General features: G+C 63.0%; 106 protein-coding genes, 2 tRNA genes and 4 pseudogenes (2 of these 112 only partly in view). 65 read left to right on the top strand and 47 right to left on the bottom strand.

Going from position 1 to position 111,714, the window contains the following annotated elements; all coding sequences use genetic code 11:
* Positions 1 to 360: the 3' portion of a L,D-transpeptidase gene (locus NKL04_RS12225; protein WP_023682859.1), read on the top strand. It extends 72 nt beyond the left edge of the window; the window shows 360 of its 432 coding nt (coding positions 73–432); its start codon lies beyond the left edge, outside the window; its stop codon occupies positions 358 to 360.
* A gap of 30 nt (positions 361 to 390) precedes the next feature.
* Positions 391 to 535 (top strand): annotated as a pseudogene (locus NKL04_RS32090) (chromate transporter); the annotation flags it as partial.
* 335 nt (positions 536 to 870) lie between these two features.
* On the opposite strand, the gene NKL04_RS12220 reads toward NKL04_RS32090, so the two are convergent.
* Together NKL04_RS12220 and NKL04_RS12215 are read right to left on the bottom strand one after the other, a co-directional pair.
* On the bottom strand, positions 871 to 1,239 hold the full coding sequence (locus NKL04_RS12220; RefSeq protein WP_023673611.1) for a hypothetical protein: 369 nt from the start codon (positions 1,237 to 1,239) through the stop codon (positions 871 to 873).
* Between the two features lie 26 nt (positions 1,240 to 1,265).
* Positions 1,266 to 10,382 (bottom strand): beta strand repeat-containing protein, encoded by a 9,117-nt coding sequence (locus tag NKL04_RS12215; protein WP_352723747.1) that lies wholly within the window; start codon positions 10,380 to 10,382, stop codon positions 1,266 to 1,268.
* 323 nt (positions 10,383 to 10,705) lie between these two features.
* Between NKL04_RS12215 and NKL04_RS12210 the strand changes: the two are divergent.
* The 3 genes and pseudogenes from NKL04_RS12210 to NKL04_RS12200 all read left to right on the top strand — a co-directional run bounded on the left by NKL04_RS12210 (position 10,706) and on the right by NKL04_RS12200 (position 13,477).
* Positions 10,706 to 11,906: pseudogene (locus tag NKL04_RS12210) on the top strand (IS256 family transposase).
* 80 nt (positions 11,907 to 11,986) lie between these two features.
* Positions 11,987 to 12,340, top strand: a complete 354-nt coding sequence (locus NKL04_RS12205) for a helix-turn-helix domain-containing protein (protein ID WP_352723745.1) — start codon at positions 11,987 to 11,989, stop codon at positions 12,338 to 12,340.
* A gap of 64 nt (positions 12,341 to 12,404) precedes the next feature.
* Positions 12,405 to 13,477, top strand: a pseudogene (locus NKL04_RS12200) (IS110 family RNA-guided transposase).
* A gap of 1,683 nt (positions 13,478 to 15,160) precedes the next feature.
* On the opposite strand, the gene NKL04_RS12195 reads toward NKL04_RS12200, so the two are convergent.
* Positions 15,161 to 15,595, bottom strand: coding sequence for a nitroreductase family protein (locus NKL04_RS12195; RefSeq protein WP_156951436.1), 435 nt, complete (start codon positions 15,593 to 15,595; stop codon positions 15,161 to 15,163).
* A gap of 204 nt (positions 15,596 to 15,799) precedes the next feature.
* Here NKL04_RS12195 and dgt point away from each other — a divergent pair, with 204 nt between their 5' ends.
* Positions 15,800 to 17,272, top strand: coding sequence for a dGTP triphosphohydrolase (gene dgt / locus NKL04_RS12190; RefSeq protein WP_084568509.1), 1,473 nt, complete (start codon positions 15,800 to 15,802; stop codon positions 17,270 to 17,272).
* 395 nt (positions 17,273 to 17,667) lie between these two features.
* Here the strand turns inward: dgt and NKL04_RS12185 are convergent, their stop codons facing one another.
* A complete protein-coding gene (locus tag NKL04_RS12185) occupies positions 17,668 to 17,883 on the bottom strand; it encodes a helix-turn-helix domain-containing protein (protein ID WP_081727481.1) in 216 nt (71 codons plus the stop codon).
* A 158-nt stretch (positions 17,884 to 18,041) separates the two neighbouring features.
* Between NKL04_RS12185 and NKL04_RS12180 the strand changes: the two genes are divergently transcribed.
* The 4 genes from NKL04_RS12180 to NKL04_RS12165 all read left to right on the top strand — a co-directional run bounded on the left by NKL04_RS12180 (position 18,042) and on the right by NKL04_RS12165 (position 21,493).
* Positions 18,042 to 18,686, top strand: coding sequence for a hypothetical protein (locus tag NKL04_RS12180; RefSeq protein WP_023700579.1), 645 nt, complete (start codon positions 18,042 to 18,044; stop codon positions 18,684 to 18,686).
* Between the two features lie 95 nt (positions 18,687 to 18,781).
* Positions 18,782 to 19,309: a helix-turn-helix domain-containing protein gene (locus NKL04_RS12175; RefSeq protein ID WP_023682436.1), complete on the top strand. Its 528-nt coding sequence runs from the start codon at positions 18,782 to 18,784 to the stop codon at positions 19,307 to 19,309.
* Between the two features lie 215 nt (positions 19,310 to 19,524).
* Positions 19,525 to 19,734, top strand: coding sequence for a hypothetical protein (locus NKL04_RS12170; RefSeq protein ID WP_023682435.1), 210 nt, complete (start codon positions 19,525 to 19,527; stop codon positions 19,732 to 19,734).
* A gap of 160 nt (positions 19,735 to 19,894) precedes the next feature.
* Positions 19,895 to 21,493, top strand: a complete 1,599-nt coding sequence (locus NKL04_RS12165) for a recombinase family protein (RefSeq protein ID WP_084568508.1) — start codon at positions 19,895 to 19,897, stop codon at positions 21,491 to 21,493.
* Here NKL04_RS12165 and NKL04_RS12160 read toward each other — a convergent pair.
* Positions 21,461 to 21,534 (bottom strand) — tRNA-Gln (locus NKL04_RS12160). The two genes, NKL04_RS12165 and NKL04_RS12160, sit on opposite strands and share 33 nt — an antisense overlap.
* 146 nt (positions 21,535 to 21,680) lie before the next feature.
* On the bottom strand, positions 21,681 to 22,628 hold the full coding sequence (locus NKL04_RS12155; protein WP_023700578.1) for a lysylphosphatidylglycerol synthase domain-containing protein: 948 nt from the start codon (positions 22,626 to 22,628) through the stop codon (positions 21,681 to 21,683).
* Between the two features lie 350 nt (positions 22,629 to 22,978).
* Between NKL04_RS12155 and NKL04_RS12150 the strand changes: the two genes are divergently transcribed.
* Both NKL04_RS12150 and NKL04_RS12145 read left to right on the top strand, forming a co-directional pair.
* Complete coding sequence (locus NKL04_RS12150; RefSeq protein WP_023700577.1) at positions 22,979 to 24,313, top strand: Ppx/GppA phosphatase family protein; 1,335 nt, start codon at positions 22,979 to 22,981, stop codon at positions 24,311 to 24,313.
* Positions 24,314 to 24,559: 246 nt separating this feature from the next.
* Positions 24,560 to 25,270, top strand: coding sequence for an RlmE family RNA methyltransferase (locus NKL04_RS12145; protein WP_023700576.1), 711 nt, complete (start codon positions 24,560 to 24,562; stop codon positions 25,268 to 25,270).
* Positions 25,271 to 25,493: 223 nt separating this feature from the next.
* Here NKL04_RS12145 and NKL04_RS12140 read toward each other — a convergent pair whose 3' ends face one another.
* Positions 25,494 to 26,915 carry an MFS transporter gene (locus NKL04_RS12140; RefSeq protein WP_023689532.1) on the bottom strand — a complete coding sequence of 474 codons (1,422 nt, stop codon included), beginning with the start codon at positions 26,913 to 26,915 and terminating at the stop codon, positions 25,494 to 25,496.
* 243 nt (positions 26,916 to 27,158) lie between these two features.
* On the opposite strand from NKL04_RS12140, the gene NKL04_RS12135 reads away from it, so the two are divergent.
* The 5 genes from NKL04_RS12135 (at position 27,159) to NKL04_RS12115 (ending at position 30,532) form a co-directional block, all read left to right on the top strand.
* Entirely contained in the window at positions 27,159 to 27,404 is a 246-nt protein-coding gene (locus NKL04_RS12135; RefSeq protein WP_023673036.1) for a type II toxin-antitoxin system Phd/YefM family antitoxin, read from the top strand.
* Positions 27,401 to 27,856, top strand: coding sequence for a PIN domain-containing protein (locus tag NKL04_RS12130; protein WP_023673035.1), 456 nt, complete (start codon positions 27,401 to 27,403; stop codon positions 27,854 to 27,856). Before NKL04_RS12135 ends, NKL04_RS12130 begins: the two co-directional genes overlap by 4 nt.
* 142 nt (positions 27,857 to 27,998) lie before the next feature.
* Entirely contained in the window at positions 27,999 to 29,501 is a 1,503-nt protein-coding gene (gene guaB, locus NKL04_RS12125; protein ID WP_023742866.1) for an IMP dehydrogenase, read from the top strand.
* A 19-nt stretch (positions 29,502 to 29,520) separates the two neighbouring features.
* A complete protein-coding gene (locus tag NKL04_RS12120; RefSeq protein WP_023749016.1) occupies positions 29,521 to 30,090 on the top strand; it encodes a hypothetical protein in 570 nt (189 codons plus the stop codon).
* 22 nt (positions 30,091 to 30,112) lie between these two features.
* On the top strand, positions 30,113 to 30,532 hold the full coding sequence (locus tag NKL04_RS12115) for an MAPEG family protein (RefSeq protein ID WP_023673032.1): 420 nt from the start codon (positions 30,113 to 30,115) through the stop codon (positions 30,530 to 30,532).
* A 63-nt stretch (positions 30,533 to 30,595) separates the two neighbouring features.
* Here NKL04_RS12115 and rnd read toward each other — a convergent pair whose 3' ends face one another.
* The 3 genes from rnd to NKL04_RS12100 all read right to left on the bottom strand — a co-directional run bounded on the left by rnd (position 30,596) and on the right by NKL04_RS12100 (position 34,377).
* Complete coding sequence (gene rnd / locus NKL04_RS12110) at positions 30,596 to 31,747, bottom strand: ribonuclease D (protein WP_023700574.1); 1,152 nt, start codon at positions 31,745 to 31,747, stop codon at positions 30,596 to 30,598.
* A 75-nt stretch (positions 31,748 to 31,822) separates the two neighbouring features.
* The gene (locus NKL04_RS12105) at positions 31,823 to 33,067 is read right to left on the bottom strand and encodes an MFS transporter (RefSeq protein ID WP_023700573.1); all 1,245 of its coding nucleotides are present in this window, start codon (positions 33,065 to 33,067) and stop codon (positions 31,823 to 31,825) included.
* A gap of 104 nt (positions 33,068 to 33,171) precedes the next feature.
* On the bottom strand, positions 33,172 to 34,377 hold the full coding sequence (locus tag NKL04_RS12100) for an MFS transporter (protein ID WP_023700572.1): 1,206 nt from the start codon (positions 34,375 to 34,377) through the stop codon (positions 33,172 to 33,174).
* Between the two features lie 109 nt (positions 34,378 to 34,486).
* Between NKL04_RS12100 and NKL04_RS12095 the strand changes: the two genes are divergently transcribed.
* Positions 34,487 to 35,245, top strand: a complete 759-nt coding sequence (locus NKL04_RS12095; RefSeq protein ID WP_023700571.1) for a DeoR/GlpR family DNA-binding transcription regulator — start codon at positions 34,487 to 34,489, stop codon at positions 35,243 to 35,245.
* A 41-nt stretch (positions 35,246 to 35,286) separates the two neighbouring features.
* Here the strand turns inward: NKL04_RS12095 and NKL04_RS12090 are convergent, their stop codons facing one another.
* Positions 35,287 to 36,168: a DMT family transporter gene (locus NKL04_RS12090; protein WP_023700570.1), complete on the bottom strand. Its 882-nt coding sequence runs from the start codon at positions 36,166 to 36,168 to the stop codon at positions 35,287 to 35,289.
* Positions 36,169 to 36,262: 94 nt separating this feature from the next.
* Between NKL04_RS12090 and NKL04_RS12085 the strand changes: the two genes are divergently transcribed.
* Positions 36,263 to 37,123: a LysR family transcriptional regulator gene (locus NKL04_RS12085; protein ID WP_081727421.1), complete on the top strand. Its 861-nt coding sequence runs from the start codon at positions 36,263 to 36,265 to the stop codon at positions 37,121 to 37,123.
* Between the two features lie 27 nt (positions 37,124 to 37,150).
* On the opposite strand, the gene NKL04_RS12080 is transcribed toward NKL04_RS12085, so the two are convergent.
* Complete coding sequence (locus tag NKL04_RS12080; protein WP_023700568.1) at positions 37,151 to 37,570, bottom strand: hypothetical protein; 420 nt, start codon at positions 37,568 to 37,570, stop codon at positions 37,151 to 37,153.
* A 214-nt stretch (positions 37,571 to 37,784) separates the two neighbouring features.
* On the opposite strand from NKL04_RS12080, the gene aspS reads away from it, so the two are divergent.
* Positions 37,785 to 39,578, top strand: a complete 1,794-nt coding sequence (gene aspS / locus NKL04_RS12075) for an aspartate--tRNA ligase (protein ID WP_084568507.1) — start codon at positions 37,785 to 37,787, stop codon at positions 39,576 to 39,578.
* A 230-nt stretch (positions 39,579 to 39,808) separates the two neighbouring features.
* On the opposite strand, the gene NKL04_RS12070 is transcribed toward aspS, so the two are convergent.
* Positions 39,809 to 40,999 carry an aq_1923 C-terminal domain gene (locus NKL04_RS12070; RefSeq protein ID WP_023700566.1) on the bottom strand — a complete coding sequence of 397 codons (1,191 nt, stop codon included), beginning with the start codon at positions 40,997 to 40,999 and terminating at the stop codon, positions 39,809 to 39,811.
* Positions 41,000 to 41,403: 404 nt separating this feature from the next.
* On the opposite strand from NKL04_RS12070, the gene parC reads away from it, so the two are divergent.
* Together parC and NKL04_RS12060 are read left to right on the top strand one after the other, a co-directional pair.
* Complete coding sequence (gene parC, locus NKL04_RS12065; RefSeq protein WP_023694915.1) at positions 41,404 to 43,656, top strand: DNA topoisomerase IV subunit A; 2,253 nt, start codon at positions 41,404 to 41,406, stop codon at positions 43,654 to 43,656.
* Between the two features lie 279 nt (positions 43,657 to 43,935).
* Positions 43,936 to 45,150, top strand: coding sequence for an AI-2E family transporter (locus NKL04_RS12060; protein WP_023682419.1), 1,215 nt, complete (start codon positions 43,936 to 43,938; stop codon positions 45,148 to 45,150).
* Here the strand turns inward: NKL04_RS12060 and NKL04_RS12055 are convergent.
* The 3 genes from NKL04_RS12055 to NKL04_RS12045 form a co-directional block, all read right to left on the bottom strand.
* Entirely contained in the window at positions 45,138 to 46,034 is an 897-nt protein-coding gene (locus NKL04_RS12055; protein WP_023689526.1) for a DMT family transporter, read from the bottom strand. The two genes, NKL04_RS12060 and NKL04_RS12055, sit on opposite strands and share 13 nt — an antisense overlap.
* A 121-nt stretch (positions 46,035 to 46,155) precedes the next feature.
* The gene (locus NKL04_RS12050) at positions 46,156 to 46,920 is read right to left on the bottom strand and encodes an arginyltransferase (RefSeq protein WP_023700565.1); all 765 of its coding nucleotides are present in this window, start codon (positions 46,918 to 46,920) and stop codon (positions 46,156 to 46,158) included.
* Positions 46,921 to 47,059: 139 nt separating this feature from the next.
* A complete protein-coding gene (locus NKL04_RS12045) occupies positions 47,060 to 47,530 on the bottom strand; it encodes an RDD family protein (RefSeq protein WP_023700564.1) in 471 nt (156 codons plus the stop codon).
* A gap of 190 nt (positions 47,531 to 47,720) precedes the next feature.
* Here NKL04_RS12045 and sthA point away from each other — a divergent pair.
* A pseudogene (gene sthA / locus NKL04_RS12040) lies at positions 47,721 to 49,108 on the top strand (Si-specific NAD(P)(+) transhydrogenase).
* A gap of 57 nt (positions 49,109 to 49,165) precedes the next feature.
* Here sthA and NKL04_RS12035 read toward each other — a convergent pair.
* The gene (locus tag NKL04_RS12035) at positions 49,166 to 49,837 is read right to left on the bottom strand and encodes an alpha/beta hydrolase (RefSeq protein ID WP_245259901.1); all 672 of its coding nucleotides are present in this window, start codon (positions 49,835 to 49,837) and stop codon (positions 49,166 to 49,168) included.
* 217 nt (positions 49,838 to 50,054) lie between these two features.
* Here NKL04_RS12035 and NKL04_RS12030 point away from each other — a divergent pair, with 217 nt between their 5' ends.
* A complete protein-coding gene (locus NKL04_RS12030; RefSeq protein WP_023700562.1) occupies positions 50,055 to 51,290 on the top strand; it encodes an OpgC family protein in 1,236 nt (411 codons plus the stop codon).
* Positions 51,291 to 51,305: 15 nt separating this feature from the next.
* Here NKL04_RS12030 and NKL04_RS12025 read toward each other — a convergent pair whose 3' ends face one another.
* A complete protein-coding gene (locus NKL04_RS12025; RefSeq protein WP_023682412.1) occupies positions 51,306 to 52,388 on the bottom strand; it encodes a LacI family DNA-binding transcriptional regulator in 1,083 nt (360 codons plus the stop codon).
* Positions 52,389 to 52,534: 146 nt separating this feature from the next.
* Between NKL04_RS12025 and NKL04_RS12020 the strand changes: the two genes are divergently transcribed.
* The gene (locus NKL04_RS12020) at positions 52,535 to 52,678 is read left to right on the top strand and encodes a hypothetical protein (protein WP_023700561.1); all 144 of its coding nucleotides are present in this window, start codon (positions 52,535 to 52,537) and stop codon (positions 52,676 to 52,678) included.
* A 64-nt stretch (positions 52,679 to 52,742) separates the two neighbouring features.
* Positions 52,743 to 52,886, top strand: coding sequence for a hypothetical protein (locus tag NKL04_RS12015; protein WP_023673014.1), 144 nt, complete (start codon positions 52,743 to 52,745; stop codon positions 52,884 to 52,886).
* Between the two features lie 39 nt (positions 52,887 to 52,925).
* Here NKL04_RS12015 and NKL04_RS12010 read toward each other — a convergent pair whose 3' ends face one another.
* Together NKL04_RS12010 and NKL04_RS12005 are read right to left on the bottom strand one after the other, a co-directional pair.
* Positions 52,926 to 53,300, bottom strand: a complete 375-nt coding sequence (locus NKL04_RS12010; RefSeq protein WP_023673013.1) for a DUF423 domain-containing protein — start codon at positions 53,298 to 53,300, stop codon at positions 52,926 to 52,928.
* A gap of 43 nt (positions 53,301 to 53,343) precedes the next feature.
* A complete protein-coding gene (locus NKL04_RS12005) occupies positions 53,344 to 54,609 on the bottom strand; it encodes a multidrug efflux MFS transporter (protein WP_023682410.1) in 1,266 nt (421 codons plus the stop codon).
* 149 nt (positions 54,610 to 54,758) lie between these two features.
* On the opposite strand from NKL04_RS12005, the gene NKL04_RS12000 reads away from it, so the two are divergent.
* Entirely contained in the window at positions 54,759 to 55,424 is a 666-nt protein-coding gene (locus NKL04_RS12000) for a GntR family transcriptional regulator (RefSeq protein WP_352723742.1), read from the top strand.
* A 109-nt stretch (positions 55,425 to 55,533) separates the two neighbouring features.
* On the top strand, positions 55,534 to 55,767 hold the full coding sequence (locus NKL04_RS11995; protein WP_245259900.1) for a DUF982 domain-containing protein: 234 nt from the start codon (positions 55,534 to 55,536) through the stop codon (positions 55,765 to 55,767).
* Positions 55,768 to 55,839: 72 nt separating this feature from the next.
* On the opposite strand, the gene NKL04_RS11990 is transcribed toward NKL04_RS11995, so the two are convergent.
* Complete coding sequence (locus tag NKL04_RS11990; RefSeq protein WP_023673009.1) at positions 55,840 to 55,998, bottom strand: hypothetical protein; 159 nt, start codon at positions 55,996 to 55,998, stop codon at positions 55,840 to 55,842.
* Between the two features lie 178 nt (positions 55,999 to 56,176).
* Between NKL04_RS11990 and NKL04_RS11985 the strand changes: the two genes are divergently transcribed.
* A complete protein-coding gene (locus NKL04_RS11985; RefSeq protein WP_023700560.1) occupies positions 56,177 to 57,148 on the top strand; it encodes a glycosyl transferase family 90 in 972 nt (323 codons plus the stop codon).
* Between the two features lie 20 nt (positions 57,149 to 57,168).
* On the opposite strand, the gene NKL04_RS11980 is transcribed toward NKL04_RS11985, so the two are convergent.
* The gene (locus tag NKL04_RS11980; RefSeq protein ID WP_023700559.1) at positions 57,169 to 58,212 is read right to left on the bottom strand and encodes an aldo/keto reductase; all 1,044 of its coding nucleotides are present in this window, start codon (positions 58,210 to 58,212) and stop codon (positions 57,169 to 57,171) included.
* Positions 58,213 to 58,455: 243 nt separating this feature from the next.
* Here NKL04_RS11980 and ppk2 point away from each other — a divergent pair, with 243 nt between their 5' ends.
* Entirely contained in the window at positions 58,456 to 59,376 is a 921-nt protein-coding gene (gene ppk2 / locus NKL04_RS11975; protein ID WP_023700558.1) for a polyphosphate kinase 2, read from the top strand.
* Positions 59,377 to 59,565: 189 nt separating this feature from the next.
* Here ppk2 and NKL04_RS11970 read toward each other — a convergent pair whose 3' ends face one another.
* Positions 59,566 to 60,210: a dihydrofolate reductase family protein gene (locus NKL04_RS11970; RefSeq protein WP_023700557.1), complete on the bottom strand. Its 645-nt coding sequence runs from the start codon at positions 60,208 to 60,210 to the stop codon at positions 59,566 to 59,568.
* A gap of 110 nt (positions 60,211 to 60,320) precedes the next feature.
* Positions 60,321 to 61,016, bottom strand: coding sequence for a winged helix-turn-helix transcriptional regulator (locus NKL04_RS11965; protein ID WP_023682403.1), 696 nt, complete (start codon positions 61,014 to 61,016; stop codon positions 60,321 to 60,323).
* 176 nt (positions 61,017 to 61,192) lie between these two features.
* On the opposite strand from NKL04_RS11965, the gene NKL04_RS11960 reads away from it, so the two are divergent.
* On the top strand, positions 61,193 to 61,519 hold the full coding sequence (locus NKL04_RS11960; protein ID WP_023693250.1) for a DUF1330 domain-containing protein: 327 nt from the start codon (positions 61,193 to 61,195) through the stop codon (positions 61,517 to 61,519).
* A gap of 34 nt (positions 61,520 to 61,553) precedes the next feature.
* Here the strand turns inward: NKL04_RS11960 and hemB are convergent, their stop codons facing one another.
* From hemB to NKL04_RS11945, 3 genes are all read right to left on the bottom strand, one after another.
* On the bottom strand, positions 61,554 to 62,609 hold the full coding sequence (hemB, locus tag NKL04_RS11955; RefSeq protein ID WP_023700556.1) for a porphobilinogen synthase: 1,056 nt from the start codon (positions 62,607 to 62,609) through the stop codon (positions 61,554 to 61,556).
* Positions 62,610 to 62,697: 88 nt separating this feature from the next.
* Positions 62,698 to 62,991: a hypothetical protein gene (locus NKL04_RS11950; protein WP_245260449.1), complete on the bottom strand. Its 294-nt coding sequence runs from the start codon at positions 62,989 to 62,991 to the stop codon at positions 62,698 to 62,700.
* Positions 62,951 to 63,193 (bottom strand): pyridoxamine 5'-phosphate oxidase family protein, encoded by a 243-nt coding sequence (locus NKL04_RS11945; RefSeq protein ID WP_245271373.1) that lies wholly within the window; start codon positions 63,191 to 63,193, stop codon positions 62,951 to 62,953. Before NKL04_RS11945 ends, NKL04_RS11950 begins: the two co-directional genes overlap by 41 nt.
* A gap of 187 nt (positions 63,194 to 63,380) precedes the next feature.
* Between NKL04_RS11945 and NKL04_RS11940 the strand changes: the two genes are divergently transcribed.
* The 3 genes from NKL04_RS11940 (at position 63,381) to ldtR (ending at position 65,556) form a co-directional block, all read left to right on the top strand.
* Complete coding sequence (locus tag NKL04_RS11940; RefSeq protein ID WP_023700555.1) at positions 63,381 to 64,418, top strand: enoyl-CoA hydratase/isomerase family protein; 1,038 nt, start codon at positions 63,381 to 63,383, stop codon at positions 64,416 to 64,418.
* Positions 64,415 to 64,837, top strand: a complete 423-nt coding sequence (locus NKL04_RS11935; RefSeq protein ID WP_023682398.1) for a DUF6163 family protein — start codon at positions 64,415 to 64,417, stop codon at positions 64,835 to 64,837. The genes NKL04_RS11940 and NKL04_RS11935 overlap by 4 nt, the downstream gene beginning before the upstream one ends.
* 203 nt (positions 64,838 to 65,040) lie before the next feature.
* Entirely contained in the window at positions 65,041 to 65,556 is a 516-nt protein-coding gene (ldtR, locus tag NKL04_RS11930; protein ID WP_023672997.1) for a transcriptional regulator LdtR, read from the top strand.
* On the opposite strand, the gene NKL04_RS11925 is transcribed toward ldtR, so the two are convergent.
* Complete coding sequence (locus NKL04_RS11925; RefSeq protein WP_023693254.1) at positions 65,557 to 65,808, bottom strand: hypothetical protein; 252 nt, start codon at positions 65,806 to 65,808, stop codon at positions 65,557 to 65,559.
* Between the two features lie 127 nt (positions 65,809 to 65,935).
* On the opposite strand from NKL04_RS11925, the gene NKL04_RS11920 reads away from it, so the two are divergent.
* The 15 genes from NKL04_RS11920 (at position 65,936) to NKL04_RS11850 (ending at position 82,523) form a co-directional block, all read left to right on the top strand.
* Positions 65,936 to 67,189, top strand: coding sequence for a L,D-transpeptidase family protein (locus tag NKL04_RS11920; RefSeq protein WP_023682396.1), 1,254 nt, complete (start codon positions 65,936 to 65,938; stop codon positions 67,187 to 67,189).
* 183 nt (positions 67,190 to 67,372) lie between these two features.
* Entirely contained in the window at positions 67,373 to 69,019 is a 1,647-nt protein-coding gene (locus tag NKL04_RS11915; protein WP_023700554.1) for a Na+/H+ antiporter, read from the top strand.
* Positions 69,020 to 69,190: 171 nt separating this feature from the next.
* Complete coding sequence (gene glyA, locus NKL04_RS11910) at positions 69,191 to 70,504, top strand: serine hydroxymethyltransferase (RefSeq protein WP_023669349.1); 1,314 nt, start codon at positions 69,191 to 69,193, stop codon at positions 70,502 to 70,504.
* A gap of 80 nt (positions 70,505 to 70,584) precedes the next feature.
* Entirely contained in the window at positions 70,585 to 71,169 is a 585-nt protein-coding gene (locus NKL04_RS11905; protein ID WP_023700553.1) for an invasion associated locus B family protein, read from the top strand.
* Between the two features lie 138 nt (positions 71,170 to 71,307).
* Positions 71,308 to 71,802, top strand: a complete 495-nt coding sequence (gene nrdR / locus NKL04_RS11900) for a transcriptional regulator NrdR (protein WP_023669351.1) — start codon at positions 71,308 to 71,310, stop codon at positions 71,800 to 71,802.
* A 2-nt stretch (positions 71,803 to 71,804) separates the two neighbouring features.
* Complete coding sequence (gene ribD / locus NKL04_RS11895) at positions 71,805 to 72,935, top strand: bifunctional diaminohydroxyphosphoribosylaminopyrimidine deaminase/5-amino-6-(5-phosphoribosylamino)uracil reductase RibD (RefSeq protein WP_023669352.1); 1,131 nt, start codon at positions 71,805 to 71,807, stop codon at positions 72,933 to 72,935.
* A 1-nt stretch (position 72,936) separates the two neighbouring features.
* On the top strand, positions 72,937 to 73,554 hold the full coding sequence (locus tag NKL04_RS11890) for a riboflavin synthase (RefSeq protein WP_023669353.1): 618 nt from the start codon (positions 72,937 to 72,939) through the stop codon (positions 73,552 to 73,554).
* 94 nt (positions 73,555 to 73,648) lie between these two features.
* Entirely contained in the window at positions 73,649 to 74,143 is a 495-nt protein-coding gene (gene ribH / locus NKL04_RS11885; protein ID WP_023669354.1) for a 6,7-dimethyl-8-ribityllumazine synthase, read from the top strand.
* Positions 74,140 to 74,640 carry a transcription antitermination factor NusB gene (gene nusB, locus NKL04_RS11880; RefSeq protein WP_023669355.1) on the top strand — a complete coding sequence of 167 codons (501 nt, stop codon included), beginning with the start codon at positions 74,140 to 74,142 and terminating at the stop codon, positions 74,638 to 74,640. The genes ribH and nusB overlap by 4 nt, the downstream gene beginning before the upstream one ends.
* Entirely contained in the window at positions 74,637 to 75,854 is a 1,218-nt protein-coding gene (locus NKL04_RS11875) for an MFS transporter (RefSeq protein WP_023700550.1), read from the top strand. Before nusB ends, NKL04_RS11875 begins: the two co-directional genes overlap by 4 nt.
* A 177-nt stretch (positions 75,855 to 76,031) precedes the next feature.
* Positions 76,032 to 76,943, top strand: a complete 912-nt coding sequence (gene osmF / locus NKL04_RS11870) for a glycine betaine ABC transporter substrate-binding protein OsmF (protein ID WP_023689505.1) — start codon at positions 76,032 to 76,034, stop codon at positions 76,941 to 76,943.
* Positions 76,944 to 77,259: 316 nt separating this feature from the next.
* On the top strand, positions 77,260 to 78,423 hold the full coding sequence (locus NKL04_RS11865) for an ABC transporter permease (RefSeq protein WP_023689504.1): 1,164 nt from the start codon (positions 77,260 to 77,262) through the stop codon (positions 78,421 to 78,423).
* Positions 78,420 to 79,358 carry an ABC transporter ATP-binding protein gene (locus NKL04_RS11860; RefSeq protein ID WP_023689503.1) on the top strand — a complete coding sequence of 313 codons (939 nt, stop codon included), beginning with the start codon at positions 78,420 to 78,422 and terminating at the stop codon, positions 79,356 to 79,358. The genes NKL04_RS11865 and NKL04_RS11860 overlap by 4 nt, the downstream gene beginning before the upstream one ends.
* Positions 79,355 to 80,122, top strand: a complete 768-nt coding sequence (locus NKL04_RS11855; RefSeq protein ID WP_023700549.1) for an ABC transporter permease — start codon at positions 79,355 to 79,357, stop codon at positions 80,120 to 80,122. The genes NKL04_RS11860 and NKL04_RS11855 overlap by 4 nt, the downstream gene beginning before the upstream one ends.
* 259 nt (positions 80,123 to 80,381) lie before the next feature.
* Positions 80,382 to 82,523, top strand: a complete 2,142-nt coding sequence (locus tag NKL04_RS11850) for a sodium-translocating pyrophosphatase (protein ID WP_023689501.1) — start codon at positions 80,382 to 80,384, stop codon at positions 82,521 to 82,523.
* 79 nt (positions 82,524 to 82,602) lie between these two features.
* Here the strand turns inward: NKL04_RS11850 and NKL04_RS11845 are convergent, their stop codons facing one another.
* On the bottom strand, positions 82,603 to 83,601 hold the full coding sequence (locus NKL04_RS11845) for a glycosyltransferase family 2 protein (RefSeq protein ID WP_023700548.1): 999 nt from the start codon (positions 83,599 to 83,601) through the stop codon (positions 82,603 to 82,605).
* Between the two features lies 1 nt (position 83,602).
* The gene (locus NKL04_RS11840) at positions 83,603 to 84,148 is read right to left on the bottom strand and encodes a dTDP-4-dehydrorhamnose 3,5-epimerase family protein (RefSeq protein WP_245264036.1); all 546 of its coding nucleotides are present in this window, start codon (positions 84,146 to 84,148) and stop codon (positions 83,603 to 83,605) included.
* Between the two features lie 296 nt (positions 84,149 to 84,444).
* Here NKL04_RS11840 and NKL04_RS11835 point away from each other — a divergent pair, with 296 nt between their 5' ends.
* A complete protein-coding gene (locus tag NKL04_RS11835; RefSeq protein ID WP_023700546.1) occupies positions 84,445 to 84,906 on the top strand; it encodes an anthrone oxygenase family protein in 462 nt (153 codons plus the stop codon).
* A 75-nt stretch (positions 84,907 to 84,981) separates the two neighbouring features.
* Positions 84,982 to 85,509 (top strand): hypothetical protein, encoded by a 528-nt coding sequence (locus NKL04_RS11830; protein WP_023700545.1) that lies wholly within the window; start codon positions 84,982 to 84,984, stop codon positions 85,507 to 85,509.
* Positions 85,510 to 85,580: 71 nt separating this feature from the next.
* Here NKL04_RS11830 and NKL04_RS11825 read toward each other — a convergent pair whose 3' ends face one another.
* Positions 85,581 to 86,495 carry a LysR substrate-binding domain-containing protein gene (locus NKL04_RS11825; RefSeq protein WP_023700544.1) on the bottom strand — a complete coding sequence of 305 codons (915 nt, stop codon included), beginning with the start codon at positions 86,493 to 86,495 and terminating at the stop codon, positions 85,581 to 85,583.
* A 208-nt stretch (positions 86,496 to 86,703) separates the two neighbouring features.
* Here NKL04_RS11825 and NKL04_RS11820 point away from each other — a divergent pair, with 208 nt between their 5' ends.
* Positions 86,704 to 87,744, top strand: coding sequence for a helix-turn-helix domain-containing protein (locus NKL04_RS11820; RefSeq protein ID WP_198032064.1), 1,041 nt, complete (start codon positions 86,704 to 86,706; stop codon positions 87,742 to 87,744).
* A 100-nt stretch (positions 87,745 to 87,844) separates the two neighbouring features.
* Here the strand turns inward: NKL04_RS11820 and NKL04_RS11815 are convergent, their stop codons facing one another.
* On the bottom strand, positions 87,845 to 88,357 hold the full coding sequence (locus NKL04_RS11815) for an outer membrane protein assembly factor BamE (protein WP_023669368.1): 513 nt from the start codon (positions 88,355 to 88,357) through the stop codon (positions 87,845 to 87,847).
* A 115-nt stretch (positions 88,358 to 88,472) separates the two neighbouring features.
* Between NKL04_RS11815 and NKL04_RS11810 the strand changes: the two genes are divergently transcribed.
* The 7 genes from NKL04_RS11810 (at position 88,473) to NKL04_RS11780 (ending at position 93,270) form a co-directional block, all read left to right on the top strand.
* Positions 88,473 to 89,015 carry a ubiquinol-cytochrome C chaperone family protein gene (locus tag NKL04_RS11810; protein WP_023700541.1) on the top strand — a complete coding sequence of 181 codons (543 nt, stop codon included), beginning with the start codon at positions 88,473 to 88,475 and terminating at the stop codon, positions 89,013 to 89,015.
* Between the two features lie 15 nt (positions 89,016 to 89,030).
* On the top strand, positions 89,031 to 89,579 hold the full coding sequence (locus NKL04_RS11805; RefSeq protein ID WP_023700540.1) for a YceD family protein: 549 nt from the start codon (positions 89,031 to 89,033) through the stop codon (positions 89,577 to 89,579).
* A gap of 147 nt (positions 89,580 to 89,726) precedes the next feature.
* A complete protein-coding gene (gene plsX / locus NKL04_RS11800) occupies positions 89,727 to 90,797 on the top strand; it encodes a phosphate acyltransferase PlsX (protein ID WP_023700539.1) in 1,071 nt (356 codons plus the stop codon).
* Positions 90,798 to 90,806: 9 nt separating this feature from the next.
* Positions 90,807 to 91,778: a beta-ketoacyl-ACP synthase III gene (locus tag NKL04_RS11795; RefSeq protein WP_023689495.1), complete on the top strand. Its 972-nt coding sequence runs from the start codon at positions 90,807 to 90,809 to the stop codon at positions 91,776 to 91,778.
* Positions 91,779 to 91,882: 104 nt separating this feature from the next.
* On the top strand, positions 91,883 to 92,206 hold the full coding sequence (locus NKL04_RS11790; protein ID WP_006201891.1) for an integration host factor subunit alpha: 324 nt from the start codon (positions 91,883 to 91,885) through the stop codon (positions 92,204 to 92,206).
* Positions 92,207 to 92,340: 134 nt separating this feature from the next.
* Positions 92,341 to 92,883, top strand: a complete 543-nt coding sequence (locus NKL04_RS11785; RefSeq protein ID WP_023669374.1) for a MerR family transcriptional regulator — start codon at positions 92,341 to 92,343, stop codon at positions 92,881 to 92,883.
* An 84-nt stretch (positions 92,884 to 92,967) separates the two neighbouring features.
* The gene (locus tag NKL04_RS11780) at positions 92,968 to 93,270 is read left to right on the top strand and encodes a hypothetical protein (protein ID WP_023669375.1); all 303 of its coding nucleotides are present in this window, start codon (positions 92,968 to 92,970) and stop codon (positions 93,268 to 93,270) included.
* 73 nt (positions 93,271 to 93,343) lie between these two features.
* Here the strand turns inward: NKL04_RS11780 and NKL04_RS11775 are convergent, their stop codons facing one another.
* Positions 93,344 to 93,613, bottom strand: a complete 270-nt coding sequence (locus NKL04_RS11775; RefSeq protein ID WP_023700538.1) for a hypothetical protein — start codon at positions 93,611 to 93,613, stop codon at positions 93,344 to 93,346.
* A gap of 412 nt (positions 93,614 to 94,025) precedes the next feature.
* Here NKL04_RS11775 and NKL04_RS11770 point away from each other — a divergent pair, with 412 nt between their 5' ends.
* Entirely contained in the window at positions 94,026 to 94,229 is a 204-nt protein-coding gene (locus NKL04_RS11770; protein WP_023697438.1) for a hypothetical protein, read from the top strand.
* Positions 94,230 to 94,462: 233 nt separating this feature from the next.
* Here the strand turns inward: NKL04_RS11770 and NKL04_RS11765 are convergent, their stop codons facing one another.
* A complete protein-coding gene (locus NKL04_RS11765) occupies positions 94,463 to 94,657 on the bottom strand; it encodes a hypothetical protein (RefSeq protein WP_032996888.1) in 195 nt (64 codons plus the stop codon).
* A gap of 161 nt (positions 94,658 to 94,818) precedes the next feature.
* The gene (locus NKL04_RS11760; RefSeq protein WP_023700536.1) at positions 94,819 to 95,433 is read right to left on the bottom strand and encodes a hypothetical protein; all 615 of its coding nucleotides are present in this window, start codon (positions 95,431 to 95,433) and stop codon (positions 94,819 to 94,821) included.
* 296 nt (positions 95,434 to 95,729) lie between these two features.
* Between NKL04_RS11760 and NKL04_RS11755 the strand changes: the two genes are divergently transcribed.
* On the top strand, positions 95,730 to 96,023 hold the full coding sequence (locus tag NKL04_RS11755) for a helix-turn-helix domain-containing protein (RefSeq protein ID WP_023682373.1): 294 nt from the start codon (positions 95,730 to 95,732) through the stop codon (positions 96,021 to 96,023).
* 77 nt (positions 96,024 to 96,100) lie between these two features.
* On the opposite strand, the gene NKL04_RS11750 is transcribed toward NKL04_RS11755, so the two are convergent.
* Positions 96,101 to 96,553, bottom strand: coding sequence for a cupin domain-containing protein (locus NKL04_RS11750; protein WP_023700535.1), 453 nt, complete (start codon positions 96,551 to 96,553; stop codon positions 96,101 to 96,103).
* A 247-nt stretch (positions 96,554 to 96,800) separates the two neighbouring features.
* On the opposite strand from NKL04_RS11750, the gene NKL04_RS11745 reads away from it, so the two are divergent.
* A complete protein-coding gene (locus NKL04_RS11745; protein WP_023700534.1) occupies positions 96,801 to 97,262 on the top strand; it encodes a YbaK/EbsC family protein in 462 nt (153 codons plus the stop codon).
* Positions 97,263 to 97,313: 51 nt separating this feature from the next.
* On the opposite strand, the gene NKL04_RS11740 is transcribed toward NKL04_RS11745, so the two are convergent.
* Positions 97,314 to 97,390: transfer RNA gene (locus NKL04_RS11740), tRNA-Pro, on the bottom strand.
* Positions 97,391 to 97,534: 144 nt separating this feature from the next.
* On the opposite strand from NKL04_RS11740, the gene NKL04_RS11735 reads away from it, so the two are divergent.
* The gene (locus NKL04_RS11735; RefSeq protein WP_023700533.1) at positions 97,535 to 98,503 is read left to right on the top strand and encodes a glycosyltransferase family 8 protein; all 969 of its coding nucleotides are present in this window, start codon (positions 97,535 to 97,537) and stop codon (positions 98,501 to 98,503) included.
* Positions 98,504 to 98,554: 51 nt separating this feature from the next.
* The gene (locus tag NKL04_RS11730) at positions 98,555 to 99,538 is read left to right on the top strand and encodes a glycosyltransferase family 8 protein (protein WP_023700532.1); all 984 of its coding nucleotides are present in this window, start codon (positions 98,555 to 98,557) and stop codon (positions 99,536 to 99,538) included.
* Between the two features lie 63 nt (positions 99,539 to 99,601).
* On the opposite strand, the gene NKL04_RS11725 is transcribed toward NKL04_RS11730, so the two are convergent.
* The 4 genes from NKL04_RS11725 to NKL04_RS11710 all read right to left on the bottom strand — a co-directional run bounded on the left by NKL04_RS11725 (position 99,602) and on the right by NKL04_RS11710 (position 104,163).
* On the bottom strand, positions 99,602 to 100,843 hold the full coding sequence (locus tag NKL04_RS11725; RefSeq protein ID WP_023700531.1) for an O-antigen ligase family protein: 1,242 nt from the start codon (positions 100,841 to 100,843) through the stop codon (positions 99,602 to 99,604).
* Positions 100,840 to 102,375, bottom strand: coding sequence for an undecaprenyl-phosphate glucose phosphotransferase (locus tag NKL04_RS11720; protein WP_023700530.1), 1,536 nt, complete (start codon positions 102,373 to 102,375; stop codon positions 100,840 to 100,842). Before NKL04_RS11720 ends, NKL04_RS11725 begins: the two co-directional genes overlap by 4 nt.
* A gap of 86 nt (positions 102,376 to 102,461) precedes the next feature.
* A complete protein-coding gene (locus NKL04_RS11715) occupies positions 102,462 to 103,592 on the bottom strand; it encodes a glycosyltransferase (RefSeq protein WP_023700529.1) in 1,131 nt (376 codons plus the stop codon).
* Between the two features lie 7 nt (positions 103,593 to 103,599).
* The gene (locus NKL04_RS11710; RefSeq protein ID WP_023682330.1) at positions 103,600 to 104,163 is read right to left on the bottom strand and encodes a polysaccharide biosynthesis/export family protein; all 564 of its coding nucleotides are present in this window, start codon (positions 104,161 to 104,163) and stop codon (positions 103,600 to 103,602) included.
* Between the two features lie 264 nt (positions 104,164 to 104,427).
* On the opposite strand from NKL04_RS11710, the gene NKL04_RS11705 reads away from it, so the two are divergent.
* Entirely contained in the window at positions 104,428 to 106,653 is a 2,226-nt protein-coding gene (locus NKL04_RS11705) for a GumC family protein (RefSeq protein WP_023700528.1), read from the top strand.
* Between the two features lie 98 nt (positions 106,654 to 106,751).
* Here the strand turns inward: NKL04_RS11705 and NKL04_RS11700 are convergent, their stop codons facing one another.
* From NKL04_RS11700 to NKL04_RS11675, 6 genes are all read right to left on the bottom strand, one after another.
* On the bottom strand, positions 106,752 to 107,588 hold the full coding sequence (locus NKL04_RS11700; protein WP_023700527.1) for a GNAT family N-acetyltransferase: 837 nt from the start codon (positions 107,586 to 107,588) through the stop codon (positions 106,752 to 106,754).
* A 5-nt stretch (positions 107,589 to 107,593) separates the two neighbouring features.
* Positions 107,594 to 108,340, bottom strand: a complete 747-nt coding sequence (locus tag NKL04_RS11695; protein ID WP_023700526.1) for an aspartate/glutamate racemase family protein — start codon at positions 108,338 to 108,340, stop codon at positions 107,594 to 107,596.
* 2 nt (positions 108,341 to 108,342) lie between these two features.
* Positions 108,343 to 109,161, bottom strand: a complete 819-nt coding sequence (locus NKL04_RS11690; protein ID WP_023669394.1) for an ABC transporter permease — start codon at positions 109,159 to 109,161, stop codon at positions 108,343 to 108,345.
* A 1-nt stretch (position 109,162) separates the two neighbouring features.
* Entirely contained in the window at positions 109,163 to 110,074 is a 912-nt protein-coding gene (locus tag NKL04_RS11685) for an ABC transporter permease (protein ID WP_023700525.1), read from the bottom strand.
* A gap of 237 nt (positions 110,075 to 110,311) precedes the next feature.
* Positions 110,312 to 111,601, bottom strand: a complete 1,290-nt coding sequence (locus tag NKL04_RS11680; RefSeq protein ID WP_023700524.1) for an ABC transporter substrate-binding protein — start codon at positions 111,599 to 111,601, stop codon at positions 110,312 to 110,314.
* A 34-nt stretch (positions 111,602 to 111,635) separates the two neighbouring features.
* Positions 111,636 to 111,714, bottom strand: the 3' end of a protein-coding gene (locus tag NKL04_RS11675) for an ABC transporter ATP-binding protein (RefSeq protein ID WP_023689478.1). Its footprint extends 1,022 nt past the window's final position; only the last 79 of its 1,101 coding nucleotides appear in the window; the start codon falls outside the window, past its right edge — the gene reads right to left on this strand; the stop codon is at positions 111,636 to 111,638.

Raw genomic sequence — 111,714 nt, 5'->3', positions numbered from 1 at the left:
GCGGGCCTGGTCGCCACCATTGATGTATCTTCGCAGACCATGACTGTCAGCCGCTATGGTCAAGTGCTTTACCGATGGAGCGTATCCACCGCCCGCAAGGGTTACATCACCCCGCGCGGCGCCTATCGGCCGCAACGGACAGCGCGGATGTGGTATTCGCGCAAATACGACATGTCGCCTATGCCTTATTCGGTATTCTTCCGTGGCGGCTATGCCATTCATGGCACCGGCGCGGTGAGATACCTTGGACGCCCGGCGTCGCATGGCTGTGTCCGCTTGCACACCGCCAATGCCGCGACCTTCTATTCAATGGTGCGGGAAGTTGGCTTCGGCAACACGCGGATCGTCGTCACCGACTGAGGCTCGGCGCCGACGAAAAGACACCCACGGCAAGCGGCCGTGCCCGCCTTTGGCTGGCTCTCGCCCGGCGAGATGGTCAACGACTTCACGGAGATCACGCCGGGGCCGTTGATGATGCGTGCTGCAGTTCGTCGGCCATATTGCGGCTTTCCGCGCACCAGGCGCGCTCAATCCGCACGACGGCTTACCCGCAGTCGGGGCACGAATGGGTTGGGTCAGGCGTCCGGACTAAGCCGACGGCGTTGGAATCCACCGGTTGTGGTGGGCCAAGATCAGCTAGTAGTCATCCGTTTTCGAACAATTGCCCGTGCGAAAAGTTCCCGAACTGCATGACAGCGAACCGGCCGCGTTGACCCGGATAAAGCGTGTGGCTCAAGGGCAGGTCGTTCCAGCCAATTGACACGGGCTTCAGGGGCAGAAATGGCCAGTACGATCGCTCCAGCAATCGCTCTCGACAATCTCCCGTGGGCTGTCATCGTCAGCCTGTCGGCGCGACTTGATCCCTTCCGGTCAGTTCATGTACTCGACCATGCGGTCGTGGAAGCACTCGCACTTGTTGAGGGTGTCTTCGTCCTTGTAGTTCGTCTTGAGATAACCATAGGCCATGCCGCAGGCGACCTTGGCTTCCGACGCCCAGATGAAGGCGGGGCGGGACGAATTGATCCATTCCGAGCTGTTGGCGACGGCCACCGACTCGTCCATGAGCTTCACCACCTCGGTCTTGAGATCGACGATGTTGTCGTTCAACACCAAATTCGACGTGCCGACGGTCCGGCAATAGTCGGCCACCGGCCCTTCGATAATGTCGGCGGCCTGAAGTCCTGTCGCGCATATCGACAGCAGCCCGGCTCCGAAAGCCACTCGCAAAACTCTGTTCATGCTCCTCACCCCGTCCCTTTCGCCCCTTAGACCACGTCCGTCTTGGTGCCGTGGCTGTCATCGTAGAGTATTTTGACCGCATCGGCGGCGCTGTGGAATGTGTAGTTCTCCAGCACGGCGACCGTATGATAGTTGTCGCCGCCGCCGTCGGTGTCGACCTTGACCTCGGCATTGGCCGAGGACTGCGCGATCTCCACGAAGCCGCCGCCTACGAGATCGGTGACGCCAGCCAAGCCTTTGAGCAACGAGGAAAGATCAAGCTGGTCGCCATCGTGGAAGTCTGCGATCAGGTCGGCTACCTCGAGCGAGCCGATGGTGAAGGTCCTTGTGCCATCGGAGGCAACGGACGTTTCCACGGGCGCAACAAGTGAGGTGTTGAGTTCGACCTCGATATAGTTGCCGGTCGTGCCGTCGGCCATCTGGAAGGTGCCGTTGCTTGCCACGGCCTGCCCATCGATTTCGCCGACAGCGGAGGTCGTTGTCGTGCTGATCGAAATAATACCGTTATCAGCAAGGTGTGACAATTCCCCAGAGTCACTGATGCCGTTGGCGTTGGCGTCCTTCCAGATCAGCAGGCTGCTGAAGGCATCGTCGTATTGATCGATGACGCCGTCATGATTGCTGTCGAGCGATGCAAGTGCCGCCGCGCCGCTGGCGAAATGGCCGCCGCCGAAACTCGGCGTAAACAGCTCGGTGCCATCATCGATCTTGCCGTTATGGTTGAGGTCGATCGCCAGCATGCCGTCGTTCGAGGTGTTCCAGGCAATTTGGTCTTTGGTTCCGTCACCATTGATGTCAAACTGGACGCCATGGCTGACGTCGGAGAAGGCGAAGCCATCATGGTTCAGATCCAGGATAATCGGATCGACCGATCCGCCGATCAGGGTGTTCAGGTTCGCTACCGTGACGTTCTGGAGATCGACCAGTGCTCCTACGCCGGCATTGGTGGTTGTCTGGGTATAGACGAACGTATGATTTACGCCCGAGATGGTTGCCGTGAATGCGAGCGTCGCCCCGGCGTTTCCGATGTCTGTGCCCATGAGATATTGGACAGCCGCCGCGAGAGCTGCGGTTGAGGTGATAGCCAACGGCGAGCCGCCGGCATCTGTTCCGAAGAAACTGGCGATGCCGTTGGTGACCGAATGAGATTCCACTGTATCTCCGCCGATCGTCAATACGGAGTCTCCTGCTCCGTCGACAAGGCCGGCGGTGGCGGCCACCAGAGTCCCTGGCAGGGCCAACTTGTCGGTCCCGGCGACGAAGTCAGTGATGATGTCATAGCCGGTGATCGTCCCGGCATTGCCGGTTCCGCCTATAACGGGTGTCGAATCCCCAGTCCCGATCAGGAAGGTGTCGGCGCCGGCGCCGCCCGTCAGGAAATCGTTGCCGCCCCGTCCGATAATGATGTCGTTTCCACCGCCACCGGACAGATGATCGACACCGGACGTACCATAGATCTGGTCGGCCAATGTGGCGTCGCCATTCACCGTGATGCCGGGATCGCCCGGATCATGCGAGAAGAAGGAGAAGCTGACCGAGCGCGCCTGGTAATTGCCACCACTATTGTCGAAGTAAGACAGCGTCCATGAGTCGCCGGCTGTAGGTGGGTGTGCGATCAAATAGCTGGCAAGCGTCGTGGAGGTGGCGTTGCCGCTGCCGTCCAGAAGGAAGATATGGTCGTAGTCGACAGTTGCCTTCATCAGGCCGGTGGCCGGATCGTAGAACCAGCTCTGTTCGAATGTTCCGGCGGTCAGATCGTCTTCGACAACTGCGAAATGGTTGGTGCCTATGACTATCTCGACCTGGACTTCCTGTTCGCGATGCGATCCCGCACTGCTGTCTCCGAACACGCCGGGATTTCGCTCCGCTACAGGTATCGGCGTTACGAAGGGCGACTCTTGAAAGTCGGTATAGACTACTAGAGTCGCGCTATGAGGATCGGCGATTATAGCATTTACCGTGGCTTGTGACAGGGCCAGGGTCGTGACCTGATCATTTCCCGAGGTAAGAGGGCTGCTGCCATTGCCCACCTGAGCAGTGTCGCTGGGCAGACTGGTCGGGGGCACTTCGTGGATGCCGACAGTCTGGACAGTCGTGGCGGTGCCATCGAAGACATTCAGCGTAAGGTTGGTGTTGACAGTATCGGTTACCGTGGCGGTTGGTGTGTAGACCAGGTTACCCAGCAGGTTGATGCCACCGGACGGATTGTAGAGCACGGTGCCGGTTGTCAGGGCGACATAGGTCACGCCGTTGTAGTAGAACACCCCAGTCGGGATCGTCCCTGTTGCGGTGACGATCAGGTTGTCGCCATCCGCATCCGTCGGGATCGAGACCAGCAGCGGATATCCATTGGGATAAGTCGGCGTGCCAAGGGTCTGCTGCCCCGGGTCGCTCGACATCCAGTTCTGGGTGCTGGCAACAACCGGTGCATCGTTGATGTCCGTCAGGTTGATGGTCAATGTCGTCGTCGAGAAGTCGCCGTCGCCGTCCTTGATTGTGTAGACGAACACGTCCGTGGTGTTCGCGTTAATGCTGTGAGCCGTCGACTGGTAGGTGTAGGAGCCGTCGAGGTTGAGGTGAAGCGTGCCGTGCAGGCCCACAATGTCGGTGTTGACGCCACCCGATACTGCTGTCGTGGTGTTGCCGCCCGCCGCCCGTACGCCATCGATCGTGGCCCCGTCGGCGCCGGCGACGTCATTGACGAGCACGCCTGCCGCCGCCAATACGGTGAGCAAAGCGCCCTCGTTGACATTGCCGGTATCGGCATGCGCCGTCGGCACGTCGTCGATGATGTTGATGACCAGGTTGCCGGCCGGTGCGCTGTCGCCGTCAGTGTCGGTGACGACGACTGCGAAGCTGGCGGTGGTGTTGTCGCCGGTGGTGTTGTCGACGAGCGTGTAGGAATAGCTGATCGTGCCGGCGCCGGTGGCCGGATTGTAGACATAGCTTGCCGTCAGCGAGCCGGTGGCGTCGGTGAAGGTCTGCGCGGCGCCGGTCAGCACATGGCCGCCGAGCGAGACTACCGACACGCCGTCCGGCGAAGTGAAGCCGATGGTGCCCGAGGTGGTCTCCGAGTTGGCGGCAGCGTTCGAGCCCGCGGACTCGCCGCCGCGTGCCGGAAGGCCGGCCTCATAGACGGTGGTCGAGGCAAGGCCCGGCGCCGGAATGCTGTCGGTCGGCGTCGAGTCGCCGATCGAGATGGTCAGCGTGGTGTGCGAGGTGTCGCCGTCGCCATCCTTGATGGTGTAGGTGAAGACGTCGTCGTGGCCGCCCTGCGAGCCGGCATCGCGTACATAGGAGTAGGAGCCGTCGGCGTTAAGCGTCAGCTTGCCGTAGGTGCCCTGGATCTGCACGCCGAGCGAGCCGGTGAAGTCGGCATTGGTGTCGCCGGCCTGGACGCCAACCACCGCTGCGCCGTCTGCACCCAGGACATCGATGCCGGTCACCGGCGAGGTGGTGCCCACCGCCGTCAGCACGTTGCCGGCCTCGGCCGTGAACTGGTTGGAGGCTACACTGTCGGTATCGGCATGCGCCGTCGGCACGTCGTCGATGATGTTGATGACCAGGTTGCCGGCCGGTGCGCTGTCGCCGTCAGTGTCGGTGACGACGACTGCGAAGCTGGCGGTGGTGTTGTCGCCGGTGGTGTTGTCGACGAGCGTGTAGGAATAGCTGATCGTGCCGGCGCCGGTGGCCGGATTGTAGACATAGCTTGCCGTCAGCGAGCCGGTGGCGTCGGTGAAGGTCTGCGCGGCGCCGGTCAGCACATGGCCGCCGAGCGAGACTACCGACACGCCGTCCGGCGAAGTGAAGCCGATGGTGCCCGAGGTGGTCTCCGAGTTGGCGGCAGCGTTCGAGCCCGCGGACTCGCCGCCGCGTGCCGGAAGGCCGGCCTCATAGACGGTGGTCGAGGCAAGGCCCGGCGCCGGAATGCTGTCGGTCGGCGTCGAGTCGCCGATCGAGATGGTCAGCGTGGTGTGCGAGGTGTCGCCGTCGCCATCCTTGATGGTGTAGGTGAAGACGTCGTCGTGGCCGCCCTGCGAGCCGGCATCGCGTACATAGGAGTAGGAGCCGTCGGCGTTAAGCGTCAGCTTGCCGTAGGTGCCCTGGATCTGCACGCCGAGCGAGCCGGTGAAGTCGGCATTGGTGTCGCCGGCCTGGACGCCAACCACCGCTGCGCCGTCTGCACCCAGGACATCGATGCCGGTCACCGGCGAGGTGGTGCCCACCGCCGTCAGCACGTTGCCGGCCTCGGCCGTGAACTGGTTGGAGGCTACACTGTCGGTATCGGCATGCGCCGTCGGCACGTCGTCGATGATGTTGATGACCAGGTTGCCGGCCGGTGCGCTGTCGCCGTCAGTGTCGGTGACGACGACTGCGAAGCTGGCGGTGGTGTTGTCGCCGGTGGTGTTGTCGACGAGCGTGTAGGAATAGCTGATCGTGCCGGCGCCGGTGGCCGGATTGTAGACATAGCTTGCCGTCAGCGAGCCGGTGGCGTCGGTGAAGGTCTGCGCGGCGCCGGTCAGCACATGGCCGCCGAGCGAGACTACCGACACGCCGTCCGGCGAAGTGAAGCCGATGGTGCCCGAGGTGGTCTCCGAGTTGGCGGCAGCGTTCGAGCCCGCGGACTCGCCGCCGCGTGCCGGAAGGCCGGCCTCATAGACGGTGGTCGAGGCAAGGCCCGGCGCCGGAATGCTGTCGGTCGGCGTCGAGTCGCCGATCGAGATGGTCAGCGTGGTGTGCGAGGTGTCGCCGTCGCCATCCTTGATGGTGTAGGTGAAGACGTCGTCGTGGCCGCCCTGCGAGCCGGCATCGCGTACATAGGAGTAGGAGCCGTCGGCGTTAAGCGTCAGCTTGCCGTAGGTGCCCTGGATCTGCACGCCGAGCGAGCCGGTGAAGTCGGCATTGGTGTCGCCGGCCTGGACGCCAACCACCGCTGCGCCGTCTGCACCCAGGACATCGATGCCGGTCACCGGCGAGGTGGTGCCCACCGCCGTCAGCACGTTGCCGGCCTCGGCCGTGAACTGGTTGGAGGCTACACTGTCGGTATCGGCATGCGCCGTCGGCACGTCGTCGATGATGTTGATGACCAGGTTGCCGGCCGGTGCGCTGTCGCCGTCAGTGTCGGTGACGACGACTGCGAAGCTGGCGGTGGTGTTGTCGCCGGTGGTGTTGTCGACGAGCGTGTAGGAATAGCTGATCGTGCCGGCGCCGGTGGCCGGATTGTAGACATAGCTTGCCGTCAGCGAGCCGGTGGCGTCGGTGAAGGTCTGCGCGGCGCCGGTCAGCACATGGCCGCCGAGCGAGACTACCGACACGCCGTCCGGCGAAGTGAAGCCGATGGTGCCCGAGGTGGTCTCCGAGTTGGCGGCAGCGTTCGAGCCCGCGGACTCGCCGCCGCGTGCCGGAAGGCCGGCCTCATAGACGGTGGTCGAGGCAAGGCCCGGCGCCGGAATGCTGTCGGTCGGCGTCGAGTCGCCGATCGAGATGATCAGCGTGGTGTGCGAGGTGTCGCCGTCGCCATCCTTGATGGTGTAGGTGAAGACGTCGTCGTGGCCGCCCTGCGAGCCGGCATCGCGTACATAGGAGTAGGAGCCGTCGGCGTTAAGCGTCAGCTTGCCGTAGGTGCCCTGGATCTGCACGCCGAGCGAGCCGGTGAAGTCGGCATTGGTGTCGCCGGCCTGGACGCCAACCACCGCTGCGCCGTCTGCACCCAGGACATCGATGCCGGTCACCGGCGAGGTGGTGCCCACCGCCGTCAGCACGTTGCCGGCCTCGGCCGTGAACTGGTTGGAGGCTACACTGTCGGTATCGGCATGCGCCGTCGGCACGTCGTCGATGATGTTGATGACCAGGTTGCCGGCCGGTGCGCTGTCGCCGTCAGTGTCGGTGACGACGACTGCGAAGCTGGCGGTGGTGTTGTCGCCGGTGGTGTTGTCGACGAGCGTGTAGGAATAGCTGATCGTGCCGGCGCCGGTGGCCGGATTGTAGACATAGCTTGCCGTCAGCGAGCCGGTGGCGTCGGTGAAGGTCTGCGCGGCGCCGGTCAGCACATGGCCGCCGAGCGAGACTACCGACACGCCGTCCGGCGAAGTGAAGCCGATGGTGCCCGAGGTGGTCTCCGAGTTGGCGGCAGCGTTCGAGCCCGCGGACTCGCCGCCGCGTGCCGGAAGGCCGGCCTCATAGACGGTGGTCGAGGCAAGGCCCGGCGCCGGAATGCTGTCGGTCGGCGTCGAGTCGCCGATCGAGATGGTCAGCGTGGTGTGCGAGGTGTCGCCGTCGCCATCCTTGATGGTGTAGGTGAAGACGTCGTCGTGGCCGCCCTGCGAGCCGGCATCGCGTACATAGGAGTAGGAGCCGTCGGCGTTAAGCGTCAGCTTGCCGTAGGTGCCCTGGATCTGCACGCCGAGCGAGCCGGTGAAGTCGGCATTGGTGTCGCCGGCCTGGACGCCAACCACCGCTGCGCCGTCTGCACCCAGGACATCGATGCCGGTCACCGGCGAGGTGGTGCCCACCGCCGTCAGCACGTTGCCGGCCTCGGCCGTGAACTGGTTGGAGGCTACACTGTCGGTATCGGCATGCGCCGTCGGCACGTCGTCGATGATGTTGATGACCAGGTTGCCGGCCGGTGCGCTGTCGCCGTCAGTGTCGGTGACGACGACTGCGAAGCTGGCGGTGGTGTTGTCGCCGGTGGTGTTGTCGACGAGCGTGTAGGAATAGCTGATCGTGCCGGCGCCGGTGGCCGGATTGTAGACATAGCTTGCCGTCAGCGAGCCGGTGGCGTCGGTGAAGGTCTGCGCGGCGCCGGTCAGCACATGGCCGCCGAGCGAGACTACCGACACGCCGTCCGGCGAAGTGAAGCCGATGGTGCCCGAGGTGGTCTCCGAGTTGGCGGCAGCGTTCGAGCCCGCGGACTCGCCGCCGCGTGCCGGAAGGCCGGCCTCATAGACGGTGGTCGAGGCAAGGCCCGGCGCCGGAATGCTGTCGGTCGGCGTCGAGTCGCCGATCGAGATGGTCAGCGTGGTGTGCGAGGTGTCGCCGTCGCCATCCTTGATGGTGTAGGTGAAGACGTCGTCGTGGCCGCCCTGCGAGCCGGCATCGCGTACATAGGAGTAGGAGCCGTCGGCGTTAAGCGTCAGCTTGCCGTAGGTGCCCTGGATCTGCACGCCGAGCGAGCCGGTGAAGTCGGCATTGGTGTCGCCGGCCTGGACGCCAACCACCGCTGCGCCGTCTGCACCCAGGACATCGATGCCGGTCACCGGCGAGGTGGTGCCCACCGCCGTCAGCACGTTGCCGGCCTCGGCCGTGAACTGGTTGGAGGCTACACTGTCGGTATCGGCATGCGCCGTCGGCACGTCGTCGATGATGTTGATGACCAGGTTGCCGGCCGGTGCGCTGTCGCCGTCAGTGTCGGTGACGACGACTGCGAAGCTGGCGGTGGTGTTGTCGCCGGTGGTGTTGTCGACGAGCGTGTAGGAATAGCTGATCGTGCCGGCGCCGGTGGCCGGATTGTAGACATAGCTTGCCGTCAGCGAGCCGGTGGCGTCGGTGAAGGTCTGCGCGGCGCCGGTCAGCACATGGCCGCCGAGCGAGACTACCGACACGCCGTCCGGCGAAGTGAAGCCGATGGTGCCCGAGGTGGTCTCCGAGTTGGCGGCAGCGTTCGAGCCCGCGGACTCGCCGCCGCGTGCCGGAAGGCCGGCCTCATAGACGGTGGTCGAGGCAAGGCCCGGCGCCGGAATGCTGTCGGTCGGCGTCGAGTCGCCGATCGAGATGGTCAGCGTGGTGTGCGAGGTGTCGCCGTCGCCATCCTTGATGGTGTAGGTGAAGACGTCGTCGTGGCCGCCCTGCGAGCCGGCATCGCGTACATAGGAGTAGGAGCCGTCGGCGTTAAGCGTCAGCTTGCCGTAGGTGCCCTGGATCTGCACGCCGAGCGAGCCGGTGAAGTCGGCATTGGTGTCGCCGGCCTGGACGCCAACCACCGCTGCGCCGTCTGCACCCAGGACATCGATGCCGGTCACCGGCGAGGTGGTGCCCACCGCCGTCAGCACGTTGCCGGCCTCGGCCGTGAACTGGTTGGAGGCTACACTGTCGGTATCGGCATGCGCCGTCGGCACGTCGTCGATGATGTTGATGACCAGGTTGCCGGCCGGTGCGCTGTCGCCGTCAGTGTCGGTGACGACGACTGCGAAGCTGGCGGTGGTGTTGTCGCCGGTGGTGTTGTCGACGAGCGTGTAGGAATAGCTGATCGTGCCGGCGCCGGTGGCCGGATTGTAGACATAGCTTGCCGTCAGCGAGCCGGTGGCGTCGGTGAAGGTCTGCGCGGCGCCGGTCAGCACATGGCCGCCGAGCGAGACTACCGACACGCCGTCCGGCGAAGTGAAGCCGATGGTGCCCGAGGTGGTCTCCGAGTTGGCGGCAGCGTTCGAGCCCGCGGACTCGCCGCCGCGTGCCGGAAGGCCGGCCTCATAGACGGTGGTCTCTCCTATGAGCCCAATCGATGGCGTGGAGTCCTTTCCCAAGACGCCGATGGTCAACTCGCGTGGCTCCAACTGCCCAAACTGCAGGTCCGTCGGGGGGAGCAAGGCCGAAAGGTCGAATCCGTCACCGATACCGCCTGGGGGAACCGTAAAGTCCCCACCAGCACTGCCCGGGGCACCTCCCGGACCAGCCGACATGGAACCGTCGGCGCCGAAGGCGACATCGACGTGGCTTGCTTCAAGGGCGGCCAGCAAGGCAACGCGCGGCACCTCGACGTCGCCGATGATGAAGGTCGGCACGTTCAGGGCGCCATCCTTGATCGCGATCACCGAGCCGTCGGCCTGTTCGAGCAAAAGGTTGTGGCCGTCGACCTTGATGTTGTCGATGGAAACGCTGGACGGAAGCCTGACCATGTTGCTAGCGTCGGCCACATATTCATGGGGCGCCGCCGCTGCGTTCGCCGCCGCGGGAGCCGCCGGTTGAACGGGCGCGCCGCTTCCGACGTCGACCGGCACCGGTTCGGAGGCTGGCGGCGCGGGCGGCTGCGTCGAAGTTGCTTGCGCAACCTGGATCTCTACCGGCGTTGCCTGGCTGCTGTGTTCATTCGGCCCGGAATGCTCGTCGGCCAAACCCGAAAAACTGTCCAAATCGATATTGGTGGTCATTGCTGAAATCCCTCCGGCATTTCCCGGCAAGAGACAGGCACCTCCAAAGAATTGCAACCACTTGTAAGGCTGATTGATATAATCAGGTATGACGCTGCAGTTGAATGTTTAGGCTTAGTTAACTTCCGAGATATACTATGTTATGCGCGACCTGCCGTGAACGGGCGGTCGTGTCCCATCAGGTGGTGTAGCTCGGCAGTAGCGAAGCCGCTCACGAGCGCGCCGTTAGTAGCGCTGTAGCGAGCGAGCGGCGTGTGGGTGGTCATCGGCGCTTTCCGGTAGGGTTTGGTTGTTGACGCCAACCCATTTCGGAAGGACCACCGATGACCGACGACATGATGAACCTGCGCACGCTCGTGGAGAAGACCCCGGATGCCGATCTGCTGCGGGAGATGATCGGCTTTGCCGCCGAGCGACTGATGGAAATGGAGGTGGGCGCGGCCACCGGCGCCAGCTATGGCGAGAAGAACCCGCTGCGGCTCGCCCAGCGCAATGGCTACCGCGACCGGGACTGGGAGACGCGGGCCGGCACGGTCGAGCTGCGCATCCCGAAGCTCAGGAAGGGAAGCTACTTCCCAGGTTTCCTCGAACCGCGCCGCATGGCCGAGAAGGCGCTAACCGCCGTCATCCAGTGAAGCTTATGTGCAAGGCATCTCGACCCGGTCGGTTGACGACCTGGTCAAGGCCATGGGTATGAGCGGCATATCCAAGAGCCAGGTCTCGCGGCTGTGCAAGGAGATCGACGGGAAGGTGAAGGCCTTCCTCGATCGGCCGATCGAGGGCGATTGGCCATACCTGTGGATCGACGCCACTTACCTGAAGGTCCGCCGCGGTGGGCGGATCGTCTCGGTCGCCGTTATCATCGCCGTCGGCGTTAACGCGGACGGCCGGCGCGAGGTACTGGGCATGGAGATTGGCACCTCGGAGGCCGAGCCGATCTGGACAGAGTTCCTGCGCAAGCTGACACGTCGCGGCCTGCGCGGCGTCAAGCTCGTCGTCTCCGATGCTCACGAAGGCCTCAAGGCGGCCGTCACCAAGGTGCTGTGCGCGACATGGCAGAGGTGCCGCGTCCACTTCATGAGGAACGTGCTGGCCCATGCCGGCAAGAGCGGCCGCAGGGTCGTCTCAGCCTTCATCGCCACCGCTTTCGCCCAGGAAACGCCCGAGGCCGCGTCCGTACAATGGCGCGCCGTCGCCGACCAGATCCAGCCGAAGGTGCCGAAGCTGGCGACAATCATGGACGACGCCGAGCCCGACGTGCTGGCCTACATGACCTTCCCCAAGGAACATCGCGCCAAGCTCCACTCGACGAATCCGATCGAACGTCTCAACGGCGAGATCAAGCGGCGCACCGAGGTCGTCGGAATCTTCCCGAACGACGATGCGGTCGTGCGCCTCGTCGGCGCAATCCTGCTCGAACAGAACGCTGAATGGGCAGTGCAGCGGGCCAGATATATGACTCTGGAAACGATCAGCCAGATGAGCGATGATCCCCTGATCAGCCTGCCAGCCGTGGCGCGCTGATCAGCCCGGCCCATGCCGGAGAGCACGGCGACTAATGCCGCCAGCTACACCACGCCGCGGGACACGATCTGACGGGCAAAATGGCCGGATTATGCCTTCTCAAAAACAGAAAGGGAAACCATGGCGCGAATAGCAGTTATATGATCTCTGCCAGGGACTTTCGTTCACCGGGGCAACGAGAAATGACGATCCGAGGCGTCCAATGCAGAATGGCTCGGGCGGCGCTGGGACTGAAAATAAGCGAGCTGGCCAGCCTTGCGGGGGTCGCCCCGACAACGATCACGCGATTGGAAGCTGGCACTCCAATAGGTCCACGAACACTCAGCTCGATTGAAAAAACTCTTGAGGAGGGAGGTATCAGGTTTGTCTTCGCTGAGAATGGAGACTGCGGCATAATGCTGAGTCCGTTTCAAATTACCTTTGTTGTGGAGTAGTATATATAAGTACAGCAGGGCAACTGCTAAGAAATCACCTGTCAAGCCACGCAGGAGGCGGCTGATGGAATATTTTTGCGGACTGGATGTTGCGTGGACGAAACTGCGGTGTCCGTCGTCGACGAACATGGTGAGGTGCATTTGACGGTCAAGGTGGAGACCGATCCGGATGCGTTGTTCGTGGTGTTGAAGCCGTTCGTGGCGCGGCTGCGGCGCGTCGGCCACGAGGCCGGATCGCTGTCGCCCTGGCTCAATCCCGAGCTTCTGAAACGCGGCCTTCCGGCGATCTGCCTGGAGACACAGCATGTGGGCGCCGCGATGTCGGCGCAGCGCAACAACACGGATGCCGCCGATGCGCTCGGCATCGCCCACATCATGCGCACCGGCTGGTTTCGTCAGGCCCATATCAAGACGCAGGATTGCTATCGGATGCGGCTTTTACTGACCCACCGGCGCAACCTGAAGCGCAAGTTCGTCAATTTTGAGAACGCCTCCGGCACTCGCTGAAGGCGTTCGGCATCAAGCTTGGCGGCACGTCGCGTGGCGCTTTCGACCAGGCGGTGCTCGCGGCCGATCCGCTGTCAGCCGAGTTGATGGACGCCATGTTGTCGGGGCGCGCCGTTCAGTGGCGGGAATATTGCCGGCTGCACGATCTGGTGGTGAGATCGTCGCGCGTAGCGAGCTGTGCCGACGCTTCATGGCCATCCCCGGCGTCGGCCCGGTGACGGCGCTCTCCTTCATGACGGCGATCGACGATCGCGCTTCCGCCGCTCGCGTGACGTCGCCGCCTACTTCGGGCTGACCTCGCAGCGATGGCAGTCGAGCACATCGATCGACGTCCAGGGACGCATCTCGAAGGCTGGCGACGCGGCCGTGCGGCGCGCGCTCTACGAGGCGGCGTCGGCGCTGATGACGCGCCTCCGCGGCATGGACAAGGGCAAAAGCTTGGGCCGGGAAATCGCCAAACGCTCCTGCCATCGCAAGGCGTGCGTGGCGGTGGCGCGCAAGCTGGCGGTGATCATGCACGCCATGTGGAGCGACGGAACGTTCTACGTCGGCGATCCGGCGGCAAGCCCAACCGACGCTGCCCAGCGCGCTCATCTCAAGGACCGCAAGCTGCTCGGAGCCCATCGATGAGCAGGGGATCGTCAGTTGAAACGCAGGGCGTCAGCAACGTGAACGACGCCAGCTGAACACGAAGATCCGCCTTGGCGGATGAGGACCGATGCAGACCAGGAACGACGGAACGCACGTTATCTTGCCTGCGGCCGCGCCGATCCACAGACGGCCGGACCGCGGTCGATTGCCTGTGACGATGCTCCGCCAGTCCGATGGAAAAGTGCGCCACGACGGTTCGAGCGCTGCCACAGTGCAGCCGAAACACCCGTCGCAGAGCGCGTAAGACTGCTCGGCGCATCGGAACTCGACGCCAAAACGTGGAAACGTAGCGTGGAGAATAAATTCGTATATTATCGTAGATGGAAGGAGAAACGACGATGCGTACAAATTCTCGCCTAGCACGACCGATTAAGACGGCTAGATAAAAGGCCGCGAGGTGCGGCGTCGATCGGTCGTTGTTTTTTAATGGAATTTCCGGCGATTTCGCGAGGTGCGGGTTTTCCCTGCACCTCTCAAATCGTCGATTTTCGTTCTTCGTCCGTAGCTTGGTGCGATGTGCGGCCGCCTGGCTGACCTTGAGTTGGGGCCGGGAAAGGAGGGCGGCGTGGTCAGAGACTGTTCTTGAGGTAGCCGCTAGTCGGTAGACAAGGAGCTATTGGATAGACCACGTTAGAAACCTCGCCGACCTAGCCTGAGGTGGCCCGCGATCGGCGAACGGCTCGCTGCAGCAGAGGGGCTTCACCTCGGCTCCTTCACCTCGGCCCGAAGAGTCGACGTCGCCAGCGCCGGCCGCAGGATGGCGGCCGAGCGCAGGCTTGTCGGTTGGCCACTCCCCAGCCGCACTGCGGCTGCAAGGCTTCACGGCCTCAATGGAAGCGCCTCGTCGCGACAAGCCCGCCCCAAAACGAGAATCCGTCGTAGGGCGGTCGGGCGCGGCATATGTCCGAGATGCAGGCGCCGCGCGTTGCCAACTGAACTGGCTGTCGGCTGCCAGGGGTCTCGCAATCTTGAAGCGGATCGCAACCGTCGTATTGCCGACTGATGGTTTTACGTCACTGACTGATCGCCATCACAGCATATGGGAGAGTTTGCCACGTCCAGGATGAACCGCCGCGCCTTGCTTTTCCACACTCCGGCAGCGCTGTCGTCGCCTCGACGGTTGGGGCAAAAGGCGCTCGGTACAGAGCCGCCGGGTTCGCCCTTTACGAAATAGGCGGTAGCAGCGACGACGCCGACAGAGTCAGCCGGGAGGAGGAGAGGTACTGCTCACCAGCAGCGAATATAATCGGTCAGGGAAGGGGATCGTCTGTCCAAGTCGATATCTTTTAGGGAGGGAGGCGCGTGAGACTTTTTCGCGAGTGGCCTAGGAAGCGGTCAGCAACTTTCAGATGTGCCCGTCGGAAACGACGTTGATTGATTGTTGGGAGTGTGGACCGGACTGGCCACTTAGGATCAGCGACGGGCCGCAACTGCCAAAACCGCGTCCATACATTGTCGCTTTCAGGGGGCAGGCCTTCAAGATTGGAGAGTTAGCGGCAGCCGTTTTCTGTCGGTGCGAGCCGGCGAAGCGATGCAGTCGATTCCACATTTTCAGCAGCCAGTCGAAACAACCGTCGAGGGCCAGAAATCACGTGTGCCCCATCTGCGCGGATATCTTGTTTGGCGATTCATGTATCTCCAGGTTGTCGTTTGGTGCGACCACTAACCGGAACTGGAGATTTGCACGGCCCCGACTGCCATGAAGCGGTTCGTTGGAAACCCAATCAAGGGTAGATAGGCGTTGCCTGAAAAGCCCAGCACGTTGGAGCGCAGGCCAAGCCACTCCGCTACGAAACTTAGGGTAGCGCAAACAACACCGGCATCACGCCAGGCCAAGCTTTCTCCATTCACATAGCCTGCATCAATTTTTGACAGGTCTGCTACCAACCGAAGGGTGCACCCTAGGGCGGTTCCCAGTACCCCATTCACCTGCTCTCTGTTGAGTTCGGCTGCCTGGGATGAGGCGCCGAGTAAAGCTGCAGCGTGTCTCGTGGGCAGATACGCGCGTGCCGCATGATCGCTGTTCGACATTTGATAAATGATCTGGACGGCGTGCAATCCACCTGCTGAGGGTGAAATCCGGTGTTCCAAAGGCACGCCGGCACGTCCGATCCCACAAGATTCGCGGGTCCTGCACGCGTACCAAAGCAACGCTTCAATGTCTCGCCAGCTTACGGGTCCTCCAGTGGCGGATCGGCGCGACTGCATTACGTCTATAAATGACCGATCGCGCTGCTCTTCCGGCTTTGGAAGTTCACGTATCACCGCGCCTGCCGGTAACCAGGCAGACCAGTCAAGAGGCTGCTCCCTCGGAGCAGGTTCTTCAGTGAGGCGTCCAGCCAAGAGCCGACCAAGTGTTGTAGTGCTTCACGCAACCCCTGCATTTGCCGCAGGCGTAGTTCCCAACGTGGCACGAGTGCGCCCAGCCGCGAGTCCGATTTTTTCAGGAGCCGGCTGACACATTCGCTTGAAGTGGCCCAGATCGCCCAGGGAATAGCCGAGTTCATCAACCACACATACAAGACTACTTTGCCTGAACCTATTGACGTTAGGTTGTGTTTCGCCGCTGGTCTGGTTCACGACATTGGCCATCCGCCATTCGGTCACAACGGTGAACGGGCGCTCGACAATGCGATGCTCGAATATGGCGGGTTTGAGGGCAATGCCCAAACCTTGCGAATCCTGACCAGGCTAGAGAAGAAGGTCAAATACGCCAAAGCTCTCGAGGGCGATGGCGATATAAGGGCCGGTCTAAACCTCTGCCATCGGACGCTGGCTTCTGTCCTGAAGTACGACAACATGATCAAAGCCGTGCGCCCTGAAGGCTCAAAGGTGGAGAAGGGCTACTACGCTACGGAAAAAACGATCGTCGAGAATATCAAAAGCTCAGTAATAGGCGACTTCAAACTGAAGCGCGGAAAAGAGTTCAAGTCGCTCGAATGCTCGATAATGGATCTGGCAGACGACATTGCATATTCCGTCTACGATCTTGAAGACTGCCTGAAGGTCGGGTTCCTCAGTCCTGCGAAGATCCTGGCGACCAAGGATGCGCTGTTGGAAAAGGTGGCAGCGACCGTATCGAAGCAGATCAAGGAGGACGTCAGCAAGGAAGATGTGCTCGACGTATTCTTCGATATTTTTGCCGGACTGTTCCAGGGCGAGCCCGTTAACGATGAAAGTGGCGCGGGGGTAGATGCGACTGGGAGTTCGGATGGCGCCGGAATGCGCAACCACAAGGATCGGGACAGTCTGCAGCCAGCCGAGGCGGCCAGAAGACAGAAGCTGGAGGCCGAGCGGGAAGGATTCAAGCGATTTACCGCTGTCTATAAGACGTCCAGGCTGATCAGTGATGACGGATACAACCGCACAGAGTTGTCGTCGCAACTGGTGCACGAATTCATCTCGTCAGTGGAGTTGGACTACAATGAGCAATGTCCGCCTCTGAGCCAGGTGAAGCTGACCAAAGGGCGATTGCGCAGGAAGGAAGTCTTGAAACAGTACACCTATGAGGCCGCTATCTATGCCCCGCGCGTGAAGCTCGGCGAATATCGAGGTTACGATGTCGTGACCGATCTTTTCGAAGCGCTGATGGCTGACAAGGGCGATATTCTGATGCCAGAGGACGTCAGAGAGCGTTTCAACAAAGCAGACAACATCACTGGCCGGGCCCGCGAAGTGTGCGATTTCGTGGCGGGGATGACGGATCGGTATTCCATCGAGTTCTGGGCGCGTTTGAAATCCGACTCAGCGGAAAGCATGTTCAAGCCGATCTGACAGAGACCGGCGAATTTCAGGATGAGCGGCTTTGAGTTGCACCGCCGAATAGGATTGACCGGCGTGCTTGGCGCTGGCCAACTTCATGGCGAACGTTCCGCTATCGAACTGGACCATCTCTCATAGGAACGACCTTTATACCGGACGGCCCCTGCCTCATTCCAGTTTGGCGTGAAGGTTCTTGCGCCGTCTAAAGCGCGTCGCGTTTGAACGGACTCCAACGGACTCAGGCGACCCGCTTTAGGTCTTTGTTTTTATGCATGTCGCTGTCTCAAAATCGGGGCCACTTTTGAGCGACATGCATTAGAGGTTCAATGGCTGGCGTTGCGTTGGTGGTTGGCTATCTTGTTAATGAGAAGCGCGGATGCATCTCCGCGCTCAGCGTTCTGCTTGTGTCATTTCCCGTCCCGGCGACGCGAAAGCCGGACGCCAAGCCCCCCTCCGTTTTCGGGAATGAATTCGATTCCTGCCGCTTCGAAGGTGGCACGAATCGCCTGAAGAGTGCTGGGCTTGAGTTGATCGCCTTGCTCTAGGCGAGTGATTGTCTGCGTTGCGACTTGGGCAATTTCGGCCAGTTCTCGCACCCCCCAGCCAAGAGCTGCTCGCGCCATCCTGGACTGGATAGGGCTAATTTCATCACCCTGTAATGATTTTTGTTGCCCGCTCACGCCTCGACCTGTAGTCTTTCACCGCACATAAGACGGTCGAACGACGTGCTCGCACACGCCGTTCGACCTGACCACAACCCAAGCTGTTTGGAGCTCGGATCATGGCTGATTCCGACAATACCATGAGTTTGCTTTTCGTCACCCGCAGGAAGGTGCTTGCGGGAACAGCAATCGCAATGGCGGCGACGCAGGCTACATCGTTTGCTCGCATCGACTTGGAGGGTGATGACGCCATTGATCCTGCGGTGGCGGTGTGGAAACGATGGCAGGCGGCTTGGGAGGAGGCTGAACGGCTTTGCACTCAGCAGCAGCGGCTGGAGAGTGTACTTATCGAGACCGTTGGCTTCCCTTGCACGACAGTTACCTTGTCCGACGGCGAGAGCGTGACAGTTCACTCCGTTGAAGCCCTCCAGGAATTGCTCGGTGTTCGTCCGGTTAACACAGTGGCCCGCACCCAAGCTGAAGCTGAAATCGTAGCCAATCAGGCGCGCTGGGATGCCGCCGCGAGGGAGATTGGTTATTCGACAGCCTTACTTGCTGAGCGCGAAGCTGGCGAGCGGGCGAAGAAATTGCTCGAAGCCTTATCCCAAGTTCCTGCAACGTCGCTCGCCGGTATAGCCGCCAAGCTAAATGCAGCGCTTAGGGAAGGGGAGTATTCGCTACATGACAGTGAGCCCCCGTGGCCACAGATCCGCTCGGCCTTAGACGATATAGCTCGGATTAGAGAGCAGAAAGTCTCAAGCTGAACTTCGGCAATAAGGTTCCGAAATCGCGATCATTCGGCGGTTTGGTAATTTTCGCGGGGCTTACCGAATCAAACTCTCTATCCATGGAGTGACTGATGCAGTCCCGAAAGGTATTTGCGGAGCCAGGACGCCCCCGCGTCATCCAGGCATGGCCAAAGACTGAAACCGAGTGTAGCCCGCATCCCGCAGATCAGCACGTCGGCAGGCAGATCGCCATCGTTCGTCTCCAGTCGGACGTATCGCAAGCCCAGCTTGCCCGATCCATAGGCATCAGTTTCCAGCAGCTTCAGAAATACGAGAACGCGAAAAACCGCGTTAGTGCCTCCATGCTCTACGATATCGCTAGTTCACTGGCCGTCCCAGTCAGCCGTTTCTTCGGAGGCCTGCCGGGCAATGAGACTGACCGTGACGTTGCCACGCTAGCGGTCGATGAGCGCATCGATTTTATTGCCAGCGCGGAAGGCCGACGCCTGATTGAAGGGCTGGTGCAACTTCATCCACGGGTGCGCGGCCGTGTGTCGGCCTTGATCGCTGCATTAGGGGAGGAACTGGCGGCCGTCGACCCAAAGCAGGAGAGCGGAACGTCCGCCGAACCCATGCCGGTCGAGGGAGGGTTGGCGTAGATGATTCCTTGTAGAAAGCTCGCGAGTGCTCCTTTCATCACGCTCCTCATTGATTGACAGGCGCCGGGAGTTCCAGAGCCCCGGAATGACTTCCGGAAGCAAAGCGGAAGTAGAAAAGGAAACGGGAGCGTACATAACGGTCATGCGCGATTACGCAGATTTCGACGATCCTTGCTCTGACCGCGCAATCGCGCGTTCGAAATCGGGCAAGTGCAATGAAGGCAACACGCAGAGATGCCAGTCGGCAGGTCGAGGGCGTCCCATATTCTCGGCGGCGCGCTGTCGACGACGCCTTGCTGGAACGAACGGTTCAACTCTTCGAGGCACGCACCGGTCGTTTGTTGTCGAAGGAAGAAGCGCGCCAGATCGTGGAAAACGTCAGCGGGTTCTTTCGCATCCTTGCCGAATGGCACAAGATGGATTGAGTAGCACCGACCGGCACGTGAAATCGCGCTATGGCTCTTCGCCGCCTCAGATGACATGAGGAAAAACGGTTCCGCCGACTGCAGGTTCGCATGTTGTGGCCAGGCCTGACCGCCAACATGCCAATCACATGCGCCGTTTCGTGACTGCGAAGGAGCGGAGATGAAGCCGATCGACAAGCGAGCAGCACCGAAGGCGAAGCCCGGCAGCTTGGTGAAAGCGCTGCTTTATGCGCGCGTGTCCTCGAAAGAGCAGGAGAAAGAAGGCTTTTCGATCCCGGCGCAATGTAAGCTGCTGAGAGAATATGCTCTTCAGCGGCAGTTTGGCATTGTTGAGGAATATGTTGATGTCGAGACCGCCAAGAACACCGGGCGGACCAACTTCGGCGAGATGGTCAAATATCTGCGCAAGCATCCTGGCGTACGCGTCATCCTGGTCGAGAAGACCGATCGGCTCTACCGCAACCTCAAGGATTGGGTGACGCTTGACGAACTCGATGTCGAGATCCACCTCGCCAAGGAAGGCGTGGTGCTGTCGCGAGACTCGCGATCCTCGGAAAAGTTCATGCATGGCATCAAGGTGCTGATGGCCAAAAACTACATCGACAATCTTTCTGAGGAAGCCCGGAAAGGGCAGATGGAAAAGGCGGAACAGGGGATCTGGCCGTCCAAGGCGCCGCTCGGCTATCTCAATGTCACGGCCAAGGACGGTAAGAAGGTCATCGAGCCGGACCCGGTGGTAGCGTCGGTTATCACCAAGCTATTCGAGCGCTACGCGACCGGCCAGTATTCACTCAAGGCGCTCACGAAGGCGGCGCATTGCGACGGCCTCATCCATCCAAAGAGCGGCAACCCAGTACCGGTCAGCACCGTGCACACGATTTTGCGCAATCGGCTCTATACGGGCCTGTTTCAATGGAATGGCAGGCTGCACCACGGCAAGCACGAGCCGTTGGTATCGATCGACCTCTGGGAACGAGTCCAGGGCGTCCTGGCAGGCCGGCACGCGACCCCTATCCATTCCTATGGTTATGAGTTCGCCTTCTCGGGCCTCATGACCTGCGCTGAGTGCGGCTGTGCGGTCGTGGCGGAGGTCAAGAAGGGCAAATACATCTACTACCACTGCACGGGACATGCCGACAAAGGCCGGGGCGGCTATGCCGACTGTCGTCGCAAATATGTTCGCGAGGAGGTGCTGGATAAGACTTTTGCCGGGCTCCTAGACCAACTTCATTTCGATGAGGAGGTTCTGGAATGGGTACGCGACGCGCTGAAGGCGAGCCATGCAGATGAGCGGCGGGAGCAGGAACAGGCGATTGAGCGGTGTCAGACTCAGTACAAGCGTCTCGAAGACCGCCTCAACGCCATGTACCTGGACAAGCTCGACGGCCGCATCGACAATGCCTTCTACGACCGCATGTCGGCGCAATGGCGCGTCGAACAAGCGCGTCTGCTGCGTGAGATAGAGCGCCATGGCGAGGCGCAGGAATCATACATGGACGATGGGATCCAACTGCTTGAGCTAGCCCGCAACGCCAGCCAAATGTTCACTCACCAGGCCCCAAATGAGAAAAAACGGCTTTTGAATCTGGTGCTGTCGAACTGCGAATGGAATCGCGGCGAGGTCCGCACGGTCCTCAGGCAACCGTTTGGTTTACTTGCGGAAACGGCAGCGTCTGCGGTAGCTGCACAAGCTCGCGGGGATGTGTCGCTGACGAGGCATCCAATTTGGCTGGGGAACCTGGATTCGAACCAGGACTAACGGAGTCAGAGTCCGTGGGTCTACCGTTAACCTATTCCCCAGCAGGCGCTGTCGCGCTGGCGGGCCGCCGAAGCAGCCGCGCGTGCCTTGTAGCCGCCGCCGGAAAATAGTCAAGCCTGCGTTGCATTTCAATCTCGGTGTTTCATCAGCCAATTGCGCCAGGCGGGCGCTGTCGCCCGGCGCGACCTCAACTGTCTGTCCGGCTGTATTGCGAGTGCTCGAAGAACAGCACCACGCCAAGCGCGATCAGCAGCGGGATGATCAGGTAGAACAGCCGGAACACCAGAAGTGCGGCCAGCACGCCGACCGGGTCCATATCAGACAGGCCGGCGAGAAACACGACCTCGAACACGCCAAGCCCGCCCGGCGCGTGCGAGATCTGCGCCACCGAGAACGACACCAGGAACACGCCGAGGATGACGAAATAGCCGGGATTGCCGGCCATGGGCAGGGCAAAAAAGATGATCGCCGCCGCCGCCAGAAGCTCGATCGGACCGATCAGCAATTGCCGCGCCACGATCGGCAGCGCCGGATAATGCAGCTGGAAACCGGCGATCTTGAGGGGCTTCAGATGCAGCCAGCTGCCGAAGATGTAGGCGCCGACCAGGATCAGCAAAGCGATGCCGGCGGCGATCGCCAGCCCGTGGTGCGGGGCGCCGGAAAAGCGGTCGATGATTGCAGGCTCGAACACCAGCACCAGTCCGCCAACCAGAATGCTGGAGAGCACGAAGGTGATCCAGCAGATCGCCACCAGAATGCCGACGTCCTGGCCGGTGAGCCCCCTGGTGCCGTAGGCGCGGTAGCGGATCACGGCGCCCGAAAACACCGAGCCGCCAATGTTGTGCGACAGCGCGTAGGTGGTGAAGGAGCAGAAGGTGACGAACAGCCACGACACTCGTCTGCCGATATGCAAGAGCGCGATGTGGTCGTAGCCGGCGAGCGAGGCATAGGCGACCACCGAGCTCAGTGCCGCAAGCATCCAGCCGCGCGTCGGGATGGCGGATATGCCGTCCCAGACATCGTCGATCGAGATGCCGCGCAACTCGTGCCACAGCAACAACAGCGACCCGATGACCGCCGCGACACCGATGACCGGCCACAGATAGCGCTTCCAATTCGTGGCCCCCCAATTCATGGAGTTGTCGTCATGTGTTGCTGCCCATCGCCCGGGCGGGCGTGAAAACGTCCGCGATTCACCAATATTCCCCCTCATTTCAGAAATGCCTCATCGAAGCCGGCTATTCAACCGGCAAGGGTGAGCAGCCGGTTCGCCAACGGCGAATTCATCGTGCCAGTGGCACGATGAAAGGCTAGCGAACGCCGGACGCTGCAAAGCAGCGGGGACCTGGCAGGACGCAGCCGGCAAAATTTGAGCTCTTGCTCTTGGTGATCCGGCCCGGCGCTGCTACTCTGGCGGTAACTTAAAAGATTGAAGCGCCTGCTGCGTCCGGTTTTACGGTTCGCGCGGCGCCGGAAGGAACTGAAGTGGAAGACCACGACACCGGCGCTGGCGCGCCGGAAGTGGGCGTGTCCAGGGCTTCGCCGCCGTCAGGCGGGCCAAGCCCATCCGCCGGGCGGCCCCGCCAGGCGGGGCCTCAGTCCGGTAACGGACAGGCCGGCGAAGCCCAGCATCAGCGAGGCAAGGCGAGAAAGCGGCGCAAGCGCCGGCGTGGGCGCAAGGTTTTTGCGCGCGACGACAGCCCTCTCGCAGCGGTTAGTGCGCCGGCCTCCGTCGGCCCGGCCGCTCCAGCGCCCGTGCCTTTGCCCTCGGCCCCACAACCCCGACCGGAACAGCCCATGCATCGGCCGCCGATGCAGGAACTGCCGGTGTTTGCCGCGCTCGATCTCGGCACCAACAATTGCCGGCTGCTGGTCGCGGTGCCGCAACGCCATGGCCAGTTCCGCGTCATCGACGCCTTCTCGCGCATCGTCAGGCTGGGCGAGGGGCTGACCGCCAATGGGCACCTGAGCCAGGCGGCGATGGACCGCGCCGTCGAGGCGCTGAAAATCTGCGGCGACAAATTGCGCAACCGCAAGATCAGGAAAGCCCGGCTGATCGCCACCGAGGCCTGCCGCACCGCCGATAATGGCGTCGAATTCCTGCAGCGCGTCGAACGAGAGGCGGGGTTGAAGTTGGAAATCATCGATCGCCAGACCGAGGCGCGGCTTGCTGTATCCGGCTGCGGCTCGCTGGTCGAGCGCGACACGCAAGGCGTGGTGCTGTTCGACATTGGCGGTGGCTCGTCCGAAATCGCGCTGATCGACCTCACCGGCCAGCGCTCGCCGCGGCTTGCCAACCACATCGTGTCGTGGACGTCGCTGCCGGTCGGCGTTGTCTCGCTGGCCGAGCGCTTTGGCGGCCGCACGGTGACGCGCGAGATCTTTGCCGCCATGGTCGACGATGTCGCGGTGCGGCTGAAAGCCTTCGACGGCCGCGACCGGCTGAGCCATGTGCTGGCCAGTCCGAAATTCCATCTGCTGGGCACATCCGGCACGGTGACGACGCTGGCCGGCGTCCATCTCGATCTCGAACGCTACGACCGCCGCCGCGTCGATGGGCTGTGGATGGACCGCGACAGCGTCGACCGCATGGTCGAAAAACTGGTCGGCTGGGACTTCCAGCAGCGCTGCGCCAACCCGTGCATCGGCGCCGACCGTGCCGATCTTGTGCTGGCCGGCTGTGCTATCCTGGAAGCCATCCGTGCGGTGTGGCCGTCGGAGCGGCTGCGCGTCGCCGACCGGGGCTTACGCGAAGGCATTTTGAGCGAGCTGATGGCCGATGACGGCGTCTGGCGCAACAGTGGGCGGGGCCGAGCATGATCCGCATTGCTTTGGTGAACGGTCGACCCCCACTCCGTCGAGCTTCGCTCGACACCTCTCCCCCGATCGACGGGGTAGAGGAAGGGCGCGAACTTATGCAGACCAGCGCCTTTCCTCTCCCTCCGGAGGGGGGAGAGGTGGCGCCGCGAAGCGGCGACGGAGTGGGGGAAGCCCTTCGCGAAACGCGAAGCCGCCGAAAAACGGCGGCAACTCGGCGAGTGCAAAAACTCAAACAAGAAAAAAGTCATGACCAAGAAGCCGGAAAAGCCGGGCTCCGCCAGCATTCGTGTCCTCAAAACGCGGATCAAGAAGAAGTCGGGCCTGAAAGAATCGTCGCGCCGCTGGCTGCAACGCCACATCAACGATCCCTACGTTCAGCGCTCCAAGGCCGATGGCTATCGCTCGCGCGCGGCTTACAAGCTGATCGAGATCGACGACAAGCATCATCTGCTGAAACCCGGCATGAAGGTCATCGACCTCGGTGCGGCCCCCGGCGGCTGGTGCCAGGTGGCGGCCGCGAGGACCAAGTCGACGGCAGAAAATCCGCATGTCATCGGCATCGACTATCTCGAAATGCCCGCCGTGCCCGGCGCGCCGGTGCTGCTGATGGACTTCCTTAACCCCGAGGCGCCGCAAAAGCTCGCCGAAGCGCTGGGCGGCGACCCCGATGTCGTGCTGTCCGACATGGCGGCGCCGACCACCGGCCACAAGCGAACCGACCACATCCGCACCATGCATCTGTGCGAAGTGGCCGCCGATTTCGCGCTGTCGGTGCTGAAGCCGGGCGGGCACTTTCTGGCCAAGACGTTTCAGGGCGGCGCGGAGAACGAGCTGCTGTCGATGCTCAAGAAGAACTTCCGCTCAGTGCATCACGTCAAGCCGCCGGCGTCGCGCGATGAGTCGGTGGAGTTGTATCTGCTGGCGAAGGATTTTAAGGGCAGAGACGGCACGGCGTGAAAGACGCTTCGTAGCGTTCCGTCCCTCTGTCCTGCCGGACATCTCCCCCGCAAGGGGGAGATTGGCAGTTGCGACCGCCCCCGCCTCGCCGTTCCTTCAAAGTTGCAAGATTGGCGAAAGCCGCGTGATATCCGATCTCCCCCCTTGCGGGGGAGATGGCCGGCAGGCCAGAGGGGGGGGTGTGAAGGATCGCCGACGTCGACGATTTTCGTCGCGCCGCCCCTTACTTCCCAGCCGTGCTCACCGGCTCCAGCGTCTTCGGCGTCGTCAGCCGGCCATGTCCCGACACGGCATTGCCGGCATCCGGCGCCAGCCGCATGAATGACACGGACGCTGCCGCCGACACCGCCGCCACGATGAAGAAGGCGATGTGGAAATCGCCGAGCGCCAGCGGTCCGCCATGGATCGAGGTCGAGACTTCCAGGATGCCGCCGGCCAGCGCCACGCCGAGCGCGATCGACAGTTGCTGGAACACCGCCGTGATCGGCGTTGCCTTGCTGGTGTCTTCAGCCGTCACCTCGGCATAGGAGAGCGCGTTGACGCCGGTGAAGAACATCGAGCGGATGAAGCCGCCGACCAGCAATATCGCCAGCATCAGCGCGTAAGGCGTCTCCGGCGTGAACAGGCCGTATATGGCGATCGATGCCGCGGCGATCAGCGAGCCCCAGATCAGCACCCGGCGGAACCCCGCAAGCCGGAAGATCAGCGCGGTAACGAATTTCATGCCGATGGCGCCGATAGCCGAGACGAAGGTGATCATGCCCGACTGGAACGGCGTCAGCCCGAAGCCGATCTGGAACATGAGGGGCAACAGGAACGGCACCGCCCCGATGCCGATGCGAAACAGCGAGCCGCCGAGCACCGAGGAGCGGAACACCGGGTTGCGGAACAGTTCCAGCGCCAGCAGCGGGTTCTTGGCGCGCCGCGCATGCAGGAGATAGAGCACGCCGGAAATCAGCCCGACCGCCACGGTGATGAGGCCGGTCGCCGGCGGCAGATAGGGCAGGCTGACCACCGACAGGCCGAAGATGACGCCGGAGGCCGCCAGCCCGCTCAGTACGAAACCGACGAAATCGAGCGGCGGCGTCTCCATCGAGTCGGTTTGCGGCAGGAAGCGCGTCGCCAGCCAGATGCCGATCAGGCCGATCGGCACGTTGATCAGAAAGATCCAATGCCAGGTGAAATAGGTGGTGATGAAGCCGCCGATCGGTGGTCCCACAAGCGGGCCGACCAGCGCCGGCACCGTCAGCCACGACATGGCCGCGACCAGCTCGCTCTTCGGCGTCGCGCGCACCAGGACCAGCCGGCCGACCGGCGTCATCATGGCGCCGCCTATGCCTTGCAGGAAGCGCGAGACGACAAAGGCCGGCAGTGAATTGGAGATGGCGCAGCAGACCGAGCCGACGATGAAGACGCCGATCGCGGCGCGAAAAATGGTCTTGGCGCCGAACCGGTCGGCCATCCAGCCGCTGATCGGAATGAAGATCGCCAGCGCCACCAGATAGGCGGTCAGCGCCAGCTTGAGCGCGATCGGGCTGGTGTGGATGTCGACGGCAATCGCCGGCAGCGATGTCGCGATGACGGTCGAATCCATGTTTTCCATGAACAAGGCGACCGCCAGAATGAGCGGAATGATGCGGTTCAACGAACGCGTCCGAACTGGTCTAAATGTGCCTGCCGGCCAATCCAAACAATGAAAAGGCGGGCAAGCCGATACAAACGGGCGGTTATCACGCCTCAGGCGCGATGTCGCATTAATTTGCTGTCACTTTTGTGCGACCGTGGGCGGACAAGAGGCGTCGCTGCGTTTCGCCACATTGAATGAACTTGCGAAAATTGACCGGGTTCACTATGCTGTAGTGAATATAACTACTATATGGACAATGCCATGGAAGAAGCCGTTTCCGCAGCCGACGCCAACCGCAAATTCTCGCTCCTCCTGCGCGGTGTCCGCGAAGGACAGAGCTACGTCGTGACCAGCCATGGGCGCCCCGTGGCGCGGATCGTGCCTGCAGGGCAGCCCGACCCTGCGGCGTCTCGTTCGCGCACAGCGCTGCTGTCGCGCCTCGAACGCCAGCCTGTTGTAGAAGCCGGGCGCTGGAGCCGCGACGAGCTTTACGAGGACGAGCGGTGAAGGTCGCGCTCGATACCAACATCCTTGTTTATGCCGAGGGGATCAACGGAGCCGAGAAGCGCGACATCGTTTTCGGCCTGCTGCACGACATTGCGCAAGAGGCAGCCGTCATTCCAGTCCAAGTGCTCGGCGAATTGTTCACCGTTCTCACACGCAAGGCCGGACGATCACGTGCACAAGCGCGCGACGCCCTGTTGAGCTGGCGCGACGCGTTTCCGGTTGTCGGCACGACGCCGGAGGTGATGACGGTCGCGGCTGATCTTGCGACCGATCACCATTTCGGCATCTGGGATGCGACCATCCTGTCTGTTGCCTCGCAAACCGGTTGCCGGCTGCTGCTGTCGGAAGATCTGCAGGACGGCTTCACCTGGGGCGGCGTAACGGTCGTCAATCCTTTCGCGTCACCGCGCCATGTCTTGCTCGATGCCCTGTTGGGCAAGTCCGCCGAATAGGCCACGACCGGCTTTTCAACCACGCCGCGACGTGTTACCAGCCAGCGCCAATCCTGAAAGGGAAGAAACGAGTCGGCGCTGTCCATTTCGGTCCAGCGCTTTTTTGTATTCTCCCGGCGCTTTTCGTATCCGAGGACTGGCCATGGCAAAAATCATCGAAACGTCCACCGGCGCGCTGGCGCTGACCTTTGACGACGTGCTGTTGCAGCCCGGTCATTCCGAGGTCATGCCCGGTGAGACCGACATCCGCACCCGCATCGCCACCGACATCGACCTCAACGTGCCGATCCTGTCGGCCGCCATGGACACCGTCACCGAGGCGAGGCTTGCCATCGCCATGGCGCAGGCCGGCGGCATCGGCGTCATCCACCGCAATTTCTCGCCGGCCGAACAGGCCGAGCAGGTGCGTCAGGTCAAGAAGTTCGAATCGGGCATGGTCATCAATCCGGTCACCATCGGCCCCGACGCCACCCTGGCCGACGCGCTGGCGCTGATGCGCACCTATTCCATCTCGGGCATTCCGGTGGTCGAGAATGGCGGCAGCGGCGGCCAGAAGATCGGCCGCCTGGTCGGCATCCTGACCAACCGCGACGTGCGCTTCGCCTCCGATCCGGGGCAGAAAGTCTACGAATTGATGACCCGTGAGAACCTGATCACGGTCAAGGAGAATGTCGACCAGGACGAGGCCAAGCGGCTGCTGCACCAGCACCGCATCGAAAAGCTCGTCGTCGTGGACAAGTCCGGCAATTGCGTCGGCCTGATCACCGTCAAGGACATCGAGAAGTCGCAGCTCAACCCGCACGCCACCAAGGATGCGCAGGGGCGCCTGCGGGCGGCGGCCGCCACCAGCGTCGGCGATGACGGCTTCGAGCGCGCCGAGCGGTTGATCGATGCCGGTGTCGACCTCCTGGTCATCGACACCGCGCATGGCCATTCGCAGCGCGTGCTCGATGCGGTGACGCGGGCCAAGAAGCTTTCCAATTCCGTGCGCATCCTGGCCGGCAACGTCGCCACCGCCGAAGGCACGCAGGCGCTGATCGACGCCGGCGCCGATGCCGTCAAGGTCGGCATCGGCCCGGGCTCGATCTGCACCACGCGCATCGTCGCCGGCGTCGGCGTGCCGCAGCTTTCGGCGATCATGTCGGCGGTCGAGACGGCGCATAGATCAGGCGTGTCGGTCATCGCCGACGGCGGCATCAAATATTCGGGTGACCTGGCCAAGGCGCTTGCCGCCGGCGCCAGTGCGGCCATGATCGGTTCGCTGCTGGCCGGCACCGACGAAAGCCCGGGCGAGGTCTATCTGCACCAAGGCCGCTCCTTCAAGGCCTATCGCGGCATGGGCTCGGTCGGCGCCATGGCGCGCGGCTCGGCCGATCGCTACTTCCAGGCCGAAGTGCGCGACACGCTGAAACTGGTTCCGGAAGGCATTGAAGGGCAGGTGCCCTACAAGGGACCTGTGTCTGGCGTGCTGCACCAGCTTGCGGGCGGGCTAAAAGCCGCTATGGGTTATGTCGGTGGCCGCGACCTTGCCGATTTTCGCGAACGCGCCACCTTTGTGCGCATATCCAACGCCGGACTTCGTGAAAGCCACGCCCATGACGTCACGATTACCCGCGAAAGCCCGAACTATCCTGGCGGAGCCTGACCGGCAGCCAGAGCGGTACATGCTCTGGCGCCATCAGGCGACGATCGTGCTGCGGCTGGCGCGCCATGCCGGCGCGCTGTGCTTTGCCGCCGCGGCGGTTTTCATCATCATGACGCTGCTGGAATTCTTCTATTTCCGCCGGCTGAGCGGTGGCCTGCCGTCGCTCGACGTGCGCCTTGGCGGGTTCACGCCCGACGAGGGGATGGCCTGGCTGACGGCACTCGGCCGACGCGGCAGCGAGATCATCCTGGTCTGGCACTATTTGACTTTCGACCTTCTCTTCCCGGCGCTGCTGTCGCTGACCATGGTCAGCCTGATCCTGGCAACCGGGCGGCGGCTGAAGAATTTTCGTGCCATGCCGGTGCAGCTTCAGGCGCTGTTCGCGCTGGTCATCGTGCTGCCCTACACATGCGCCGACTACGCCCAGAACATTGCGGTGGCGCGGCTTCTGTCCGATGCGCTGTCGGCCAACCCGGATTCTCTGTCTTTCGCCTCGTCGCTGATCGTCACCAAATTCGCGCTGCTGGCGATCCCCGTCATCGTCATCGCGTTTTTGATCCTTGCCGCCCAGCGGCGTCCACAGGCATGAACGACAGAGCAGGGGCAACGCCATGAGCCAGACCGCGATTTTCTGGCCGATGCTGGCGCAGGTGTTGCTCGTCTATATCGTCTATGTCGTGATGGGCCGGCGCCGCTACGGCGCGGTCAAATCGGGCGAGGCCAAGGTCGGTCAATACAAGGTGCGCACGACCGAGCCCGGGTCGAGCGTCACGGTTGCCAACAATCTCATCAACCAGTTCGAACTGCCGGTGCTGTTCTATGTGCTGTGCCTGGCGCTGCACGCGACCAATGGCGTCAATTATCTGACCCTGGCCTTGATGTGGATTTTCGTGATTTCCCGCTATGGCCACGCCTGGGTCCACCTCACCAGCAACAATCTGCGGTTTCGCAGCCGCGCCTTCTACGTCGGCGCGATCATTCTCTTGCTGGCATGGATCTGGTTCGCGCTGCACCTGCTCGGAGCGGTGTAGGGCAGTTGTTTACCCTCCCCCTTGTGGGGAGGGTCGCTCCGCGCAGCGGAGCGGGGTGGGGGTCTACAAATCGAACACCGCGATCTTGCGCTTGTCGAACTTGATGCCGATTTCGCCGCGCACCAGCTTCAGTGCGGCTTCGCCGAACACGGCGCGTCGCCAGCCCTGCAGGGCCGGCACGTCGGCATCCTCGCCCTCGGCGGCGATGCGGTCGATGTCGTCGCTGGACGCCAGCACTTTCGAGGCGACGCCTTCCTTCTCGGCGACGATCCGCAACAGAACCTTCAGCAGCTCGGAGGCGGCATTGGAGCCCTCGGGCGGCTGAAAGCTCTTGGGCAGCTTCGGCATCTCTTCGCGGGGCAAAGCGAGCGCCGTGTTGACCGCGCCAAGCAATGCGGTAGCCGTCGACGAACGCTCCCAGCCTTTCGGCGTCGTGCGCAGCTTGCCCAACGCTGCCGCATCGCGCGGCGCCTGCTGGGCGACCTCGTATATGGCGTCGTCCTTGAGCACCCGGCCGCGCGGCACGTCACGCTCGCGCGCCTCGCGTTCGCGCCATGCCGCCACCGTCTGCACGATCGCCAGCTCCTGCGGCTTGCGCAGCCGCATCTTCAGCCGCTTCCAAGCGTCTTCGGGGTGCGGATCGTAGGTCTCGCGCGAAGTCAGCACCTCCATTTCCTCGTTTAGCCAATGGGCGCGGTTTTCCCGCTCCAGTTCGGCGCTGAGATGCTTGTGGACGTCGATCAGATGGGTGACGTCGGCCAAGGCATAGTCGAGTTGCTTGTCCGACAGCGGCCGGTGGCGCCAGTCGGTGAAACGCGAGGATTTGTCGAGCCGTGCGCCGGTGATGCGCTGCACCAGCTGATCGTAGGAGACGCTGTCGCCGAAGCCGCAGACCATGGCCGCGACCTGGGTGTCGAACACCGGATGGGGCACCAGATCGCCGAGATGGACGATGATTTCAATGTCCTGGCGCGCGGCATGGAAAACCTTGACCACCGCCTCATTGGCCATCAGCCGGAAGAACGGGGCGAGGTTGATGTCGGGCGCCAGCGGGTCGATCAGCGCGGTGACGCCGGGCGCCGCCATCTGGATCAGGCACAGAATCGGCCAGAATGTCGTTTCGCGGATGAATTCGGTGTCGACGGTGACGAAATCCGACTTTTCAAAAGCGGCGAGAACGGACTCGAGCTCATTTTGGGTGGTGATGACGTGCATCAAATCGCTTTTTAGTAACGGGTAAGGTTCTCTTTCAATTTCAGCCATGGGCGCTTTCGTCAAGCCGCCCTTCGGTCAAGTATCGGCCGATCCGTCGGAATCGCCATTTCTGCGCGCCAGCCGCGCGAAGACGGTTGATGTGCGCAGCAGCGCCGTGAAGCGGCTGCGCTTGCCCGCCGGCACGCTGCCGCGCACCTGCATGCGGTAGAGAATGACGGCGATGAGGGTGGCGTAGACGACTGCGCTGAAGACAAACAGGGCGCCCGGTCCGAAATGTTGCATCACTGCGGACGCCGCGAAGGGGCCACCAATGGCGCCGAAGGAATAGAACAGCATCAAGGCGGCGTTGATCAGCACGAACTCGCCCTTGTCGGCGCGGTCGTTGGAATGCGCCGCCGATAGCGAATAGAGCGGCATGGCGAAGCTGCCGAAGATGAAGACGATGATCAAATTGAGGGTCGGATCGGCGCCGGCGACGAAGACCAGCGCCAGCGCCGCGAACATGGCGCCGCATGTCGTGGCCAAAAGCACCGCGCGCCGATCCCAGCGGTCGGAGAGGTAGCCCAGCGGATACTGGATGAGGGCGCCGCCGAAGATGCCGACGCTGACGAAGGTGACGACATCGGCCACCGACATGCCGATCTGCTCGGCATAGACCGGCGACAGCGTGCGGAACGCGCTGTTGGTGACGCCGACGCAGATGCAGCCGAAGCAGCCGAGCGGCGAAATCCGCCAGACGCGGGCGAGATCGAGCTTGACGTCTTCCGGCGGCGTCGGGTTGGAGCGGTCGCCGAGCGACACCGGAACCAGCGACAGCGTGATCATCATCGACATGATGGCGAAGATGGCAAAGCCGCCGGGGCCGAAGATCGGGATCAGGAACTGCGCGCCGGTCACCGAGCCGATATCGACCATGCGGTAGATGGCCAGCACGCGCGCACGATCCTTGTTTTCGACGCCGGAGTTCAGCCAGGCTTCCATGACGGTGAACAGGCCGGCAAAGCAGAAACCGCCGGTAAAGCGCACCGCGCACCACATCACCGGATCGATGATCAGCACCAGGAGCAGAGTACTGGCCGCGGCGATGGCGGCGAGCGCTGAAAACGTCCGGACATGGCCGACTGCCTTGAGGATGCGGGTGACTGCGAGGCAACCAAGCAGGAAGCCGGCGAAATAGAACGTGCCCATCAGGCCGATGTCGGAGGCCGAAAACCCTTCCTGCGCGCCGCGCAACGCGATCAGCGTGCCCTGCAGCCCGTTGCCGCCAAGCAGGATGCCGGCGGCGATGAGGAGCGGGATCAGCGGGCGGATGGAGGACATACGGAACCGTTGCTTAGGTGGCTCCACAGTTCTGAACCATCGGTGTGGCCAATGCCAGTGGCTTGTCCCGCCGCCAACAGGTGTGTGGCTTCAAGTGCGGCCGTTCAAGCTCCGTCGGCCCTCGCCAAAGCTTCGCTCGCCGGCGCAGGCTTGCCCCGGGACGCCCTTCGGCCAAGCGAGCCGGCAGTCAGCAGGCTGAGGATGATGAAGGGGATGCCGATACCGAAGGCCGAGCGAATGCCCCAATGGTCGGAGACGAAGCCGAGCAATGGCGGGCCGAGCAGGAAGGCGACGAAGGAGATCTGCGACAGCGCCGCGACATTGATTGCCGCGGAGCGGTCCGTGCGTTGGGCCGCCGCCGAGATCGCCAGCGGAAAGATCGCGCTGCTGCCGATGCCAAGTAGCGCAAAGCCCAGCATCGATACGAGCGGGGCAGGCGAGAAGAAGACGAGCAGCACGCCGACCGCCATCGTCGCCAGCAGCACCCGTGCCACGACGCTCGGCGAGTGGCGGTCGACAAAGGAGTCGGCAAAGAAGCGCGTGCTCGCTTGCGAGAATGCAAACAGCGCCACGGTGAAGCCGGCGACGAAAGGGCCCGCATCGAATACGGTGCGCATGTAGATTGCCGACCAGTCGACGCTGGCGCCTTCCATCAGCATCGCCGACAGTGTCACCGCGACGAGGACGAGGATCGGCAGCGTCGGCCGCGCCAGCGTTGGCGCCGTCTCATCATTGCCGGCGAAGCGGCTCGGCGCCGGTTCGTAACCGCCGAGAAACAGCGCGATTCCTGTCGCCACCATCGGTACGACAATCGCCAGGTGCAGTTGCGGCGAAATGCCGAGATGCGCAAGCGCGGCGCCGAACAGGCCGGCGCCGAAAAAGCCGATGCTCCAGAACGAATGCGCCCGGTTCATGATCCGGCGCTTGAGCAGGAATTCGGTTCTGTCGGCCTCGACATTGAGAATGATCTCGACGCTGCCGATCATCAGGCCGACCGGAAACAGCATCAGGAACAGCGCAAGCGGCCCAGGCGCATGCACGGCAATGGCAAAGACAACCGACAAGAGCGGCACCAGCCCGAGCAGCGCGCGGCGGAAGCCGACGCGCTCCAGGATCGGCGCCGTCAGCGTCAGCGCGGTCAAGGTGCCGATTGGCGTCCCGATCAGGCTTAGCCCGAGCGTGCCGTCCCCGATGCCCATGGCGTGCTTGATGTCGGGCAGCCGCGGGAAGATTTGGCCCATGGCGAACGAATAGATCGCAAAGCCGGCGTAGACCCGGTGTTGCGGAGCGAGGCGGAGGCCAAAGGTCATGACGATGCTTTCGGGGAAGAGAGTCGACGGTTGTCACTGATTGATATGCTTACATCTTGCACAAACATGCAAATCGTGCAAGAACGTGCATGAAAAACAGGATCATGCAATGCTGACCGATCAGCGGCATCAAATCATTCGCGATCGCCTCGCCGTCGAGGGAAGGGTGCTGGCCGGCGAGCTGGCAAGCCGCTTCGGCGTTTCGGAGGACACGGTTCGCCGCGACCTCAGGGAACTCGCCAAGGCCGGGCAATGCCGCCGCGTCTATGGCGGTGCGGTCGCGCCCGCACCCTTCGCATCGACACCAGTCGGCCTGCGCGCCGGCCATGCGGTCGAAGAAAAGACGCGGCTGGCCCGCGCGACCGTGGCATTGCTTTCGGGCGGACAGACCCTGTTCATCGACAGCGGCTCGACCAATGCCGCGATCGCCGGGGCCATTTCGCGCGACCTCGAACTGACCGTCGCCACCAATTCCCTCGAAATCGCCTCTGTCCTGTCAGACCACGCTTTGGTCGAACTGATTGTGCTGGGCGGCCGGTTCGACCGCCACCTCGGCGCCTGCGTCGGCGCCGACACGCTTGCCGCCGTCGCGCAACTTGGCGCGGATCTGTTTGTTCTCGGCTCCTGCGGCCTCGATGCGTCGCGCGGCGTCACGGCCTTCGATTCGGCTGAGGCCGAGGTAAAGCGGGCCATGGCCAAGAACAGCGCAGGCATCGTCATCGCTGTAACCAACGACAAGCTGGCCACAGCCGCACCCTACCGGGTCGCCAGGCCAGAGGCGATCCGCCATCTCGTGGTCGAAAAGACCGCGCCGGCCGCGATCCTCGCCGACTTCGAGCGCCAGGGCGCTGAAATCCACTTCGCTTGAAGTAGCGCCGTGCGCGGGCTGTTCACGCAAGAGGCTGACCGTCACAGGCCGAATCTTCTGGTGGCTCCCGATGCGATTGCTATTCCAGTCAGCACCGCCACGAGCCCGACAAGCAGGTTCGCGCCGACCTGTTCGCCCAGGACGACGACGGCGAAGATCGACGCCGTCACCGGATTGACCGCGACCGAGACGGCAACCAGTGTCGGCGCGGCGCGCCCGAGCGCGAACCCCCACAGGAAGAAAATGAAGGCACCGCAGACGATGGCGAGATATCCGCTCGCGATCCATTGCGGTGCATTGAGCGTCGCAAGCCGCGCCAGGCCGCCGTTCGAGGCGGCAATCACCGACAGGCAGATGGCCCCCACGCCCATGCCGAACGCCACGAACGGGATCGGCGTGGTGCGCGACAGGAATGGTCGTGACCAGACGCTGTAGAGCGCCATGCAGAACGCCGCCGCGACCATGATGAGGTCGCCGCGCCATGCGCCTGCGGGAGCAGTCGCCAGGCTGGTGCCGAGCGCGACGGCCACCCCCGCCGTGGCGATCAGGACGCCGACGATCTTGCGCATGGTAGGCGGCTCGATCCGCAGAACCGCGCCGGCAAGCATGGTGAGCAGCGGCAGTGTCGAAAGCGCCAGCGCACCGCGCGCCGCCGTGGTGTAGACAAGGGCGCCATTGAAGAGCACCGAAAACAGCCCGAAGAACAGCAGGCCCAGGGCGCCGGCGCCAAGCCAGTCGCTCTTCGCAGGCCATTTGTCCCGCCGCCAGAGCGCCACTGCGGCCAGAACCAGAAAGCCGCCGCTGAACCGCACCGCGCCGATGGTAATCGGATCGAGCGTACCGGCGAGATATCGGGTTGCGCCGACAGCGGTGCCGCCAAGAGCGCTGGAAAGAATCGCCGCCAGCACGCCCAGAATTTCCATTCTTGTCCCAACCTGGCCAGTTCGGCGCCAGCGATATCGGGCAGGCGGGTCGAAAGGAATCGAATAAGTGCAATGAGTTTGATAATGCTTGGCTATGAACACCCTGGATCCCGAACTGCTGCGCGCCTTCATCGTCGTTGCCGACCGGCTCTCGTTCACGCGCGCCGCCGAACAGCTCAATCGAACGCAGGCAGCCGTCAGCCTGCAGGTGAAGCGCCTTGAGGAACGCCTCGACACCGCGCTGTTTCGCCGCTCGACCGCTCGAGTTGAACTGACCGCGGCCGGGGAGGGGTTTTTGACCGATGCCCGCCGTATCCTTGCCCTCAACGAGCAGGCGATAGCACGCGTTTCCAATCAGCGTGTGGCCGGGCACGTTCGCATCGGGGTGATGGAAGACTATGGCACCAAAATCCTGCCAAGCCTGCTTGCCGATATTGCCCAGCGATTTCCGCTCGTGCAGGTCGACATGGAGATCGGTCTCACCGCCTTGCTGCTCAAACGCCTCGGCTCATCTTTCGACGCCGTCATCGCCATGCACCCGGAAGGTACCTCCGAGGGCGATCTGATATGCCGCGAGCGTGCGATCTGGGCGGCCGCCTCCACCCGTGCCGTCGAAGAGCTCGATCCGCTGCCCGTCGCGCTGTCCTATCCCGATTGCCTGTTTCGCGCCTGGGCCATCGAGGCGCTCGACAAAGCCGGCCGTCCCTGGCGGTTGGCCTATGTCAGCCCGAGCCTGGCTGCTACGGAAGCAATCGTCGGGCAGGGCCTCGCGATCACCGTGGTCAAAGGCAGCATGCTGGCGCCGGGCCTGCGCGGTATCAATCCCGGCCGTTATGTGCCGCCATTGCCGGGGGCGGAGATACGCCTTCATCGCGCCGCAACGTCCTCCGCCAGCGCTTCATTGGTCATCGATCATCTTGCACAACGCCTCCAGCAGTCGGCTTTGGGCTCCTAGGCGGGGAGCCAGCTTAAAAGCAATCGTTCAAACCGTGCTGGAATTCGGCGCTTTCCTCGACGCAGCGTGTACGATGAACGCTTCAATATCTTCCTTCGAATAGCCAAGAAGAGTGCCTTCAAGCCTCGCCAGATCATTCGATGTGAAGATGTTGAAGGCCTCTCCGCTGCGGCACATCCGGGAGATCAACAAGCTCAGTTTGCAGCGCCATTCCTCTGTCGGCAGGCAGTAGCGGCGATCTTCCACGGACGTTTCTGGATCAAAGTGGGTGAACTTCAGGATGCGGCCTTGGTCGACAAACGGTGCAAAGCCCGCATCGCCAATATCTTCGGCGTCCACACCCGGCTCCGTCCCGAACAGGGCCATTGGCTTGTCGCCCTGAAGCATCAGTTCCAACTCGCGGCCATTGTGTGGCCCGACGCCCGGTGGAACTGTACGTTTTGGCATAAAGCATCTCCAGATTGCTTGAGGACGGCACTGTTGCGGGGAACACTTCTGGCGGCAAGCGCCAAGCCTGGCAAAGACTTCATGCTGACTAGCGGATAGAGAGACGACCCAAACCCGACTCGCCTTGACAAATCAGGCCTCCCATGCGCTTTTCGCGCAAATTTTGGACCGGGCTTTGAGCTCGGCCCACAACCCAGCACCCCGGACTTTTGACATGACAATGCATCGTTACCGCAGCCACACCTGTGCCCAGTTGAGAAAGAGCGATGTCGGCTCTTCCGTCCGCCTGTCGGGCTGGGTGCATCGCGTGCGTGACCATGGCGGCCTGCTGTTCATCGATCTGCGTGACCATTACGGCTTGACCCAGATCGTCGCCGATCCGGATTCGCCCGCCTTCAAGGTCGCCGAGACGCTGCGTGGCGAATGGGTGATCCGCGTCGACGGCGAGGTCAAGGCGCGCCTGCCGGACACCACCAACGCCAACTTGCCGACCGGCGAGATCGAAATCTTTGCCCGCGAGGTCGAGGTGCTGTCGGCAGCCAAGGAATTGCCGCTGCCGGTGTTCGGCGAGCCGGACTATCCCGAAGACATCCGCCTGAAGTATCGCTTCCTCGACCTGCGCCGCGAGACGCTGCACAGGAACATCGTGGCGCGCACCAAGATCATCGCTGAGATGCGCAAGCGCATGACCGATGTCGGCTTCACCGAGTTCTCGACGCCGATCCTGACGGCTTCCTCGCCGGAAGGCGCACGCGACTTCCTGGTGCCGTCGCGCATCCATCCCGGCACCTTCTACGCGCTGCCGCAGGCGCCGCAGCAGTACAAGCAGCTGATCATGGTTTCGGGCTTCGACCGCTATTTCCAGATCGCGCCCTGCTTCCGCGACGAGGACCCGCGCGCCGACCGCCTGCCCGGCGAATTCTACCAGCTCGACCTCGAGATGAGCTTCGTCGAGCAGGACGACGTGCTGTCGACCATGGAACCGGTGATGCGGGGCGTCTTCGAGACTTTCGCCAACGGCAAGCCGGTGACGCAGACATTCCAGCGCATCCCGTACGATGTCGCGATGCGCAAATACGGCTCCGACAAGCCGGACCTGCGCAACCCGATCGAGATGCAGGCCGTCTCCGACCATTTCCACGATTCCGGCTTCAAGGTCTTCGCCAACATCCTGGCCAACGATCCGAAGGCCGAAGTGTGGGGCATTCCGGCCAAGACCGGCGGCAGCCGCGCCTTCTGCGACCGCATGAACTCGTGGGCGCAGGGCGAGGGCCAGCCGGGACTGGGTTACATCTTCTGGCGTAAGGAAGGCGACAAGCTTGAAGGCGCCGGTCCGCTGGCCAAGAACATCGGCGAGGAGCGCACCGAGGCGATCCGCCAGCAGCTCGGCCTTGCCGATGGCGACGCCGCCTTCTTCGTCGCCGGCGATCCGAAGAAGTTCGTTACCTTCGCCGGTGCCGCGCGTACGCGTGCCGGCGAAGAACTGAACCTTGTCGACCGCGAGCGCTTCGAATTGTGCTGGATCGTCGACTTCCCGTTCTTCGAATGGAGCGAGGAGGAGAAGAAGATCGACTTCGCCCACAACCCGTTCTCGATGCCGCAAGGCGGTATCGACGCGCTCAACGGCGACGACCTGCTCGGCATCAAGGCCTTCCAGTACGACATGGTCTGCAACGGCTTCGAGATCGCCTCTGGCGGTATCCGCAACCATTTGCCCGAGACCATGGTCAAGGCGTTTGAGACGGTCGGGCTGGACCGCGCCACGGTCGAGGAGCGCTTCGGCGGCCTCTATCGCGCCTTCCAGTATGGCGCGCCGCCGCATGGCGGCATGGCGGCCGGTGTCGACCGCGTGGTCATGCTGCTGGTCGGGGCCAAGAACCTGCGCGAGATCACCATGTTCCCGATGAACCAGCAGGCCTACGATTTGTTGATGAACGCGCCTTCGGAAGCCTCGCCGCAGCAGTTGCGTGATCTGTCGCTGCGTGTCGCGGCAGTGAAGAAGGACTGACGGCAGCGTTGCAGCTGCCCTTTCTCCCCGTCTCTATACGGGGAGAAATGTCCGGCAGGACAATGAGGGGCAGCACGCATGCAGGCGATTGGCGAACGGCCTTAGCAGTTGGCGCCTTCTGACAATCGGTTCAGCATCGAACTACAATTTGCACGCGTTGGCGCCGCCCCTCATCTGCCTGCCGGCACCTTCTCCCCGTACAGTGACGGGGAGAAGGGAGCTAACTTCGATCAGTCTTCGTTGGCCTTGACGTGGACGCCCAGCGTCTTGGTCAGGTCGGCCGGGTTGGACATGGCGCCGGCCATGATCAGCGCGAACGGCACCGCTGCGGGCGGCTCGGCCGAAATCTCGAGGCTCTTCGGATCGTCGAGGTACTTGCTCACCGCCGCCGTCACTTCGGCGGTCAGTTCGGGATTGTTGAGCTGTGCCATGCCGAACGGCACGATCGCCTTGGCCTGGTTGGCGATGTCCTTGCCCGACATGCCCTGCTGCTTGCCGACATATTCAAGCACCTTGCCGGTGAGCGAATCGTCATCGAAGCGGATCGATGCGCTGTTGAAGGAGAGCTGCTGCAACAGGCCGAGCAGGGCCATGCCTTGCGCCGAATTGTCGGCGCCTTCGGGCTGCGCCGCCATCTTCTTCTGCATCTCCTGCAGCGACTTGACGAAGTCGACCGTGTAGCCGCCGAGGCCGAAGGTCATGCCGAGCGTGCCGGCATTCTCGACCGAGATGTCGTATTTCGACAGGTCCATCTTGCCGTCGCTCGGCTGCCAGGTGCCGCCGATCTCGATATTGCCCGAGATGTTCTGGTAGCCGAGGGCCTCGATGGCTTCCTTGGACTTCGCATCGTCGACCAGGGTCAGGTCGGCGTTGAACTTTTCCGTGGTGGCGGAGAACTCCATCGCCTTGCCGTCGGCCGGCGGCGCGATCTGGACAGCAAGCCCATCCACCGAGAAGGCGGTCTTGTCGGCAACCTTGACCGTCAGGTTTTCGAGTTCGGCCGACTTGTAGATCATCATCGAACCGAGCGGGCCCGTAGCGCCCTCGGCCGGGATGTTGGCGTCATGAATGACGAAGGGGGTGAGGTTGAGCGTGACGCCGTCCTTGCTGTGCTCGAAGGCCGAAGTCGTGATGGTCGCGACATCGAAGCCGCCATTGGCTTCGGTCACGCCCTCGAGCTTGACGTCGCCGATCGGCAGCGATTCCTTTTCGGCCGCCGGTTTGACCGACACGCCCTGCAGCACCATGCTGGAATTGTCGCCGGTAACGCCGGTCCAGGTGATATCGACGCCCTGGACGGCAAGTGCGGCCTTCAGTCGGTCGGCAACCGCCGTGTCTTGCGCAAAGGCGGCATTCAGCGGCAGCGTCAGCAAAAAGGTCGAAAAAGCAAGTTTCTTGAGTGTCGAACGTTGGATTGTCATCGCGAGTTCCCTGAGAGAGTCCTGAAAAAGTGTTTTCTCAATTCTACGCCATCACCATTCCGTGACGAACTGGACGGGAAAAAGGCGCTTTCCCGCAGAGTTGTCGAAAATCACGGCGAAAGGCAAATCGGAGCGGGAGCCTTCGCCCGATGCGGTGAATATGTCATGAAGGTCGGGCTCCCCTGCGTACCGTCTCCTGCCTTAGAGAGGGCGTGTAACAGATTGATGTTGGTTGGCAACAGCACTGCTACCGTTGCTGTTGCACAGGGACGGCAAGGGGGAACATGAAGTCCGTCACATCCATTGTCGGACCTTGAGCCGCCCTCGTAAGCCCAAAGGCTGCAAAGTGCGGATTTCCGCAGCCCCGCCTTGCCGCGAATCACCCGCTCGGCTAGTCCAGCCGCATGGGAAAAAGGATTTTGCCGCCTGAAAATGGCGGCGGTGACCACATCGAACCGGTCGATCTGAAGAAGGCGCTGGAAGAGCGCTATCTTGCCTATGCGCTCTCGACCATCATGCACCGGGCGCTGCCTGACGTGCGCGACGGGCTGAAGCCTGTGCATCGCCGCATCATGCATGCGATGCGGCTGCTCAGGCTCAACCCCGACCAGGGCTTTGCCAAATGCGCCCGCATCGTCGGCGACGTGATGGGCAAGTTCCATCCGCATGGCGACCAGTCGATCTACGACGCGCTGGTGCGCCTGGCGCAGGATTTCTCCATGCGCTATCCCCTCGTCGACGGGCAGGGCAATTTCGGCAATATCGACGGCGATAACGCCGCCGCCATGCGCTATACCGAGGCGCGCATGACCGAGGTGGCGAGCGATTTGCTTGCCGGCATCACCGAGGACGCCGTCGATTTCCGGCCAACCTACAATGAGGAGGACGAGGAGCCCGTAGTGCTTCCCGGCGCCTTCCCGAATCTGCTCGCCAACGGTTCCTCCGGCATTGCGGTCGGCATGGCCACGTCCATCCCGCCGCACAATGCCGCCGAGCTTTGCAACGCGGCGCTGCAGTTGATCGAGCAGCCGGACGCGCCCGTGACAAAGCTGATGGAGTTCGTCCAAGGGCCGGATTTCCCGACCGGCGGCATCATCGTCGACAGCCGCGCATCCATCCTGGAGGCCTATGAGACCGGCCGCGGCGGTTTTCGCGTGCGCGCCAAATGGGGCCAGGAGGATCAGGGCAGGGGCACCTGGAGCATCGTCGTCACTGAAATCCCCTACGGCATCCAGAAGGCCAGGCTGATCGAGAAGATCGCCGAGCTGTTGATCGCGCGCAAATTGCCGCTGCTCGAGGATGTCAGAGACGAAAGCGCCGAGGACGTCCGCATTGTGCTCGTACCGAAGAGCCGTTCGGTCGATCCCGGCATTCTGATGGAATCGCTGTTCAAGCTGACCGAGCTCGAAAGCCGATTTCCCCTCAACATGAACGTTTTGTCGCGGGGCAAGGTGCCTAACGTCCTGTCGCTGAAGGGCGTGCTGAAGGAGTGGCTCGACCATCGGCGCGATGTGCTGATCCGCCGCTCGAAGCATCGGCTTGGCGAGATCGAGAAGCGGCTGGAAATCCTTGCCGGCTACCTGATCGCCTATCTCAACATCGACGAGGTCATCAGGATCATCCGCGAGGAGGATGAGCCCAAGCAGGTGATGATGGCCCGTTGGTCGCTCACCGACACCCAGGCCGAAGCCATCCTCAACATGCGGCTGCGGGCCTTGCGCAAGCTGGAAGAGTTCGAGATCCGCAAGGAGTTCGACGGTCTCACCACCGAGAAGAAGCAGATCGAGGCATTGCTCGCATCCGACGCCAAGCAATGGTCGACGATCAAATGGGAAGTCACGCAGGTTCGCGACAAGTTCGGCCCCGAGACCGAACTCGGCAAGCGGCGCACCCAGTTCGCCGACGCGCCGGAGCACGATCTGACCGACATCGCGCACGCCATGATCGAGCGCGAGCCGGTCACCGTGGTGGTCTCGGAAAAAGGCTGGCTGCGGGCGATGAAAGGCCATCTGGCCGACCATTCCACGCTCACCTTCAAGGAAGGCGACAGCCTCAAGCTCGCCTTCCATGCCCAGACCACCGACAAGATCCTGGTCTTCACCACCGGCGGCAAATTCTACACCATCGGCGCCGACCGGCTGCCAGGCGGCCGCGGCCATGGTGAACCGATCCGCATCATCGTCGACATGGACAACGACCAGGACATCGTCACCGCTTTCGTCCACGACCCGAAGCGCAAGCTGCTGCTCGTCTCCTACGATGCCAATGGTTTCGTCGTGCCGGAGGAGGAGGTCGTCGCCAACACCCGAAAGGGCAAGCAGGTGATGAACGTCAAGGCGCCCGACGAGGCCAAGGCCTGCGTCCCCGTGTCAGGCGATCATCTCGCCATTGTCGGCGAGAACCGCAAGATGCTGGTGTTTGCGCTCTCCGAAATTCCGGAGATGGGCCGCGGCAAGGGCGTTCGCCTGCAGAAATACAAGGATGGCGGTCTGCTCGACCTGAAACCCTTCACGCTGGCGAGCGGCCTGTCGTGGCAGGATTCCGCAGACCGCACCTTCGTCAGGTCGCGCGAGGAGCTGGCGGAATGGATCGGCGCGAGAGCGTCGGCCGGTCGCATGGTGCCGAAGGGATTCCCGCGGACCGGGAAATTTGGTTGAAGCTGCTGATCTCCCCCCAAGTGGGGGAGATGGCCGGCAGGCCAGAGGGGGCGCTGTCCCGCCAGCGCATCAAATGGTCATGGCTCGCCACTCGGTCGCAACTCTTGGGTCTTCAATGTCGGGTGCCAGGCTGGCGATCCTTCGCGACCCCCTCTGGCCTGCCGGACATCTCCCCCACAAGGGGGGAGATTGGCAGCTTCACCAACCATTTGGACTATCGTCACGATTGCGGCACTATAACAGTGCATAAACGCTGTTAGGCCGGGGAGAATTGACCGTTTGAAGGAAGCGAAGATCCAGAAGCCTGAGCGTCAGCAGCGCCTGTTCGGCCTGTCGACTCCGTTGCGATCAGCTGTCATTCCTCCGCTGTCGGCGGCGCGCTGGCTGTTGGTGCTGATCGTCGCCGCCGGCGTTTATTTCTTCCACGGGTTCCTGTTTCCCGTGCTGGCAGCCCTCGTCATTGCTTTTGCCAGCTGGCCGCTCTACCGCCGGCTGCTTGCCGGTGTCGGCGGTAACCGCACCGTCGCCGCGACGCTCGCCATCCTGTTCATCCTCGCCTTCCTGGTGGTGCCGATAGCGCTCGCCGGCACCTACGCCATCAACGAGGTCCGCGAATGGGTCGGCTGGGCGATCGAGACCAACAGGCACGGCGCGGTCACACCGCACTGGATCACCTCGCTGCCTGTCGTCGGCGAGTGGCTGAACGAACAGTGGATCGACAATTTCGGCCATCCCGGCGGCATCGGCGAGCTGATCCAGCTGGTCAGCGGCGCTAATATCGGCAGCATCTATCGCGGCGTGCTGGCTGCCGGCGGCAGCGCCTTCGGCCTGTTGCTGACGCTGCTGTTCATGATGATCGCGCTGTTCTTCGCCTACCGCGACGGCGAACACTTTGCCAGCCAGATCGACCGGCTCGGCGAACGCATCCTGCCGACGCGCTGGGAGCGGATTTCGCGCGTCGTGCCGGCGACCATTTCCTCGACCGTTACCGGCATGACCGTGATCGCCATCGGCGAGGGGCTGGTGCTCGGCATCGCCTACTGGCTGGCCGGGGTGCCGTCGCCGGTGACGCTGGGCGCATTGACCGGCGTGATGGCGCTGATCCCCGGTGGCGCGCCGCTGTCGTTTACGCTTGTGTCGATCTACCTCGCCGCCAGCGGCTCGCCGATGGCGGGTCTGGCGCTGTTCATCTGGGGCGCGGTGGAGCTGTTCATCGTCGACAAGACCTTGCGCCCGAAGCTGGTCGGCGGGCCGATCAAGCTGCCCTTCCTGCCGACCTTTTTCGGCCTGATCGGCGGCGTAAAGACAATGGGCTTTCTCGGCCTGTTCATCGGCCCGGTGCTGATGGCGCTGCTCGTCGCGATCTGGCGCGAATGGCTGCGCGAGGTGGAACTGGCCGAAGACACCGTTCCCGACGCGGCGGCCGAGCTCGAAGGCGGGCCGCCGCAGATCGAGATTGTCGCCGGCCCGGCGAAGAAAAGTCAGGCTGGGTAAGCGACGGCGAGCGCTGCCCGGCGCTTGCGCCCTTCATGCAACTGCCACAGGGAATGGGCAACCAGCGTGACGATCAGGATCACGCCGCCGATCAAGCTGTTGCGCGACGGCGTCTCGGCAAAGATCATCCATATCCAGACCGGCGCCAAAACCGTTTCCAGGAGATAGAACATCGCCACTTCCGGGCCTGAAATGTATTTCGGCCCGTTGGCTAGGCAGAAGAAGGCGAACGGCATGATGACGGCGCCGTTGAAAACGATCCACCATGGCGCTTCCACCTGGAAACCGGTCCTGGAGACCATGAGCGCCGCCAGCCCGAACGGCAGCAGGACGCCGGTCAGCGCGGTGAATCCCATATCCCTGCCGCTGGCGCGTGAAACGGTGATTGCGCAGGCAATCGCCAAGGCCGAACACAGCGCCATCACATCGCCGAACAGATTTCCCGTGCCGACGGAATCGCCGACGATGATCGCGATGCCGACGATCATCAGCGCCATTGCCGCAAGCGTCAGCGGCTGCGGTCGCTCCTTCAGGAACAGCCACGACAGCAGCGCCGAGAACATGGTGGAGAAGGCCAGGATGAAAACCAGATTGGCGGTCGAGGTGTTGTAGACGGCAGTGATGAAGGCGATTGCGCCGAGCCCGTAGAGGGTGGCGACGACGAGCCCCGACCAGCCGGGTATCAGCTGCGGAGCATTCTTGCTGAACGAGCGCCAGATGGCCCATACGATCAGCCCTGCCACGAAGGTGCAGCCGGTGCGGAGCAAAAGGATCGTCCAGGCTTCGCCATGGGCGAGCCGGATCAGGGGAATGTCGATGGTCAGCGCCAGCCCGCCAAGCGCGGTGAGCAGGAGTCCTTTGGTGTGGGCATTGTGAGAGGACATGCAACGGCTTTCGCAATGATTTGAGCAGATGCCAGTCGGCGCAATCGCCCCGCCAACGGGCGGAAAGACCAGCATCGTCTCGGCTGAAAATGTTTAGATCAGGATCTGGTAAGAAGAAAAATCAGCGCGTGACCGCTTCGTGGTCGTAGCGTTCCCAGCCCTTCGGGCCGAGATGCTCCTGCGGCATGAAGCGCATCTTATAGTTCATCTTGCGCGAGCCGTTGACCCAGTAGCCGAGATAGACGTGGGGCAAGCCCATGGCCCGGGCGCGGGCGATATGGTCGAGGATCATGAAGGTGCCGAGCGAACGGTCCTCGAACTCGGGATTGAAGTAGGAATAGACCATCGACAGGCCATCGGCCATCTTGTCGGTCAGCGCCACGGCGATCAGCTCGCCCTGGCCCTTGCCGGTGATGAATGTGTCGGGGCCGCGGCGCCGGTATTCGATCACCTTGGTGTCGACATGGGTATCTTCGACCATCATGGCGTAGTCGAGCACCGTCATGTCGGACATGCCGCCGCGGCGATGGCGAGCGTCGAGATAGCCGCGAAACAGGGAATACTGCTCCGTCGAGGGCTGCGCGTCGTGCATGGCGCCGATCAGATCGGAATTGCGCTGGATCACCCGCTTCATGTTGCGGCTGGCGGTGAACTCCTGCGCCAGGATGCGCACCGAGACGCAGGCGCGGCAGGTCTCGCAGGCGGGACGGTAAGCGATGTTCTGCGAGCGCCGGAAACCGCCTTGCGTCAACAGGTCGTTCATCTCCGGCGCCTTGTCGCCGACCAGATGCGTGAACACCTTGCGTTCGAACTGGCCCTGGAGATACGGGCACGGCGATGGCGCGGTCAGGAAGAACTGCGGCGACTGGGTCGGATGGTGCGTCATCGAACCTTGGGAACACTCCTGCGAATCGCTCTACCTTTGGCTTGGCTGGCGAAAAATTCAACAGGATTGTGAAGGCGGGGTTGAACGGACCCCTTCACATTTGCGCACAAATGCCTGTTGGCGTCGGTTGAACGCCGGTTCAACGGTCGCTGCGGCTGACGCACGTGCCAAGCAGCAGGTCGTGCAGTGTGCGCTTGCGATCGGAAAACAGCGTCACCAGGAGGACGAGCGGCGTCAGGATGACCGTGCTCGCCCAGAACAGCACCGAATGGACAACGGCGGTGAGGCCGTCGATACGGCTGCCGTCGAGACGATCGAGTCGAATGCCCATCATCTTCATGCCTGATGTGGCCTGGTTGCGGCCGCCCAGCGTGTTCCAGATGTAGAGAATGGCGACCGCCGGCACGAGGATGGAATACAGCGCCCAGCCAAGACCGAATGTCAAAAGGCCAAGCACGGCCACCAGGATCGCGAACGGAATGGTGAGCAGCGCCACGATGCAATAGTCGATGATGAAGGCCAGGATGCGCCGCGTGCGCACACCGTCATAGGCCCTGACGTCGTCGAGCCTGCTGGTGATGATTTCGCCGTCAACTACGCGCGCGTTCATCTCATGTCCTCGTAACAGGCGCCACGCTAGGGTGCGCCGCCACTGAAATGGTGAAGACCGCGGGCGGAATCAAGATCGGTTGGTCCATCGGTCCGGCTCGGCGGTGTGACGAGGTTGAGCCGATTGAATTTGGTGGACGGATGGCGTTAGCTTGCTGCGGCGCAACAAGACGCCGAGGGGACGGGGTTACATGGATTACGACATGCTGGTCATCGGCAGCGGCCCTTCCGGGCGCCGCGCCGCGGTGCAATCGGCCAAGCTCGGCAAATCGGTGCTGGTGGTCGACAGGGGCCGGCGCCTCGGCGGCGTCTCGGTGCACACCGGAACCATCCCGTCGAAGACGCTGCGCGAGACGGTGCTGAACCTGTCCGGCTGGCGCGAGCGGGGCTTTTACGGCCGCGGCTACCGGGTCAAGCAGGACATCTCCATCGCCGACCTGGTCGAGCGGCTGCACAAGACGCTCGACCACGAGGTCGAGGTGCTGCAGCACCAGTTTATGCGCAACGCCGTCAAAAGCGTGCGCGCCATGGCGAATTCGTCGGCCCAAACAAGGTCAGCCTGACGGCAGACAATGGCGACTACTCGGAGGTTGGTTTCACCAATGCGCTGATCGCGGTCGGCACCAGGCCGCACCGGCCGCGCGACGTGCCTTTCGACAAGATCCGCGTCTTCGACAGCGATGAGATGCTGGAACTCGACCATCTGCCGCGCACGCTGACGGTGATCGGCGCCGGCGTCATCGGCGTTGAATATGCGACGATCTTTTCGGCGCTCGACGTGCCGGTGACGCTGGTGGAGCCGCGCAACACCATCCTCGATTTCGTCGACCGCGAGATCGTCGACGACTTCATCCACCAGATGCGCGACCGCGGCATGACCATTCGCCTCGGCAGTACGGTCAAGGAAATCGTCTCAAAACCCGACTATGCCGAAGTGACGCTCGCCGATGGCCGCACCATCCGCTCCGAGATCGTGCTTTACGCCGCCGGCCGCAGCGGCAATCTCGGCAGCCTCGGCCTCGACGTGGTCGGCATCGAGGCCGATTCCCGGGGCCGCATCAAGGTCGATCCGCAGACCTTCCAGACCAGTGCGCCCAACATCTATGCCACCGGCGACGTCATCGGTTTCCCCAGCCTTGCCTCGACATCGATGGAGCAGGGCAGGGTGGCCGCCTGCCACGCCTTCGGCGTGCAACTGCCACCGCCGCCGGAAACCTTCCCCTATGGCATCTACGCCGTGCCGGAAATCTCCACCGTTGGTCAGTCGGAGGAGCAGGTGCGCGAGAGCGGCGCTGCTTATGAAGTCGGTCTGGCGCGGTTCCGCGAAACCTCGCGCGGCCACATCATGGGCGTCAACTCCGGCTTTCTGAAGCTGCTGTTCTCGGTCGAAACGCGCCGCCTGCTCGGCGCCCACATCGTCGGCGAAGGCGCCACCGAACTGATCCATATCGGCCAGGCGGTGATCAACCTCGGCGGCACGGTTGATTTCTTCGTCAACAACACCTTCAACTATCCGACGCTGGCCGAAGCCTACAAGATCGCCGGGCTCGATGCCTGGAACCGGATGGGACAGGGCTAGGCGACGAGCATCTGCTCAGCTGTTCCGCCGGGCGCCGATGCGGTCTACCAAGGTCTCCTAGCCTGCCTGGCGTGCGACCAATGCTGGTCCCGCCAGCCATTGCCGGACGATGGCGGCATCCGGGTCGCCGATTTCGTGACCTGAAGGCACGATGCGCGCATCGACCTCGGCGCCATGTTTGTTGAGCAGCCTCACCAGTGGCGGCGCAAACGGCCCGTAGGTCTCGTCCGCGGCACCAGCGACAATCAGGACGCGCCTTCCTGTCAGATCGGTTGCCGGCGCATCGTCAAGCACGGGCATTGCTCTCAGCAACGCCGCTTTTCGGACGAGGCCGGAGTTGAGCAGCATCAGGCTGGAAACCAGATTGGCGCCGTTGGAATAGCCGAGGAAAGTCGCCCGGGCGAGGTCGAGCCCGTGGCGCTTTGCGGCCTCGCTTGCGAAGGCGGCAAAGTACGATGTTTCGGCACGGATGCTCGCCTGTTCAAAACTGGTCGGCGTGATCCGCTCGAACCAGCGGAAGCCGTCTTCTTGGCGGATGCGGCCACGCACCGCGACCAGCGTGGCGTTGGGGGCGATCTGCCTCGCAATCGGCACCATCGTCGTTTCGTCGACACCCGATCCGTGCAGTAAAAACAGGCTCTCGCCGCCGGCATTCTCCGGCTTGAGGAGGCGGTAGGGAAACGCCAGATCCTGATGCAGAAAGGCGTTCTCGTCGCTATATCGATGCACGCTCATATCTCATTGATTTCACGGAGACATTGGTCCTTTGCCAGCTTCAAAACGGAATATTTTCACGCTCCGCGAAATGTGATTGCAACAGGCTCATTTCAGACCGTTTCTGCGCCGATATGCTCCCTGCGGGAGGAATCGAAGCGGTGTGCGCCGATGGTCGCATCCCGGCATGAACAACGCGAGCACCCTTGCTCTCCTTTGAGGCCTTTTGTCGATGACCCTGCCAGTTCCGCCCGATCGCGCCCCGCGTATCGCCGATCGCGCTCCGCGTATCGCCGATCGCGCTCCGCGTATCCCCGATCGCGACACGCGCATTGACGTGTTCCGTGCGCTCGCACTCCTGACCATCTATATCGACCACGTGCCGGGCACCGTCTTCGAAACGCTGACCTACAAGAATTTCGGATTCTCGGACGCGGCGGAAGCCTTCGTGCTGATTTCCGGCATGTCGGTCGCACTCGCATATGGCACCAAGTTCCAGCCGGGCGGCCGGCTGCTGGCGATGTTGAAGATGTGGCGCCGGGCCGGCGTGCTTTACAGCGCCCACATCGTCACCACCATGGTTGTGATGGCGTTGTTCTGCGCCGCGGCGGTGTTCGGCCGGCGGCCGGAACTGCTCAAGCTGATCAACATCGAGCCGCTGATGAAGAACACGCCGGAGGTCATGATCGGCATTGTCACGCTCGGCCACCAGCTTGGCTACAACAACATCCTGCCGGTCTATGCGGCGCTGCTGTTGATGGCGCCGCTCTTCCTGCTCTTCGTCAGCTACCGGCCGCTGCCGGCGCTGGTCTTTTCCGGCGCGCTGTGGCTCGTCGCCGGCCTCTGGCAGATCGCGCCGCCGAACTATCCCGAGCCCGGCTTCTGGTTCCTCAACCCGCTGTCCTGGCAATTCCTGTTCAACATCGGCCTTGCCGGCATGCTGCATGTCAGGCGCGGCGGCACAATTCCCGTCAATCGTTGGCTGGTGGGCGCCGCGGCGACCTATGTCGCGGCAGCGGCGGTCTGGGTGCACAGCCCGCTCTGGGGCGAGATAACGTGGTTTAACCTGCCCGTGGTGATCGGCGGCTTCGACAAGACGTTCCTGTCGCTGCCGCGGCTCCTGCACATATTGGCGGTGAGCTATCTGATCGTCGCCCTGCCGGCTTTCTCGAACCTGTTCCGTCTCAGCCCGGACCATCCGCTTGCCCTGCTCGGCAAGCGCTCCTTGCCGGTGTTCCTCGCCGGCACGCTGATCGCCATGGCGGCGCAGGTGATGAAGCTGATCAATCCGGGCGGCTTTGCCTATGACGTCTTGCTGATTTCGGCCGGCATCGCCATGCAATTCGCGCTCGCCTTCTATCTTGAGTGGCTGTCCGGCATCGGCTTGGGCAAAAAGCCGGTTCGCAAAGAAGCGCCAGCCGTTCACCAGACCTTCGGCATGCCCGCGATGCCAAGGCTAAGCCGATGATCCCACATCAGCCGCCTAGCTAGCAGGCGAGGGGCCGGACGACCCCCGCACCACAAGATCGACCGGCAGCAATTGCCGGTGCTGCGAGCCGTCATTTTCGAGGATCGCCTTGACGGCCAGCCGGCCCATCTCGGCGATCGGCTGGGCGACAGTGGTTAGTGGCGGCTCGGAGTCGGCGCCTTCCGGCACGCCGTCGAAGCCGACGATTGACACATCGCCCGGCACGGCAATGTTACGCTCGCGCAGCCAGTCGAGCGCATGCAGCGCGATCTTGTCCGACATGGCCAGGATTGCCGTCGGCGTCTGCGGCAGCGCGAAGATATGATCGAGGCCGGCCCGAACGCTCGCCTCGTCATTGAGGGTTTCGTAGATTGGCACTTGCGAGACGTCGATGCCGAAGCGGGAGAGCTCGCCGAAATAGCCACGCAGACGGTCGCGTGTGCCCGAGTAGAGGGATGTCGTCTCGACTTGCTCCTGCGTGACGGGACCAAAGCCAGCGTCGGCAGATTCCAGGGCGAGTACGGCAAAGCTGCGATGGCCGAACTCGGCCAGATGGCGCGCCGCCAGACCCGCGCCGGCGACGTTGTCGACGCCGATCGCAGCGACCGCCTCATTTTCCGAATCGAGATCAAGCGCCACGAAAGGCAGTTTGCGTTCGCGCGCCAGTTCGACCAGCCGCGACCCACCCTCGATGCAGAACACGATGAAGCCGTCGACCAGGGCGCTCTGGATGTTCCAGGCGAGCTGCTCGCTGTTGGCGGCCGAGACCAGCGAAATTCCGGCGCCGGTGGCGTCGCAGGCCTGCGAAATGCTGGCCATCATGACGCGGGCAAAGGGATCGTCGAAGAAATAGGACAATGGTTCTGCCGTTGCCACGCCGATGGCGTTGACCTTGCCGGCGCGCAGCAGCCGGCCCTTGGGATCCGGGCCGGCATAGCCCATCGCTTCCGCCGCCGCCTTGACCCGCTCGCGGACCTCTTCGCGCACGATTTCCGGGCGAGCGAACACGTTGGACGCGGTACCGTGCGAGACCCCGGCCGCCTTGGCGATGTCGGCAAGCCGCACTGGTCTCGTCTTGCCGGAGGTCAATGCCGTCATTTTCGTCTCCTGAACCGGAGCCTGTTTAGCACTTTCGTTGGATCGGTTCAAATTTTCCCTTGATCGGACGGCGGAGAGAGTCTATATTTGAATCGATCCAAGGGATTCACCAAGTACAACATGGATCGATTCAAGAGGAGGGTGCCATGCATCCCGTGAATTATCTGTTCGAAGACATCTATGGCAATGATTGGGGCATAGTCTCCGACGCCGCCACCCGCAAGCGCCGCGACAAGGTCGGGCCGTGGAGGCGTGACCTGCAATACCTTGTGAAACGCAAGCGCAACTGATCGGCCCCGGCATTTTCGTGCCAGCTGATTGGATCGATTCAAGTTCTTGAAGAGGAGAACGAACATGCATCCCGTGAAGCATCTGTTCGAAGACATTTATCGCAACTACTGGGGTATCTCGCCTGCCACGGAGCAGCCGGAAAGGCGGCGGCCGACCAAGTCTGCCAAGCGCAACCGCGACCTGCTGCCGCAAAACCGGCAGGATTAAGCCTCGTGTGATATCTGATGGGGCAGGGTTCTTGGCTCGTCAGGACCGTTGCCGCACGAGCGCCGAGGCCGCGATCACCAGCCAGCCCGCGATGAGCAAGGTGCCGCCGATCGGCGCCGACATCGGGAACAGCCGCGATCCCACGAAATCCCGTGCCAGCAGATCGCCGCAGAACAGAACAAGCCCGACGAGCAGCACCAGGCTGCCGATCCGCAAGATCCGGTTTGCGCCGGCGAGGCCGACGGCCAAAAACACCGGCGCATGCATGAGCAGGAAGGATGCGGCCGTGCCGACGAACGCGCCGCCGAGATGCGCTGAAGCCGCCGACAGCGCCACGCCCGCCGCGCCGGCAATGCCGCCGGCGAAAACGAGGATGCGCGCGCTGTTTGCTGGTGCTGACTCGGCGATGCTCATGTCTCGGGCTCCGTGATTGACGATAGGCGGCGCGACCTGTCTGTCAGGATTTTTCCGATATCGCCAGCATGTCGCGCGTGCGGCGCGCCTGGGCCAGCCAATTATACGCGGCACCGCCCGCCATCAGCACCGACGTGCCGAGAAACACCGCGCGCATGCCGAAATGGCCGCCGACGAAGCCGCCCAGCAGCGGCCCCGCGACCTGGCCGACATATTGCGCCGAGATTGCCAGGCCCAGCACATTGCCGCCGACCCCATCGGGAACATTGTGGCGGATGACGCTGGTGATGCAGGGCAACAGCCCGCCCAGCACCAGACCCATAAGGAACCGCAGCCCGACCAACTGCCAGCTCTCGGTGACGAAGGCCTGCGGTATCAACAGCAGCGCCGAGACGGCCAGCGATGCGACGATGACGTTCCAGTGGCCGATGCGGTCGGCGAGCTTACCCAGCCGTGACGCCGACAGGATGGCGCCCAGCGCCGCCGCCGACATGACGACACCGGAGACCAGCGTCACCCGGCTTGCGTCCGCGACCAGTTGCTGGACGTAGACGGTGATGATCGGCTCGATGGACATGTTGGCGAAGGTGAACAGCATGCCGGTTGCCAGCATCGCCACGACAGGGCGTTTGTCGGGGATCTGCGCCCAACCGCCCTTTGGTTTCTCCTTGGGTTGTGCCTGCATTGGCGGGCGAGGCATCTCCTTGATCAGGAACGTCGTCGCCAGCGCCGCCAGGAAAATGACGCCGCCCGCGATGAGGAAGGTGGCGCGAATACCGATCAATGGCGGCAGCGCGCCGCCAAGCAACGGGCCGACCAGGGAGCCTGCGGTGATGCCGGCCGACAGCACGCCGAGCGCCCAGCCGGAGCGCTTCTTCGGCGTCTGCATGGCGACAAGGATCGTCGAGCCTGAGGAATAACCGCCGGCAAAGCCGATCAGCAGGCGCAAAAGCACCAATTGCCAGACGGTCTGCACCATGCCGGTCAGCGACATGCAGATCGCCATGCCGAAACTGGCGCGCACCAGCATCACCTTGCGGCCGTAGCGGTCGCCGAGCCGCCCCCACAGCGGTGCGACAAGGGCGGCGGCAAGGAAGGTGGCGCCGAAGGCGATGCCGGACCATTGCACGATCGCCGCGTGGCCCACGGCGCCCAGCTGTTCGACATAGAGCGGCAGGAACGGCAGCAACAGCGTCATCGCCACAAGCGTGCTGAACGATCCGGCAAAGCACACGAGCAGGTTGCGCCGCCAATGAATGTTGTAGGTGGAAGGCGCTTCGGCGGCCTGCGCTGCACTGTCCTGCGGCATGTCCTATCCTGTCCGCTTGCTGCGGATACCATTTTGGGATACCAACTTGGTACCTCATGGACGCAAAGCCCGGCTGCTGTCAATCAGGCGCTCTCAATGTGATCGGCAAGACCAACGGGCAAGGCCGATCGCCAGCAATGGAAGCAACTATGTCGCAGATGCAGATCGTCGAAAAAGCGCTTCGCGAGATGATCCTTGGCCTTGAGGTCGGTCCTGGCGAGCGGCTGACGGAGCGCTGGATCGAGAGCCGCTTCGGCGCCTCGCGCACGCCGGTCAGGGCAGCCCTGCTGCGGCTGGAGACGGAAGGGCTGATCTGCCGCGACGGGCGCGGCTGGACCGTGTCGCCGATCAACCTTGCCGAACTGGAACAGATCGCGGTGTACCGCGAAGCGGTCGAGGTCGCGGCGGTCAGGCTGACTTCGGCGCTGGCCGACAGGAGCGCAGCCGATGTCATCGAGGCGATGCTGGACTCCTGCGACACTGCCACGCCGCAGGAGGAATGGCACCGCGTCGGCATGGATTTCCATATCGAACTGGCGCGGCTCTCCGGCAACGAGTTCCTGTTTCGGGCCGTGCGCGATGCCATGACGCGGCTGTCGCGGGCGCGCTGGCTGGAGGTGCGCGACGAGGCGGCCCTTGGCCGCGCCTGGAGCGAGCATCACGCCATTCTGGCAGCGGTGCGGGCCGGCGATGCCGATGCGGCGGCGGCGCGACTTTCCGCCCATATAGCCGGCAGCCGCGCCCGCCTGGTGACGTCGTTGCACAATGACCGGCGCGGCCTACGCGCCAGGGGTTTTGCCGTCGTCGCCGCTTGATACTGGTCACGAAAACGAAAGAACGCCGTCGCGATCCGCTTTCGGCCTCGCTTCGCGGACGCCGATGGCGTAAGAGGCGGCCATGGAAAACAACCGATTTGAAACACCCGTGACCGTTAAGTCGGGCACGGAGGGAAGCACTCAGCTCTTGCGTACGGTGCGCGAGGCTTCCGATTACCTGCTCAACAGCTGGCCCGGCAAGCGCAGCCCCAAGCACCGCGAAGCGCTGCAGGCCTGCCATGACGCGCTGGCCGGCGACAAGCCGGCGATGATTGCAAGACGCGCCTTCATCGCCGCCGCGCGCGAGGTCAACGTCTTCGTCAGCGACAAGGCCCCGGCCTGATCACATCGGCCTGATCAGACCGGCATTTTGCCAGGATCCGGCCCGTTTCGCGGGCCGGTGATCCTGTCTTGCCTATTTTTCTGTCTCGGTGTCGGTTTTCGAACTTGCCTCGTTCTCAGGCTCGGCGCGCTCCTTGGCCGCGACCTTGGCGGCGAGCTTCTCCGCCTTCTTGGCGGCCTTCTGCCGGTCGCGCTCTTTGCGTTCCTGACCGTAATTCGGTGGTCGAGCCATATCGTTTCCTTTCGCTGTGCCTGATCCTGCCTAGAAGCATTGGCCGGCAAACACAACAGCGCCGCGAGGGCAGATGCCAGCGGTTCTGGACTTGCGTGATGGCGAACACAATGGTTTAGAAAAGGCTGCGGGACAGTTGCTGGAGCCGCCGCCGACCGATTTCGAATCAAAACGACCGATGGCCACGCTTCAAAGAAACGCACAGAAGCTGATCTACTATGCGCGCAACGCCATGCGCGACATCGCGCCGCCGGTTCTTTTCCGGCGCCGGCTCGGCCGGCTGCTCGATCAGGCCAGGCTTTCCGACGCATCGGTCCGCCAGCGGCTCAATTACTACAACACGCTGCGGGAGCCTTTTAGCCCCAGCCCCGAGGCCGTGCCGGTCAGCCGGCTGCCGTCGGACCGCAGCATGTACTATTACGATCTGAAGGAGTTCACCCGTTATTTCGACCCAGATCTGCGCATCGACCTGGAATTCGGCGACGTCATCGAAGTGCCGAAGATGCCGTCGATCGTCAAGGACCGGCCGATAGCCGGCGACAACGGCAACGGCGTCCTGTTCAAGCTGAACAAGTTCCGTCATTTCTACATGCCGGCCGACGATGTCGCCTTCGCCGACAAGCATCCGCTCGTCGTTTGGCGCGGCGAACTCAACAATCCGATCCGCACCTTGTTGCTGGATGCAGCCCGCAATCTGCCGTTCTGCGATGTCGGCACGCCGAGGGCGACAGCACCTGCGGAATACCGCAAGCCCTATCTCAGCATCGATCAGCAGCGCCGCTACCGCTACATCATCTCGCTCGAAGGCAATGATGTCGCGACCAATCTGAAATGGATCATGAGCTCGAACTCGCTCTGCCTGATGCCGCCGCCGACTTACGAGACCTGGTTCGCCGAGGGGCAGCTCGAGCCCGATGTCCATTATGTGCCGCTGGCGCCCGACTTCAGCGATCTGGCCGAGCGGGTGCATCATCTCGAGCAGCATCCGGCCGAGGCCCAGCGCATCGTTGCGGCGGCCAACGCCTATTGCCGCAAATTCGCCGACGAGCGGGCCGAGCAGGCGATCTGCCTGCTCGTGCTCTACAAATATTTCGTGCTCAGCGGCCAGATCGAGCCCGATCCGCAGGTCTGGCGGTTTATCGCGGGCTAGCGGCTTCCGGCGCCCTTAAGTCAGATGACGCTGCGGTCCATAACCAGATCGGCCGGGCCGAAGCGGTCCTTCGCCGTAAACTGCTGGTGCCAGTAGGGATAGAGCACCGGCGGCCGGCTGACGGCATCGAGACGCTGGCGTTCATCAAAGGACAGCGTCAGGCTTGCCGCGGCGAGATTGTCTTTCAACTGGGCCTCGTTGCGTGCGCCAATCACCAGCGAACTGACGGCCGGCCGGCCAAGCAGCCAGGCCAGCGCCACCTGGGCCGCCGAGACGCCGCGAGTGGCGCCGATGTCGACCAGCACGTCGACGATCCGCCACAGCCGGCCCTCGTCGCGGATCGGCGGTTCCGACCAGCCGCCGATCTGGCGCGCCGTCGGACTGTCGCGGCGGTATTTGCCCGACAGCAGGCCGCCGGCGAGCGGGCTCCACACCAGCACGCCAAGGCCCTGGTCGACCGAGATCGGCAAGAGCTCATACTCGGCCTCGCGTGCTTCCAGCGTGTAGTGGATCTGCTGGGTGACGAAACGCGGCTGGTGCTGGCTGTCGCTGATGCCGAGCGCCTTCATGACCTGCCAGCCGGAATAGTTGGAGCAGCCGACATAGCGGATTTTGCCCTGGGCAACCAGCGTGTCGAGCGCGGAGATGGTTTCCTCGAGCGGCGTCGCGCCGTCCCATTCGTGCAGGAAATAGATGTCGATGACATCGGTCCTGAGGCGCTTCAGGCTCTTCTCGCATTCGCGGATCAGATGATGGCGCGACAGGCCTTCGTCATTGGGGCCCTTGCCGATCCGCATGCGCGCCTTGGAGGCGATCAGCACGTCGTTCTTGCGCTTGCCGCCGAGCGCCTCGCCGATGATCTCTTCCGACAGACCGTTGGAATAGACATTGGCGGTGTCGATGAGATTGATGCCGGCATCGATGCAAGTGTCGATGATGCGCGAGGCCTCCGCGAGATCGGAATTGCCGACGGCGGCGAACGGCCCGCTGCCGCCGAAGGTCATGGTTCCCAAGGTCAGCGCCGAAACTTTCAAGCCGGAACGGCCAAGCGTGCGGTATTCCATGTCAGATCCTCGTAGTTTTGGTGGGGAGGCGGTTTTAGCAGGAAAGGGCGGGGAAGCCCGAAGGGGTCCGCTATTTGTAGGACAATTTGAGCGGCTTGTCGCCATCCCAGGGCGATGGATCGGCAATGCTCGCTGGTTTGCAGTGATGACCGGCTGGCCGGCGGCTTGCAATAAAACCGTCATTGGCGGCCTATATCGAGTCGGCTCAGGGTTTCATGCCAGCCGGCAAGCGGAGCAGTGGAAATGACCGAGTTGAAGCAGAATTCTCCGGCCAGGGATTGGCTGGAAGCCGAACTCGCCGACATGCTCGACGAGGACTATGAGCTTGAAATGTCGGAGCCGGCGCTGTCGCTGGAGATCTCCAAGATCTACAAGAACGCGCATCCGCCGTCGATCGACCGCATGCAGTATTTCCGCGACCTGATCGGCTTGCAGTCGGAACTGATCAAGCTGCAGTCCTGGGTCGCCTACCACAAGAAGAAGCTGGTGGTGGTTTTCGAAGGACGCGATTCCGCCGGCAAGGGCGGCGTCATCAAGCGCATCACCCAGCGCCTCAACCCGCGCATCTGCCGCGCCGTGGCGCTGCCGGCGCCGACCGAGCGCGAAAAATCGCAGTGGTATTTCCAGCGCTACGTGCCGCATCTGCCGGCCGGCGGCGAGATCGTGCTGTTCGACCGCTCCTGGTACAACCGCTCCGGCGTCGAGCGGGTGATGGGCTTTGCCGAACCCGATCAGGTCGAAGAGTTCTTCCGCGACGTGCCGGAGTTCGAGCGCATGTTGGTCCGCTCCGGCGTCACGCTGGTCAAATACTGGTTCTCGATCACCGACGAGGAACAGCAGATGCGCTTCATGATGCGCATCCACGACCCGATGAAGCAGTGGAAGCTGTCGCCGATGGACCTGCAGTCGCGCGTGCGCTGGGAGCAGTACACCAAGGCCAAGGAAGAGACGTTTGCCCGCACCAACATCCCAGAGGCACCGTGGTACATCGTCGAAGGCAACGACAAGAAGCGGGCGCGGCTGAACTGCATCGACCATCTCCTCAAACAACTGCCCTATGAGGACGTGCCGCACGAAGAAATCACGCTGCCCGAGCGGGTGTTCAACCCGGAGTACGAGCGCCAGGTCCTGCCGCGCGAGCTTTACGTGCCGGAGAAGTATTGAGCACTTTTCCTTCTCCCCGTTTCACGGGGAGAAGGTGCCCGAAGGGCGGATGAGGGGCAGCGCCGGCATCGACGAATTCACAGCCGTCGGACGCTGCTAACCTCCAAAAGCAGCGCTGCCCCTCATTGCCTGCCGGGCATTTCTCCCCGTAGAACGGGGAGAAAGAAGCCTGCGCCTATCACTTCGCCACTACACCCGCTTGATCGTCACATGCGTGGCGAGCGCTGTCGCCACCTGCTCGGTGCACTGGTAACCCAGCTTCAGCATATCCAGCCCGGCAAACAGGCTCTCGCCCCTCCCGAGCAACACCGGCGACACCGCCAGATGCAACTCGTCGATGAGCTTCTCTTGCAGATATTGCCGGATGGTGGAAACGCCGCCGCCGACGCGGACATCCTTGCCGCCGGCCGCGGCCTTTGCTTGTTCGAGCGCGGCGTGGATGCCGCCAGCAACGAAGTGGAAAACGGTGCCGCCTTCCATCACAATGGGGTCGCGCTTGTGATGGGTCAGCACGAAGGTCGGCACGTGATAGGGCGGGTTGTCGCCCCACCAGCCTTTCCAGCTCTCATCCGGCCATTCGCCGCGGATCGGGCCGAACATGTTGCGGCCGAGGATCCAGGCGCCGACATTGTCGAAGCTGCGGATGGTGAACCGGTCGTCCACATCGGTGCTGCCGCCATCCTTGCCGACCATCTCGTGGAAGGTGCGGGTGCCGGTCATCCATTTGTGCAGATCTTCGCCACCAACGCCGAGCGGATTTTGCAGGTCCTGGTCAGGACCGGCGCCGAAACCGTCGAGCGACAAGGTGAAGGCATTGACGCGCAGTTTGGACATGGAAGACTCCCTTTGGTGACCAGTTGTGATTTGCAATCAGTATTCAAACTGATTGCATTTTGCAACTAGTATTTTTAGAGGCAAGCCGATCTGTGGAATGCGCAGGGACCTCAAGCCGCCACGCGCTTCGGCATCACCGCAAACGGGCTGAGCCCAAGCCAGATCTGCATCTTGCCGGCGACGTCGAGATCGCCGGTCAGGCTGATCTTGTCGCGTTCCTTGTGAACTGTCGTCAGCCCCATCCAGATCGAGGTCATGGTGCACAGATCGGTCGAGACGTAGAGATCGACGTCGAAGCCCGGATCGTACCAGCAAAGATCGACCTCGCCCTGCTTTTCGACGATCAGCCACCACGATCGTTTTGACGCCGGCAGGTCATGGTACAGGAATTGTATCACGGTGCGCCCGTCCGGCAGCGGACTGGGGTTCAGATTGCGCCGCATGTCCCACATCAGCAGCGACGGATCGAGGTTTTTGAGCGACAGCCTGGCCTCGACCCATTTCTGGCCCCAAAACCCCATCGCCTCGACAACCGGGCGCAAATCCCGGCCCGCCTCGGTCAGCCGGTATTCGAACACGCCCTTCTCGGTCGCGATCTCGGTCCGCTCGACGATGCCGCCGGCCTCGAGGTCCTTGAGCCGTTGCGACAGAAGGGTTGGCGACATTTTCGGCACGCCGCGGCGCAAATCGTTGAAGCGGGTCGATCCCGCCACCAGTTCGCGCAGCAGCACCATGGTCCAGCGTGTGCAGAGCAGCTCGGCGGCCATGGAGAGCGGGCAGAATTGCTTGTAACCGGCTTGTGTCATGTGGTGACCTCCAAAAGATGTTGCCGGACCTTATTCAGAAAACCTGAGTTCAGCCAGTACAGAAGCTGTACTGGCACCCCCGGTACAGTTCTGTGACTGGAGCGGTCCGGCGCCGCCATGCGAGGCAGCGGTCACGTCACCGGGCAGTCCGGTGCCGATCCATGAGGAGTTGGACAATGACCGCTTACGTGATCGCAGACATCAAGGTGAAGGACGACAAATGGGTGCCGGCCTATGCCGCTTCGGTGCATGACCTCGTCCACAAGCATGGCGGCAAGTATCTCGCCCGCAGCGGCAATGTGAAGACGCTGGAGGGCAAGCCGCTCGACACCAGCCTGATCGCCATCATGGCGTTTCCGTCGGCAAAGGCAGCCGAAGCCTTCACCAACGATCCGCAATACGCTCCGTTTGTGGCGGAGCGTCAGAAGGGCAGCGACAGCCGCTTCCAACTGATCGACGATACCGATCTCGCCGGAACGATTCCTTATTTGCCAAAGGCGTGAGGAAAAGCCGGAACCCGGAGCATCCAGGTTCCGGCTAACCCTTCAGCATCTGCGCCACTTCCGGCGCGAAGTAAGTCAGGATGCCGTCACAGCCGGCGCGCTTGAAGGCGAGCAGCGATTCCAGCATCGCCTTTTCGCCGTCGATCCAGCCATTGGCGGCCGCCGCCTTGATCATCGAATATTCGCCCGAAACCTGGTAGGCGAAGGTCGGCATTTGGAACTCATCCTTCAGCCGCCGGATAATGTCGAGATAGGGCAGGCCAGGCTTGACCATCAGCATGTCGGCGCCCTCGGCGAGGTCCTGCTCGGCCTCGCGCACCGCTTCGTCGGAATTGGCGTGGTCGAGATAGTAGGTCTTCTTGTCACCCTTGAGCAGGCCGGCGGTGCCGACCGCCTCGCGGTAGGGGCCGTAGAAGGCGGAGGCGAATTTCGTCGCATAGGACATGATCGCCACATCCTGAAAACCATTGGCGTCGAGCGCGTCGCGGATGGCGCCGATGCGGCCGTCCATCATGTCGGACGGCGCGATGATGTCGGCGCCGGCCGCCGCCTGGATGACGGCCGCGGCGGTCACCTGTTCCACCGTCTCGTCATTGACGATGATGCCGTCGCGCAAGATGCCGTCATGGCCGTGCGAGGTGAACGGGTCGAGCGCCGCATCGGTGATGATGCCGATCTCCGGCACCGCGTCCTTGATGGCGCGGGTGGCGCGGTTGATGATGTTTTCCGGGTCGAGGATGTGCGATCCCGTCTGGTCGCGCAGGCTGAGTTCAACATTGGGGAAGGTGGCGATCGCCGGAATGCCGAGCTTAGCGGCCCGCTCGGCCTCCTTGACGGCGAGGTCCAGCGACAGGCGGAAGACGCCGGGCATGGCGGCGATCGGCTCGCGCGTGTTCTTGCCGTCGATCACGAAGATCGGCCAGATCAGATCGTCCACGGTAAGCCGGTTTTCCTGCACCAGGCGGCGCGACCAGTCGGCCTTGCGCATGCGCCGCAAGCGGCGGCTGCCGGTGATCTCGTCGACGCTGCGCGCACCGGCGGGCTTTGCCGGTGCGAATTTGTTGCTCGTCGCGGGGGTGAATTTGTTCATCGCAAAAACTCCGGGTCGGGGCGGCTTTTACCACGAGGCCTTGCCTCTGACCAATGCGACACGATTGTGCCAGTCGATAACGCGCTGCTTACGGCTTCGGCGGCCACGCCAGCTCGGGGCCGGTTTTGAAGAACGACACATTGTTGGTGAAGATGCTCTCCGGGGCGAGCCGGATCAGGCGCCCGTCCGGATGGTCGATGTCGGCCACATTGTCGATGAACCAGCGGTTCCAGGTCGCCTCCGGGCCGAGATATTTGTGCAGCAGCCGTTTGAAGCGGTTCGGCGCCATCGCTTCGATGGTGGCGACGCCGCGCAGGCCGAGATGCAGCAGGATGCCGGCCTCATTGTCGAAATGGACGATCTCCACGGCGCAGCGGGTCACGTTCGAGGTGTTTGACAGCACTTGCCCCGGTCGAGCCGAGCAGCCAGATCGCAGCGTCCTCCCAGATGAACCACATCGGCGCGTTGCGCGGCGCGCCGTCAGGCGTCACGGTCGCCAGATTGGCCATCAGCGGGCGGCTGAGAACATCATCCGGGTCGAACTTTTTCGGCATCTCCCAGCCATGGCTCGGCTGCGGTTTCAAGCGTCATGCGTTTGTCCCTGCATCAGAAGAAAGGCTATTTTGCCCGGCAATTTTGCGCGCATTTCTGTCGGGGGCAAAACACGGTCGCGTTCCCTTGCGAAAATCCAAACCGCGCCCGCCGGTTGACGCACCCATGCGCCACCTTTAGCACTTCAGTCCCGCAGGCGCGGGGAGGGATTCTCTGACGATGGATTTTGGCGGCGGCGACGAGATCCGCTTCGAACGGTTGGGCAAGGCAGGCGTCGTCACGCTGACGCGGCCGCAGGCGCTCAATGCGCTGACACATCGCGTGATCAAGGCGCTGGACAAGGCGCTCGACGCTTTTGAACGCGATACCGGCGTCGATGTCGTCGTCGTCAAGGCCGAGGGCAGAGCGTTTTGCGCCGGCGGCGACATCATGCACGTCTACGAGGCCCGGGCCGGGAAGCCGCCGGTCGAGTTCTTCGCCGACGAATACCGGCTCAACGCCCGCATCAACAGTTACAAAAAGCCCTATGTCGCGCTGATCGACGGGATCGTGATGGGCGGGGGCGTCGGCATCTCTTTCCACGGCTCGCAGCGCGTGCTGACCGAGAACGCCCAGTTCGCCATGCCCGAAGTCGGCATCGGTTTCTTCCCCGACGTGGGCGGCAGCCATCTGCTGCCTGACCTCGGCGGCAGCTTCGGCATGTATCTGGCGCTGACCGGCAACCGCATCCGCTATGGCGATGCATTATGGTCGGGCCTGGCCACCCACACCATCAAGGCCGCCGACCAGGCTGCCTTTCTCGACCGGCTCTGCGCCAATGGCGATCCGGAATCGGTCCTGCGCGGCTTCTTCGTGCCGGCCCGGCGCGAAACCGCCCAGCCGGTGCTGGAAGCCATCGCCCGGCATTTTTCCCAACCCTCGCTCGCCGAAATCCTCGAGAGCCTGGAGCGGGCGGCAGGCGCCGACGAGTTTGCCGCCAAGACGCTGGCCACCATCCGCACCCGCTCGCCGACCAGCCTCAATGTCGCGTGGCGCCAGATCAGCGCCGGGCTGACGCTGTCGATGGAAGCCTGCATGAAGATGGAGTTCCGCATCCTCAACCGCATGCTGGCCGGGCACGACTTCTATGAAGGCATCCGCGCCGCCATCGTTGACAAGGGCTCGACGCCGCAATGGCGGCCGGCAAGCCTGGCCGAGGTTGACGCTGCTTCGGTGGACGCCTATTTCGCGCCGCTCGAACGGGAGCTCGAACTGTGAGCGAGGTCACGTCGCGGCGCATCGTGCTGCAGCCCTCGGGCGTCGAGATCATCTTCGCCTGGTTCCAGCGCGTCATAGCTGGCTATTGCCTGCTGTTCGGCATCCTGTACTGGATCCGGCTGATCGGTTTTTATCCCGGCCCGCTGTGGCGCTTCGACCTGATGCCGGTGCACTGGCAGGTCGTGGCGGTGATGCTGGCCGTGTTCTTCCCCTTCGCCGCCGCCGGCCTGTGGATGCTGGCGTCGTGGGGCCCGGTGATCTGGTTCATCTGTGCTGTCACCGAGACCATAATGTATGCCGGCTTCCCCGATCTCTACGGCCACCGGCCGCTGATCGTCTTCTCGCATGCCGCGGTGGCGCTGCTCTACATCGCCTTCCGCGTCGTCATCTGGATGCGCAAGCGCCCTGCGCGCGCCTGAAACGCCGCCCCGCAGCCATTGGCTAAATCTTTAGGTTAATTATCCTTGCTCGGGTGACCGTTCGTTAAGCGTCTTGCGAAACCTATTACCGGTAAGCTCTTGTTAGCCCTAGCGTTTAAGTCGAATTTTATGAGTATTCGATAGTGTCGCAATCAAGGTGAAAAACAAAAAATCACCAGGGCGACAAACGAGAGGCAAAGACAATGATCAATTCGCGTCCGGCGGCGAAGACCGCCAACGTATCCGACGATCGCCGCGAGGCTATCCGTTCGCTTTACATGGAATCGCTGCAGCTGGTCGAGCGTCTGCATCGCCGTCTGCTTGACGTGATCAAGGACGAGTTCGACCGCAATGGCCGTTCCGACATCAATGCCATCCAGGCGCTGCTTCTGTTCAACATCGGCAACTCCGAGCTGACCGCCGGCGAGTTGCGCTCGCGTGGCTACTATCTCGGCTCGAACGTCTCCTACAATCTGAAGAAGCTGGTCGATCTCGGCTTCATCAACCACCAGCGCTCGCGCATCGACCGCCGTTCGGTCCGCGTTTCGCTGACGCCGAAGGGCAATGAAGTGGCGGAAGTCGTCGCCGGTCTCTATGAGCGCCATGTCGGCTCGATCGAACAGGTCGGCGGCATCAACAGCGAAGAGTTCAAGCAGATGAACCGCGCGCTGCAGCGCCTCGACCGCTTCTGGAACGACACCATCGCCTACCGGATGTAATCAGCGGGCCATTGAATAGCAGCTGCGCCGGAAGAAGCGCGGCCGGAGGCAAGTCTCAGTCAACAGGCCGGTGCCGAAAAGCACCGGCCTTTTCTTTTTCGAGCCGCCTGCGCTTCCAATTCGGCGCAAAGCCACGTTGCCGCCATATTCGCGGTGGAAGCGAGGGCTGTGGGTATGCGGCGGCGAAAGCTGTTCGCGCGCCTGTAAGGTCGCATCGCCGTCCGCTTTTGACGGCCAGGTGACGCAGGTCATGGTTGGCTAATTGTTAACAGTGCCAACTTTAGAGTGCGGGCGATATCGCCCAACATCGAGCACGTAGCCGAACGCTGCAACAGCCAAACGCTACAAGCCAAACACGACAAGAATGTCTGGAACGTCCATGAGAACCAGCCGCCGCTTTTTCCTTTCCGGAGCTTCCGCGCTCGCCGTTGCCATGGTTGCCAATGCCGCCAGCGCGCAGGATGTGATCGACGATATCCTGAAGTCTTCGAACCGTGGCAATTGGGACGACCAGTTCGACGCCCGCGCCTCCGAAGGCGGCAAGGTCGCCTCGACGCTGCCGATCTTCAGCCTACAGACGGTTGCCTTCACCGAACAGGCTGTGGCGCAGTATCAGAACATCGTCGCCCAGGGCGGCTGGGGCGAGGTGCCGGCGACAAAGAAGCTGCAGCTTGGCGTCGACGATCCGGACGTGGTGCCGCTGCGCAAGCGGCTGATGGTTTCGGGCGATCTGGCGCAGAGCGCCGGCATTTCGACGTCGTTCGATTCCTACGTCGACGCCGCGGTCAAGCGCTTCCAGGCGCGCCATGGCCTGCCGGCCGACGGTGCCATGGGCAAGTACACTTATGCGGCGATGAACGTTTCGGCGCAGATCCGCCTCGGTCAGCTGCAGACCAACCTGGAGCGCCTGCGCGAAAAGGCCGGCACGCTGGGCAGCCGTTATGTGCTGGTCGATATCCCGGCGGCACAGATCGAGGCGGTCGAGAACGATCGCGTCGTGCTGCGCCACACCGCAATCGTCGGCAAGATCGACCGCCAGACCCCGGTGGTCAATTCCAAGATCAACGAGATCATCGTCAATCCTTACTGGAACGCGCCGGTCTCGATCGTGCGCAAGGACATCATTCCGCTGATGCGGAAGAACCCCGACTATCTCAAGGACAGCCACATCCGGCTGTTTGCGCCTGATGGCAGCGAAGTCGATCCGATGACTGTCGACTGGTCGACGGATGATGCCGCAAAATACCGCTTCCGCCAGGATCCGGGTTCCGGCAACGCCATGGCCTCGGTGAAGATCAACTTCCCCAGCCCCGACGGCGTCTACATGCACGATACGCCGCAGCAAAGCCTGTTCGGCAAGATGATGCGCTTCGATTCCTCGGGCTGCGTGCGTGTCCAGAACGTGCGCGACCTCGTCACATGGATCCTGCGCGACACACCCGGCTGGGATCGCCAGCATTTCGAGGCGACCATCAAGACCGGCGAGAACACGCCGGTGCAGGTCGTCAACCCGGTTCCGGTCCACTTCCTCTATGTGTCGGCCTGGTCGACGGGTCCGGGCGTCGTGCAGTTCCGCGACGACGTCTACGCGCTCGATGGCGCCAGCGAACTGCAGATCACCTCTTCGCTCTAGGTGCCTGAATTGTTTATGAAAAGGCCGCCGTGAGGCGGCCTTTTCCGTTCGACATCCCAACAGAAGAAGACTGGTGGCCGCCAGCCATGCAGGCCATGAACACTGCCGGACGTTGCGCCGCAGGCCCATCTGGACGGACTAACGGCAATTGCGCATGGTCCTCAAAACAGCCGGAATCGCGCCATGCAGGTCGCAATCTTCATCCTCGCCGTGCTGGTCTTCGTCGCTCTTTCCGGCGCACTGGTGCGGTTGGTTCGGGTGCCGCTGCCGGTGCTGCAGATTGCCATCGGCGCCGCGCTCGCCTGGCCGGTGAAAGGCATCCATGTCGAGATCGACCCCGAACTCTTCCTGCTGGTGTTCATCCCGCCGCTTTTGTTCGGCGATGCCTATGGAGCGCCCAAACGCGAGCTGATCGCGCTGCGCGGACCGATCCTCGATCTGGCCATCGGGCTGGTCTTCTTTACCATTGTCGGCTTCGGTTATGCCTTGCACTGGTTGGTGCCGAGCATCCCGCTGGTCGTCGCCTTCGCGCTCGCTGCCGTGCTGTCCCCGACCGACGCCGTGGCGGTGTCCTCGATCGTCGACAGAAGCCTGGTGCCGGCGCGGCTGATGCATATTCTGGAAGGCGAGGCGCTGCTCAACGACGCCTCGGGCCTGGTCATGTTCCGCTTCGCCGTCGCCGCCGCCGTGACCGGCAGCTTTTCCTTCGCCGATGCATCGCTGAGCTTCTTTTATGCCGTCGCCATCGGCATCCTGGCCGGCATCGCCGCGTTGTTCATCGCCGCCAGGCTCCTGCAGCTTCTGAATCGCATCGGCGGCGTTCCGGCCGAGGCGCAGGTTCTGGTCATGGTCCTGCTGCCCTTCATTGCCTATCTCGTCGCCGAACATCTGCATGCCTCAGGCATTCTGGCGGCGGTCACCGCCGGGCTTTTGACCGGCGGCTCCGGCGTCTTCCGCTTCCTCGGCGTCTCGGCGCGCATGCAGACGATCTCGCTGTGGACAACCTTGTCCTTCGTCTACAATGGCGCGCTGTTCATCGTGCTCGGCATGCAGCTTCCCGAAATCATTCGCCGCGTGCCGCCCGAACTGACTGGCCATTACCCGATCATCCAGCCGGTCGCGACGGTGATTGCGCTGACGCTGTGCCTGATCGCGCTGCGCTTCCTCTGGATCTGGGTCGGCGACATCGCGGCAGGCCTCAAGGCAAAATGGGGAAAGCGCAAGGCCGAGCCGTTCGGGATGCGTGTGCGGCTTGCCGGCTCGGTGGCGGGCGTGCGCGGCGCGATCACGCTGGCCGGCATCCTGTCGCTCCCGCTCGCCATGCCGGACGGCTCGCCTTTTCCCGCGCGCGACCTGGTGATCTTCCTCGCCGCCGGCGTCATCATCTGTTCGCTCGCCATCGCCAGCGTGGCGCTGCCGAAGATAGCGCGCGGGCTGGTCGAGCCGGGCGAGGATGGCAGCGCCATCGAGGAGCGTCTCGCCCGCATCGGCGCCGCCAAGGCGGCCATCGCCCGCGTCGAAAGCATGGCGGGCGCCAGCGACGACGACCAGGGCGAGGTGCCCGGCGCCAGGCTTGCCGCCGCCGAAAACATCGTCGCCGGCTACCGGCGCCGGATCGCCACTTCGGACGAGGCCGACGACGCCCGGGCAGAGGCCCGCGAAGCCGGGCGGCTGGAGCTCGAAATGCGGCTTGCCGGCATCGAGGCCGAGCGCATCGCCGTGCGCGACATGTTAAGCAGCGGCGCGATCAACGACCATACGGCGCGGGCGCTGTTTACCGAGATCACGCTCACCGAAGCCTTGCTGCAGGGGCGGCAGGAGCGAAAATAGCGGTTCAGGGCCGCTCTGGCGCAATCCGGCCAGCAAATTTCGCGCTGCAAACGTGGCGAGGCGAAAACAACTGTGTTAATGGCGCGGCAATGCATGTCGCCCGGAACCGTGCAGCGGTTTCGGGGCAGCGATATGCATAGATAGATGCCCCGAACCGAAGGATTTCAGGCCATGGCAACTGCAGCGGCAGCGTCGAACAAGTTCGAATCCTTCTTCGAAACCACGCTGGAAGATGCCGATCCGGAGATCTTCGGCTCGATCCGCAACGAGCTTGGCCGCCAGCGTCACGAGATCGAGCTGATCGCCTCGGAAAACATCGTTTCGCGCGCCGTGCTCGAGGCGCAGGGCTCGATCATGACCAACAAATACGCCGAGGGTTATCCGGGCAAGCGCTATTATGGCGGCTGCCAGTTCGTCGACGTCGCCGAGGAACTCGCTATCGAGCGCGCCAAAAAGCTGTTCGGCTGCAACTTCGCCAATGTCCAGCCGAATTCCGGCAGCCAGATGAACCAGGCGGTCTTCCTGGCGCTGCTGCAGCCCGGCGACACCTTCATGGGCCTCGACCTGAATTCCGGCGGCCACCTGACGCACGGTTCGCCCGTCAATATGAGCGGCAAATGGTTCAAAGTCGTTTCCTACGGCGTGCGCAAGGACGACCATCTGCTCGACATGGACGCGATCGAAAAGACCGCACATGAGACCAAGCCAAAGCTGATCCTGGCCGGCGGCACCGCCTATTCGCGCATCTGGGACTGGAAGCGCTTTCGCGAGATCGCCGATGCGGTCGGCGCCTATCTGATGGTCGACATGGCCCATATCGCCGGCCTGGTTGCCGGCGGCGTGCATCCGTCACCGCTGCCGCACGCCCATGTCGTGACCACGACCACGCACAAATCGCTGCGCGGCCCGCGCGGCGGCATGATCCTGTGCAATGACGAGGACATCGCCAAGAAGATGAACTCGGCGGTTTTCCCCGGCCTGCAGGGCGGCCCGCTGATGCATGTCATCGCCGCCAAGGCGGTCGCCTTCGGCGAGGCGCTGAAGCCGAGCTTCAAGCTCTATGCCGAGAGTGTCGCCGCCAACGCGAAGGCGCTGGCGTCGAGCCTCAAGGAAACCGGCCTCGACATCGTCTCCGGCGGCACCGACAACCATCTGATGCTGGTCGATCTCAGGCCCAAGAACGCCACCGGCAAGCGCGCCGAGGCAGCGCTCGGCCGCGCCAACATCACCTGCAACAAGAACGGCATCCCGTTCGATCCGGAAAAGCCTTTCGTCACCTCGGGCGTGCGTCTGGGCACGCCGGCCGGCACCACGCGCGGCTTCGGCCAGGCCGAGTTCCGCGAGATCGGCAAGTTGATCGCCGAGGTGCTGGACGGGCTGAAGGTCGCCAATTCCGACGAAGGCAATGCGGCTGTGGAAGCAGCCGTGAAGGCCAAGGTCGTGGCGCTGACCGATCGTTTCCCGCTCTATCCCTATCTCGGTTGACCGCCAGCGGCGCATCGTCTTTTATCCCGCGCTCTGCGCCGCTTGCTGTTCGGGCGGCGCGGCCTGTTGGAGATCTGACGATGCGCGTGTTCTGTCCTGCCGTTCTGGCCTTCATCGGCTCGCTTGCCGCTGTCGCCGTGTCGGGCGCGATCGCCCAGGAGCAGCCGCAGCCGGGCACGGATATCCCCGCCACAAACACCTTTGGCAGGTGGACCACCATCATCGATGCGCTCGACACCGGCCAGGATTCCCACAAGACCTGCGCTGCCTCCACGGCCTTTGTCGATGGCGGCGGCAATGCCGGCACGCTGACGCTTTCGATCTCGACTGGCGACGCCCTGCCGCCCGATGCCTATCCGGCGATCATGTTCACCGTCGCCAACAAGGAGCTGCCGACCGGCAAGAAGATCGCCGCGACCTTCGGTGACCCCGGCGTCAAGGTTTCCGCGACCGTCTATTCCAATGATGCCGGCCGCCCGAGCTGGACCGTCGACAACCAGGCCAAGACCAGTCTCGCTTTGTTGCGGGCCATGCGCCAGGTCATCTCGCTCGACGTGACGTTCGGCAAGCAAGCCGTCGCCAGCATCCCTATGGACGGCTTCACAAAGGCCTACCGCAACCTCGGAACGTCCTGCGGCTTCCCGACCAAGGACGTCGCCCCCTGACATATCTGGCGCGGCTGGCAATTTTCCTCCCGCCTCGCTATCTCTGAGGGCGCCAGCGGCCGTTGCCGAACCTTTGCCGTCCCGGCAAAAACCTCTAAGCCTATCGTTCCGCCAGAATCGCCAACCTGAAGGCTCTCCATGCGCTGTCCCTATTGCCAGTCCGAAGATACGCAGGTGAAGGATTCGCGCCCCGCCGAGGATGGCGCGGCGATCCGCCGGCGGCGCGTCTGTCCCGATTGCGGTGGCCGTTTCACCACTTTCGAGCGCGTCCAGTTGCGCGACCTCGTGGTGGTGAAGAAGTCCGGCAGAAAGGTGCCGTTCGACCGCGACAAGCTCTTGCGTTCGGTGGAGATCGCGGTGCGCAAGCGCAATGTCGATCCCGAGCGCATCGACCGCGCCGTCACCGGCATCGTGCGTCAGCTCGAAAGCTCCGGCGAGACTGAAATCGCCTCGGGCGAGGTCGGCCGGCTCGTCATGGAAGCGCTGAAGTCGCTCGACGACGTCGCCTATGTCCGCTTTGCCTCGGTCTATCGCAATTTCCGCGAGGCCAAGGACTTCCATGACGTGCTGGGTGAGCTCAAAGGCGACGAGCTCAAGGGCGACGAGCTGAAGAGCGAAGAGGACGCCGGCTGAGCATGGCAAGCCAAACGTCAGGGAAGGCCGATCAGCAGGCCCTCGATCGCCGCTTCATGGCCGCGGCGGTGAGGCTCTCGCGCAGGAATGCCGGCCGCACCTCGACCAACCCTTCCGTCGGCACCATAATCGTTCGCGACGATGGCGCCGGCCCGATGATCGTCGGCACAGGGGTCACCGCTGTTGGCGGCCGGCCGCATGCCGAGACCGAGGCGCTGGCTGAAGCCGGCGAGTTGGCGCGCGGCGCCACGGCCTATGTCACGCTGGAGCCCTGCGCCCACCATGGCCGCACCCCGCCTTGCGCCAACGCGCTGGTCAATGCCGGAGTGGCGCGGGTCGTCGGCGCCGCCAGCGATCCCGATCCGCGCGTCTCCGGCAAAGGCTATGCCATCCTGCGCGCCGCCGGCATCGAAGTGGTCGAAAAGGTGCTGGTCGAGGAAGCCGCCGAGCAGATGGCCGGCTATTTGATTCGATCCCTGAAAAAGCGCCCGGAAGTGACTCTGAAGCTTGCGCTTTCCAGCGACGGCAAGATCGGCAGGCATGGCGCCGGCCAGGTTGCGATCACCGGCGATGTCGCCCGCCGCGAAGTCTATCTGATGCGCGCCGAAGCCGATGGCATACTGGTCGGCATCGGCACGGCGCTGGAGGATGATCCCGCGCTCACCGTGCGGCTGCCGGGGCTGGAGAACCGCTCGCCGGCGCGCATCGTGCTCGACCGCCAGATCAGGCTGCCCGAAGCCTCGAAGCTGGTCTCCGGCATCGACCGCGTGCCGCTCTATATCGCCGCGAGCCTGGAGGCCGACCCGCTGCGGCGGTCGGTGCTGGAGCGTGCCGGTGTGCGCTTCATCGGCACCGAAACCCATGAAGGCGGCATTGCCTTGCCGGAACTGCTCGAGGATCTCGGCGCGCTCGGCATGGCCAGCGTTCTGGTCGAAGGCGGCGCCAAGGTGGCCAGCGCCTTCCTCGCCGAGGGATTGGTCGACCGCATCGTGCTGTTCCAGGGACCGGAAGCGATCGGCGAGGGCGGCATTGCATCGCCCATCGACGCCAACCATATCCCGGCAGGCTTCCGCAAATTGCGCGAGATGCGCTTCGGGGAAGACAGCTATGCCGAATGGGTGAGAGATATCTGAAATGTTCACTGGAATTGTCACCGATATCGGCACTGTCGCGGCCATCAAGCCGCTGAGCGAAGGCGTCGGCCTGCGCATCGACACTGCCTATGATCCCGCGACCATCGCTATTGGCGCCTCGATTTCCTGCGGCGGCGTCTGCCTGACGGTGACGGCGCTGCCAGATGGCGGCTCGAATGCCCGCTGGTTCGAGGTCGAAGCCTGGGAAGAGGCACTGAGGCTGACCACGGCGTCGGGCTGGAAATCAGGCACCAAGGTCAATCTCGAGCGGGCACTGAAGATCGGCGACGAACTCGGCGGCCACATCGTGTCGGGCCATGTCGATGGCATGGCCGAAATCGTCGAGCGCAAGGACGAGGGCGATGCCGTGCGCTTCACGCTGGAGGCGCCGCGCGAACTGGCGAAATTCATCGCGCCCAAGGGTTCCGTCGCACTCGACGGCACCTCGCTCACCGTCAACAAGGTCGAAGGCGCCCGTTTCGACGTGCTGTTGATCCACCATTCGCTGACCGTGACGACCTGGGGCGAGCGCAAGGTGGGCGACAAGGTCAACCTCGAGATCGACACCATGGCCCGCTACGCCGCGCGACTGGTCGAGGCAGTGAAAGAGGGGCTTTGAGCCCCCCTGGGAAATTAGACCGGGCCTGAGCGTCGGACAAAGCTTGCGAATGTGACCGCTTCAGCCTAAGTCACCGGTACCCCCGGAGACATTCATGGCAGGCACATCCCAACACGGCAAAGCGTTCATTCGCCCGAAGAAGAAGGCCCACCTTCTGATTATCGAGGCGCGCTTTCATGACGATCTTGCCGACGCGCTGCTCGACGGCGCGACGAGCGCGCTCGACGAAGCCGGCGCGACCTATGACGTCATCACCGTTCCCGGTTCGCTGGAAATTCCAGCAGTGATCACTTTTGCGCTCGACGGCATGGGCGAGGGCGGCAAGGACTATGATGGTTTTGTCGCGCTCGGCACCATCATTCGTGGCGACACTTATCATTTCGACATCGTCGCCAATGAATCGAGCCGCGCGCTGATGGATCTCTCGGTGCAGGAAGCGATTGCGATCGGCAACGGCATCCTGACCACCGAGAACGACGCGCAGGCCTGGACGCGCGCCAAGCGCTCGGAGGGCGACAAGGGCGGCTTTGCCGCGCGCGCGGCGCTGACCATGATCGCGCTCAAGGAGAAGCTGGGAGCGCAATCGTGAGCGAACCCGCTTCGCCCGGCCAGCCCGCGACACGCCATGCCAATAAGCGTGGCGCCGCCCGTCTGGCCGCCGTGCAGGCGCTTTACCAGATGGACGTGGCCGGCAGCGGCGTCTTCGAGATCACCGCCGAATACGAGGCGTTCCGGCTCGGCAAGGAAGTCGACGGCGCGCTTTATCGGGAGGCCGACGCGCAGTGGTTCCGCGCCATCCTGGCCGGCGTCGTCGAGAACCAGACGACCATCGATCCGATCATACGCCAGGCGCTGACGGAAGACTGGCCGCTGTCCAGACTCGATTCGACGTTGCGCGCCATCCTGCGCGCTGGCGTCTACGAACTGATGAAGCGCGACGACGTGCCGGTGGCCGTCATCGTTTCGGAATATGTCGACATCGCCAAGGCCTTCTACGAGGAAGACGAGCCGAAGCTGACCAACGCCGTGCTCGACCGTGTGTCGCGCCGGGTGCGGGGCGAGGGGCGCGGCAAGGACGCATTGTGACCGGCACCGTCGCCGGCGCAGCACGGGACGCGCGCCGCACGGCGATCATCCTGGCGACGTCGCAGGCGATTATCGGTTCGGCCGCGCCGATTGCCATTTCCATGGGCGGGCTGGCCGGGCAATATCTGCTTGGCCCCGATAAGTCGCTGGCAACGGCGCCAATCACCGGCTTCAACATCGGCGTGGCGCTCGGCGCGTTGCCGGCCGCGGCCATCATCCGTTGGCTCGGCCAGCGCGGCGGTTTCATGACCGGCACCATCGTCACCGCGCTTGGCGGCGTCATCTCCACGTTGGCTCTGTTCCACGCCAGCTTCTGGCTGTTCGCTTTCGCGCTGCTGGTGATCGGCGTCGGCGGCGCCTTCGTCCAGCAGTTCCGCTTCGCCGCCGCCGATAATGCTCCGCCCGAATTCAAGGCGCGCGCCATTTCCTTCGTGCTGGCCGGCGGCGTCATCACCGCGATTCTCGGGCCGCAGATCGTCATCTTCACCCGCGAATTGCTGGCGCCGGTGATGTTTGCCGGCTCGTTCGTGGCCATTCCGGTTCTGGCGGCGGCCGGCGCCATCATCCTGTCATTCCTGCGCATCCCGGCCAAGGCTCCCGGCCACGCGGAAGTCGCGTCAAGCGACGCCCGGCCGCTGTCCGAGATCGTCACCCGGCCGCGTTTCGTCGCGGCACTGTTTTGCGCCGTCGGCAGCTATGCGCTGATGAGTTTCGTCATGACCGGCGCGCCGCTGGCCATGGTCGGCTGCGGCCTGTCGACGGACGACGCCACGCTCGGCATTTCCTGGCATGTGATGGCGATGTTTGCGCCGAGCTTCTTCACCGGATCGCTGATCCATCGCTTCGGCGCCGAACGCATCGTCGCAACCGGCCTGGTCCTGCTCATCGGCTGCGCCGCGGTGGCATTGTCCGGCCTGCATTTGTGGCAGTTCTGGACGGCGCTGATCCTGCTTGGCCTCGGCTGGAATTTCGCCTTCATCGGCGCCACCTCCATGGTCGCCGACAGCTACCATCCGTCCGAAAAGAGCAAGGTGCAGGGCTTCCACGACTTCGTCCTGTTCGGCTCCGTCGCCTTCGCCTCGCTAATGTCGGGCGCCATCTACAATGCCTGGGGCTGGGAGATGCTGAACTGGCTGGTTTTCCCGGTCGTCGCCCTGTGTTTCGTCGCCCTTGGCGCGCTCAAACTGACCGGATCGCGCAAAGCCCGCGTCTGATCGGGTTCTATCTTTGGCTTGGCACGACCTGTCAGCATGGCGCCGACCGAATCGCGGCGACCGCACAAAATTATTGCGTCTGTACCCATTGTTATGAAACCGTGTGCCCCGACGGGGCGTTGAAGCCATGCTCATATGCGGCCACCGCATTTCGGTCCAAAGCAAGGGGTTTTCACAATGTTTTCAGTCAAGATTCTGGCCGGCGCGGCGTTGGCGCTCGGCATCACGGCCGCCTCCGCCAATGCCCAGGTGGTCGTCTCCTCGAAGATCGACACCGAGGGCGGCGTGCTCGGCAACATCATCCAGCTTGTGCTCAACGCCAACAACATCAAGACCACCGACCGCATCCAGCTCGGCGGCACGCCGGTGGTACGCAAGGCGATCACCGCCGGCGAGATCGACATCTATCCCGAGTACACCGGCAATGCCGCTTTCTTCTTCGAGAAGGCCGACGATCCGGTCTGGAAGGATGCCGCCAAGGCCTATGAGACCGCCAAGAAGCTCGACTATGACGCCAACAAGATCGTCTGGCTGTCGCCGTCACCGGCCAACAACACCTGGGCGATCGCGCTGCGCAAGGAGGTTGCCGAGACCAACAAGCTGGCGACCCTGACCGACTTCGGCAAATACGTCGCCGGCGGCGGCACGGTGGTTTTGGCGGCGTCGGCTGAGTTCGTCAATTCGGCGGCAGCCCTGCCGGCGTTCCAGACCACTTACGGCTTCACGCTGAAGCCGGAGCAGTTGATCACGCTTTCGGGCGGCGACACCGCCGCGACAATCGGTGCTGCCGCCAACCAGACCAACGGCGCCAACGCCGCCATGGTCTACGGCACCGACGGCGGCATCGCGCCGTCCGGCCTGGTCGTGCTCGCCGACGACAAGGGCGTGCAGCCGGTCTACCAGCCGGCGCCGATCATCCGCGAAGCGGTGCTGAAAGAGCATCCGGAGATCGAGACGCTGTTGAAGCCGGTGTTCGCCAAGCTCGACCTCGTCACGCTGCAGGAACTCAACGGCCGCGTCCAGGTCGGCGGCGAGCCGGTCAAGGGTGTCGCCGAGGACTTTTTGAAGAAGAACGGGTTTTTGAAGTAGTCAGCGCATAGCTGATCGTGACGCTGGTGCGAGACACCCCTCTCTGGAAGCTGCTGATCTCCCCCCTTGCGGGGGAGATGGCCGGCAGGACAGAGGGGGGTGCTGTCCCGCCGACCTCACAACCGGTAGCAGGTGCGTGCCTCGACAGGGTTGCTTCCGAACAGGCCGACGCTCGAGAGCTGACGATCCTTCACACCCCCCTCTGGCCTGCCGGCCATCTCCCCCGCAAGGGGGGAGATCGGACTTCGCGTCGGCTTGCACCGATCACCAGCGTAGTCTGCGCAACGTGGAAAATCGCTCCTCATGAGGGGCATCCATGACCCTGCGTTTCGACAAGCTCGGCATGGTTATCGCGGCGATCGTTGCCTATGCGGCGTTTCTGGCTCCGTTCGCCACCTTCCGCGCCAATCGTATCGTTCCCGGTCAGGCGCGCTCGATCCTGGAGGCGCTGCCGGCCACAGTCGGGCCGCTACTGCTGGCGATCGTCGTCGTGGCCGCAATTGTTGCCTTGCTGAAAACCCCGCTTGTCCTGCGCCTGGCCGCAAGCGTCGTGGCGCTCGCCGCCCTTGCCATCCTGATCGGTGTCGCCGGCACCTTCCTGACGCCGGCCGGCAACACCTTCGCCCGCATCTCGCCGGCTTCCGGGTTCTGGCTGTTGATCTTTGCCTTCACATTGTTGCTCGCCGACGTGCTGACCAGGCTCAACCTGTCGCCACCGGCCCGCGTCGGCGTGCTCGTCCTCGCGGCGCTGGCCATCGGCTTGTTGCTGATATCGGGGCAGTGGGACAGCCTGTCGATCCTCAAGGAATATGCAAACCGCGCCGATAGTTTCTGGGCCGAAGGCTCCAAGCACATCACGCTGGCGCTGGGGTCGCTGGCGGCGGCGGTGATCGTCGGCCTGCCGCTCGGCATCCTGTGCCACCGCGTCGAACGGTTGCGGGCCGGCGTGCTCAATGTGCTCAACATCGTCCAGACCATACCCTCGATCGCGCTGTTCGGCCTGCTGATCGCGCCGCTGGGCTGGGTCGCCGCGCATGTTCCGGGTGCCGCAGCGCTCGGTATCAGAGGCATCGGCACCGCGCCCGCCTTCGTGGCTTTGTTCCTCTATTCGCTGCTGCCGGTGGTGGCCAACACCGTGGTCGGGCTTGCCGGCGTACCCCGCGCGGCCAATGATGCAGCGCGCGGCATGGGCATGACCGATGGCCAGCGCCTGTTCGGCGTCGAGTTTCCGTTGGCCTTTCCGGTGATCCTCACCGGCATCCGCATCGTGCTGGTGCAGAACATCGGCCTGGCCACCATCGCCGCACTGATCGGCGGCGGCGGCTTTGGCGTCTTCGTCTTCCAGGGCGTCGGCCAGACCGCAATGGACCTGGTGCTGCTCGGCGCCGTGCCGACGGTGGCGCTGGCCTTCGCCGCGGCCATCATCCTCGACGCAGTGATCGAAATGACCGCCACCAGGCGCAGGGTTGAAACGGCATGATCGAGATCGAAGGCATTACCAAGCGCTATGACGCGACGACCGTGGTCGACGACGTGTCCATGGTCGTCGAGCCGCGTACGGTTTGCGTCATTGTCGGTACCTCCGGTTCCGGCAAGACGACGCTGCTGCGAATGATCAACCGGCTGGTCGAGCCGACCGCCGGCGTCATCAAGCTCGACGGCAACGACAACCGCACGCTGCCCGGCTACGAGCTGCGCCGCAGCATCGGCTACGCTATCCAGGGCCACGGCCTGTTCCCGCACCGCACCGTTGCGCAGAACATCGCCACCGTGCCGGTCCTGCTGGGCTGGGACAAGGACCGCATCAAGGCCCGCGTCGATGAGTTGATGACACTCTACCAGCTCGACCCCGAGGCCTATGGCCCGCGCTACCCGCACGAACTGTCCGGCGGGCAACAGCAGCGTGTCGGCGTCGCCCGCGCGCTCGCCGCCGAGCCCAATGTGCTTCTGATGGACGAACCGTTCGGCGCACTCGACCCGATCATCCGCACCAAGGCGCAGGAGGACCTGCTGGCAATCCAGAAGCGCTTCGGCACCACCATCATCCTCGTTACCCATGACATGGAGGAGGCCGTCCACATGGGCGACAAGATCGCCGTCATGGATGCCGGAAAGCTGGTGCAATACGCCAAGCCGGAAGAAATCCTGGCGCGGCCGGCGAACGCCTTCGTCGAAACCCTGGTCGGCGCCAGCGAAAAGCCGTTCCGGCTCTTGTCGCTCGGCCGCGTGCGCGACGCCGTGGAAAAGGGGACTGCCGAAGGCGAGGCGATCCCAGGCGACGCCAGCCAGCGCGACGCGCTGGCCGAGCTTCTGTGGTCGGGCCGGCCGGCGCTGCCGGTCAAGGGCGAAGACGGCAAGCTGCTCGGCCGCGTCACCGTCGACGGGCTGGTGAAGCGCGCGGCGAGGCCGGCATGAAAGGGGCCGGTCTAAAAGCCTGGCTGCCTTCGCTGCTCAGGCTTGCCCTGGTGGTGCTTCTCATAGCCTTCGTTACCAATCCCGGCTGGTTCGAGCCGCTGTTGAAGCCGCTGACCGAAAACAATGCGCCGGCGATCTACAATCAGGGCAGCCTGCTGACGCTGACCCTGCTGCATCTCAGGACCGTGCTGATCGCTACCGTCGCCGCAACCATCGTTGCCGTGGCGCTTGCCATCCTGGTGACCAGGCCGGCGGGCGCCGAATTCCTGCCGCTGTCGCGCAGTCTGGTCAATATCGGCCAGACCTTTCCGCCGGTGGCGGTGCTGGCGCTGGCGGTGCCCGCCGTCGGTTTCGGCGAGAAGCCGACGCTGATTGCGCTGTTTCTCTACGGCCTGCTGCCGATCTTCGAGAACGCGCTGACCGGCCTCACGACGCTGCAGGGCAACATCATGGAGGCCGCGCGCGGCGCCGGCATGACCGGCTGGCAAAGGCTGATCAAGGTTGAATTGCCGCTGAGTGCGCCGATCATTCTGGGCGGCATAAGGCTGTCGGTGGTGATCAGCCTGGCCACGGCGACGATCGGTTCGACGGTTGCCGCCAAGACGCTGGGCGAGGTGATCATCGCCGGCCTGCTGTCCAACAATCTCGCCTTCGTCCTGCAAGGCGGCCTGATCGTCGCGGCGCTGGCGGTGCTGATCTATGACGGACTGTCCGCCATCGAGCGCTATACGGCGCGCAAGATGGGGCAGGAGACTGGCGACTGACCTTCGCTGGACTGCGGGCAAAGCATTGACTGACGCGGCGTCATTTCAATCGATCTAATAGCAGGGCATCGGCAATGGGAATGTGTGGCCTAAACCTTTTGGCTGAAAGCGGGGCAAAAACCGAACAATATCTTGACGTTCCGAGCCCTGTTTCGCATACACCGCTGCGAAGGACGGATTCCGCCTAGGCTTATCCGCTCCCCGCACCAACCGGCCAGGGAGGGGTTCTTTTGGGCCATCAATCGAGGAAAATTCGGCAATGACCATCATTTCTGCCGTCATCGCCTGCGGCTTGCTTTCAATCCTTTACGCCATCTGGGCGACACGATCGGTTCTTGCAGCCGATCAGGGCAATGCACGCATGCAGGAAATCTCCGCCGCCATCCGCGAAGGCGCGCAGGCCTATCTGGCGCGCCAGTACACCACCATCGCCATTGTCGGCGTGGTCGTGCTCGTGCTCGCCTGGTGGCTGCTTTCGATCACCGCCGCGGTCGGCTTCCTGATCGGCGCCGTGCTTTCGGGCGCCGCCGGTTTCATCGGCATGCACGTCTCGGTGCGCGCCAATGTGCGCACCGCGCAGGCGGCGTCCAACAGCCTCGCCGCCGGTCTCGACATCGCCTTCAAGTCGGGCGCCATCACCGGTATGCTGGTGGCTGGCCTGGCGCTGCTCGGCGTGTCGATTTACTACTATATTCTGACCGGCCCGATGGGCCTGCAGCCCAATGACCGCATCGTCATCGATGCGCTGGTTTCGCTCGGCTTCGGCGCTTCGCTGATCTCGATCTTCGCCCGTCTGGGCGGCGGCATCTTCACCAAGGGCGCCGACGTCGGCGGCGATCTCGTGGGCAAGGTCGAAGCCGGTATTCCCGAAGACGATCCGCGCAACCCGGCCACCATCGCCGACAATGTCGGCGATAATGTCGGTGATTGCGCCGGCATGGCCGCCGACCTCTTCGAGACCTATGCGGTGACCGTCGTTGCCACCATGGTGCTGGCTGCCATCTTCTTCGGCGGAACCGCCGCTCTGGGTGCGGCGATGCTCTATCCGCTCGCCATCTGCGGCGCCTGTATCCTGACCTCGATCGTCGGCACCTTCTTCGTCAAGCTCGGTTCCAACGGCTCGATCATGGGCGCCCTCTACAAAGGCCTGATCGTCACCGGCCTGCTGTCGATCGTCGGTCTCGGTGTCGCTACCTCGGCAACCGTCGGCTGGGGCGAGGTCGGCACCGTCGCCGGCATGACCATCATCGGCAAGAACCTGTTCATCTGCGGCCTGATCGGTCTCGTTGTGACCGGTCTTATCGTGGTGATCACCGAATACTATACCGGCACCAACAAGCGCCCGGTGAACTCCATCGCCCAGGCCTCGGTGACCGGTCACGGCACCAACGTCATCCAGGGACTTGCGGTGTCGCTCGAATCGACCGCACTGCCGGCAATCGTCATCGTCGGCGGCATCATCTCGACCTACCAGCTCGCCGGCCTGTTCGGCACGGCGATCGCGGTCACCACCATGCTCGGCCTTGCCGGCATGATCGTCGCCCTCGACGCCTTCGGCCCGGTCACCGACAATGCCGGCGGCATTGCCGAAATGGCCGGCCTGCCCAAGGAAGTGCGCCACTCCACCGACGCGCTCGACGCGGTCGGCAACACCACCAAGGCGGTGACCAAGGGCTATGCCATCGGTTCGGCCGGCCTCGGCGCGCTGGTGCTGTTTGCGGCCTATTCGAACGATTTGAAGTTCTTTGCCGCCAATGGCGACAAATATCCGTACTTCCAGGGCATGGGCGATGTCTCCTTCGACCTCTCCAATCCCTACGTCGTAGCCGGCCTGATCTTCGGCGGTCTGATCCCGTATCTGTTCGGCGGCATCGCCATGACGGCCGTCGGCCGTGCGGCCGGCGCCATCGTCGAGGAAGTGCGCAAGCAGTTCCGCGAGGATCCGGGCATCATGGCCGGCACCTCCAAGCCGAACTATGCCCGGGCCGTCGACCTTCTGACCAAGGCGGCGATCCGGGAAATGATCATCCCCTCGCTGCTGCCGGTGCTGGCGCCGCTCGTCGTCTATTTCGGCGTGCAGCTGATCTCGGGCTCCAAGGCGTCCGCCTTTGCGGCACTCGGCGCCTCGTTGCTCGGCGTCATCGTCAACGGCCTGTTCGTCGCCATCTCGATGACTTCGGGCGGCGGCGCCTGGGACAATGCCAAGAAGTCGTTCGAGGACGGTTTTGTCGACAAGGACGGCGTCAAGCACCTCAAGGGCTCCGAAGCGCACAAGGCTTCGGTCACCGGCGACACGGTTGGCGATCCCTACAAGGACACCGCCGGCCCGGCGGTCAACCCGGCAATCAAGATCACCAACATCGTGGCGCTTCTGCTGCTGGCCGTGCTCGCGCACGGCTAAGGCAACGCCACTGCTTCAGGAACAAACCCGCGGGAGCGATCCCGCGGGTTTTTTGTTTGAGATTCACGCTGGGGTCTGTTCAAACTTCACCCGGCTCGCTGCCGGCATCGCCACGCTTGCTGTAGCGATCGAGCAATTCGCTCACGCCGGGCTCGCGCTCAGGCATCGGCGCCAGGCCACGCAGGCGCCGCAGCTTGGCAAGGAAGGCGCCTCGCTTATACTTGCGGCGGAAGGCGCGGGCGCGGGGATGGATGCCAAGAGCCGCCATCAGCCTGCGCCTGAGATAACTCGATGCCGCCAAGCGAATGGGTTCGCCCGCGCAGCCAAGGATTTTCACGCGCAAGGCGTCCGGCGTCTGCATGGCGTCCAGAAGATCCTTCTGTTCCTGCGCATTGTCGCCGAGATAGGAACCCTTGCGTATGCCGGAATGCAGCTTGATCACCGTGAGGTGTGGCATCGTCGCGATCACCGCGCCTTTTCGCCATGCCCGAAACAGCCAGTCCTGCGAGCTTTCGCAAAAGCACTGGCTGGCGGGTCGCCAAAGTCCGAGCAGGCTGAACGAAGCGCGGCGAAACATGTGTGCCGAGCCAAATCCTTCCGTCGTTACCGGATCGTAAAAACCGTCCTTGCCCGACCCGAAGATCGAATTGACGAGATCGCCTGCCGCCGATGGCGGCCCAATGACGGCGCCGCGCGCCAGCACCACGTCGGCGCCTGTGGCGTCGATCCAGCCGGTCGTCGCCGCCAAATGGTCGGGAAACCACAGATCGTCGTGGTTGAGCAAGGCGACGAAGCGGCCACGCGCCCTGGCAAAGCCGATATTGTTGGGACCGGACTGTTCGCCGAAATTGACGGGAAGATCGATGTAGACGATGCGGGCATCGTCAAATTCAGCGACAACGGCCGCCGTATCCGGCCTGCAATCGTCCCCGATGACCAAGGCTTCCCAGTCTTGCAACGTCTGGCGCATGACGCTGGTCAATGCCTGCCGCAGCGCTGCCGGCCGGTTGTGCGTCGCGATCACGATCGAGACCAGCGGTTCGCCGCCGGCCTGGTCGCGCTGCGCCGATGCTTCCACGCTACACCAGTCTGTAGGGAATGTGGTCGGTGTCTGGCGGCAGGCGCCAATGGTCGGGCTGATCGTAGGCATAGGCCTTGTCGACGAGATTGAGCAGCACCGCCGTCTCCGCTCCGAGCGAGACAACACCATGCCATATGCCGGGCGGAATGATGACGACCGCCGGGCGCAGCGGGCCGATAATCTTGTGCCAGACGGCGCCGAAGGTCGGCGAGGCCTTGCGTCCGTCAAACAGCGAAATGCGAACGCTGCCGACGCAGCAGAACAGCCGGTCGGTCGTCACCGCATGGGCATGCCAGCCCGTCACCGCGCCGGGATACAAGGTGCGTTGGAAGACCTGGCCGACCGGCTCCGAATCGAGCTCCCACTCCTCGCGAAAGATCTCGGTCAGATAGCCGGTGGAGGTTGCGACCGGCCTGATCTCCTTGACCCTCACGCCATCGATCGTCACCTGCTCGATGGGCATCCAGTCAGGCGTGACCACTTGGCTGTCAGCCGTTCCGGTCGCCATCCAGCCTGTCGGTTTTGTCCGGGTTTTTTCCGGCACGGATGCTCCTCCCAATTCAGCGTGATGCGCCATTGGCCAGCACGGTCTGATACGAATTTGACCGGTCGCTGGCAAGTACGCGTCAAGGTTTGCTGATGGGTTTCGATCTCACGGCACTTGATGTTTTGATGCAATCGGAGGGCCGCATTGCCCAAAACATCGTTCCGTTCTGCCCAAGCCCGGACCGTTCGCCTGCTTTAATACCCCGGCCATGGCCAGGACATTGCGATCGACGCGGTGTCTGCTCGCCCTCGCGGCGATTTCGGGCAGGGAAAGGCATTTCGGCAGGAAAAGACATGGACATGTTTTTGATGACGGCTTCGCTTGCGCTGGCTGGAATTATTGCCGGCATCTACGTCTCGGGCGTAATCCATGATTTTCGCATCGATGATCTTACCGCCGGCCAGTACATGGCCATGCATCAGATGCGCGACCGGACGTTTACTCGCGTGATGCCGTTCGTCAGGCTGACGACGCTGGTGCTGATCGCGGCGATGGCGATGTTTGCGGTCGATGCCGGCCTGCCGCGCATCCTGACCATCGTCGCCGCGGCGCTGGTGGTGCTCGACATTGGCTTCACCGTCAGCCGTCAGGTGCCGCTCAACAAACAGGTGCAGAGCTGGACGCCGGTGACCATCCCCGATGATTGGGCGCAGACGCGCGACAGCTGGGCGGCCAACCACAATTTGCGCCTTGTGCTTGGACTGGCCGAATACGCCTGCCTGTTTGCCGCGGTCATCCTGACGCTCAGCCGGTGATTCAGTTTTTACGGAACGCCGCGGCATGGGTCGGCACTTCTGCCGGCCGCCGCCGTTGAAAACAGGAGTATTGCCATGCTGCATCACGCTTCATTCAACGCCCGCGATCCGCAGGCCGTCGCCAGCGTCCTTGCCGAAATGCTTGTCGCCACCGCGGTTCGTGCGCCGTCGCCGCCATTTCCTGAGGGCGCATGGTTTGTCTGCCTCGGCGACGATTTCGGCTCGCTGATCGAAATCCTGCCGTGCGGCACGGTTCTGGACCAGCAAGCGCCGCTCGGCATCGGCTTCGACCCGAACATGCGCCTGCGCTCCGGCTCGCATGTGCTGCTCAGCACGCCCAATTCGACCGAAACCATCCAGGGCATTGCCGCCCGCATGGGCTGGCATAGCGAGCTGATCGATGCCCGCCTGTTCAAGGTGCTCAAGGTCTGGGTCGAGGACGAAACTGGTCGAATTCCTGACGCCCGAGATCGCACCGCTATACCGCGCGACATTCGCCTGGGGCGGCATGGCGACACTCGACGCCAAGCTGCGCGAGCTGGAGAGCCAGATGGCGGCAGCGCTTGCCGCCAAGGCGGCGAACCAGTCGGGCCGCAAGGATGAGCAACTGGCCGATACGATGAGTCCGTGAGCCCCGACGCCTTCCGATGAGAGCTCCTGGACGGCCGCCGAGGTCAACCGGCGCCGGTGTTGTCGCCGGCTTCCGCCTTCAGCCAGTTGATGAACGATCTGGCAGGCTCCCAGGCGGAGATGGACGGGTGGACGACGACGTAGTGGTTCCAGTTCGTCGGTATGTCCGTCGTCAGGAGGCGGACGAGCCTGCCGGTCCGCAAATCGCTCTCGACCAGCGACTTCCTCGCGATAGCGACGCCCAGACCGCTCGCCGCCGCTTCGACCGCCAACAAGGTGCCATTCAGATTCATGCCGTCGCCAACCGTATCCAGCGGCAGATTGTTTCTCTCGAACCAGTGGCGCCAATTGGCGCCGCTCTCGTCATTTTCGGCCGTCGTGTCGAGGATGCGGAACAGTCGCAGCACATCGTGCTGGTCTCTGACCGGGCCGTTGGCGGCGAGATAGTCGGGACTGACGACAGGAAAGATCGCATCTGCCATCAGCCATTCGGTCTCGACGGCCGGATAGTGTCCGCCGCCGAAACGCAATGCGATGTCGACTGTTCGCTGCGAAAGGTCGACGACTGCAAGATCCGCATTGATGTCGATCTCTGTTTCGGGATGCTTTTTGCGAAACCTGTGCAGGCGCGGGGCCAGCCAGCGTACGGCATGCGAAGGAATGGCAGTGACCCTCAGCCTCGTGCGCTCGTTGCGCGCGACACTCGCGACCGTGCTCTGGATTTCCAGCAATGCGCGTCGCACGCCCGCGGACAATCGTTCGCCTTCAAGCGTTAGTTCGACGCGGCGGACATGGCGGGTGAACAGAAGCACGCCGAGATCGGCTTCGAGATCGGCGATGCGGTGGCTGAGCGCGCTTGGCGTAACATTCAGCTCATCGCCGGCGCGCTTGAAGCTGCCCAGCCGGGCAATGACCTCGAAAGCACGAATGGATTCCAGTTGTGGAAGCCGTCTTGTCATTTGCCGTTACCCGATCCTGCCCATGGGTTCCTTAGCATGAATGAACAAAGCTCATCCATAGCTTCGTAAATAGTCTTTTGTCCAAGTGCGCAAATCATTGTAGCCATCCAGTGCCCCCCGATTGCCGCCGTCGGATGAGAGGCCGTTCATGGAACGAGCCTCGACTACGAACGACAGTGAAATGAAGACAATCGCTTGGGAGTACCCCATGACTATTCGACCCCCCGAGTTTGCGTATGCGCGCTTTTCGACCGCCATGTGGCCGCGAGCGGAATGGCGAAACGTCTATTGCGACCTGTTGCGCCGGATGGTGACCGACATGGATTTTAACGTCACGGAGGAAAAGCTCTCCGTCGACGCGACCATCCTGCGGCTGCCGGGCGTCGGCATTGCCGATTCGAGGACCACCGCCTTCCGCACCATCCGTTCCAGCGCCATGGCCAAGGGGACCGATGACTACATTTTCTTCATGTGTCTGGAGGGCGCTGCCACCTTCTCGCATCTCGGCCGCGAGGCCAGCATCGAGGCCGGCCAGGCAATCCTTCTGTCCTCCTCTGATCCGCATGTGATCGAGCGGGCGATGTCGCGTCATCTCTTCATCACCATCCCCAAGGCAGCGCTCGGGCCCATGGCTGCGAATGCGGATGCCGCCCTGATGACGCCGATGTCATGCGTGGGCGAAAAGTTCTTGCTGCTGACCAGCTATGTCCGTCTGCTGATGCAGGAGCCGAACCTGGCCGCGTCCGAATTGCGCTGGCTTGCCGCCAAGCACATACAGGACCTTGTCGCGGTCGTGATCGGGGCAACGCAGGACGCCACTGAGGTCGCCGCAGGCCGCGGCATACGCGCCGCGCGGCTGCGCGCCATCAAAGCCGATATCGAAAGCAATCTGGCTTCCGGCGATGTCGGGTCCGACGCGCTGGCCGGGCGCCACCGCGTCAGCGCGCGCTATATCAGAAAGCTGTTCGAGGGTGAGGGTACCTCGCTGTCGCAGTTCGTGCTTGGCCGGCGGCTGGCGCTGGTTTGCAGCAAGCTATCCGACCTGCGCCTGGCACACCGCACCATCGGCGCCATCGCCTTCGACGCCGGCTTCGGCGATCTCTCGACCTTCAACCACGCCTTCCGCCGGCATTTTGGCATGACGCCTTCGGAAGCGCGGCAGAGTGCGGCTGTGCACCGCGCCTCGCTGGAGCCCGGCGGCCGAACAGGCCACGCGCGGCAAAGCGCGACGGGTGTTGCGGCCGCATGACCTCAAAACAAAAGCCCGCAGGATCGCTCCCGCGGGCTTTTGGTCGCCTGAGATGGTGTCGCTTCGGGGGAAGCAAAAATCTGAGGAAGGCGGTCGCTTCTTAGGCGCCGCCGCCAGGAATGGGGGGCGCCAGCTTGCTGGCGCCTTTGATGATCTGGCTGAGGAAGTTCTGGTCCTTGCCGCCGGTCGGCGTGGTGCGCGAGATGAAGTCGAAAATCTTGCCGTCCTTCAGACCGTAATTGGCAATCTGGGTGACGCGCCCGTCCTCGCCAAAATAGACCGCGAGCACTTTCTGGTCAACCAGGCGCGGCTTGTCGAAAGCGACATAGCGCTTGCGCGTCTGCGAAATGTAATAGAACGCCTCATTGTCGAAGGTGGCTTTCGTCGATGGCGTGCCGAGCGCCAGAAGCACCTGTTCGCGGCTGGAGCCCACCGGCACCGAATCGACCGCCTGCTGGTCGATAACATAGCCCTGCGTCAGCGTCTCGCTAGGGTTAAGGTCGCCGAACATCTTGGACGAATTGCAGCCCGACAGCGCGGAAGCCACCAGCACCAGCGAAACCGCGGCGGTGGCCCCAGGCAGAAAAGTCGACTTGAATTTCAGCGCGCGCAACAACAACTCCATTAGCTGGCCGCAACTTGCGCTGGGCGGCAAAACCGGTAAACCAGCTTGCTTGCCGATGCAACAAGGCCCATTCAAACAATCGGTCCCCAGGAGACCACCCTCAATGTTCCAGCGCCTTTTTGGCCGCGAACGCAACGCCAACCGCGCTATCACCGAGGCGCTTTACGCACAAATCGTGGCGGCGGCGCGGCAGACCGTGTTTTATTCCCACTGGAATGTGCCGGATACGCCGCTCGGCCGTTTCGAGATGCTGTCGCTGCATATGTTCCTGTTTCAGCACCGGCTGCGCGGCGAAGAGGGCGTCGCGCATGAGGTCGCGCAGGTGCTGATCGACGAGTTCTTTCTCGATGTCGAGCATTCGCTGCGGGAACTGGGCGTTGGCGATGTCGGCGTGCCCAAGCGCATGAAGAGGCTGGCCAAAATGTTCTACGGCCGTACCGCCGCCTATGACGACGCGCTGGAACGCAGCGACCGCGACGCGCTTGCTGCCGCCCTGGCGCGCAATGTCAGACCCGATGCCGGCGCCTGGCCGCAAGCCCTGCCGCTGGCGTCCTATGTAATCGATGCCGCAAGGCAGCTTGAAGCACAGCCGTCCGAATCGGTCGTTTCCGGTGCCGTGGCGTTTCCCGTCGCGAAAGCGGAGTAAGGAGGGGAGACCAAGATGAAACATGTGGACACGCCTAGCCCGGTCTCATTCGCGGCCAATGTCGGCCGCCTGCCGCACAAAGGTTTGCAGGTGGTGATCGACGCCGACGCCGCGCAGCGCGTAATGCTTGCGCGCGAGCACGAGCTGCTTTCTGTCGAAAACTACCGTGCTGAGCTTTTGGTGGCGCCGTGGAAGCGCAATGGCGTCAAGGTCAGCGGCCGCGTCGAGGCTGATATCACCCAGGCCTGCATCGTCACCCTTGAGCCGGTCGCGGCCCATATCGACGAAGAGGTCGAGGCGCTGTTCCTGCCGGAGCAATCCAAGCTCGGACGGCAAGGGTTCGAAGGCGGCGGCGAGATCCTGCTCGACGCCGACGGGCCAGACGGCCCGGAAACATTCTCCGGCGACACGATCGACGTCGGCGCGCTCGCCGAACAGTTCTTCGGGCTGGCGATCGATCCTTATCCGCGCAAGGCAGGCGCCTCGCTCGATGCCGCCGGCCCGAACGAGCCCGTCGAGAATGAATTCCAGCAAAAGCTGCGATCCTTGCTTGGAAAATCCTAAAACACGAAGCGATCGGAGAAAAGCCGGTTGTGCGGGAGCCCAAAACCGCTATTTTCGCCGAACCTTCGCGAGCCCCCGAATTTCGCGAGTTTAGTATTTCTTTCGCGGGCCATGTGCCCTGGCCCAAGCTAGTGAGATAAAGACCGCGTGATCAGGATTTCCATCGATGCCATGGGTGGCGATCACGGGCCAAACGTGGTCATCCCGGCACTCATGACGGTCGCCGTCAGGCGTCCCGACATCCGCTTCGTCATATATGGGCGCGAGGAATTGGTGCGCCCCGAACTCGCCAAATTCCCCAAACTGGCCGAGGTCAGCGAGTTCCACCATTGCGAAGTCGCGGTCAGGATGGACGACAAGCCGAGCCAGGCGCTGCGCCACGGCCGCTGGAAGTCGTCGATGTGGAAGGCTGTCGAAGCAGTCAAGAGTGGCAGCGCGCAGGCCTGCATTTCGGCCGGCAATACCGGCGCGCTGATGGCGATGTCGAAATTCTGCCTGCGCACGATGGCGACCATCGACCGTCCGGCGATCGCGGCGATCTGGCCCACGATGCGCGGCGAGAGCGTGGTGCTGGATGTCGGCGCCACCATCGGCGCCGATGCGCACCAGCTGATCGACTTTGCCATTCTCGGCACCGGCATGGCGCGCTCGGTGTTCGGCATCGACCGGCCGAAAGTCGGCCTGCTCAATGTCGGCGTCGAGGAGATCAAGGGACAGGAAGAGGTCAAGGAAGCCGGGCGCATGCTGCGCGAGGCCAACATGGCCTCGATGAATTATCATGGCTTCGTCGAGGGTGACGACATCGGCAAGGGCACGGTCGACGTGGTCGTCACCGAAGGATTTGCCGGCAACATCGCGCTCAAGACGGCAGAAGGCACTGTGCGCCAGATCTCAGGCTATCTGCGCGCCGCGATGAACCGCACGCTGATGGCCAGGATCGGCTATGTCTTCGCCAAGGGCGCTTTTGACCGCCTGCGCGAAAAGCTCGATCCGGGCCGCTCCAATGGCGGCGTTTTCCTGGGTCTGAACGGCATCGTGGTAAAGAGCCATGGCGGCGCCGATTCGGACGGTTTCGCGGCGGCCATCGAGCTTGGCTACGATATGGTGCGCAACAATCTGATCGACCGCATCGAGGCCGATCTCGACCTGTTCCATGCGCGCAACCCGCATGCCCAGGCAAGCAGGAAATCCGACGCCACCGTCGACGAAAAGGAATAGGAAAGAGCTTTGATCAGATCAGTCGTGCGCGGCACCGGTGCTGCGCTGCCCCGCCGCATCATGAAGAATGCCGATTTCGAAGGCATGGTCGAGACCTCGGACGAGTGGATCGCCCAGCGCACCGGCATCCGCCAGCGCCATATCGCCGCCGATGACGAGACGACGGCATCCCTGGGCGAGGCGGCGGCGCGCGCAGCGCTCGACAATGCTGGTCTTACGCCTGCCGACATCGACCTGATCGTGCTGGCGACCTCGACGCCCAACAACACCTTTCCGGCGACCGCCGTCGAGATCCAGAACCGGCTCGGCATGCATCACGGCTTTGCCTTCGACCTGCAGGCGGTGTGCTCGGGCTTCGTCTATGCGGTGACCACCGCCGACCTCTACATCAGAGGCGGCCTCGCCAAGCGCGTGCTGGTGATCGGCGCGGAGACCTTTTCGCGCATCCTCGACTGGAGCGACCGCTCGACCTGCGTCTTGTTCGGCGACGGCGCCGGCGCGCTGGTGCTGGAAGCGGATGAGGGCACCGGCGGCATTGCCGACCGTGGCGTGCTGGCGATGAGCCTGCGCTCCGACGGCGCCCACAAGGACAAGCTTTTCGTCGATGGCGGTCCCTCGACCACCGGCACGGTCGGCCATCTCAGGATGGAAGGCCGCGAGGTGTTCAAGCACGCCGTCGGCATGATCACCGACGTTATCGAGGCGACGTTTTCGCAGGCCGGCATAACCGCCGACGACCTCGACTGGTTCGTGCCGCATCAGGCCAATAAACGCATTATTGACGCTTCGGCCAAGAAGCTCGGGATTGCTGAGCAAAAGGTGGTGGTCACCGTCGATTTGCACGGTAACACCTCGGCTGCTTCCGTGCCGCTGGCGCTTTCGGTGGCTGTCGCCGACGGTCGCATCAAGAAGGGTGATCTCGTGCTCCTGGAAGCGATGGGCGGCGGCTTCACCTGGGGCGCGGTTCTCGTTCGCTGGTAAGTGCCGAACGGTCCGGTTTCGGTCCTTGACCTTGCCGGATCAATTACTTAGGCTCTGCCTTTACCTGTATCGATTTATGGTTTTTGAACTGATGGGACGGTCGCATGGGGGGAAAGACACTTACGCGCGCCGACCTTGCCGAAGCTGTTTACCGTAAGGTCGGCTTGTCACGCACTGAATCGGCAGAACTCGTCGAAGCGGTGCTGGACGAAATCTGTGAAGCCATCGTACGCGGCGAGACGGTGAAGCTGTCGTCCTTCGCCACCTTCCACGTCCGTTCCAAGAACGAACGCATCGGCCGCAATCCCAAGACCGGCGAGGAAGTGCCGATCCTGCCGCGCCGGGTGATGACCTTCAAGTCGTCGAACGTGCTGAAAAGCCGTATCCTGCGCTCGCACCAGAACAGCAAGGCCAAGGGCGGCAAATAGGTTCTGCCGCAGGCTTCGGTTGAAAACGCCGGGCCGTTTTGACGCCGGGCTTGAATATTGTTTCATAAACCGCTGAAATGATACCCGATTCGGCAGACTGGGCCGGATCGCCGTCCAGCGTGAGGATTTCGCCCATGGACAAGAGCCCCGACGCTTTCCGCACCATCAGCGAGGTCGCGGAGGATCTCGATCTGCCGCAGCACGTGCTGCGCTTCTGGGAAACCCGTTTCAACCAGATCAAGCCGATGAAGCGCGGCGGCGGCCGCCGCTACTACCGGCCGCAGGATGTCGAACTGATCAAGGGCATCCGCCACATGCTCTACGACCAGGGTTACACGATCAAGGGCGTGCAGAAACTGCTGCGCGAGAACGGCAACCATTTCCTGGTCGCCATCGGCAATGGCGACATGGCTGCCGTCGAAGCGATCTCGCAGCGCAGGCAGGCCGATCAGGTGCCGCTGACGCCAGCCGCCCAGCCGCGCGGCATGGATGACGAGATGCTGGTCGGTCAGCCCAAGGTAAAACCCAGCCGCCGCTTTTTCGGCCTGGGCAAGACCGAGGAGGAAGGTCCGGTCCAGCCCGGCGCATCGAAACTGTCGCGCGACAACCGGGCCTTGCTGCAGGAGGCGCTGTTTGACCTCCTGGAGTGCAAGCGCCTGCTCGACCAGGTGCGCTAACCTTTCCGCTGTCTCGGGCAAGCAGACCGGAACCGGTTCTGCGGCCATGCGTTTGGCCTTCTCTCAAAAAGAAGGAAAACAATCATGGTATCGCTTTCGACCCTCTCCGATCTCGATCTCGAAAAGCAGGTCGCGACCCTTTCCAAAGAGCTCGCCGCGTTGCGCAAAGTCGTGGCCAAACGCGGCGGTGCTTACTACGAGGACGGGCGCGATGCCGCTTCGGACTATTATGGGCAGCTTGCCGACCTTGTCAGCGATGCGTTGCCGGCGATCAGGAAGCAGGGCAGGGCGATCGAAAAGACGGCGCGCGATCGTCCGGCAACAGCCGCTGCTGTTGGGTTGGTCGTGGTCGGCCTTCTCGCCAGCCTGTTGCTCAGCCGGCGCTAAAACAATTCACGAAAACAAAAAGAAAATGGCGGCCGTCCCGCGGACGACCGCCATTTCCCTGATCTGCGGCCGATTACTTGGCGAGCTTGATCTTGGCCTGCGGCGAAACCTGCGCGGTCTGGCTGCACTTGCCATAGACAGTGCCATTCTTGTCCGTGGCGTCGGTATAGGTGCCTTTGCACTCGATCGAGAGCACCAGGCAATGACCGGAGCCCTTGCAAACCGCGCCGCCGTCGCCCGTGGGATGCGTGCCGTTGGCGAAAGCCGAGGTCGGAACGGAAGCCGAACCGAAGGCCGAGACCATGAGGGCCGCGGCGAGCGTGATGCGCTTGAAGTTGGTCATTTGAGCATTTCCTTCTCTGGATCGAGGATCGCCACCATGGCGTCCTTCTGTGTTGGGATCGCCTTCTCGGCGTCCATGCCGGTTAGTGCGGCCTCCAAAGCAAAGGTTCATGCGTGGTTCGAATTTTCTTCGCCTTTTTTTGCGACGTCGATTTTTAGCCTTCGCCAACGGACGGCGCCTGGCGGGGCGGGCATCGATCATGCATTTCGCGTGAAGGGCGCTGACGTAGCAGCGCGGCATCCCATGCGAAGGTCACACGGTGGCGTGCCCAAATGGCCAGCCAAGACCGAGTCCGCCCCCGGCTCTTGTCAGGTGGCGGCAGCAGTCATTGCCGCCACTTGGCACCGCGCTTTCTGCCACTCCCGGCTGCGACTATAACGCCAGTCCAAAGGTACCGGCGGAGGAGACGGGCGTGGTCGCAAATTACATCGACGAGTTCATCATGTTCTGCGCTGGGTTGTGGATGACAGGCGTTGGTTTTGGGCTGCTCCAAAGTCCTTTTCAGGCCCAGCAAGGTCAGCAGCCATGGTGGCTGCAGGTCGCGAAGCATTTCAAATGGATGGGGCCGCTTTTGATTTTGATCGCAATAGTGCTCGCGTTCGCGGCGCCGTCCTAGCGGGTTCCGACGGCATTGAGAGACCCGGGGTGTCCTGCAGCTGGCTACCGCTGTGTTGTCGGCCTTGCGCCTGATACGTTCGTTGGGTGCGCTGTGGTTGCTCGCATTCTGGCGCATGGGCGCCATCGAATCCTGCCTTCAGCTTTTCCACGTGTCGCCTGGCAAAAACCAACGGGAAGGCGGCCTTGACGAGGACTCCAGGGCCAGCCTTCCCGTTGGGCAAGTCGGCCGTGTCAGGCCTTCTTGGCCTCCACCTTGTGGTGGTGGCGGTGGTGATGGTGATGGCGGTGATGCTTGTTGTGATGATGATGATGGTGGTGATGCTTCTTGTGCAGCGGTGCTGCGTCGGCGCTGCTGGCGCCGATGAGGGGCAGAGAGACAGCCAGGGCAAAAGCCAGCCCGAGAGCCGACAGGAGGGACTTCTTCATGACTTCGTTTCCTTTTCTGCGCGGGCTGAATTTGGCCGTCACCGAGCAAGATCGGTGCCGGTGAACCCCGCAGTCATGACTATCGCCTCCGAACTTTTCGACAGTTTTTCCGGACTGTAGAATTTTGTTTCTGGATTGTGTCTGGCGGCTTCGTCGGCAACTTACATCGGCGGAATGACGCCGTTGGTGCCGACAACGACCCGGCCCGCGGTCAGCTTGCCGTCGCTGCCGCGCTCGGCGTTGACGAACACCACAGCGCCAGGCTTGAGGTCGGCGGGCGTCGCCGGCGCGAAGGTCACCACCGGCGTCGTCTGCGGGATCGCGATCTGCTTTTTCTGGCCATTGTCGTAGGTCAGCGTCACCGTGCGACCTGCAATCTCGGTGACATCGGCGACCGTGCCGTTGGTCATCCGGCTGTTGGGCTCGAGATCCCACGGGCGGTCGCCTTCGCCGGCGCCCTTCAGCGCGGCCGGGAAGATCACCACCTCAAGCGCGCCGCTGCCGCCATCGGCCTTCGAAACAGAGGCAATGCCGAGGAAATCGCCTTGCTTGATATCCCCGGCATCCGCCTTGGCGACGCCGGAAATCTTCCACCCTTCAGCCAGCGCGATGGCGTCGGTAGCGCCTTCGCGGGTCTTCACCGTCAGCGTCGCTCCGGCAAAGGCGGTCACCGTGCCGCGAATGCGCACGGCCTCGGCGGCTTGCGACGCGACCATGCTCGCGCCGGCGAGGCCTGAAATCGTGGCGAGCACGATGGCTGATGTCTTGAATGTCATGGATCTGATCCTCTTGGGAAAAGCTGGCCCGATGCGGCTGCCAGCAACATCAGGCTAACGCGCGAGCGGCGCAAAACCCCTGAACACTTCGGCGTGCGGCCCTTCAAAAGAACTTGATTGGGAGATCGGGGCGGAGATCCTATATGTGCCCTGGCGCCTGCGGTTTTGACGCCGGTTCACGATGCTGTGACGGTCGGTTTGGGCCTTGGCAAATCGCCGTCAAGCGGGCATTGTCCCGGCTCTCAGGCAACACCCTATCATTTGATCCAAAACTCTTTAGCCCCATGGAGTTGCCAATGCCCCAAACTGCAAAACACGAACCCTTCTCCAGGCTGGCGGCCGATGTTGCGGCCGATGTAGCGCTTGAGCACCCCGGCCTCAAAGCCATCCGGGAGACAAAGGGATACAGTATTGAAGAGCTTTCCCTGACCTGCGGTCTGTCGACCAGCGAGATTGCCGACATAGAGAGCGGCAAGGACACCGATCCGACAAAACTTCGCCGGATCGCCGCAGCATTGCAATTGCCGGAAACGGCCCTGATCGATGCCCCGGCGCCCACGGCGCCTGTGGAAAACCGGTCCGTTTCATAAACAACGGCCAAGCGTCGTTCAACAAGCCCGCCATGGTTTGCCCTGGCGGGCTTGTTGCATTCGCCCAACGGCGAATGTCACTTCTTGCTCGGATCGTCCGCCGGGTTGACGTAGGTGATCGCGAACGGCCCCTCGCCATGAACCTGGACGATCGTAGCGCTTGTCGTCCAGGCGTAATGGTTCATTCCCTGTGGGGCTACGCCGAAGCCGCCGGCGGTCAGTTCGATGCCTTTGGTCTCGTCGAGCTTGTCGCCCATGCCGATATGAAAATTGCCGGAAATCACCGTCACATATTCCGAGGTGGGATGGTTGTGCGCGGCAATCCTGTAGCCGGCCGGCAGCTTCAACCGCAGCACGTAGATGCCATCCTTCGAGGGGTCCCCGGCGATGACAGCCATGTCCGCGCCGGCGGGCAGGACAGCAGGAGCAGGGCCCCATTCGATGGCGTCCGCGTTTATCGGCATGTCGTCGGCAAGCAGCGGCGCCGTCCCGACAAGCAGCAGCGCCAGAGCCGAGGCGAGCTTGAGCATGATGATCTCTCCGGTTGGTCGTGGGAGCACAGCATCAGCGCCGGCCCTGATCCATTGCGACCTACCAAGGCAGCAGCCCGAACACATCTCCCGCGCGGGGGATGCGCCTTCCATTGCCGACATGCGGCGCGACCCGCCCGGCCTGGTACCGCTGCAGCCGTCGAGGGGGCGGGGAGGTTGCCGCCGACCGAGCGTGAAGCTATCCAGTGTGAACGCTAACCGCATTTTCGAATGGGACAATGCCGAGATGAGCCTTGAATCCGTGCGCGCCTTCCTGGCTGCCCATGCGCCCGATGTCGAAGTGCTCGTCACCGAAGCGAGTTCGGCGACGGTGGCGCTGGCGGCTGAGGCGCATGGCGTGGAGCCGGCGCAGATCGCCAAGACCATCTGCCTGCGCGTTGGCGGTGAGACCATGCTGATCGTGGCCGGCGGCACGTCTAGGCTCGACAACCGCAAATTCAAGGACCGTTTCGGCGGCAAGCCGCGCATGCTTGACGCCGACGAGGTTGTCGCGATTACTAGCCATCCCGTCGGCGGCGTCTGCCCATTCGGCCTGCCGGCGCCGCTGCCGGTCTATTGCGACGTCTCGCTGCGCGCCTTCGATGAAGTCGTGCCCGCGGCCGGCGCCACCAACGCCGCGGTGCGGCTGAGCCCTGAGCGCATGGCACAGATTGTCGGCGCCGAATGGGTCGATGTGTGCCAAGGATGAATGTTGGTGATTTGAGAAGCAGGACCTTTGGGGGCAAGTCCTGTCTAAAAATGGTCGGAGTGGCCGGATTCGAACCGACGACCCCTTGACCCCCAGTCAAGTGCGCTACCGGGCTGCGCTACACTCCGGACCGCGCAAAGCCATATATTTTCAAGGGTTATGGTGCAAGCGCTAAAACGGCGCGCCGGACCTGAAAGTCGCCAGGCATTCGGCCTTGTCGCCGCAACGGCAAGGCGATATGGCTCGCCCAATATCGATACGAAGGATTGCGTGTGGCAAATTCCTGTTTTTTTCTGGCGGCCGACGCCAAGTATTTTCCGTATGCATGCTTGGCGGCGCGCAGAATTCTGGATGTTTCGGGAGACGCAACGCCAGGCTTCATCCTGCATTTCGGCGCACGTGATGCCGATATGCGTGTTGCTGAACGCCTGCTGAAGAATCGCCTCCGCATAATGGACGTATCGGCGCTTTTTGCGGACGCCGGCCATACTTTCCGGCCAAGCAATGTCGGCACCTTTGTTCGGCTCTTCGCCGACCAACTGCCTCAGTTCGCGGACTATGACCGCATCGCCCATGTCGATTGTGATGTCCTGTTCAATCGAGATATCGGCGACCTGGTGGGCCAGACACTTCATGCTCCGTTGCTGGCCGCTCACGATGATTACATGTATTTCCGCCCGGGCTATCGGGACAAACTGTCGATGCAGCCGGGGGCGCCTTATTTCAACGCCGGCATCATCGTCTTCAACATGCCGCCGGTGCGTCAACAGGGACTTTTGCACCGCGCCAGGGATGTCGCCGTTGCCGGGCAGATGAACGATCAGAACGCGCTGAACATCGTCTTCGAGGGTAAGTGGCAGACGATGCACCCGAACTGGAATTTGATGTCCAACGATACGAAGGAATTCCGCTTCGCCCAAGCCTATGCGCGGCATTTCGCCGGCGGCAAGCCATGGGGGAGCCAGGTCGACGTGGAGCCCGAGGCGCTTGCCGTCTGGCGCGATCTGGCAGGGGATACGCCGTGGCTTGAGCCCTTCCGGCAGCGTATTCCCTTCGAGCGGGGCGTCATGAGGCGGTTCGCCCGCAGGTTCGACGGCATGATGGGGATGTTGCCGAACAAGGATCGGTATCGGCGGCGAGCACGGTATGACGGCAGCAAGGTGCATAAGATATATGCCGAGCATGCTGACGCCGGGGCGATGGCTGTGCAGTTTCCGGAAGTACTCGGCGGATTCGACTGAGAGCCGAAACGAGCACTGACGGCTGAGGAATCAGGCAGCGGGTGGTGTGACATGTCGCAAAAATCGTGTTTCTTTTTCGCCGCAGACCAGAAATTCTTCCCCTTTGCCTGTCTGGCGGCACGCCGCGCGCTGGACGTCTCCGCCCCCGTCGACGGCTTTATTCTGCACACCGGTATTATTCCCGCCGAAGACCGGGCTATCGGCGAGCGCTTGCTCGGGGGGAGGATCGGCATCATCGACGTAACGAAGTTCATGGAGGCGACGAACTTCAATCGTGGAACGCATCCCACGCTTGCGACCTACATCAGGCTGTTCGCCGATCAATTGCCTCAATTCGAGCCATACGACCGCATCGCCTATTCCGACGCCGATGTGCTTTTCAACCGATCGATAGAAGACCTCTGCAACACCCCGCTCAACGCTCCGCTGCTGGCCGCACACGACGAGCAGACCTATTTCGACGCAAAGTATCGACAGCATTTGCCGATGCAGCCAGGGGCGCCGAAGTTCAATGCCGGCGTGCTGGTGTTCAACATGCCGCTGGTCAGGCAGGAGGGGCTTCTGGAGCGTACCCGGCAGTTGGCCTCCGAGCAGGTTTACGGGATGGATCAAGGTGCGTTGAACGTGGCTTTCGAGGGCAGGTGGCAGACGATGCACCCGTTCTGGAACGTGATGACCAACTACACCAGCCAGATCCCTTTCACCCGCTGCTACGCCCGCCACTTCGCCTGGGGCAAACCTTGGGACCGTCCACCCATCGGGGTCGAGGTCGAGGCCATGGCGATCTATCGCGATCTGGCGAAAGGCACGCCCTGGGCCGGCCGTTTCAGCAGCAACTGGCCGGTCAAGAGAGGCATATTGAAAAACCTCGGCCGCAAGTTCGACGCCATCAGCGGGATTTTGCTGAACGACGAGAAGCGCAAGCGACGGGCGCGGTTCGACGCCGAAAAGGTCAGCGCTATCTTCGCCGATCACGCCGACAAATCGATGCTGGCAGTGCAATACCCCGAGCGGGTTGCCGGCATCGCGAGATAGAGGAAATCCCGACAATCCGTCAGCAGGGCGGGGTCTTCCGAACTCGGCGGCGTTTCCGTCGGTTTAGCTTGCCGCCACCGCCCGCAACCCGCGCTGATGCCTGTATTCCAGCGCGATCGCGCCCCAGATCAGGCCGAGCAGCAGGTAGACATGGCGCCAGTGGTCGATGTCGATGAAGGTGCCGAGCCCGATATTGCCGATGAAAGCGACGTAGGCGCAGAGCAGATAGGGCTGCCATGGCCGGTCGCGCAAAAGGATGCGGAAGCCGGCCGCGATCGTCCACAGCGTCAGCGACAGGAACGAGACGAAGCCGAGCCAGCCATAATCCATCAGCGTCTTCAGCCAGATGTCGTGCGTGTCTTCGCCGAAAATGGTGCCGAATACCAGCGGGCCGATGCCGAGCGGATGTTCGAGCGCCATCTCGAAGCCGATCGTGTAGCGGGCAAAGCGGCCAAGGCGCGCCGTGTCGTAGCTCTGTTCGAGCTGGGCGCGGCTGGAAAACATCTCGCCGACGCCGGGCAGCTGCAGGATGACGATCATGGCGACCACCAGCAGGGTGACGGCGGCAATGCTCATGATGATGACGCGCAGCCGGAACTTGCCGCTGTTGCTTTGCAGGAACAGGGCGCCGGTGAGCAGGATGGCCGAGACGGCGAACATGCCCCAGGCGCCGCGCGAGAAGGAGAAGAAAATGCCGGCGGTGATGATCAGCAGCAGCACCGCCAGAAGCGGCATGCGCGTGATCGAGCCGGTCAACAGGAGATAGAGCAGATAGATGCCGGGCAGCACCAGGAATGGTCCGAACACGTTCGGATCCTGGAAGGCGCCCTGGGCGCGGTCGTATCTGGTGAAGATTTCAGCGCCGGGGAAAGCGTGGGAATAGCCGGCAATGCCGAGCAGCGAGGTCACCACCGCGGAGACGACATAGGCGATGAAGATCAGCCGGTAGAGGCCGGGCTGCACCGCCGTCACCGACGAGAAGAACACCGCGGTGAACGCAAGAAACAGCGAGACGGCGAGATAGAGCGGTGTGTTGGCGAGATCGGCCATCTGCGTCATGGCAATCATGCCGCCGATGTTCATCGTGATCAGCAGCACGAGCAGCGGCACGGCGGCGCGCGATATGCGCAGGCCAAACAGCACCCACACCCCGATCAGCCCGACCATGAAAAGATCGTAGGGCGCCGGCTCGTCGATGACGAAGCCTGACAGGAAGACGCCGAAAAACACCGCGCCCGACGATATCAGCGCGATCAGCTTGGCATTGACCGCAGCCTGCGGCAAATCATGGGAAATCGCGCTCAATAGGCGTTTTCCGTATTGAGCAGCCGCAGCGGCGTCATGAGCAGGATGCGCAGATCGAACAGCATCGACCAGTTCTCGATGTAATAGAGGTCGTATTCCGTGCGCATGCGGATCTTCTCATTGGTGTCCATCTCGCCGCGCCAGCCATTGATCTGTGCCCAGCCGGTGACGCCGGGCTTGACCTTGTGGCGCGCGAAATAGCCGTCGACCACCTCGTTATAGAGAAGGTTGTGCGACTGCGCGGCAATCGCATGCGGGCGCGGGCCAACCAGTGACAGCGTGCCGAACAGCGAGTTGAAGAACTGCGGCAGCTCGTCGATCGAGCTCTTGCGGATGAAGCGGCCGACGCGGGTGACGCGCGGATCGTTCTTGGTCACCGTCTGCTTGGCGGTCGGGTCCGAGCGGTCGGTGTACATGGAGCGGAATTTGTAGACTTCGACGATCTCGTTGTTGAAGCCGTGCCGCTTCTGCTTGAACAGCACCGGACCCTTGCTGTCGAGCTTGATGGCGATGGCAGTCGCCAGCATCACCGGTGAAAACAGGATGATGCCGATCAGCGAGAAGACGATGTCAAAGGCGCGCTTGGCGACCGAATCCCAGTCGTTGATCGGCCTGTCGAAGATGTCGAGCATCGGCACCGAGCCGATGTAGGAATAGGCGCGCGGGCGAAACTGCAAAGCGTTCGAATGCGCCGAGAGCCGGATGTCGACCGGCAGCACCCAGAGCTTCTTCAGCAGCTGCAGCACACGCGTTTCGGCAGTCAGCGGCAGCGACACGATCAGCATGTCGATGCGCGCGATGCGAGCGAATTCCATCAGCTCCGAAATGGTGCCGAGCTTGGGATAGCCGGCCACGATCGGCGGCGAGCGCTTGTCGCCGCGGTCATCGAAGATGCCGCAGATGCGGATGTCGTTGTCTGGCTGCTTCTCGACCGAGCGGATCAGCATCTCGGCCGCCTTGCCGCCGCCGACGATGACGGCGCGGCGTTCCATACGGCCGTTGCGCGCCCAGCGCCGGATCAGCTTCGACATCACCAGCCTGAGGCCGAACAGCAGAAGCAGGCCGACGACAAACCAGGTGCCGAACAGCAGACGCGAATAATCCTCCGACATTTTCATGATGAAGGCCGTCAGCGCCATCAGCGCGAAGGTGCCGGCCCAGACCATCAGCACGCGGCCGAGATTGGAGATCGGTCGCATCAAGGCGGAGATCTGGTAGCAATCGCTGACGTCGAGCAGCACCACGGCCACGAATGACGCCGCGGCAATGGTCAGCGGATATTGCCAGGCGAGATAGTTGAAGAAGCCGACAAAGTGGAAGTAGAGCGCGAGCCCCGACAGGAACAGCAAGCCGAATTCGACGATGCGCAATACGCCGCTGACCATGACCGGCGACATCGTATCGCGCCGGTATTGCGAGGCGACCTGGCGGGCAACACTGTTCATGCCGCCGGGCGTGGGGCTCTCGGCAGGATTGTCGAATTTGCGCACCGCATCGGCCGAAAAGCGGCGCGTGGGGTCGGTCTCGTTCATCGGGTTTTCCCACAAGCTTCCGCGATGACGATAGCAGAAAGAGAGCTAAAAAAGCCTTGAGACAACTTGTGGTTTTGGAGGGTCGTCTATCTGTTGAGCGCGGCGAAATAGGCCTTTTCGATTTCGGCGGCCATCACATCGGCGCCGAATCGCGCCCTGAGCCTGGCGGTGTCGGGCATGACGCGCCGGTATGCGTCGAGATCGCGCAGCGCTTCACCCACCTTGTCGCCGAGTTGGCGCGGATCGGGACGGATCAGGGCAGGGGATTCCTCACCGAAGATTTCGGGAATGCCGCCGACGGCCGTGGCGATCATCGGCCTGCCTGCGGCCAGCGTCTCCAGCACGATATAGGGCATGGCTTCCGCGCGCGACGGCACAACCACGAGGTCGGCCAGTGCAAAGGCCTCCCTGGCTGGCATAGGCGGCAAGAAGCGGACCTGTTTTCCGAGGCCCAGCCGTTTCACCTGCGCATGGTAGCGCGGCAGGTCGTCGCCATCGCCGACCATGACCGCGGTCAAGCGGCGCTCAAGGTGGGACCCGGCTAGCACCAGCGCGTCGATGAAAATGTCAGGCCCTTTGAGGTCGCGCATCATGCCGATGTAGAGCAGGTCGGCTGCGTCGGGCTGTGTGACCACCGGCTCGAATTCGGCGGCGCGCAGGCCGTTATAGACCAGCGTGTTCGGGACCGGCGGCTCGCCGACCTTCCTGCGATAGGTGCGCCGCTCATAGTCGGAGACGAACAGCAGGCAATCGGTGAAGCGCGCCATGAAGCGCTCCAGCGCGAAGAACAGCTTTCCGGTGGTCGTCGTTTCGTCATAGTGGAGGGAGCCGCCATGCGGCGAATAGAGGCGGGCTACGCGAGACCTAGATACCCGCAACAATGAGCCGAACAGACGGGCATAGGCGCCACCTTTGGCGCCATGTCCGTGCAACACGTCCGGCTGCAATTCCTTGATGATCCTGTAAGTGCGCCAGGCCGAGGCGAAGTCGCCCGGCCCGACATGGCGCTGCATCGGCGTGCGATGGATGCCGAGCGCCAGGCTGTCCTTCATCTGGTCGAACAGGCGTTCCTCGTATTCGCCGCCGGTGGTCGAATCGCAGACGATGCCGACAACATGTCCGGCGGCGAGCTGGGCCTCCGTCAGGTCGCGCACATGCCGGAAGATTCCGCCGACGGGTGAGCGAAAGCAGTGGACGATCCTGAGCTGGTCCGCCACGTTGATGTCAGAACAGGCGTTCGCGAACGTAGACCGTGTCGCCCGGCAGCAGCGGATCGGAGGTAACCACCCGGCCTGTCATCACCTTGCCGTTGATGTCGCGGGTGATGTCGACGCTTTCCTGGTTGGCGCGCGGCGAGAAACCGCCGGCAATCGCGATGGCCTTCTGCACGGTGAGGCCCGGCACGTAGGAATACTGGCCGGCGGCGCCCACTTCGCCCATGACGAAGATCGGCCGGTAGCGATCGATCTCGACCGACACGTCGGGGTCGCGCAGATAGCCTTGGCGCAGTTTGTCGGCGAGCGCTTTTTCCAGCTGCTGGGCCGTGTGGCCGCGCGCCGGCACCGCGCCGACCAGCGGGAAGGACATGTAGCCGGACTGATCGACACTGTAGGTGTTGGTCAGACCGTCCTGTTCGAACACGGTGACGCGGACACGGTCGCCGGCGCCGAGCCGATAGGGCTGGTCGAGTACCTCGTGGAAGGCCGCCGGCGTCGGCCGGTAGCTGGAGCAGCCGGCGAGGATCGACACGGCCAGCAGAGCGCGAAACAGACCAGCAGCGCTTTTCATGATCGGACACACACCTTCGTCGCTATGGCCGCCAGGACACGGCGGCAAACCTTAAGGATCTGGGTTCGTTATCATCCTGTTAGGGTTAATGGCCGGTAAAGGGACGCGGCCGATTTGGCGGCAATCGACAAAAAGCCGTATAGTTTTGCTGGCTTTGTTTACCGGATGTCAGCAAACCCTAACAGCTGCTTGCCGCGATCTTAACGGCTGAGTTACCATAGTTGTTTACGCTACCATCTAGCCTCATGTCCGGAGCAGGAATGCATGTCCGACCAGTCCGCGGCCGCAGATGTCGATGTCGACCTGAGACAGCTCTTTGCCAGCCTGGCGCGGAACTGGCTGCGCATTGTTGTGATCACGCTTCTCGTCACTGGTCTCGCCTTCGCGTTCGCGTGGCTTGCCACGCCGCATTATAAGGCCACGACGCAGCTGAAAATCCAGTTGAGCGAATCGGCCTATACGCGGCCTGCCGGCACCAATGAAGACGACAAACCTGTGCTCGATGCGGAAGGTGTAGCAACCGAGGTTCAGGTCATTTCCTCGTCCGACATTCTCAATAAGGTGGCTGGCAATCTGCACCTGGGCGACAAGCCCGAGTTCAACGATGCGCTCGGCATGTCGCCGGTAGCCCGACTTCTTGTCATTGCCGGACTGAAAAGTGATCCGGCAGAGATTCCGCTCGAAGAGCGCGTGCTGACTAAAATGCGCGACAAGCTAAACGTCTATGGCGTGGAGAAGACGCGTGCCATCGCCGTCGAATTTTCCTCGGAAGACCGCCAGCTTGCCGCCGATATTCCGAATGCCATCGCCAAGGCCTACATGGCCTATCAGGCAGATGCCAAGACCACGTCGAACGCGGCCGCGACCGCCTTCCTCGGGCCGGAGATCGAGGAGCTGCAGAAGCAGGTCAGGGATGCAGAGGCCAAGGTCGCGGCCTTCCGCTCCGCTCAGTCGGACCTGTTGATGGCTGGCAACAATTCGGTGCTGGCGACACAGCAATTGTCCGAACTATCGAGCGAGCTGTCGCGTGTGCGCGCCAGCCGCGCCTCGGCTGAGGCAACGGCCGAAAGGGTGCGCCAGGCCCTGCAGAATGGCGGTTCGCTGGACGCTGTACCCGAAGTGCTGTCTTCCGATCTGATCCAGCGGCTGCGCGAGCGTCAGATCGAGCTCAGAACCAACATCGCCGATCTTTCCACCACTTTGCTCGACAACCATCCGCGCCTGCGGGCGATGAGGTCGCAGCTAGCCGATCTCGACGGTCAGATCCGCAACGAGGCGCAAAAGATCATGCGCGGGTTGCTGACGCAGGCGCAGACCGCCCAGGCGCGCGAAAACCAGCTGATGTCGGACGTCAACAAGCTGAAAGCGGCGTCGTCGCGCGCCGGCGAGGAACAAGTCCAGCTGGATGCGCTGCAGCGTGAGGCGAACGTCCGGCGCCAGCAGCTTGAATCCTATATGGCGAGCTTCCGCGAAGTGTCCTCGCGCAAAAACTATCTGCCGGTCGATGCCAGCGTGTTTTCCGAGGCGCGCGTGCCGTCGGAACCCTATTTCCCCAAGCTCGTGCCGATCGTCGGCGCCGCCTTAGTCGGCTCGCTGCTGCTGATGTCGGTCATCACGCTGCTGCAGGAGCTGTTTTCCGGCCGCGCCATGCGTCCGGCCCCAGGGGCCCGCTTGGACCGCATCGAACAGGTTGCGATGCCGGCAATGTCGGCGCCGGTCGTCGACCCGGAACCGGCCGCAGTCGTGGCCGAGGAGGTGGTCGATCAGCGGACGGCCATGGAGTCTGAACTGGCGCCCGAGCCGGAGCAGGAGCCGGCTCCTTCAGTGCTGGAAGGAGCAGCGGCTGCCGATCCAGAACCGCAATCCGAACCCGAGCGGGTACGCTCCAGCCTTGGCGAGATCGATGTCGAGAAGGCGGCGGAAAAGCTGATCGCCAGCGGTGCTGCGCGCGCCATCTTCGTGTCGCCCGAAGGCGATGAGGCGGCTGCATCGGCAGTGCTGGTAGCGCGCGAAGTCTCCGACGCTGGCCTGCGTGTGCTGCTGCTCGATCTCACGGCGTCAGGTGCCGCCTCGCGGCCGATGCTGGACAGCGGACTTTTCCCCGGCATCACCAATCTGCTGGCTTCGGAAGCGCAGTTCAGCGACGTCATTCACGCTGACCTCTATTCCGACTGCCATGTCGTTCCCGTCGGCACCGCCGATCCGGTTCGCGCCATGCGCGCCGCCGACCGGCTGCCGATCATCATGCAGTCGCTGACCACTGCCTATGATCTGGTCATTGTCGAATGCGGACCGGCCGATGCGCAAGGCATCAGCCGACTGGTCGGCGACAGCACCGAGGTCTTCATGTCCATGCTGCAGGCGGACGATGAGGTGGCGCAGGCCGCCGTCGAGCTGATCGAAAGCGGCTATCCCGACCTCACTCTGGTGACGCCGATCGGCCACGAGACGCCGGGTAACCCCGTGCCGGGACGACGTAGCGCCGCCTGAGACATCAGACAATTCGACTTAGGCGGCGCTACTACGGATCGGCTCGTCCATCGCCCGCCGGCTCCCGAAAAACCAAGCCTGTCAGTCGGCGCCGGGATCTACCCCAACTCCAGGGTCGTCACGCCAAATATTCGGCGCGAGTCGACCTTCGGAGGCGGGCCCTTGTACATGCGCGTGGTGGTGAAGGTCGGCCTGAAACCAATTGCTGAAAGCGCCGTGGTGAAATCGAAATTTTCGGCAGGAACGTCGATATGCAGGTCGCCACCTTCGCATGCGGCAGCCAGACTGCCCATGAGCTGCATCGCCGTCTCGGTGTCGTCGGCAAACAGCGGGCCGATCTTGTAACCCGAACGGCAGGGACGAGCCACGGCGTAGCCTATGGTGCCGAGTGAACTGATCGCGGCGAACCCGCAATGCGGCGGCTGCGCCCAGCGGTGCAGGAAGGCTCGTCGAGGCGCGGGGAAACAGCGGGCGTCATAGGCGATGATGTCGGGCACGAGTTGCGTGGTTATCATGCGCACCCCTTCGCTTCGGACGGGCGGGGTCGCGATACGGCCGCTGAAGCGGATGGTTTCGTACGCCGAGCTGAATCCCGTGCGGCGATAATTCGCCAGCTGCGCGGCGACCCCGTCGAGGCCGACCGTTCGGCCGGCCAGCCTGGCCATGCCCGCATTCCAGACTGCTTTGCCATGGCCTTTGCCGCGCATGTCTGGTCGGCAGATGTAGAGACCGATGAAACCGAAGTTGCCGCCATAGGCGACAGCCGAGATGGCGGCGGTCATCTCGTTGTCGACAAAAGCGCCGATGAACCCTTCAGGATCGGTTGGCCGGAACGCGGCGGCATCATCAAGGCCAGGGTTCCAGCCTTCAGCCGCCGCCCAGTCGATGAGAACGGTCAGTTCCGGCGGAGACAATGCGCGGACGGTAGGCTTCATAGCGTTCACTCCGCGGCGACCACCCCCGGCGAGAAGGATTTCAGCACGCCGCGATAGGGCTTGGCCAGCGGACTGGCATAGGAGCCGCGCTTCGAGGTCGACAGGCCCAATGCGATCAGCGCCTCGGCCTGTTTGAGGGCGGCGCCGACGCCGTCGATGACGGGCAGGTCGAACTCTTGCTGCAACCGGTGTGCCAGGTCGGCCATGCCGGCGCAGCCGAGCACGATGGCCTCGGCGCGGTCTTCCGCTATGGCGCGGGCGATCTCGGCGCGCAGTTTCTCGACAGCGCCGGAAGCAGCGTCTTCAAGCGAGAGTACGGGAATGTCGGCGGCGCGCACGCGGGCACGCCCGGCCATGCCATAGCGCTGCACCAGCCCCTCGACAGGGACACGCGAGCGTTCGGTGGTCGTCACCACTGTGAATCGCTGGGCAATGTAGGAGGCGACACCGAGTGCGGCCTCGCAGATGCCGATGACCGGAATGGAGGCCATGGCGCGTGCCGCATCCAGGCCGGTATCGTCGAAGCAGGCGATGATGGCGGCCTGAGCCCCGGCACGTTCGCCGGCGGCGATCTCCATCAAAAGGCCGGGCACGGCCAATGCCTCGTCATAATAGCCCTCGATCGAGGCCGGGCCCATCGAGGAGGTGACCGCGATCACCTCGGTCCCGGCGCCGGCAACGCCGCGCGCCGCCGCCGCGATCGTCTCGGTCATGCTCGCCGTCGTGTTGGGGTTCACCACCAGTATCTGCACAATCAAACCCTGGCCCGCCTGCGGCCAACATAGAGGATGGCGCCCAGTGTGGCCAGGATCACCAGGAAGGAGAACACGGTGGTCACCGTGCCCAGCGCGTAGAGCACCGGCGTCGTGACATTGGTGGTCATGCCGTAGATCTCGAGCGGCAGCGTGTTGAAGGTGCCCGACGTCATCAGCGTGCGGGCGAACTCGTCATAGGACAGCGTGAAGCCGAACAGGCCGACGCCGATCAGGCTCGGCGCGATCATCGGCAGCACGACATGGGCGAAGGTCTGCCAGGAGTTGGCGCCCAGGTCACGCGCGGCTTCCTCATAGGCGGGCGAGAAGCGGTTGAAGACGGCGAACATGATGAGCACGCCGAAGGGCAAGGTCCAGGTCAGGTGCGCGCCGAAGGCCGATGTGTACCAGGCTGGGCGGAAGCCGACCTGCTGGAAGACGACGCCGATGCCGAGCGAAATGATGATCGAGGGTACTACGAGGCTGGCGACCGCCAGGTAGAACAAAGCGGTGGCGCCACGAAATTTTTGCCGGAAAGCGAGCCCCGCCAGCAGCGACACGACGACGGTGACGATCATCACCATAAGGCCGAGCACGAGCGAGCGCTTGAAGCTGCCGCCGAAATCGCCGACCGCCTGGCGCTCGAACAGATTGGCGAACCAGTGCAGCGACACGCCATTGAGCGGGAAGGTGAGGCCGCCGGTCTCGCCTTGGAAAGAAAGGATCAGGATCGCCGACAGCGGGCCGTAGAGGAACAGCACGAACAGAGTGAAGAAGACCGCAAGCACATAGAATTCGAGGGTGCGTTTTTCGTGGCTCACCTCAAAGCTCCTTGCGGATGTCGACGATGCGCAGGATGCCCGCGACCATCAACAGTACCAACACCAGCAACACCACGGCATTGGCGGCGGCTGCGGGATACTGCAGCAGCGACATCTGGTTCTTCATCATCAGTGCGACCGACGCGCTCTGGCCGCCCGACATCACCTGCACAGTGGAGAAATCGGCCATCACCAGCGTGACGACGAAGATGGTGCCGATCGCCATGCCGGGCTTGGCCAGCGGGATGACGACGTTCCACAAGACCTGCCAGCCGGACGCGCCGGCATCGCGCGCGGCCTCGACCAGCGAGCGGTCGATGCGCATCAACGTGTTGAAGATCGGCGTTACCATGAACAGCGTGTAGAGATGCACCATGGCCAGCACCACGGCGAATTCCGAATAGAGCAGCCATTCGATGGGTTTTGGCACCAGCCCCAATTGCACCAGCGTCGAGTTGATCAACCCGTTGCGGCCAAGCACCGGGATCCACGAGATCATGCGGATGATGTTGGAGGTCAGGAACGGCACCGTGCAGACAAGGAACAGCACCATCTGCATGGCGGTGGTGCGGATATGGAAGGCGAGGAAATAGGCGACCCAGAAGCCGATGAACAAGGTCAGAGCCCAGACGATGGCAGCGAATTTGATGGTGTTGAGATAGGTCTTCCAGGTGACCCATGATCCCAGCACGTCGGAATAGTTCGTCGTCAGGAAATCCGGATACATGGCGGCGAAGTCGTAGTCCCAGAAGGAGACGACGACGATCATGATGATTGGCAAGAGCAGGAACGCACCGAGGATGAGCGCCAGCGGCGCCGATTGGAGGTAGGGCGTGACGGCACTGATGGAGAAGCGGCGGTGTCTGGCGGGCTTGGCTGCTGCGATGGCGGGGCTTTCGAGCGCGACTGTCATTGGGAAAATCCTCCGTGTGATCGCGATGACTTGCGATCCTTCGCGCCCCCCTCTGTCCTGCCGGACATCTCCCCCACGAGCGGGGAGATCGAACTCTCATAACGGCCTTCGCCAAACTCCAACGTTGCTAACGAAGAGCCGGCCATGACGCTGCCAATCTCCCCCCAAGTGGGGGAGATGTCCGGCAGGACAGAGGGGGGCGCGAAGGATCGCAACATCACAGTGAACGCGTCCGCTCTACGCCGCGATGAACTCGTTCCAGCGCTTCACCATGTAGCGGTCCTCGTCCATGACCGAGTTCCAGCAGGCGACTTTGCCCATACGCTCTTCGAACGAGCCGCCGTCGCGCACGGCGCCGGCCTTTTCCATGACGGTGCCGTCCGGCGCCTTGATCTCGCCCTTGGCCGGCTTGCCTTCGATCCAGTAGCCCCATTCGTCCTCGGACATGAACTTCTTGGCCGAGACCATATTGGCGGAATAGTAGCCCTGGCGGTTGAGATAGCCGCCGACCCAGCCCGACGTATACCAGTTGATGTATTCGTAGGCCGCGTCGAGCTCGGCGCCTTTCAGATGGGCGGCAAGTCCAAGGCCGCCGCCCCATGAACGATAGCCTTCCTTGAGCGGCTGGAAGCGGCAGGCGATGCCCTTGGAGCGGACGGCGGCGACGGCCGGCGACCACATCGACTGGATGACCACCTCGCCCGATGCCATCAGGTTGACGCTCTCGTCGAACGACTTCCAGAAGGCGCGGAACTGGCCGGCCTGCTTGGCCTTGATGAGGAAGTCGATCGTCTTGTCGATCTCTTCCTTGGTCATGTTGCCCTTGTCAGCATATTCGATGCTGCCTGTGGCCTCCATGATCATGGCCGCATCCATGATGCCGATGGACGGGATGTTGAGGATCGCGGTCTTGCCCTTGAAGGCCGGGTCCATGATGTCGGCCCAGGTGGTGATGTCGCGGCCGACGAGGTCGGGCCGGATGCCTAGCGTATCGGCGTTGTAGATCGTCGGCACCATGGTGAACCACTTGGTCGGCGCCTTGGCGAAGGTCTTTGAGTCCTGCGCTTCGACATAGCCGACCGTGTGCGGCGCGGTGCCCTGGGCAATGATGCTGTCGGGCGTCAGCTTGCCGGTTTTGAACAACGGCACCAGTTCGTCGTAGTATTTCAGCTTACTGACATCCATCGGCTGCAGCACGCCGCTCGGGAACACCTTCTTGCAGATCCAGTATTCGATGTCGGCGATGTCATAGCTGTCGGGCTGGGTCACGGCGCGCTGGGCGGCCGCGTCCGAATCGGTCGCCGTCATTTCCAGCGTGATGCCGAGGTCGGCCTTGCACTTGTCGGCGATCGCGTTCAGGTTCGACACGCCGGTGCCGAACTGGCGCAGCGTGATGTTGGACTGCGCCCAGATGGTCGGGAAGCCTGTAATGGCGCCCGAGCCTGCGGCGAGGCCGACGGCGGCCGCACCTGTCTTGAGCAACGAACGGCGCGAAATTCCGGTCTTTGTTTCTACTGTTTTTGTCATTCCTATTCCCCTGTTTTGTTTTGCTTCGTTGAATTCATGAATGAAGGCGGCCGAGGACGATGGCGTCCTCGGAATCCCAGGCGAGCGGTACGGCGTCGCCAAGGGCGACGGGT

Source organism: Mesorhizobium sp. C264A, from assembly GCF_040324515.1.
GTDB lineage: Bacteria > Pseudomonadota > Alphaproteobacteria > Rhizobiales > Rhizobiaceae > Mesorhizobium.
The sequence above is the reverse complement of the archived record's forward strand: the minus strand, read 5'-3'. Positions and strand labels throughout refer to the sequence as shown.

What these genes read in the sequence shown, in the direction of transcription:
- NKL04_RS12120 (WP_023749016.1), top strand. Translation starts at nt 29,521, where the DNA reads ATGCTCTGGCGCCATCAGGCGACGATCGTGCTGCGGCTGGCGCGCCAT.
- NKL04_RS11820 (WP_198032064.1), top strand. Translation starts at nt 86,704, where the DNA reads ATGACTATTCGACCCCCCGAGTTTGCGTATGCGCGCTTTTCGACCGCC.
- guaB (WP_023742866.1), top strand. Translation starts at nt 27,999, where the DNA reads ATGGCAAAAATCATCGAAACGTCCACCGGCGCGCTGGCGCTGACCTTT.
- NKL04_RS11680 (WP_023700524.1), bottom strand. Translation starts at nt 111,601, where the DNA reads ATGACAAAAACAGTAGAAACAAAGACCGGAATTTCGCGCCGTTCGTTG.
- NKL04_RS11765 (WP_032996888.1), bottom strand. Translation starts at nt 94,657, where the DNA reads ATGAAGAAGTCCCTCCTGTCGGCTCTCGGGCTGGCTTTTGCCCTGGCT.
- NKL04_RS12145 (WP_023700576.1), top strand. Translation starts at nt 24,560, where the DNA reads ATGACCAAGAAGCCGGAAAAGCCGGGCTCCGCCAGCATTCGTGTCCTC.
- NKL04_RS11925 (WP_023693254.1), bottom strand. Translation starts at nt 65,808, where the DNA reads ATGACCTGCGTCACCTGGCCGTCAAAAGCGGACGGCGATGCGACCTTA.
- NKL04_RS11960 (WP_023693250.1), top strand. Translation starts at nt 61,193, where the DNA reads ATGACCGCTTACGTGATCGCAGACATCAAGGTGAAGGACGACAAATGG.
- ribH (WP_023669354.1), top strand. Translation starts at nt 73,649, where the DNA reads ATGGCAGGCACATCCCAACACGGCAAAGCGTTCATTCGCCCGAAGAAG.
- NKL04_RS12055 (WP_023689526.1), bottom strand. Translation starts at nt 46,034, where the DNA reads ATGTCCTCTCACAATGCCCACACCAAAGGACTCCTGCTCACCGCGCTT.
- NKL04_RS11700 (WP_023700527.1), bottom strand. Translation starts at nt 107,588, where the DNA reads ATGAAGCCTACCGTCCGCGCATTGTCTCCGCCGGAACTGACCGTTCTC.
- NKL04_RS11980 (WP_023700559.1), bottom strand. Translation starts at nt 58,212, where the DNA reads ATGGAATACCGCACGCTTGGCCGTTCCGGCTTGAAAGTTTCGGCGCTG.
- NKL04_RS11830 (WP_023700545.1), top strand. Translation starts at nt 84,982, where the DNA reads ATGCTGCATCACGCTTCATTCAACGCCCGCGATCCGCAGGCCGTCGCC.
- NKL04_RS11705 (WP_023700528.1), top strand. Translation starts at nt 104,428, where the DNA reads ATGTCCGACCAGTCCGCGGCCGCAGATGTCGATGTCGACCTGAGACAG.
- NKL04_RS12050 (WP_023700565.1), bottom strand. Translation starts at nt 46,920, where the DNA reads ATGACGCACCATCCGACCCAGTCGCCGCAGTTCTTCCTGACCGCGCCA.
- NKL04_RS12005 (WP_023682410.1), bottom strand. Translation starts at nt 54,609, where the DNA reads ATGCCGCAGGACAGTGCAGCGCAGGCCGCCGAAGCGCCTTCCACCTAC.
- hemB (WP_023700556.1), bottom strand. Translation starts at nt 62,609, where the DNA reads ATGAACAAATTCACCCCCGCGACGAGCAACAAATTCGCACCGGCAAAG.
- NKL04_RS11810 (WP_023700541.1), top strand. Translation starts at nt 88,473, where the DNA reads ATGTTCCAGCGCCTTTTTGGCCGCGAACGCAACGCCAACCGCGCTATC.
- NKL04_RS12085 (WP_081727421.1), top strand. Translation starts at nt 36,263, where the DNA reads ATGAACACCCTGGATCCCGAACTGCTGCGCGCCTTCATCGTCGTTGCC.
- glyA (WP_023669349.1), top strand. Translation starts at nt 69,191, where the DNA reads ATGGCAACTGCAGCGGCAGCGTCGAACAAGTTCGAATCCTTCTTCGAA.
- NKL04_RS12175 (WP_023682436.1), top strand. Translation starts at nt 18,782, where the DNA reads ATGCAGTCCCGAAAGGTATTTGCGGAGCCAGGACGCCCCCGCGTCATC.
- aspS (WP_084568507.1), top strand. Translation starts at nt 37,785, where the DNA reads ATGACAATGCATCGTTACCGCAGCCACACCTGTGCCCAGTTGAGAAAG.
- NKL04_RS12220 (WP_023673611.1), bottom strand. Translation starts at nt 1,239, where the DNA reads ATGAACAGAGTTTTGCGAGTGGCTTTCGGAGCCGGGCTGCTGTCGATA.
- NKL04_RS11920 (WP_023682396.1), top strand. Translation starts at nt 65,936, where the DNA reads ATGAGAACCAGCCGCCGCTTTTTCCTTTCCGGAGCTTCCGCGCTCGCC.
- NKL04_RS11970 (WP_023700557.1), bottom strand. Translation starts at nt 60,210, where the DNA reads ATGTCCAAACTGCGCGTCAATGCCTTCACCTTGTCGCTCGACGGTTTC.
- NKL04_RS12215 (WP_352723747.1), bottom strand. Translation starts at nt 10,382, where the DNA reads ATGACCACCAATATCGATTTGGACAGTTTTTCGGGTTTGGCCGACGAG.
- NKL04_RS11785 (WP_023669374.1), top strand. Translation starts at nt 92,341, where the DNA reads ATGGACAAGAGCCCCGACGCTTTCCGCACCATCAGCGAGGTCGCGGAG.
- NKL04_RS12070 (WP_023700566.1), bottom strand. Translation starts at nt 40,999, where the DNA reads ATGACAATCCAACGTTCGACACTCAAGAAACTTGCTTTTTCGACCTTT.
- NKL04_RS11915 (WP_023700554.1), top strand. Translation starts at nt 67,373, where the DNA reads ATGCAGGTCGCAATCTTCATCCTCGCCGTGCTGGTCTTCGTCGCTCTT.
- NKL04_RS11905 (WP_023700553.1), top strand. Translation starts at nt 70,585, where the DNA reads ATGCGCGTGTTCTGTCCTGCCGTTCTGGCCTTCATCGGCTCGCTTGCC.
- NKL04_RS11755 (WP_023682373.1), top strand. Translation starts at nt 95,730, where the DNA reads ATGCCCCAAACTGCAAAACACGAACCCTTCTCCAGGCTGGCGGCCGAT.
- NKL04_RS11745 (WP_023700534.1), top strand. Translation starts at nt 96,801, where the DNA reads ATGAGCCTTGAATCCGTGCGCGCCTTCCTGGCTGCCCATGCGCCCGAT.
- parC (WP_023694915.1), top strand. Translation starts at nt 41,404, where the DNA reads ATGGGAAAAAGGATTTTGCCGCCTGAAAATGGCGGCGGTGACCACATC.
- NKL04_RS12090 (WP_023700570.1), bottom strand. Translation starts at nt 36,168, where the DNA reads ATGGAAATTCTGGGCGTGCTGGCGGCGATTCTTTCCAGCGCTCTTGGC.
- ldtR (WP_023672997.1), top strand. Translation starts at nt 65,041, where the DNA reads ATGATCAATTCGCGTCCGGCGGCGAAGACCGCCAACGTATCCGACGAT.
- NKL04_RS12205 (WP_352723745.1), top strand. Translation starts at nt 11,987, where the DNA reads ATGGCCGGATTATGCCTTCTCAAAAACAGAAAGGGAAACCATGGCGCG.
- NKL04_RS11730 (WP_023700532.1), top strand. Translation starts at nt 98,555, where the DNA reads ATGTCGCAAAAATCGTGTTTCTTTTTCGCCGCAGACCAGAAATTCTTC.
- NKL04_RS11790 (WP_006201891.1), top strand. Translation starts at nt 91,883, where the DNA reads ATGGGGGGAAAGACACTTACGCGCGCCGACCTTGCCGAAGCTGTTTAC.
- NKL04_RS11855 (WP_023700549.1), top strand. Translation starts at nt 79,355, where the DNA reads ATGAAAGGGGCCGGTCTAAAAGCCTGGCTGCCTTCGCTGCTCAGGCTT.
- NKL04_RS12045 (WP_023700564.1), bottom strand. Translation starts at nt 47,530, where the DNA reads ATGAACGCGCGCGTAGTTGACGGCGAAATCATCACCAGCAGGCTCGAC.
- NKL04_RS12015 (WP_023673014.1), top strand. Translation starts at nt 52,743, where the DNA reads ATGCATCCCGTGAAGCATCTGTTCGAAGACATTTATCGCAACTACTGG.
- NKL04_RS11805 (WP_023700540.1), top strand. Translation starts at nt 89,031, where the DNA reads ATGAAACATGTGGACACGCCTAGCCCGGTCTCATTCGCGGCCAATGTC.
- NKL04_RS12115 (WP_023673032.1), top strand. Translation starts at nt 30,113, where the DNA reads ATGAGCCAGACCGCGATTTTCTGGCCGATGCTGGCGCAGGTGTTGCTC.
- NKL04_RS11775 (WP_023700538.1), bottom strand. Translation starts at nt 93,613, where the DNA reads ATGACCAACTTCAAGCGCATCACGCTCGCCGCGGCCCTCATGGTCTCG.
- NKL04_RS11835 (WP_023700546.1), top strand. Translation starts at nt 84,445, where the DNA reads ATGGACATGTTTTTGATGACGGCTTCGCTTGCGCTGGCTGGAATTATT.
- NKL04_RS12170 (WP_023682435.1), top strand. Translation starts at nt 19,525, where the DNA reads ATGAAGGCAACACGCAGAGATGCCAGTCGGCAGGTCGAGGGCGTCCCA.
- NKL04_RS11890 (WP_023669353.1), top strand. Translation starts at nt 72,937, where the DNA reads ATGTTCACTGGAATTGTCACCGATATCGGCACTGTCGCGGCCATCAAG.
- NKL04_RS11985 (WP_023700560.1), top strand. Translation starts at nt 56,177, where the DNA reads ATGGCCACGCTTCAAAGAAACGCACAGAAGCTGATCTACTATGCGCGC.
- NKL04_RS12095 (WP_023700571.1), top strand. Translation starts at nt 34,487, where the DNA reads ATGCTGACCGATCAGCGGCATCAAATCATTCGCGATCGCCTCGCCGTC.
- nrdR (WP_023669351.1), top strand. Translation starts at nt 71,308, where the DNA reads ATGCGCTGTCCCTATTGCCAGTCCGAAGATACGCAGGTGAAGGATTCG.
- NKL04_RS11990 (WP_023673009.1), bottom strand. Translation starts at nt 55,998, where the DNA reads ATGGCTCGACCACCGAATTACGGTCAGGAACGCAAAGAGCGCGACCGG.
- NKL04_RS12135 (WP_023673036.1), top strand. Translation starts at nt 27,159, where the DNA reads ATGGAAGAAGCCGTTTCCGCAGCCGACGCCAACCGCAAATTCTCGCTC.
- NKL04_RS11825 (WP_023700544.1), bottom strand. Translation starts at nt 86,495, where the DNA reads ATGACAAGACGGCTTCCACAACTGGAATCCATTCGTGCTTTCGAGGTC.
- NKL04_RS12100 (WP_023700572.1), bottom strand. Translation starts at nt 34,377, where the DNA reads ATGACCTTTGGCCTCCGCCTCGCTCCGCAACACCGGGTCTACGCCGGC.
- NKL04_RS12185 (WP_081727481.1), bottom strand. Translation starts at nt 17,883, where the DNA reads ATGGCGCGAGCAGCTCTTGGCTGGGGGGTGCGAGAACTGGCCGAAATT.
- ribD (WP_023669352.1), top strand. Translation starts at nt 71,805, where the DNA reads ATGGCAAGCCAAACGTCAGGGAAGGCCGATCAGCAGGCCCTCGATCGC.
- NKL04_RS12025 (WP_023682412.1), bottom strand. Translation starts at nt 52,388, where the DNA reads ATGACGGCATTGACCTCCGGCAAGACGAGACCAGTGCGGCTTGCCGAC.
- NKL04_RS12030 (WP_023700562.1), top strand. Translation starts at nt 50,055, where the DNA reads ATGACCCTGCCAGTTCCGCCCGATCGCGCCCCGCGTATCGCCGATCGC.
- NKL04_RS11720 (WP_023700530.1), bottom strand. Translation starts at nt 102,375, where the DNA reads ATGAACGAGACCGACCCCACGCGCCGCTTTTCGGCCGATGCGGTGCGC.
- NKL04_RS11860 (WP_023689503.1), top strand. Translation starts at nt 78,420, where the DNA reads ATGATCGAGATCGAAGGCATTACCAAGCGCTATGACGCGACGACCGTG.
- rnd (WP_023700574.1), bottom strand. Translation starts at nt 31,747, where the DNA reads ATGCACGTCATCACCACCCAAAATGAGCTCGAGTCCGTTCTCGCCGCT.
- NKL04_RS11850 (WP_023689501.1), top strand. Translation starts at nt 80,382, where the DNA reads ATGACCATCATTTCTGCCGTCATCGCCTGCGGCTTGCTTTCAATCCTT.
- NKL04_RS12155 (WP_023700578.1), bottom strand. Translation starts at nt 22,628, where the DNA reads ATGAATTGGGGGGCCACGAATTGGAAGCGCTATCTGTGGCCGGTCATC.
- NKL04_RS11685 (WP_023700525.1), bottom strand. Translation starts at nt 110,074, where the DNA reads ATGACAGTCGCGCTCGAAAGCCCCGCCATCGCAGCAGCCAAGCCCGCC.
- NKL04_RS11865 (WP_023689504.1), top strand. Translation starts at nt 77,260, where the DNA reads ATGACCCTGCGTTTCGACAAGCTCGGCATGGTTATCGCGGCGATCGTT.
- NKL04_RS11710 (WP_023682330.1), bottom strand. Translation starts at nt 104,163, where the DNA reads ATGAAAAGCGCTGCTGGTCTGTTTCGCGCTCTGCTGGCCGTGTCGATC.
- NKL04_RS12020 (WP_023700561.1), top strand. Translation starts at nt 52,535, where the DNA reads ATGCATCCCGTGAATTATCTGTTCGAAGACATCTATGGCAATGATTGG.
- NKL04_RS12165 (WP_084568508.1), top strand. Translation starts at nt 19,895, where the DNA reads ATGAAGCCGATCGACAAGCGAGCAGCACCGAAGGCGAAGCCCGGCAGC.
- NKL04_RS11940 (WP_023700555.1), top strand. Translation starts at nt 63,381, where the DNA reads ATGGATTTTGGCGGCGGCGACGAGATCCGCTTCGAACGGTTGGGCAAG.
- NKL04_RS11780 (WP_023669375.1), top strand. Translation starts at nt 92,968, where the DNA reads ATGGTATCGCTTTCGACCCTCTCCGATCTCGATCTCGAAAAGCAGGTC.
- NKL04_RS11750 (WP_023700535.1), bottom strand. Translation starts at nt 96,553, where the DNA reads ATGCTCAAGCTCGCCTCGGCTCTGGCGCTGCTGCTTGTCGGGACGGCG.
- NKL04_RS12080 (WP_023700568.1), bottom strand. Translation starts at nt 37,570, where the DNA reads ATGCCAAAACGTACAGTTCCACCGGGCGTCGGGCCACACAATGGCCGC.
- NKL04_RS11760 (WP_023700536.1), bottom strand. Translation starts at nt 95,433, where the DNA reads ATGACATTCAAGACATCAGCCATCGTGCTCGCCACGATTTCAGGCCTC.
- NKL04_RS12000 (WP_352723742.1), top strand. Translation starts at nt 54,759, where the DNA reads ATGTCGCAGATGCAGATCGTCGAAAAAGCGCTTCGCGAGATGATCCTT.
- osmF (WP_023689505.1), top strand. Translation starts at nt 76,032, where the DNA reads ATGTTTTCAGTCAAGATTCTGGCCGGCGCGGCGTTGGCGCTCGGCATC.
- NKL04_RS11965 (WP_023682403.1), bottom strand. Translation starts at nt 61,016, where the DNA reads ATGACACAAGCCGGTTACAAGCAATTCTGCCCGCTCTCCATGGCCGCC.
- NKL04_RS12105 (WP_023700573.1), bottom strand. Translation starts at nt 33,067, where the DNA reads ATGTCCTCCATCCGCCCGCTGATCCCGCTCCTCATCGCCGCCGGCATC.
- NKL04_RS12180 (WP_023700579.1), top strand. Translation starts at nt 18,042, where the DNA reads ATGGCTGATTCCGACAATACCATGAGTTTGCTTTTCGTCACCCGCAGG.
- NKL04_RS12010 (WP_023673013.1), bottom strand. Translation starts at nt 53,300, where the DNA reads ATGAGCATCGCCGAGTCAGCACCAGCAAACAGCGCGCGCATCCTCGTT.
- ppk2 (WP_023700558.1), top strand. Translation starts at nt 58,456, where the DNA reads ATGACCGAGTTGAAGCAGAATTCTCCGGCCAGGGATTGGCTGGAAGCC.